The organism is Kitasatospora sp. NPDC088783 (genome assembly GCF_044750705.1).
GTDB classification, from domain to species: Bacteria; Actinomycetota; Actinomycetes; order Streptomycetales; family Streptomycetaceae; genus Kitasatospora; species Kitasatospora fiedleri.
Genome location: NZ_JBIVKJ010000007.1, coordinates 1 through 115343, shown reverse-complemented (window position 1 = coordinate 115343; position 115343 = coordinate 1). Strand labels below are relative to the sequence as shown.

Genomic DNA, 115343 nt, shown 5'->3' with positions numbered 1-115343 from the left:
GTCCGCAGGCCCGAGGTCTACCTGTTCGACGACTCCTTCTCGGCCCTCGACTACGCCACCGACGCCCGGCTGCGCGCCGCGCTCGCCCGGGAGACCGGGGACGCCACCGTGGTGATCGTCGCCCAGCGGGTCTCCACCATCCGCGACGCCGACCGGATCGTCGTCCTCGACGAGGGCGCCGTCGTCGGCACCGGCACCCACCAGGAGCTGATGGCCGACAACCCGACGTACCGGGAGATCGTGCTCTCCCAGCTCACCGAGCAGGAGGCGGCGTGACCAGCCCCGAGAACCACGGGAACCCCGGGAACTCCGAGAACCACGGGAACGACGGGAACCGGGAGACGCCGGGAGGCCCGGAGACCCCGGAGGCCGTGCGGGCTTCCGGCGGGCCGGACCTGACCAAGACCGGGGCGGCCGGGGCCTCGGCGGCCTCCGAGACGTCCGGGGCGTCCGGGGCCCCCGCCGAGGTGCCCTCCGGTTCGCAGGAGGCGGCGGCCCGGCGCGGCAGCGGCGGACCCGGCCGGTTCATGGGCGCGCAGGGCACCGAGAAGTCGAAGGACTTCGGCGGCTCCGCGAAGCGCCTGCTCGCCCTGCTCGGCCCCCAGCGCAAGCTGCTGTTCACCGTGCTCGGCCTGGGCGTGCTCTCCATCGGCTGCCAGGTGGTCGGCCCCCGGGTGCTCGGCAAGGCGACCGACCTGATCGTGGCCGGGGCCACCGGGCCGCGCTTCGCCGGCGCGCCGGACAAGCAGGCCGTCCTGGACGGGCTGCGGGCCCGGGGCGAGGGCAACGTCGCCGACCTGCTCGCCACCGTCGACTTCACGCCCGGCCGGGGCATGGACTTCGACACCATCGGCACCGTCCTGCTCTGGGTGCTGGGCATCTACCTGGCCGCCGTCCTGTTCGGCGTGCTCCAGGGCCGGCTGGCCGCGCTGGCGATCAACCGCACGGTGTTCCGGCTGCGCGAGGAGGTCGAGGCGAAGCTGTCCCGGCTGCCGCTCAGCTACTTCGACCGGCAGTCGCGCGGCGAGGTGCTCAGCCGGGTCACCAACGACATCGACAACATCAACCAGTCCATGCAGCAGACCATGGGCCAGGTGGTGAACTCGCTGCTGACCATCGTCGGCGTGCTGGCGATGATGTTCTGGATCTCGCCGCTGCTGGCGGTGATCGCGCTGGTCTCGGTGCCGGTCTCGGTGGTCGTCGCCACCAAGGTCGGCAAGCGCGCCCAGCCGCAGTTCATCAAGCAGTGGGGCTCCACCGGCAAGCTCAACGCGCACATCGAGGAGATGTTCACCGGGCACAGCCTGGTGAAGGTCTTCGGCCGCCAGAAGGAGGCCGCGGAGCTCTTCGACCGGGAGAACCGGGCGCTCTACGAGGCGTCCTTCCGGGCGCAGTTCATCTCGGGCATCATCCAGCCCGCGATGATGCTGGTCGGCAACATCAACTACGTGCTGGTCGCGGTGGTCGGCGGTCTGCGGGTGGCGAGCGGCGCGCTGTCCATCGGCGACGTGCAGGCGTTCATCCAGTACTCCCGCCAGTTCAGCCAGCCGCTCAGCCAGGTCGCCTCGATGGCCAACCTGGTGCAGTCCGGCGTCGCCTCCGCCGAGCGGGTCTTCGAACTGCTGGACGCCGAGGAGCAGTCCCCCGAGCCCCGGCACCCCGAGCGCCCCGCCGAAGTGCACGGCCGGGTTGCGTTCGAGGACGTCTCCTTCCGCTACGACCCCGACAAGCCGCTCATCGAGGGCCTGTCCCTGAAGGTCGAGCCCGGCCACACGGTGGCCATCGTCGGCCCGACCGGCGCGGGCAAGACCACCATGGTCAACCTGCTGATGCGGTTCTACGAGGTCAGCGGCGGGCGGATCACCCTGGACGGGGTGGACATCGCCGCGATGTCCCGCGAGGAGCTGCGCTCCGGCATCGGCATGGTCCTCCAGGACACCTGGCTGTTCGGCGGCACCATCGCCGAGAACATCGCCTACGGCGCCGAGAGCGCCACCCGCGAACAGGTGGTCGCGGCCGCGAGGGCCGCGCACGTGGACCGCTTCGTGCGAACCCTGCCCGAGGGCTACGACACCGTCCTGGACGACGAGGGCGCCGGCGTCAGCGCGGGTGAGAAGCAGCTGATCACCATCGCCCGGGCCTTCCTCGCCCAGCCCTCGATCCTGGTCCTCGACGAGGCCACCAGCTCCGTCGACACCCGCACCGAGGTGCTGATCCAGCGCGCCATGGCCGAACTGCGCACCGGCCGCACCAGCTTCGTGATCGCCCACCGGCTCTCCACCATCCGGGACGCCGACGTGATCCTGGTGATGGAGAACGGCTCGATCGTCGAACAGGGCACCCACGACGAGCTGATCGCCGCCGACGGCGCCTACGCGCGCCTCTACCAGGCCCAGTTCGCCCAGGCGGTGGCCGAGGTCGACTGACCCCGCACCACCCGCCGCGCCGGGGGGAGGTCCGCACCGCGCGGGCCTCCCCTCGGCGCGTCCGCGCGTCCCTGATGGGAGGTCAGCACCGGCCCGCGGCGGCCGCCGTCGGGCGCGCTACCGTGGTCGGGTGTCCGAACCGACCGCCGCGCACCCGACCGCCGACACCTCCCCCGCCCCGCCGCCGGGCCGTCCCCGGCCGGTCCGGTGGACGCCTTCCAGGCCGAGCGCCGCTACCTGGGCGCGGTGGCCTACCGGCTGCTGGGCTCGGTCGCCGACGCCGAGGACGTGCTCCAGGACGCCTGGCTGCGCTGGCAGTCCGCCGACCGGTCGGACGTCGCGGACCCGCGCGCGTACCTGACCACCGTGGTCACCCGGCTCTGCTACGACCAGCTGGGCTCGGCCCGGGCCCGCCGGGAGGCGTACGTCGGCGAGTGGCTGCCGGAGCCGGTGCTGACCGCCGCGGACTCCCCCGCCGAACGGGTCGAGCTGGGCGAGGCGGTGTCGGTGGCGATGCTCGCGGTGATGGAGCAGCTGTCCCCGGCCGAGCGGACGGCGTTCGTGCTGCACGACGTGTTCGCGGTCGGCTTCGACGAGATCGCCCCGGCCCTGGACCGCTCCCCCGAGGCCGCCCGGCAGCTCGCCTCCCGGGCCCGCCGCCGGGTCCGGGACGGCGGTCGGCGCGGCCCGGTCGACCCGGCCGAGCACCACCGGGTGGTGACGGCGTTCACCGCCGCGGCCACCGGCGGCGACCTGGCCGCGCTGGTGGCGCTGCTCGACCCGGAGGTCGTCTGGCACGCCGACGGCGGCGGCGTCGTCCACGCGGTGCGCCGCCCGGTCCTCGGCGCGCTCCACGTCTCCCGGCTGCTGCGCAAGCTCACCACCCGCTGGATCGGCCCGGAGCAGCCGCTGGTCCCGACCGTGGTCAACGGCGAGGCGGGCGCGGTCTGGTACGCGGCGCCCGGCACGGTCGGCGGCGTGATGGCGTTCACCGTCGAGAACGGCCTGATCACGGCCGCGTACGTGATGGTCAACCCGGAGAAGCTCGGGCACCTCGCGGCGGAGTGAGCCGAGCCGGCGGAACGGGTGGAGCGGGCCGGCGGAACGGGTGGAGCGGGCCGAGCCGTCGAAGCCGGCGGAGTGACCGGGATCACGGTCACACCCGCCCCGGCCGCGCCGTCCCCCTTCCAGCACCGCCACCGGCGGGGTTCCGAAGGAGGACGAGATGACCGGCAAGCACATCGTGGTGATCGGCGCGGGCTACGCGGGGCTGTCCGCCGCCGCCGGGATCGGCCGCGGCCCGGACCGGGTCACCCTGGTCGCCCCCGAGCAGCGCTTCCACCACCGCGTCCGGCAGCACGAGATCGCGGCGGGCCGCCGGGTCGCCCGCCCCGAGATCGCCCACGTGCTGCGCGGACGCAAGGTCACCCACCGGGCCACCCGGGCCGTCGCGATCGACCTGGCCGCCCGCGAGGTGCGCACCGAGGACGGCGGGCGGCTGGCCTACGACACCCTGGTGTACGCGCTCGGCAGCCGCACCGCCTGGGGCGGGGTGCCGGGCGCCGCCGAGCACGCGTACTCGGCGGAACGCGCCGAGGAGCTGCGCCACCGGCTCGCCGGAGCCGCCGCGCCCGGCACCGTCGCGGTGGTCGGCGGCGGCCCGACCGGCATCGAACTGGCCACCGAGCTGGCCGAGGCGTACCCGGCCTGGCAGGTCCGGCTGGTCGCGGCCGACCGGGTCGGCGGCTGGCTGTCGGAGCGCGGCCGGGCGCACGTCCTGGCGGTGCTCGGCCGCCTCGGGGTCCGGGTCGACGAGCAGCACCGGGTCACCGCCGTCACCGCGGCCGGGCTGAGCTGCGGGGACGACGACCTCCCCGCGGACGTGGTGGTGTGGGCCGCCTCGATGGAGCCGCACCCGCTGGCCGCCGACGCCGGCCTGGCCGTCAACGCCCGCGGCCGCGCCCTGGTGGACGACCACCTGCGCTCGCTCTCGCACCCCGAGGTGCACGTGATCGGCGACGCCGCCGCCGTCGACCTGCCCGGCACCGGCGAACTGCGGATGGCCTGCGCCACCGCGATGCCGCAGGGCCGCTACCTGGCCAAGCTGCTCACCGGCCGCACCGGCAAGCCGTTCTCGTACCGCTACGTCACCCAGTGCCTGAGCCTGGGCCGCGGCGAGGCGCTGGTGCAGCTGATCCACGGCGACGACTCGATGCGGCCCCGGGTGCTGACCGGCCCGGCCGGCCGGTTGGTCAAGGCCGGCATCGTCAAGGGCCTGCCGCTGTCGCTGCGCTGACCCCGGGCGCCGACGACGGCGTTTGGCCCATGGCGGCGGGCCCGTGGCGGGCGGCCGGGACGGCGGCAGTGCGCCGGAACGACGGCGGCGGGCCGGCACCCCCTCGTGCGAGGGAGCACCGGCCCGCCGTCATCGGCCCGACTCCGGAGCTACTTCTTCTCCTTCGGGGCCTCCGCGTCCGTCGACAGCGCGGCGATGAAGGCCTCCTGCGGGACCTCCACCCGGCCGACCATCTTCATCCGCTTCTTGCCTTCCTTCTGCTTCTCCAGCAGCTTGCGCTTGCGCGAGATGTCACCGCCGTAGCACTTGGCGAGGACGTCCTTGCGGATCGCCCGGACCGTCTCGCGGGCGATCACCCGGGAGCCGATCGCGGCCTGGATCGGCACCTCGAACTGCTGGCGCGGGATGAGCTTCTGCAGCTTGCCGGCCATCATCACGCCGTAGTTGTAGGCCTTGTCCTTGTGCACGATCGCGGAGAACGCGTCCACCGCGTCGCCGTGCAGCAGGATGTCGACCTTGACCAGGTTGGCGGACTGCTCGCCGATGGGCTCGTAGTCGAGCGAGGCGTAGCCGCGGGTCTTGGACTTCAGCTGGTCGAAGAAGTCGAAGACGATCTCGGCCAGCGGCAGGGTGTAGCGCAGCTCGACCCGGTCCTCGGAGAGGTAGTCCATGCCCTGGAGGGTGCCGCGGCGGGACTGGCAGAGCTCCATGATCGCGCCGACGAACTCGTTCGGCGCCAGGATGGTGCCGCGCACCACCGGCTCGTACACCTCGGCGATCTTGCCGGTGGGGAACTCGCTCGGGTTGGTGACGGTGTGCTCGGTGCCGTCCTCCATGATCACCCGGTAGACCACGTTCGGGGCGGTGGAGATCAGGTCGAGGTTGAACTCGCGCTCCAGCCGCTCCCGGATGATCTCCAGGTGCAGCAGGCCGAGGAAGCCGCAGCGGTAGCCGAAGCCGAGCGCCACCGAGGTCTCCGGCTCGTAGGCCAGGGCGGCGTCGTTCAGGCGCAGCTTGTCCAGGGCGTCGCGGAGCAGCGGGTAGTCCGAGCCGTCCAGCGGGTAGAGGCCGGAGAACACCATCGGGCGCGGGTCCTTGTAGCCGCCGAGGGCCTCGGTGGCGCCCTTGTTCTGCGAGGTGATGGTGTCGCCGACCTTGGACTGCCGGACGTCCTTCACACCGGTGATGATGTAGCCCACCTCGCCGACGCCGAGGCCGTCGGCGACCTTGGGCTCCGGCGAGATGACGCCGATCTCCAGCAGCTCGTGGGTCGCGCCGGTGGACATCATGGCGATCCGCTCGCGCTTGGTGAGCTGGCCGTCCACGACTCGCACGTAGGTGACCACGCCGCGGTAGGCGTCGTACACCGAGTCGAAGATCATCGCGCGGGCCGGGGCGTTCTTGACGCCGACCGGGGCCGGGATCTTCTCGACCACGTGGTCGAGCAGCTCCTCGACGCCGAGGCCGGTCTTCGCGGAGACCTTCAGCACGTCGCTCGGGTCGCAGCCGATGATGTGCGCGATCTCGGCGGCGTACTTCTCCGGCTGGGCGGCCGGCAGGTCGATCTTGTTGAGCACGGGGATGATCGTGAGGTCGTTCTCCAGCGCCAGGTACAGGTTGGCGAGGGTCTGCGCCTCGATGCCCTGGGCGGCGTCGACCACCAGGATGGTTCCCTCGCAGGCCGCGAGGGAGCGGGACACCTCGTACGTGAAGTCCACGTGGCCGGGGGTGTCGATCATGTTGAGGATGTGCGTCGTGCCCGCCTGCTCACCGGACCTCGGCGCCCACGGGAGGCGGACGGCCTGGGACTTGATGGTGATGCCGCGCTCGCGCTCGATGTCCATCCGGTCGAGGTACTGGGCGCGCATCTGCCGGGGGTCCACCACGCCGGTGATCTGCAGCATCCGGTCGGCGAGCGTCGACTTGCCGTGGTCGATGTGGGCGATGATGCAGAAGTTGCGGATCACCGCCGGGTCAGTACGGCTGGGCTCTGGCACGTTGCTGGGGGTCGCGGGCACCTTGGTCCGATTTCTGATCCGATCAATATGGTTCTGTCCATCCTCCCATGCCGAACGGCCCCCGGGTCCTTCCCGGCCGAGCGGGAGTGCGGGACGATCACCTCATGATCTTGGAAAGCGCCCTGCTCGACGTCCTCCCCGGCCGGGAGGAGGAGTTCCTCGCCGCCTTCGCCGAGGCCCGCCCGCTGATCTCCGTCCAACCCGGCTTCCGCTCCCTGGAACTGCGCCGCTGCCTGGACGCGGGGCGCGCCTCGCGCTTCCTGCTCCAGGTCGGCTGGGACGCCCTGGAGGACCACACCGAGGGCTTCCGCCGCTCCCCCGAGTACGCGCGCTGGCGCGAACTGCTGCACCGCTTCTACGACCCGTTCCCGACCGTCGAGCACTACGGCGAGCCGCTGCTCACCGCCTGACCGCCGGCCGCGGTCGAGGGGACGGCGCGGGAACGGCCGGGGAGGGCGGCTGGGGTCGGCGGTCCGGTTTGGGCGGGCCGGGGCGGCCCTGGTAGCGTGGGGCGCTGCACTCCGCCCTCGGCATGCCCTCTCAGCTGCCCGAGCGGCACCAGGGGTGCCACCCGTCGTAGTAACGATTCACAACAGACTGAGGCTCTTTCGTGGCGAACATCAAGTCCCAGATCAAGCGCAACAAGACCAACGAGAAGGCGCGCCTGCGCAACAAGGCCGTCAAGTCCTCGCTGAAGACCGCTCTGCGCAAGGCCCGCGAGGCCGCTGCCGCCGGCGAGACCGAGAAGGCCGTCGTGCTGGCCCGCGCCGCCTCCAAGGCCCTCGACAAGGCCGTGAGCAAGGGCGTCATCCACAAGAACCAGGCCGCCAACAAGAAGTCGGCGATCACCAAGCGCGTCAACGTCGCCGCCTGATCCAGTTCTTCCGTACGGCCCCGCCGTACACCCGGTGCCACCAGGCACCACTCCGGTCGGCGTGAACCCGCGGCCCTCTACCCGCCACCGCCGACCACCCGCTCCCGGAAACCCCGGCCCTCTACCCGGAGTTCCGACGAGCCGTACGTCCCGTACCGCACGCGGCCTGCGTTCGCCACGCGGGTGCGGTACACAGCTTCACAGTGCGAGCGCCCGTCCACGGGCCTCCACTCCCTGCCCGCCCGGGTCTCCCGGGCGGGCAGTCGGCGTTTCCGGCACTCTTCCGACCGGGTCGCTTCCCCCGCCCGAACGCACCGGCGAAGCACCCGAACCCACCCCGGCCCGGAGCGCCCCACCGGCACGAGCCGGCCGGCAACTCCCCGCCCCGACAGGTGTGCGCGGGTCCAGTGCCTAGTAGGGGCGGGAACCGGCCCGGGAGGCGCGGGCCACGGCGACGACGGCGCGCTCCAGCGCGTACGCGGGGTCGTCGGAGCCGCCCTTCACGGCGGCGTCGGCCTGGGCGACGGCGGTCAGCGCGGCGGCCACCCCGTCGCCGGTCCAACCGCGCATCTGCTGGCGCACCCGGTCCACCTTCCACGGCGGCATGCCCAACTCGCGCGCCAGGTCGGCGGGCCGCATGTTGCGGCCGGCGGAGGCGAGCCGGCCGATGCTGCGGACGCCTGAGGCGAGGGCGTAGGTGATGCCGGTCGGCGGCTGGCCGACCGCCAGCGCCCAGCGCAGCCGTTCCAGCGCCTCGGCGGCCCGGCCGGTCACCGCGAGGTCGGCCACCTCGAAGCCGGTCGCCTCGGCGCGACCGCTGTAGTACTTGGCGACCGCCGCCTCGTCGATCGGGCCTTCGATGTCGGCGGTCAACTGGCTGCACGCGGCCGACAGTTCCCGCAGATCGCTGCCCAGCGAGTCCAGCAGCGCCTGGCACGCCTCGGGGTTGGCGGCCCGCCCCAGGGTGCGGAACTCGTTGCGGATGAAGGCCAGTTTCTCGCTCGCCTTGGTGAGCTTCGCGCAGGCGACCTCCCGGGCGCCCGCCTTCTTCGCCGCGTCCAGCAGCCCCTTGCCCTTGGCACCGCCCGCGTGCACCAGCACCATGATCACTTCTTCGGCGGGCGACTCCAGGTAGGCCTTGACCTCCTTGACCGAGTCCGCCGAGAGGTCCTGCGCGGCCCGGACCACGATGACCTTCCGCTCCGCGAAGAGCGAGGGCGTGGTGAGCTCCGCCAACTGCCCCGGCTGCAGCGCCCCCTGCGCGAGGTCCCGGACGTCCGTGTCCGGGTCCGCCGCCCGGGCCGCCGCCACCACCTCGGCAACCGCGCGGTCCAGCAGCAGCTCCTCCTGGCCGACCGCAACGGTCAGCGGGGCGAGCAGGTCGTCGGGTGCACTCTTCCTGGCCATCGCCTACCAGGATCGCACGCCACACGGACAGCCTTCCGCGCCACACCCCTTCCCCTACCGCACCGGGCGCCTCCCTTCCCTGCCTCCTGGCCCCTCCGCGCGCCGCCCGCCGGGGAAGCGGGGCCGGTGCCGTACCGGCTGCGGGGCCGAGGACAATAACGACGTGATCGAGAACAATGACCGTCAGTTGCTCGTCCTCCCCGACCGCGATGCGGCGGAGGAGGTCGCTGAGGAGTTGAGTGTGCGCTGGCCCGAACTGGGCGACGTCGAGGTGGTCCGGGACTCCCTCGCCGGGGAGGACGACGCCGAGGACGCCCAGTGGCTGGTGGTGGTGGAGGCCCCCGAGGAGGACGGCTGGACCACCCGCCTGCTGAGCGCACTCGACCAGCTCGTCGCCGAACAGGACGGGTGGCGGGAGCAGGGCTGACGTCCCGCCCCATCCGCCACTCCCCTCGTCACCGCCTGGCCCCGCCCGAACGAGGTACCCCACCCGTTCGGGCGGGCGTTTCCGCTCCGGACCGTCCCCCGGCCCGGTCCCGCCCCGGGCCGGGACCAACCCCGGGCCGGGACCAACACCAGGGCGGGGCCGGTCAACCGTGAACCGGGTGCGGGTGCGTCGCCACGGCCAGGTCCCGCGAGTCACCCAGAACCGCGATGTCCCCGGAACTGTCGGTCCGGACCACCGTCGCCCCCAGCGCCTTCAGCCCCGCCACGGTCTGGGGCGCCGGATGCCCGTACGGGTTGCCCACGCCGCAGGAGATCAGGGCCAACCGCGGACGGAGCGCGGCCATCAACGACCAGTCCTGGTTCGCCGACCCGTGGTGCGCCACCTTCAGGACATCCACCCGTCCCACCCCGGGCGGCCCCGGACCGCTTCGAATCGTGCCCAGGCCGGCACCCTCAATCCCTCTACCTTCCAGCTGAGTTGATGGCTCACCACCTGGTTCGAGCACCGAAGACGGAGACTTGGCCGGGGATGGGGGCGGCGGCACGCCGAGTGCCAGCAGGGCGGACTGGGCCGGAGGTTCCAGGTCTCCGAGCAGGGCGACCCGCAATGGGGCCGCGGGCGGGCCGAGCACCGCGAGGATCGCGATGCTGGAGTTGTTCGGCCCCTCGGCGTCGGATGCCGGGGGCGAGGTGGGCCACAGGACCTCCCAGGTGAGTTCGGCCCCGGCAGTGCGCCGTTCGCCGCGCCGCGCGTGCATCACCGGAATGCCGCCGCCCGCCGCCCAGCGGAGCACCCGGGAGCGTTCGCCGTCCGACTCGTCCGAGGTGGTCACCTCGATCGCCCCGACCGACCGGCCGCGCAGGACGCCGGGGATGCCTTCCGCGTGGTCGGCATGGAAGTGGGTGAGGAGCAGGAGGGGGATCCTGGTCACCCCGAGGCCCCGCAGGCAGGCGTCGGCCGTCTTGGGGTCGGGCCCGGCGTCCACCACCACGGCGGTGCCCGGTCCGACAGGCAGGACCGTCATGTCGCCCTGCCCGATATCGCACATCGCCAGCCGCCAGCCCGACGCGGGCCACCCGGTCGCCAGCCGGACGACGGAGGGCGGGCGCAGCAGCACCAGCGGCAGCAGCAGGGCGACCACGAGCGCCACCAACGCTCTCGTCCGCCGATGTCGGCTCTGGCGGCCGGCCAGCAGCGGTGTCACCGCCCAGGCCAGCGACACGATCACCACCACCAGTAGGACCGCACCGAGCGCCCCGGCGGGCCAGGCGAGTTCGGCCCCCGGCAGTTCCGCCCCGCGCCTCGCGACAGCGGCCAACCAGCCGACCGGCAGTGCCGCGAGGTCCGTCAGGAACTCCGCGGTCCCCTTGGAGAAGGGTGCGACCGCGAGCGCGCCGAATCCGAGCAGGGTGGCCGGGGCGACCGCGATCTCGGCCAGCAGGTTGCACGGCACCCCGACCAGGCTGACCCGGGGCGCGAGCAGCACGGTGACCGGCGAGCAGAACGCCTGCGCCGCCGCGGTGGCACCGACCGCCGCCGCCAGGTGGTGCGGCCAGCGGCGCGCCCGGAGCGCCGCCGTCCACCTCGGGCCGAGCACCAACAGCCCGGCCGTGGCCAGCACAGAGAGCAGGAACCCGTACGAGCGGGCCAGGTACGGGTCCACCAGGATCAGGATCAGTACCGCGCCGGCCAGCGCGGGGACGCCTCTCCGCGGTCGGCCGGTGGCCAGCGCGAGCAGACCGATCAGCCCGGTGGCCGCAGCTCTGAGCACGCTCGGGTCCGGCCGACAGACGGTGACGAACGCCAGCGTCAGCGCGGTTCCGAGCAGCGCCGTGGTGCGGAACGAGAGGCCCAGCAACCCGGCCAGGCCACCGCGTCCTGGGGTGTCGGGTTCACTGGGCGTGCCACCGACCAGGACGGCCAGGACGATCGCCAGGTTGGCACCGCTCACCGCGACCAGGTGACCAAGGTCGGTGGCCCGGAACGCGTCCGCCAGATCGTCGGGCAGCCGCGACACGTCACCCACCACCAGCCCGGGGAGCAGCCCGCGCGTGTCCGGCGGAAGGTGGTCACAGGCGTCCCGAAGTCCTTTGCGGAGGTGGGCCGCGAGGCGCTGCGGGAGGTTCGGCGGAGCGATGACACGCGGCTGCCCCTGAGGAACGAGCAGCGCCGCGCTGTCGCTCCGGGACCTCCCTCCCGCCGCACCGGCCGCCGGTGGCCGCTCCGGCAGCACCTCCGCCCGCAGTTCCAGTTCGACGGATGGGGTCAACTGCCTCCAGGGGTAGTCGCCTTGGGAGCGGACCAGCAGGGTGACAGGCGTGCGGGTCGCGATGGGCGGCGGCCGAGAGCCGCCCTGGGGAAGCGGAGCGGCACGGACTCGGGTGACGAGTGCGGAGATGGTGAGCGTCGGTCTGGACAGGGAGCTGCCCTGGGTGTGCGAGCCGTGCTGTTTCGGATCGCCCGTGACGGTCAGCTCGACGGTGATCTCGGGATTGACAGGTTTCTCTTCCACCGGCTGCCGCGCAGCGCCCTGTCCGCCACCGTCGACCCGCTGTCCGACCGCAGCGGGTGGTGCGGCGGGACGGGCCAGTGCGGGCAGTGGGCCGCGGTGCAGGTCTGCGGTGTGCAGGACGGTGGTGGTGGCCGCCGCGGCGGCGGTCAGCAGGACCGCTGCGGTCAGGCGGTGAATCGATCGACGAGGTCCTTTCGTGGCGAGCAGGACGAGGGAGACCGGCGCAGCCGCCAGGGCGGCCAGCAGCAGCGGGGGGTGTCGGTCCGGATCCAAGGCGAGGACAGCGGCGGCCACTGCCCATGCGGTGCAAGCCGGGAGGAGCAGTCGGTAGTCGGTCCGGTGGTGGACGAGAGGCGGCGCGGCCAGCATCGAAGCTCCTCCTTTCGGCAGGGCAGCGGGCGGCGGTGAACGGCGGGTGGTCAACAAGGCAGCGGTGGTTTCCCTCCGTATACGCCCTCCTTGGCGGGAAAACTGGTTGATGCTCTCGATTCGTCTGGGGACTTGGGTATGCGCAAGCTCGGGCCCATGCGGTGGTTGGCCAACAAGCCTTCCGTAAAGCCGACTTGGCGACTGTTTCGGTAAAGCCGTGCGGGCTTAACGGTTTTCGGGGCTGTACTCGGCGTGAGGTCTGCTCACCTCACGCCGAGCAGCGAGAGCTGAGCAGGGGCAGCCTCCCGACAGCAATGCAGCAGTGTTTGTCGCGGTGGCCTCACCACAGAGGGTGGGCCCGGTCAGAGCTCGGGCGGAGCGGTCAGAGCCGTCCACCCGCAGGGGCGAAGGACGTGGTCGAGCAGAGCGGCGACGGCGGTGATTCGGGTCTCGCGCCCCCTGCCTCTTGGTCGGCAGGCGGCGGGATTGCCTGCCAGGACACGCAGTGGCGGTACAAGACGGGGCGCGCAACAGGAGCGAGCTGAAACCTCCTCGTGCGTTCTCGGGGTGGGTGATGTACCTGGCCGAGCCTGGCGGGAGCGGCCGGTCAGAGGGTCAGGAGCGGCTTGAGGTCCTCGTACTTCCGCGGGCCGATGCCGGGGACTTGGCGGAGTTGGTCGACGGATTGGAAGGGACCGTGGGCGAGGCGGTACTGGAGGATGCGTTGGGCCAGTGCGGGCCCCACGCCGGGGAGTGTGTCGAGCTGGTCCGCGCCGGCGCGGTTGAGACTCACGGGGCCTGCGGGGGCGCCGCCCGTGGCTGCGCCGCCGGGGAGGGGGTCGGTGCCTACGAGGATCTGTTCTCCATCGGTCAGTAGGCGGGCGAGGTTGAGGAGGCTGGTGTCGGTGTCGGGGAGCGGGCCGCCGGCGGCGGTCAGGGCATCGGCGACCCTTGAACCCGCGGGGAGGGTTCGCAGGCCGGGGTGTTGGACTTTCCCGGCGATATCGATGACGAGGGGCGGTCCGGTCGGCTGGAGTACTGGCGCTCCTTCCGTGGTCCGATCAGAGACGGATTCGGCTGTCGCGACGGCGGGGACGGAAACGGGGTGCGGTCGGCCGAGCCAGAAGTGCTGGACGGCGTAGCCCGTGGCGAGGACAAGCAGAACGGTCAGACCGAGTACGGCCCGGCGGTCGAGGGCGAGCGCGCCCGGGAGGCGGAACCGCAGGGGCAGTTTCGGCGGGGTGGTGTGGGACACGGCGGCGGGGTTCGGGGTCGGTGGAGCTTCGGGTGGCGTCAGGTCCAGGTCCGACGGGGTGTCGGCCCAGCTGTCGTCGAACGGATGGAAGTTGGCGGGCCACTCCGGAGAGGAAGCGCCGTCCAGCGGGTCGGCGCCGTCCGGAACCGACGCTCCGCCGCTGGGAGGATCTCGCTCCGGCGGCGAATCGGCTCTCGGCGCCACGGGCACTTCCGTCCGCACCGGAGCAGAGGGTTCAACTGTCGCGGCGCCTTCAAGCCGGCATTCCGAGAACGTCGCCGAATCGGCCTCCGCGTCGTGCGCCGACCGCAGCGGCGGACCGTTCGCTGCCGCTGAAGGCAGTTCGAGCGCGAGGAGGTCGGAGTCGGCGGGCAGGTCTGCCGGGAGGATCCGGTCGAGACGGACCCGGGCGGTTGCGATGGCCAGACGGCGACGGGCTCGGGGGGTGGTGATGGTCCTCATGGCGAGGACAGTAGAACGGTGCTGACGGTCCGTCGGAGAATTCGCCCACCCCTGTGGATAACTCCGGCTTGTGGATAACTCTTGTCGCTCGAACGAGTGATTCCAGCGGGGTTCAGTACGACGATGCGACGATCGGAGAGACCACTACGGCCAGCAATCCAGGGCCGACGTGCGCGCCGATCACAGCGCCGACCTCGCTGACGTAGAGCTCTTTCAGCCCGGGCACCCGTTCCCGCAGCCGTTCCGCCAGTGGTTCGGCCCGGTTTTCGGCGGCCAGGTGGTGGACAGTGATGTCCACCGACTGCTGACCCGCGCGTTCGACGGCGATCTCTTCCAGCCGGGCGATCGCCCGGGAGGCCGTGCGGACCTTCTCCAGCGGCTCGATCCGCCCTCCGGCCAGGTGCAGCAGTGGTTTCACCGCCAGTGCGGAGCCGACCAGTGCCTGGGCGGTTCCGATCCGGCCCCCGCGCCGCAGGTGCTCCAGGGTGTCGACGTAGAAGAAGCTCGCGGTGCCGGCGGCCCGGTCCTCGGCGGCGGCGACCACCCGGTCGAGGTCCGCCTCGACGGCGCCGGCATCGGTATCGGCAGCTGCGCCCCGGCCGCCCACGGTTCCCCCTGCGCCACCGGACGCCGAACCGGCCCGGGCCGCGTCCAGCGCCTGGGCCGATTCGGCGGCGGCCAGGACGCAGCTGCCCAGGGCCATGCCGACGAGCCGGCTGTCGACCACCCGGACCGGGATCGAGACCTCGGCGGCGGCCAGTTGGGCAGCCTCCGCGGTGCCGGAGAGCTCGGCCGACAGGTGGATGGAGACGATGCCGCGCGCACCGGCTTCGGCGGCCGCCCGGTAGGCGGCGGCGAAGGTCTCTGGGCTGGGGCGGGAAGTCGTCACCCGCTGCTTGGAGCGCAGGGCCTCCGCGACGTCCTTCGGAGAAATCTCGACGCCTTCCGCGAAGACCTCGTCACCCACCGCGACGCTGAGCGGGACCACCCTGATGCGGTGCCGGTCCACCGCCTGCTGGGGCAGATACGCGGTGGAATCCGTGACAAGTGCGAGGTGGCCGGGCATGTGCCGGAGGTTACCCGCCGCGGGGCCGAGAAGACAGCGCTCGTTATTCGGTGGTTTGCCCCTCAGGGGGTGGGGTAATTTCTCCGCACACGGAAAGCGACCGTCTCGTGACGCGGGGTCAGGGGCGGTTGGGTCCCGCTGGGTTCGGCTTGCGGAGGCGGTCGGCGAGGCGGGAGAGCGGCTCGGCGGCCAACCCCAGCAGTTCCTCGGCACTGGTCGGGCGGCTGGAGCCGAGTCCCTTGCGGCGGTCGGCGGGCTCCTCCGCGGAGGCGGCGGTGCCCGGGGAGTCCGTTCCGTCGGCGGGGGCCGAGGCGGTGCCGAGGCCGTCAGCGGCAGTGGGCTCGGCGGGGGTCCAGTGGCGCAGAGCACCGGCCTCGTCCTGGCACTCCTTGCCGAGGCGGGCGAGCTCGTCGTCGGCGAAGCGGCGCATCCGGTCCTGGGCGGCCCAGCGCAGGGAGTCCGCGGAGTGGGTGATCCGCTCAGCGCGCTCGCGCAGTTCGGGGAGTTTGGCGGCGACCCGGCTGTTCTGCGGCTCGCGCTCCAGCATGCGGAGTTCGGAGTCGAGTTCCGCGGCGTGCGAGTCGAGGCGGGCGAGCAGTTGAAGCGCGTCGCCGAGTTGGCCGTCCTGCGGGACGCCGGACTCCAGGACCTGGCGGGTGGAGTCCAGGGCGGTGCGCAGGGACAGCCGGAGCGCGGCGATCCGGCCCTGCTCCCCCGGCCTGGTGATGCTCTTCGCCTTCAGGGCCGCGTTCTCCACCGCCCGCTGGGCGTTGGCACTGTGCCGGTCGACCTTGGCAGCCACCGCCTTCGCCGCCTTCACCGTCCCGACCACGGCCATCACCAGCAGCGCCACCCCGAAGAGCGCGACCAGCGCCACCACTACACCGAGCGCTTCCATCGGGAGCCCACCTTCCGCCCGTGACCGGCCCTGGACCGCCCGGTGCGGTCCGCGTGTCCGCCGGAACCTCCACCGTAGCCCGGAGCGGCGGCCGACAGCAGGTCGCGAGCATGCATCAGGCCCGAGATCAGGGACAGCTCAGGGATGTCCCCCAAGCGATCTCCCTTACTCCCGGACGGTGTCCGCACCCTGCGGCCCAGGCCGGACCCGTTGCCCGGCCTGCATCCGAAGGCCGGGCCCGCAGGCCACCCACGAGGGCCGCACACGAAGAGCACACACGAAAACCACGCACGAAGAACGGAGCCACCTTGTTCGCACTTCTCCGGCTGCCGGCCCGCCCGTGCCCGTGGACGGCGAAGGGCCGGCCACCCCGCGGCGGGGGTGACCGGCCCGATCCGGCCGACAGCGGGTCGGCCCGGGTCTCGTCAGCCAGTGACGATGTTCACCAGCTTCGGCGCACGGGCGATGACCTTGCGCACCTCCGCGCCGCCGACGGCCGCGACCACGGCCGGGTCGGCCAGGGCCAGCGCCTCCAGCTCGGCGTCCGAGATCGACGGCGAGACCTCCAGGCGGGCCTTGACCTTGCCCTTGATCTGCACGACGCAGGTCACCGTCTCGTCGACCACGTACGCCGGGTCCGCGACCGGGTAGTCCGCGAAGGCCAGCGACTCCTCGTGGCCCAGGCGGCGCCACAGCTCCTCGGCGATGTGCGGCGCCAGCGGGGCGATCAGCAGGACGATCCGCTCGGCGACCGAACGCGGCGTGGAGCCGCGCTTCACCAGGAAGTTGTTCAGCTCGATGGCCTTGGCCACGGCGGTGTTGAACCGCATGCCGGCCATGTCGCCGCGGATGCCGTCGATCGCCTTGTGCAGCGCGCGCAGCGTCGCCTCGTCCGGCTCCTCCTCGGTCACCACCAGCTCGCCGGTGACCTCCGAGACGATGTTGCGCCACAGCCGCTGCAGGAAGCGGTAGGAGCCGATCACGGCCCGGGCGTCCCAGGGGCGGGAGACGTCCAGCGGGCCCATCGACATCTCGTACAGGCGCAGCGTGTCCGCGCCGTACTCGTCGGCGAACTCGTCCGGGGCGATCGCGTTCTTCAGCGACTTGCCCATCTTGCCCGCCTCGCGGCGGACCTGCTCGCCGTTCCAGAAGAACTCGTCGCCGATCTCCTCGACCTCGGCCGCGGGCACCGGGAAGCCCCGGTCGTCGCGGTAGACGTCGGCGGTGATCATGCCCTGGTTGAACAGCTTGTGGAACGGCTCGACCGAGGAGACGTAGCCCAGGTCGTGCAGCACCTTGTGCCAGAACCGGGCGTACAGCAGGTGCAGCACCGCGTGCTCGGCGCCGCCGACGTACAGGTCGACGCCACCGGCCGGCTTCTCGGCGGTCGGGCCCATCCAGTAGGACTCGTTGGCCGGGTCGACCACCGCGGAGGAGTTGACCGGGTCGACGTAGCGCAGCTCGTACCAGCACGAGCCCGCCCAGTTGGGCATGGTGTTGGTCTCGCGGCGGTAGGTCTTGACGCCGTCGCCCAGGTCCAGTTCGACGTTGACCCAGTCCTCGTTGCGGGACAGCGGGGTCTTCGGCGAGGAGGTGGCGTCGTCGGGGTCGTAGGTGTGCGGCGAGTAGTCGTCCACCTGGGGAACCTCGACCGGCAGCATCGACTCGGGCAGCGCGTGCATCGCGCCGGTCTCGTCGTAGACGATCGGGAAGGGCTCGCCCCAGTACCGCTGGCGGCTGAACAGCCAGTCGCGCAGGCGGTAGTTGACGGTGCCTTCGCCGATGCCCCGCTCGCCCAGCCAGGCGGTGACGCGGGCCTTGGCGTCGACCACGGACAGGCCGTTCAGCGACAGGCCGTCGCGCTCGGAGTTGACCAGCACCGAGTCGTAGGTGTCGAAGGCGTCGTCCCAGGTGTGCGGGTCCTCGCCGCGGCCGTCGGTCGGCCGCACGACGCAGCGCATCGGCAGGTTGAACGCCTGCGCGAAGGCGAAGTCGCGGCTGTCGTGCGCCGGGACGGCCATGATCGCACCGGTGCCGTAGCCCATCAGCACGTAGTCGGCGATGAACACCGGGATCTGCTCGCCGCTGACCGGGTTGACCGCGAAGGCGCCGGTGAACACGCCGGACTTCACCTTGGCGTCGGCCTGGCGCTCCACGTCGGACTTGGCGGCGGCCGCCGCCCGGTACGCGGCGACGGCGTCGGCCGGGCGGGCGGCGCCGCCGGTCCACTCGTCGCGGGTGCCGGCCGGCCACTCGGCGGGGACGATCGTGTCGACCAGGGCGTGCTCGGGGGCCAGCACCATGTAGGTGGCGCCGAACAGGGTGTCGGGGCGGGTGGTGAAGACGGTGACGGTGTCGCCGCCGACCGCGAAGTCCACCCGGGCGCCCTCGGAGCGGCCGATCCAGTTGCGCTGCTGCAGCTTGATCGCCTCGGGCCAGTCCAGCAGGTCCAGGTCGTTGATCAGGCGGTCCGCGTAGGCGGTGATGCGCATCATCCACTGGCGCAGGTTCGACTTGAACACCGGGAAGTTGCCGCGCTCGGAGCGGCCGTCCGCGGTGACCTCCTCGTTGGCCAGCACGGTGCCCAGGCCGGGGCACCAGTTGACCGGCACCTCCTTGGAGTAGGCCAGCCGGTACTCGCCCAGCACCTCGTCGCGCTCGACGCCGGACAGTTCGGCCCAGGCGCGGCCACCCGGCACCTCGCGCTCGCCGGACTCGAACTCGGCGACCAGCTCGGCGATCGGACGGGCCTTGCCGGCGGCCTCGTCGTACCAGGAGTTGAAAATCTGCAGGAAGATCCACTGGGTCCAGCGGTAGTACTCGGGGTCGATCGTGGAGATCGACCGGCGCGAGTCGTGGCCCAGGCCCAGCCGGCGCAGCTGCTGGCGCATGTTGGCGATGTTGTCCTCGGTGGACACCCGCGGGTGCACGCCGTGCTGCACCGCGTACTGCTCGGCGGGCAGGCCGAAGGCGTCGTAGCCCAGGGTGTGCAGGACGTTGTGCCCGTTCATCCGCTGGAAGCGGGCGTAGACGTCGGTGGCGATGTAGCCCAGCGGGTGGCCGACGTGCAGGCCCGAGCCCGACGGGTACGGGAACATGTCCATGATGAAGCTGTGGGGCTTCGCGGCGACGGGCGAGCCGTCGGCCAGCGGGCCGGTCGGGTTGGGGGCGTTGAACGTCCCCTCCTTCTCCCACAGGTCCTGCCAGCGGGACTCGATCTCGGCGGCCAGCGCGGCGCCGTAGCGGAAAGGCTCGGTGGCGGCTTCGGCCGCGCCGGAAGCGGGGGTCGTCTCGCTCATGGTCCTTCAGGCTCCATCGTCATCAGTCAGCGAACAGGCCGTAGAAAGCAGAAAACCCCTCCGCAGGAGGGGACGCCACGCCGACTCCGGCCTTCAAGCCGGTCCTGGTCAGCGCGGCCGGCTAAGAAGCAGGCGCACAGTTCGCATGGGCTCAGGGTACCGCACCCCTTCAACCCGCTTTCGCGCCGCCGCGTCAATCCCCCGGCCGCGCACCCCGGCCCGCCGCGTCCCCACCGGCCGCACGCCCCGGCCCCGCGGTCCGGCGCCCCGAGCCGCCTGCGGCTACGCCTCCGCGCGCATCGCGGTGTCGAAGTCCCGCAGGGCCCGGGCCACCCGTGCCGACTGCATGCCGGCCGCGAGCAGTCGCGCCCGCTCCGCGGTCCGCTCCGCCTCCGCCCGCTCCCCGGTGCGGCGGTAGGAGTCGGCGAGGCGCACCATCAGCAGCGCCTTGGCCCGGGCCCGCTCCACCGAGAGCGAGCCGATCGCGGTGAGCAGCAGGCCGCGCGCCTGCTCGTGCTCGCCGAGCAGCAGGTACCCCTCGCCGACCATCCCCTCCAGGTCGGCCCGCTCCTGCACGTGCTCCGTCGCGTCCGCCAGCACCCGGAACGCCAGCTCGGCGACCGCCTCCGCGCTGATCTGCTCCCCCTTGCGGCCGTGCGCCCGGGAGATCCGACCCAGTTGCAGGGCGCGTTCCCGGGGCGTCAGCACGCCGTCGGCGGCGCGCAGCGCGGTGGAGAGCATCGCCACCGGGTCCAGCCCCCGCCCGCCGGAGTTGTACGTCGCCTGGACGGCGAGGCAGCCGACCACGCCGACGCCGAGCCGCGGGTCGCCGGAGACGTGCGCGGCCCGCAGCGCGGCGACGAAGGCCCGCTGCGCGGCGGCGTCGTTGCCCATGTCGTAGTTGGCCCAGCCCACCAGCCGGGCCAGCCGGCTGGCTGCCCCGTAGAGTTCGCGGCCGAGCGCCTCGTCGTAGCTGCCGAGCTCCAACAGCTTTCCCACCATGGCGAGTTCGGCCTTGGCGAGGTCGAGGATCAGGCCGCCGCCGTAGGTGCGCTCCAGCCGCTGCTTGGATTCGTAGGACAGCCGCAGGTCGGCCAGCTGCTCCGGGGCGATCCGCAGCGCCCCCTCCCCGCCGGTGACCGACGGCGGCGGGGAGGCCCAGTGCCGGGCCGCCTGTTCCAGTTCGTCGCCGCGGAACAGGTCGGTCAGGCGCACCGGGGCGCCGTCGGCGCCCGCCTCGCGGAGTGCGGTCTGGGCGGTGTCGGCGGTCCACGGGTCGGTCAGCAGCCGAGGCGAGAGCATCTTGGCGCCCCGATGGGAGCCCATCTGCCCCCAGAGCTGCTCGTAGGTGACGGCGATGCCGACGCTGCGGCCCAGCACCTCGCAGACGGTCTGGTCGTGCGGCGAGCGCGGCACCATGCCCCGGTCCCGCCACTTGTACGGCGCGGTGGAACTGATCGCCAGGCCGGCCGGGAGCACCGCGTTCACCTCGCGGGCCAGCCGCTCCGGGCTCCAACCGAGCTGGTGGAGTATCCGGGCGAGCTCGTCGTTCCGTTTTCGCACCAGGTCGGCCATGCCACGACGGTAGCGGCCCCGCGCACCGCCCGGCAGGGGAGTCCCGTGAACGACCGAAGGCCGCCCCTCTCGGGACGGCCTCCGGACTGCTGTGGAGCTAAGGAGAATCGAACTCCTGACCTATTGCATGCCATGCAATCGCTCTACCAACTGAGCTATAGCCCCATGCTGTTACCGCTGTCACCTGCGGTTTCCCTCGGCGACATCGACAACTCTACACGGTCGACGCCCCCGGCCCTAATCCGTTCCGACGCTCCCGCGACAGCCCCGGCCGGCCCCTCCCCCGCCTCCTCCCCCGACCCCGGCCCGCCCTCCGGACCCAGCTCCGGGCCCAACTCCAGGCCCGGCCCCGCCCTCAGCCCCGAGCCGAGCCTCGGAAACGCCGAAGGCCGCCACCCTGTTCGGGCAGCGGCCTCGCGGAACTGCTGTGGAGCTAAGGAGAATCGAACTCCTGACCTATTGCATGCCATGCAATCGCTCTACCAACTGAGCTATAGCCCCGCGACACTGACGACCACTCACGGACCACCGGTGCGGAGTGGAGCTAAGGAGAATCGAACTCCTGACCTATTGCATGCCATGCAATCGCTCTACCAACTGAGCTATAGCCCCGCAGTTCCGCGACTCCCGCCCCCGGTTTCCCGTCTGCGTTCCTCGCTGCGAACGAGGAAGACTCTAGCTGGTCAGAGCCGGAACTGTGAAATCCGGGTCAAGCGGCCGTCAGGTCTCGTCGCCGATGACCGGCTGCGGCAGCGTTCCCGCGTTGTGCTCCAGCAGCCGCCAGCCGCGCGTGTCCTGGCCGAGCACCGACCAGCAGCAGTTGGAGAGACCGCCGAAGCGCTCCCACAGCCGCGGCTCCAGGCCCAGCATCCGGCCGATCATGGTGCGGATGGTGCCGCCGTGGCTGACCACCACCAGGGTGCCGCCCTCCGGCAGCTTGTCCACCGCGTCGAGCACCACCGGGACGGCCCGGTCGGCCACCTCGGTGGCCAGCTCGCCGCCGCCGCGGCGCACCTGCTCGCCGTTCGCCCACGCCGCGTACTGCTCCGGGTACCGGGCCCGGATCTCGGCGTTGGTGAGCCCCTGCCACTCCCCCGCGTAGGTCTCCCGCAGGCCCTCGTGGTGGTGCACCTCGAGGCCGGTGAGCCCGGCGAGCTCGGCGGCGGTGCGCCGGGCCCGCTGCAGGTCGGAGGAGATCAGCAGGTCGGGCCGGAGCCCGGCGAGCAGCCGGGCCGCCCGCTGGGCCTGGAAGACGCCCTGGTCGGTGAGCTCGATGTCCGTCGTCCCCTGGAACCGCGATTCGAGGTTCCAGGAGGTCTGGCCGTGCCGCCAGAAGACGATGCGCGGCCAGACCGCCGGGCGGCTCAGAGGTCGCCCCCGGAGACGGCGTTGCCGGCGGCGTCGGTGACGGCGTTCTCCGGCCGGTTCCGGGTGGCCAGCGCGTCCTCGGGGAGCGGCAGCTCGGGGCAGTCCTTCCACAGGCGGTCGAGCGAGTAGAAGGAGCGCTCCTCGGAGTGCTGGACATGCACCACGATGTCCAGGTAGTCGAGCAGGATCCAGCGGCCCTCGCGCTCGCCCTCCCGGCGCACCGGCTTGATGTCGAGCTTCTCGCGCAGCTGGTCCTCGATCTCCTCGGCGATCGATCGCACCTGGCGGTCGTTGGCGGCGGAGGCGATCAGGAAGGCGTCGGTGATCGACAGCACCTCGCTGACGTCGAAGGCGATGATGTCGTGCGCCAGCTTGTCGGCCGCCGCCTGTGCGGCGACGGTGATCAGTTCCTGGCTTCGGTCGGTGACGGTCACGTTGCTCTTCCGGCTCGGCTGTGGGGATACCCTCCCAGGATCTCACGAACGCGACGGAGCCCCCGAGCGTTTTCCGCCCGGGGGCTCCGACCCCGCCTCAACGGCGCCTCGACGGCACCCCGGCCGCCCCCGCGCGGCCGCCCCCGCTCACTGCGTCTTCTGGGACGGCGGCTGGTAGTCCTTGCCGACCACCAGCACCAGGTCCGCGTTCTGCGCGTCGGTGACCTTCTTCACCGCGGAGTCCGGCAGACCCATGCTGGTGGCCAGGGTGAGGGCCGCCGACTGCTTGGCGTCGTCGGTGTAGCGGATCTCGGAGGTCGCCTGCTCGGTGGCCTTGGCGCTGGACGGCAGCGCGTCCATGCCCGCGTTGATCACCGCGACCTGCGCGGCGGCCACCGAGGTCTCACTGCCGGAGGCGTTGACCACGGTGACGCGGGTGGAACCGCCGGTGCCCTTGGCGCTGCCGATGGCACCGCCGAGGATCTCCTTCACCTGCTTGCCCGCGGTGGCGTCGTCCAGGGTGCCGTCGGGCTTGGTGGTGAGCACGGCGGTGGACAGGTGCCCAGCCTTCGCCTGCTTGGCCAGGTTGACCAGCACGCCGGCCAGCGCGCTCTCGGGGAGCGACGGGTCGGGGACCATGTTCATCCGGTGCACGTCGTCGGTGGCCTCCGCCATGGTGGTCGGCATGGCGTTGATCACCCCGGCCATCACCTGGCCGAACCGGGCGAGTTGGGCGTCCGGGGTCTCACCGGGCGCCTGCAGGGTCGCGTAGGCGACGGCGGCGTGCCCGCTCAGCAGGACGTCCTTGCCCGCCGGGGCGAGCACCTTGCCGTCCGCCTTGTTCCCCTCGCGCACCTCGGCGTTGGTGTCCACCTTGACGCCGCCGAGCTGGGTGACCAGCAGCAGCAGGTAGGGGGTGTCCAGCCGCCAGGTGCCGGCCACCTTGGCGCCGAGCACCGCGGAGAGGCCGTCGCGGGTGGCGGAGGCGCCGAGCTCCGACGGGGCCTTGCTCATCGTCGTGGTGGCGGAGGCGCCGTTGCTGGGCAGTTGCAGGGCGTCCGGCAGCAGCAGCACGGTGGCCTTCCTGCCGCCCTCGTCGTCGACCAGCAGGGCGGTGGTGATCTTGCCCTGCGGGTCGTACAGGTGCACCACGTTGACGTACCGGCCGCCGACCGCCGCGGCCGCGTCGTCCCCGCCGCCGAGCTTCCCGCTCCACCACAGGTAGCCCACCGTGCCGGACGCCAGCACCGCCACGACCACCAGCAGCGAGACCAGCCGGTTGCGCAGCCGCCGCCGGCGCTCGGCCCGTACTTCGCTGCGCGACTCGGCGAACTTCAGCCAGTCGATCGCGTCCTCGGACTCCTCCGTCTGCTCGTCGACGAAGCTGAACTCGCCCGTGGTGTACGAGTCCCCGCCCTTGGCCTGCGCCCGGGCCGCCGCCGCCCGGCCACCGACCAGCTCGGACGGCTCCTCCGCCGACGCAGCCGTTCCGGTCGACCCGACCGACCCGACCGACCCGGCCGAGCCCGCCGCCCCCGGACGCGTCCGCGGCGGCACCACCCCGGCGGCGGCCGGCCCCGCCACCGGGCTCACCGGCGGCACCCCGCGCCCGGCCGCACGCCCGGCCGCACGCTCGGACCCGGGCCCGGAAGCCTGTCCGGGCACCTGCCCGGGGGCCTGCGTCGCGGTCGACTGCGGGGAGCGCCCCGACTCGGGCTGCTGCTGCCCGTAGGAGGGGTCGTAGGGCTGCTGCCCGTACGCGTCCCCGCCCTGCTGACCGCCGCCCTGCCGCGGGTCGTCGAACTGCCCCTGGTAGCCGCCCTGTTCGAATCCCTGCGGCTCATATCCGCCCTGCCCGTAACCGGGGGACTGCTCGTAGCCCTGACCCGGGTACCCGGACTGCCCGTAGCCGCCCTGCCCGTACCCGGACTGCTCGTACCCGCCCTGGTCGTAGCCCTGCGCCGGGTACCCGGGCGCGGCGGCCTGCTGCCCGCCGTCGCCGTATTCGCCGTACGGGACCTGCGGGTACCCCCCGGGCTGCTGGTACTGGCTACCGCCGTACTGGTCGTACTGACCGCCCTGCCCGTACGGCTGCTGCTGCGGCGGCTGTACCTGCTGCCCGTACGGCTGCTGCTCGTAGCCCTCGTACCCCTGCTGCTCGTAGCCCTGCTGCTCGTAGCCCTGCTGCGGGTAGTACCCGGGCTGCTGCTGTTGCGGCGACGGCGGCTGCTGCTGGGGGTGGGGGTGGGGCGGGCGGGGCTGGGGGTGCTGGCCGAACCAGTTCTGGTCGTCGGACGTTCCGGTCACGTCGTCCCTCCCGGGGGCATCAAGGCCGGGCCGACGCGTACAGCGCCCGCTTGTGGATGTATCGGACCACGCCGTCCGGCACCAGGTACCAGATGGGTTCGCCCTTGGCGACGCGCACCCGGCAGTCGGTGGAGGAGATGGCGAGTGCGGGCACCTCGACCAGCGAGACGCCGCCGACCGGCAGGCCGGTGTCGGAGAGAGTATGGCCCGGCCTGGTGCAGCCGATGAAGTGCGCGAGGTCGAAGAGTTCCTCGGAGGAGCGCCAGGAGATGATCTGGGCGAGGGCGTCGGCGCCGGTGATGAAGAAGAGCTCGGCGTCGGGGTGGAGGCCGCGCAGCTCGCGCAGGGTGTCGACGGTGTAGGTGGGGCCGTTGCGGTCGATGTCGATCCGGCTGACCGAGAACTGGGGGTTCTCGGCGGTGGCGATCACCGTCATCAGGTAGCGGTCCTCGGCCGGGGAGACCTGGCGGTCGGACTTCTGCCAGGGCTTCCCGGTGGGGACGAAGATCACCTCGTCCAGCTGGAAGGCGCTCGCCACCTCGCTGGCGGCGACCAGGTGGCCGTGGTGGATGGGGTCGAAGGTGCCGCCCATCACGCCCAGCCGCCGCCTGCGCGGAGCGTCTCCCGGCACCCGTGCGTCCACAGCCGGTGCGTCCACGGCCGGTGCGCTCACGGGCGGCGTGTCCACGGGCGACGCGCCCGCGGCCGGGGCGCCCGCAGCCGGTGTGCCCACGGCCGGAGCGTTCGTCGCGGGAGCGTCCACCGCCGGAGCGTCAGCTGCCGGGGTGCCTGGCGCGGAGGTGCCCGGCGCCACGTTCGTCCCGGAGGTCTCGACCTGCTCTCTCATGGCGCCACACCTTACGCGACCCGGATGTCCCGGGGATTCCGCCCGTCGACGGGCCCCGGCCGCACCGCGCTCCGCCACCCCGGGGGCCGCGGACGCGCGGCGGACGGGGCGGCGGTGCGACCGGGGTCAGCGGTCGCGGTTGAAGCGGGTGGTGATGAACAGCAGGAGCAGCAGGATGAACAGCGCCGCGCCACCCGTCAGCAGGGGGTTGAGGCTGTCGTGGTTACCGCCCTCCTCGGCGAGGTGGACGATGGCGGGCAGGGCAGCAGGGCTCATGATCGGCGGGACCTTCTCGGCTCGGTGTGAGGACCAGGCGGTCACGGACCGTACGGCCCGCGCGCTCATCGTACGGGGGCCCGACACGCAACCGCGCGGCGGCCCACCGCGTCTGACCACCCGTGAACCGTCGTCCGGTCGGCGACGCGACGCCCGCACCGGGAACGGGCGTCCACAAGGCCCGGCACCCACGGCCCGCCCGGCGCTCCGACCAGCCTTCCGACCGGTCTTCCGACAGCCCCGACGACCCGGGCGGCCCGACGGCCCGGGCCCGAACCCGGCGCCGGGGCAGTCCGGTCAGCCCAAAGCCAGGACGGCCCAAAGCCAGGTCGGCCCAAGGCCAGGTCGGCCCAAGGTCAGATCAGCTCAGGTCGTCGGCCGTGCGCCCGGTCGCCCCGGTCCGCTCGGCCTCGCCGGCGGACTCACGGGCCGCGTCGCGCTTCGCGCCGTCGCGGTTCGCCCGGGCCAGCGCCCACACCATCAGGCCGACTCCGACGAAGGAGGCGATCAGGATGAACCGCAGGAACAGACCGGGGCCGTTCTCGGTGGAGATCGGTCCGGCGAGCTGGACCAGGTCGGCAGAGGTCATCACGGGGCTCCTTGTTCGGTACGGCAGAGCCAGCGTAGTCCCGTTTACCGCCGCCCCGGCCCGGCACCCCCGGAGTGTCCCCGAGCGGACGGGCAGCGGCCAGGCCACGGGCGGGGAGCGGCCGGGACGCGGCCGGGAAGCGGCCGGGAAGGCCCGTCCCCGCCCTCACCGGCCGCGGCGCGGACGGCGTAGCGTGACCGCGGGGACGAGTACGGACACACCGACGTTGAAGTGGAAAGCAGCGGGGGCCGGCCACAGGTGCCGGTGCCGGCGTCGATCCAGGAGAGGTACTCAATGACCGACATGACCAAGGGTTCCGCACCGAGCCGCCGCCGCCAGCGCTTCCCGGACATCTCCACCCGGGCCTGGGAGCACCCGGCGGACCGCTCGGGGCTGGTGGCGCTGCGCAAGCTCTCCGGTTTCGACGACATCCTGAAGAAGCTGGCCGGCCTGGTGTCGGAGCGCAGCGTGCGCCTGCTGTTCCTGGCCACCGCGGTCAAGACGTCGGAGCGTCAGTTCCCGGAGCTGTACGACATGGTCCGCGACGCCGCGTACGTGCTGGACCTGGAGAAGGTCCCGGAGCTGTACGTCTCCCAGGACCCGAAGGTCAACGCGTACTGCATCGGCATGGAGACCCCGGTGATCGTGGTCACCACCGGGCTGGTCGAGCTGATGGACGAGGAGGAGCTGCGGGCGGTGATCGGCCACGAGGTCGGCCACGCGATGTCCGGGCACGCCGTCTACCAGACGATGCTGATGATCCTCACCAACCTGGCGGCCCGGATCGGCTGGATACCGCTGGGCAACCTGGCGATCACCGCGCTGATCACCGCGCTCAAGGAGTGGTTCCGCAAGGCCGAGCTGTCCAGCGACCGGGCCGGCCTGCTGGCCGGTCAGGACCTGCAGGCGTCGATGCGGTCGCTGATGAAGCTGGCCGGCGGCGCGCACCTGGCGGAGATGAACGTGGACGCGTTCCTGGAGCAGGCCGCGGAGTACGACAAGGCCGGTGACCTGCGCGACAGCGTGCTGAAGCTGCTCCAGGTGCTGCCGCAGTCCCACCCCTTCGCGGTGACCCGGGTGGCCCAGCTGAAGAAGTGGGCGGAGAGCGAGGAGTACCGCTCGATCCTGGCCGGGGCGTACCCGCGCCGCGGCGACGACCCGGAGACCACGGTCGGCGCGCAGTGGAAGGCCGCCGCCGAGTCGTACTCGCAGTCGGTGAAGGAGAGCAAGGACCCGCTGATGGGCCTGCTGCGCGACCTGGGCAACGGCGTCGGCACGGTCGGCGGCAAGCTCCGCGACACCTTCGCGGGCGCCGGCCGCGGCAACGGCAGCGGCAGCGGCAGCGGCACCAAGGACAGCACCAAGGACGGCGAGCCGCAGGACTGACCGGACCGATCCGACGACCGCCCGGCCGAACCCTCGCGCACCGGCCGGTTCAGCCGGTGATCGGCCCGAGCACTCCGCAGGACTGCCAGGCCGGCCGCCCGTGGTCGGTCGGGTCGACGACCGGCGGGGTGCTCGGGCGGACGCCCGCCGCAGTGGCCAGGATCGGCTGCAGGTAGTCGCTCTGCCCGGCCGCGCAGGAGCTGGGCCCGGCCTGCACGGCGGCGTCGACCACCCGCAGCCGGCCGATGTCCAGGTCGGCCCGGTCGATGTCGATGCGCACCGCCCGGCGCACCGCGTACAGGGTGACCGACGGGTCGCTGGTGGTGCCGGCCGGGCGCAGCGCGTACACCAGGGTGTGGTCGGTGGTGACCTGCAGGGTGTCGCTGTCGAGCTCGCCGATGTGGATGCTGCCGGCGGCCTTGACGGTGTCGGTGGCCAGCGCGACCTGCCCGGGGTCGAAGCGGACCATCCAGCCGGTGGCGTCGTGGTGCTGGTCGTCCCGGGGCGAGTTCGTGCTGTCGTCGTACTGGGCGAGTTCGCCGGCCGTGAGCAGGTTGCGGACCTGCGCGGTCTCGTTGGCGGTCAGGGTGGCCGGGTTCAGCTCGGAGGCCACCAGGTAGTGCTGGACGGAGTCCAGGGCCCGCTGCACCTGGGAGCCGGTGAAGTGGGCGGTGGCGGTGGCGGTCGGCAGCCCGAGCCCGGCCGGGCCGTCGGCGTACCCGGCGGGCAGCCCGGCGAACGGGTCGGCGTGGTCGGCGGCCGCGGTGACCGCCCCGGCCGGGGCGAGCGGGGTGAGGCTGACGCTCAGCTGGGTGCCGCTGGGCGGGGCGACCTCCCCGCGCGGGGAGCTGATCCCGAAGTAGACGGCCGCGGCGAACGCCAGCGCGACGACCAGCAACAGGGCGATGGCCTGCCGGGGCACGGCCAGCCAGCCCCAGCCGCGCGGCCGGGTGGCCCGGCCCGGGGCGCCCGACAGCCGCTCCTGCGCGGACAGCTCCTGGATCCGGGCAGCCCGGACGAACGATTCGTCGAAGACGACGGACCGGAACTCGTCATCGTTGGAACCACCCTCGGGCGTGCCCCCAGGAGGCTCGCGCGGGTCACCCATGACACCAGGGTAGACTCGCGGGCCGCTCGCGACGAGGGGGCGCGGGTAACGGGCGCGCGACGGCGCGTGACGCCCCTGAGGGGCGTCAGCCCACCGGGACGGCGGCCACCGCGGACGGCTGCACCGGTACCGCGGACGGGACGCCCCCGGACGAGGCGGTCCCGGACGGGGCGCCGCTGTCCTTGGGCTGGCTGCTGCTGCCGCTGGCCGGCCGGGCCGGCGAGTCCTGCCCGGCCCCGCCGACGCCCCGGTACACCGCGGCGACCGACAGCGCGACCAGGCCGACGCCCATCACCAGGGCCAGCACCCAGGCCACCGGCCGGTGCCAGCGCTGCTGGGCGACCGTACCGCCGCGCAGCGGGTCGAAGGCGCGGACCCGGGAGCGGCGGGTGCGCCGTTCCTGCCGGTCGCACCCGGACCACGGGTCGGGGTAGAAGCGGTCCTCGTCGAGTCCGCCGGGCAGCGGGCGCAGCTCCAGCGGCAGCGCCTCGCTCCCGCCGGCGAACTCGGCGGATTCGGTGAACTCGTGGCTCCGGGCCGCACCGGCCTGTTCCGGTTCGAGCCGGGCCTCGGCGGCGGCGAGCTGCCGCTCCCGGGCGCTCGGCTCGTGCACGGCGGCGGAGCGGACGAAGCTCTCGTCGAAGACCACGGTGGCGAACTCGTCGTCCGCACCACCGTGGTCGGCGCCGTCGGAGTACGGCGAGCCCCCCACATCCTCAGCCACGGATTCAATGTATTACCGGCCGGGGCTTTTGTCTGTGGGTCCGGCCGATCGGGTCCGGACGGGCTACGGCATTCGGCCGCGCGGGCCCCCACCGCCCCGCACGCCCCTGCCGCGGGTTCAGCCGCCGACGGTCTGCCGGGCCTCGCCGCGCACGTGCCCGTCGCCGGTGACGATGTACTTGGTGCTGGTCAGTTCCGGCAGGCCCATCGGGCCGCGGGCGTGCAGCTTCTGGGTGGAGATGCCGATCTCCGCGCCGAAGCCGAACTCGCCGCCGTCGGTGAACCGGGTCGAGGCGTTGACGGCCACCGTGGTGGAGTCGACGAGCTGGGTGAAGCGGCGGGCGGCCGGCTGCGAGCCGGTGACGATCGCCTCGGTGTGGCCCGAGGAGTAGCGGCGGATGTGCTCCACCGCGGCCTCCAGCGAGGGCACCACGGCGGCGGCCAGGTCCAACGACAGGTACTCGGTCCCCCAGTCCTCCTCGGTCGCCGGGACGGCCGTCACCCCGGTGCCCTCGGCGGCCTTGAGCACCGCGTCGTCGCCGTGCACGGTGACGCCGGCCCCGGCCAGCGCGGCCAGCGCGAGCGGCAGGAAGGCGTCCGCGACGTCCTGGTGCACCAGCAGGGTCTCGGCCGAGTTGCAGACGCTCACCCGCTGCGCCTTGGAGTTCAGCAGCACGCCGACGGCCATCGCCAGGTCGGCCTGGGCGTCCACGTACACGTGGCAGTTGCCGGTGCCGGTCTCGATCACCGGGACGGTCGAGCCCTCGACCACGGTGCGGATCAGCGAGGCGCCGCCGCGCGGGATCAGCACGTCGACCAGGCCGCGGGCGCGCATCAGCTCCTGCACCGACTCGCGGCTCTCGCCCGGCACCAGCTGGATCACGTCGGCCGGCAGGCCCGCGCCGGCCACCGCCGCGCGCAGCACCTCCACCAGCGCGGTGTTGGAGCGGTACGCGGAGCCCGAGCCGCGCAGCAGCACCGCGTTGCCGGACTTCAGGCAGAGCGCGGCGGCGTCCACCGTGACGTTCGGCCGGGCCTCGTAGATGATGCCGACCACGCCCAGCGGGACGCGGACCTGGCGCACGTCGAGGCCGTTGGGCAGGGTGTAGCCGCGGACCACCTCGCCCACCGGGTCGGGCAGGCCGACCACGCTGCGGACGTCGGCGGCGATCGCGGCGATCCGCTCCCCGGTCAGCGTCAGCCGGTCAATCACCGACTCGGCGGTGCCGGCCGCGCGGGCCCGCTCGACGTCCTCCGCGTTGGCGGCGGTGATCTCGTCGGCCCGCTCGACCAGCGCGTCCGCGATCGCCAGCAGCGCGGCGTCCTTCACCGAGCGCGGCACTGGCGCGAGGGCGGCGGCCGCCTCCCGGGCACGGCGCGCGGCGGCGAGGACGGGGCTGTCGGCGGTGGCGGTGAGATCGCTCATGCCGCAAAGCCTAGCGAGCCGACCGCCCCGTTCCGGCGCGCATTTCGCCCGCTGAGACGCCCGGCCCGGGAGCACGCCCCCGGTCGACCGCCCGGAAGCACGGCACGGACCACGGCCGGGGAGCACGACCGGGGAGGACGGCCGGGGAGCACGGCCGGGGAGCACGACCGGAAGCCGCCCGCCGGGGGTCAGTACGGGTGCACCCCGCCGAGCTGCGGCGGCGGGGCCCCGAAGCCCTCCGCGACCCGCTTGTGGTACGTCGGGCGGTCCACCACCTCCAGGCCGACGATCTCCCAGGCCGGGAGCTTCGCGCTGGCCTTGTGCTCGCCCCACAGCCGCAGCGCGATCGCCGCCGCGTCGTGCAGGTCCCGCGCCTCCTCCCAGTAGCGGACCTCGGCGTGGTCCGCGGCGTAGCGGGCGGTCAGGAAGAACGAGTGGTCGTGCGCCAGTTTCTCCAGTGCCGTCCGCAGTTCCGGCAGCGGTGTCGCCGCGCCCGCCACGCTCAGCACCACGTGCCACATCCGGGCCTGCTCGCGCGGAGCCTCCCGCGGGGCCTCCCGCTGCTCGACGTCCCGGCCGCCCTCGATGCTGGTGAGCCGCCGCTCGGGCCTCTGCCCCGGCAGCGCTTCCTCCCGCCTGCGAACCACCGGCGGCCTCCCATTCAGCGTGTCGCGCGGACCCCCCGGCCCGCTGCTCCCACCCCCCGTACCGGCCCCGCCGCCCGCGCTCAGCCGCGCAGCACGACCAGGTCGTCGCGGTGGACGACCTCGCGTTCGTACGCGGCACCGAGCTCCTGGGCCAGTTCTCGGGTGGACCGGCCGAGCAGACGGGGCAACTCCCTCGCATCAAAGTTGACCAGTCCGCGGGCGACGATGTGACCGTTTTCGCCAAGAAGGTCGACCGGATCACCCGCGGCGAACTCGCCCTCCACCCGGGTCACCCCGGCCGGCAGCAGGGACTTCCCGCCGTGCACGACGGCCGCCACCGCCCCGTCGTCCAGGGTCAGCGAGCCGCGCGGGGAGGAGGCGTGCTCCAGCCAGAGCAGCCGGTCGGCGGAGCGGCTGCCGGTGCGCCGGAACAGCGTGCCGGTGGGCCGGCCGGCCAGCGCGTCGGCCGCCTGGCTGGCCGCCGTCAGCACCACCGGGATGCCCGCGCCGGTGGCGATCCGGGCCGCCTCGACCTTGGTGACCATGCCGCCGGTGCCGACGCCCGCCTTGCCGGCGCTGCCGACCTCGACGCCCGCCAGGTCCTCCGGGCCGCGCACCAGCTCGATCCGGCTGGTGCCGGGCTTGGCCGGGTCGCCGTCGTACAGGCCGTCCACGTCGGAGAGCAGCACCAGCAGGTCGGCCCGGACCAGGTGGGCCACCAGCGCGGCCAGCCGGTCGTTGTCGCCGAACCTGATCTCGGCGGTGGCCACCGTGTCGTTCTCGTTGACGATCGGCATCGCGCCCATCGTCAGCAGCTGCTCCAGCGTCCGGTAGGCGTTGCGGTAGTGGGCCCGGCGGCTGGCGTCCTCGGCGGTCAGCAGCACCTGCCCGACCCGCACCCCGTAGCGCGCGAAGGAGGCCGTGTACCGGGCCACCAGCAGCCCCTGGCCGACGCTGGCCGCGGCCTGCTGCCGGGCCAGGTCCTTGGGGCGCCTCTCCAGGCCGAGCGGGGCCAGGCCGGCCGCGATCGCGCCGGAGGAGACCAGCACCAGCTCCGGCGCGTCCGGGCGGCGGCGCAGCTTGGCCAGCGCGTCGACCAGGGCGTCCACCCGGTCCGCGTCGAGTCCGCCGGCGGCGGTGGTCAGCGAGGAGGAGCCGACCTTCACCACGATCCGCCGCGCCGAGACGACCTCCTCGCGGAGCAGCTGATCCACCATCAGTCCGACCTTCCGACGCGCCCTGTGTACGTCCGCAATCTAGCGAGCCGGATTGCGGGTCACGAAATCGCGACGAGGCGTGAGACGTCCGGGCGGCGCCCCGGCGCGGGGCCGGGCCCGGAAAGCGCGGACGGGGGCGCGGGCGGTCCGCCCGCGCCCCCGTCGTGCGGGTACGCCCCTACTGGTCGAGCTGCTCGCGGCCGGAGGAGAGCGCCTCGAACTCCAGGTACTCCTGCTCCGCCGAGTCCCGGCCGCGCTGCCGCTCGCGGCGGCGGTCGACGGCCGGGCGCTGGGTCTCCATCCGGTGGTCCTCGCCGCGCCGGCCGAGCATCTCGGCGCCGGCCGCCATGGTGGGCTCCCAGTCGAAGACGACCGCGTTCTCCTCGGGGCCGATGATGACGGTGTCGCCCTCCTGGGCGCCGATCTTCCACAGCTCCTGCTCGACGCCGAGCCGGGCCAGCCGGTCGGCGAGGTAGCCGACCGCCTCGTCGTTGGCGAAGTCGGTCTGCCGGACCCAGCGTTCGGGCTTGCCGCCGCGGATCCGGTAGGCGCCGTCCTCCTCCTCGATGGTGAAGCCGGCGTCGTCGACGGCGGTGGGCCGGATGACGATCCGGGTGTTCTCCTGGACCGGCTTGGCGGCGCGCGCGGCGGCGACGATCTCGGCCAGCGCGAAGGAGAGTTCGCGCAGGCCCTTGTGGGCGAGCGCGGAGACCTCGAACACCCGGTAGCCGCGCTCCTCCAGCGAGGCGCGGGTCAGGTCGGCGATGTCCTGGCCGTCCGGGACGTCGACCTTGTTGAGCGCGACCAGCCGCGGCCGGTCCTCCAGGCCGCCGTACTGGGCGAGTTCGTCCTCGATGGTCTCCAGGTCGGTGAGCGGGTCGCGGCCCGGCTCCAGGGTGGCGCAGTCCAGGACGTGCACCAGCACCTCGCAGCGCTCGACGTGCCGCAGGAACTCCAGGCCCAGGCCCTTGCCCTGGCTGGCGCCGGGGATCAGGCCGGGCACGTCGGCGATCGTGTAGACGGTCTCGCCGGCGGTCACCACGCCGAGGTTGGGGACGAGGGTGGTGAACGGGTAGTCGGCGATCTTCGGCTTGGCGGCGGAGAGCACCGAGATCAGCGAGGACTTGCCGGCGCTCGGGTAGCCGACCAGCGCGACGTCGGCGACGGACTTCAGCTCCATCACGATGTCGCGGGCCTCGCCGGGCTCGCCGAGCAGCGCGAAGCCGGGGGCCTTGCGGCGGGCGGAGGCCAGCGCCGCGTTGCCCAGGCCGCCGCGGCCGCCCTGGGCGGCGACGAAGCTGGTGCCGGGGCCGACCAGGTCGGCCAGCACGTTCCCCTTGCGGTCGAGCACGACGGTACCGTCCGGGACGGGCAGCACGATGTCCGGGCCGACCGCGCCGGTGCGGTGACCGCCCGCACCGGGCTTGCCGTTGGTGGCCTTGCGCTTGGGCGAGTGGTGGTACTCGAGGAGCGTGGTGACCTGCGGGTCCACGACCAGGATGACCGAGCCGCCCTCGCCGCCGTTGCCCCCGTCGGGGCCGCCCAGCGGCTTGAACTTCTCCCGGTGCACGGAGGCGCAGCCGTGGCCCCCGTTACCCGCGGCGACGTGCAGTTCGACGCGGTCCACGAAGGTGGTCATGAGGTGTGCCTCCCGGGCGAAAAGAAAAGGGTGTCCTGCGGTAAAGCAGAAGGGTGGGCCCGGATCATCCCGGCCCACCCTTCACAGCGAGTCTGTACGGACTCAGGCCTCGACGGCCACGATGTTGACGACCTTGCGGCCGCGACGGTTGCCGAACTCCACGGCACCGGCGGTCAGCGCGAACAGCGTGTCGTCGCCGCCACGGCCGACGTTGGCGCCCGGGTGGAAGTGGGTGCCGCGCTGGCGGACGATGATCTCGCCGGCGGAGACGACCTGACCGCCGAAGCGCTTCACGCCGAGGCGCTGGGCGTTCGAGTCACGACCGTTGCGAGTGGAACTCGCACCCTTCTTGTGTGCCATCTGGCTATCCCCTTTCTAGGAAGACCGCAGGAAGTGGTTACTTGCTGACCGAGTCGATGCTGGTGATGCGCACCGCGGTGTGCTTCTGGCGGTGGCCCTGACGACGGCGGTAGCCGGTCTTGTTCTTGTAGCGCAGGATGACGATCTTGTCGCCCTTGGTGTGGTCTACGACCTCGGCGTGCGCCTTCACGCCACCGAGCACCCACGGGTCGGAGGTGATGGACTCACCGTCGACGACGAGGATGGTCGAGAGCTCGACCGAGTCACCCGGCTTGGCGTCGATACGGTCGATCTCCAGCACGTCGCCCACGGCGACCTTGTGCTGGCGGCCGCCGGCGCGAACGATCGCGTACATGCGGTACCTGCTTTCCTAACTCGGTCGGAACTCCGGATGCCAGCCGCCTGGGTATGGACACAAGCGGCCTCCCCCGGAAACGCCGGAAGCGGCGTCCACCCGGGAGGTGAGGTGCTCTGGAGCGCGGCGTCAACACGCCGATGGTCAAGGATACGGACCGGCCCATCCGAAGACAAACCGGGACGTGCGGAGGGGCCGGGAGCGGCGCGTCGGCGCTGCTCCCGGCCCCCGTGGGCTCACTCCGCGGCCGGGCTCACTCCGCGGCGCCGTCGCCCTCGGCGGCGGCGGCCTTCTTGGCCGCCGTGGTCCGCTTGGTGGCGGTCTTGCGGGCGGTCGTCTTCTTGGCGGCCGTGGCGGTGGTCTTCTTCGCCGCGGTCTTCTTGGCCGCCGTGGTCTTCTTGGCGGCGGTCCCGGTCGCGGTCTTGGCCGCGGTCTTCCGGGGGGCCCGCTTCTTCGGCGCGGCCTCCTCGGCCGGCTCCTCGACGGGCTGCTCGGTGTCGACCTCGACGGTGACCTCGGCCCCGGGCTCCACCGCGGCGACGGCCTCGGCCGCCACCTCCGCGGCCGTCCCGGCGACCTCGACGGCCGACTGCTGCTCGGCGGCCGACCTCTCGGCGGCGCTCAGCGCGGCCTCCATCGCGGCCTCGGCGCGGGCCTGCAGGACCACGATCTCGGCCTCGCCGGACGCCCCGGCCGGAGCGGTGGCCTTGCGCACCGCGCGGCGCCGGGTGCGCCCGCCCGCCGCGGGGGCGGCCGACGGGATCTCCACCGGGCCGGGCTTCTCCTCGACGACGGCCCGAGCGGCCTCGGCGGCCCGCACCGGCTCGGTGTCGGCGGCACCGGTCCCGACGATCTCGGTGTCGGCGAACACGTCGACCGGCTCCAGCTCCTCGACCACGTCCAGGACGGTCTCCGCGGCCTCGACCGCCTCGGCGACCTCGGCGGACTCGACCGACCCGAGGCCCTCGACCGCGTCGGCCTCCGCGCCGCCGGCCCCGCCACGGCCCCGGCGGCGGCGCTTGCCGCCGCCCTCGCCGGTGCCGGAGGCGATGGTGTGCGAGCCCTGGTGGCCGTGGCCGGGCTGGTCCATGTGGACGATCACGCCGCGGCCGTTGCAGTGCACGCAGGGCTCGGAGAAGGACTCCAGCAGGCCCTGGCCGACCCGCTTGCGGGTCATCTGGACCAGGCCGAGCGAGGTGACCTCGGCGACCTGGTGCTTGGTGCGGTCCCGGCCCAGGCACTCCAGCAGGCGGCGCAGCACCAGGTCCCGGTTGGACTCCAGCACCATGTCGATGAAGTCGATCACGATGATGCCGCCGAGGTCGCGCAGCCGCAGCTGGCGGACGATCTCCTCGGCCGCCTCGATGTTGTTGCGGGTGACGGTCTCCTCGAGGTTGCCGCCCTGGCCGACGAACTTGCCGGTGTTGACGTCGATGACGACCATCGCCTCGGTCCGGTCGATCACCAGCGAGCCGCCGGAGGGCAGCCAGACCTTGCGGTCCAGCGCCTTCATCAGCTGCTCGTCGATCCGGTAGGTGGCGAACACGTCGACGTCCGAGGTCCAGCGCTGCAGGCGCTCGGTGAGGTCGGGGGCGACGTTGGTGACGTAGTCGTGGATGGTGTTCCAGGCTTCGGAGCCGCTGACGATGACCTTGGTGAAGTCCTCGTTGAAGATGTCGCGGACCACCCGGACGGTCATGTCGGGCTCGCCGTACAGCAGCGCCGGGGCGTTGCCGGTGGCGGCCTTCTTCTGGATCTCCTCCCACTGCTGCTGGAGGCGCTGGACGTCGCGGGTGAGCTCGTCCTCGGAGGCGCCCTCGGCGGCGGTGCGCACGATCACGCCCGCGTCGTCCGGGACGATCTTCTTGAGGATCTGCTTGAGGCGGGCCCGCTCGTTCTCCGGCAGCTTGCGGGAGATGCCGGTCATCGAGCCCTCGGGCACGTACACCAGGTAGCGGCCGGGCAGCGAGATCTGGCTGGTCAGCCGGGCGCCCTTGTGGCCGATCGGGTCCTTGGAGACCTGCACCAGCACGGACTGGCCGGACTTCAGCACCGACTCGATCCGGCGCGGGCCGCCGTGGCCGCCGAGCGCGCCGAAGTTGACCTCGCCCGCGTACAGCACGGCGTTGCGGCCCTTGCCGATGTCGACGAACGCGGCCTCCATGGACGGCAGCACGTTCTGCACCTTGCCCAGGTACACGTTGCCGACGTAGCTGGTGGCCTGCTCCTTGTTGACGTAGTGCTCGACCAGCACGCCGTCCTCGAGCACGCCGATCTGGGTGCGGGCGCCGTTCTGGCGGACCACCATGACCCGCTCGACGGACTCCCGGCGGGCCAGGAACTCGGCCTCGGTGATGATCGGGACGCGGCGGCGGCCCAGCTCGCGGCCCTCGCGGCGGCGCTGCTTCTTGGCCTCCAGGCGGGTGGAGCCCTTGATGGACTGCACCTCGTCCGGGTCGAACGCGGGCTCCGCAGAGCGGCGGCGCGGCTCGCGCACCTTCACCACGGTGCGCACGCCGTCCTCGCTGGTCTCCGGCTGGTCGGTGCCCTCACCGCTGCGGCGGCGACGGCGACGGCGGCGGCGCGAGGAGGACAGGCCGGCGGCCAGGTCGTCCTCCTGGTCGTCCTCGGCCTCGTCGTGGTCGTCGCCCGCGTCGGGGCCCTGGTGGGCGGCGTCCTCGGCCCCGGTCTCGGCGCTCTCGGCCTCGACCGACTCGGGCGCGTCCTCGGCGTCACCGCGACGGCGGCGACGGCCACCGCGACGGCGGCGGCGGGACGGGCGGTCGTCTTCCCACTCGGCGTCCTGCTCGGGGCCGGCGGCGGGCGCCTCGACCTCGGCGGGGGCCTCGACCGGGGCGGCGGGGGCCGCGGGGGCGGCCGGAGCGGCCGGAGCAGCGGCCCTGGCGGGCTGCTGGGCGGCCTTCGCGGGCTTGGCCGACTGCTGGACGCGCACCGCGGTGCGGACCCGGCGGCGGCGGCCGACGCCGCTGTACTCGAACTCCTCCTCGGACGCCCGCTCCTCCTCGACCGCGGCGGCCGGAGCCGGCTCGGCGGCCTTGGCGGCGGTGGTCCTGGCGGCGGTGCTCTTGGCCGCGGCGGCCTTGGCGGCGGGCGCGGGGGCGGTGAAGGGCTCGGGCTCCTGGAACACCGGCGCCTGGAAGATCGCGGTGGACGGGCGGACGGCCCGGCGGCGGGCGCGCGGCGGCTCGGCCTCGACGACCGGCTCGGGCTCCGCGACTGCCTCGACCGGGGCCTCCGCCTCGGCCTCCGGCTCCTCCTCGGCGACCGGCTCGGCCTCGGGCGCGGGCTCGACGGCCGGCTCCTCGGCCGCCACCGGCGACTGCACCGGCGCGGAGGCGCGCTTGCGGGTGCGTCGGGCGCGGGCCGGCTTCTCCTCGGCCACCGGCTCGGCGGCGGGCTCGTCGGCGGCCGGGGCCTCGACGGCGGGAGCCTCAGCGGGCACCTCGACCGCGGCGGGGGCCTCCGGCGCACCGGCCGGAGCCTCGGCACGCTTGCGGGTACGGCGGGCGCGCACCGGCTTCTCCTCCGCCACCGGCTCGGCGGCGGGAGCCTCGGCGGGCACCTCGGGCGCGGCCTCGACCGCGGCGGGAGCCTCCGGCGCACCGGCCGGAGCCTCGGCACGCTTGCGGGTACGGCGGGCGCGCACCGGCTTCTCCTCCGCCACCGGCTCGGCGGCGGGAGCCTCGGCCCCGGCGGCCGCCGGGGCGGCGGGGGCCGCCACCACGGTCCCGGCGCCCTCGCTCGCGGCACCCTGCGGGGAGCCGGCCGGGCGGGACACCGCTCGGCGGCGGCGGCGCGGCGGCGCCGCGGCGGTGCCGTCGGCCCCGTTGTCGTCGTTGTTGTCGGCCGCAGCGGACTGCGGTTCGGTGTTTTCGAGCATGCGGGTGTGTCTCCCGTCAGGCCCCCGGGCTCCGCGTCCTGGCACGACGCTCCACCGCGTTCACCAGCCGGACGCCGCTTCGGGCGGTCCGGCTCCCACGGTGCCGTCGTGCGGACGTGAGACCGCACAGGGGCTCGTAGTCTCGCTCAACCCCCCGCGGGACGCGGGGAGTCGAAAAGTCTTCTGGTCTGACCAGTTCTTCTCAGTTTTCAAGGGCCGGGCCGCAAGGACGGCCGGGCCTGCGCGCGACGACGCTCGCTCCCCTGGGGAGCCGCGGGGGCCGGGGAGCCACAGGCCCGGAGTTCTCTCCGTGCCTGCGCTCCCGCCCACTCGGCGGACGGCGGTTGCGCGCGGCGGGGCGGCCTACCGGCCGACCTCGGCCGCGGCGCGGTCGAGCGCCAGCGGGTCGGTCACCGTGCCGGTCTGCTCGTCGAGCGGCCCCTGCGCCAGCCTGGTCACCTCTACGGGGACCGGCGGCGCGAGGTCGGCCGTCGAACGGAGACCGGACAATACGTCGTCGGGTCGTACGGCGGGTGTGGCGTGTCGTACTACCAGCCGCAGTATCGCACAGGGAACGCCCGCGCGAACATCGTCCGCACCGTCCGTGGCCGTGTTGTCACCGATCCCGACCAGGGGGGAGCCCTCGGGGACGGTTTCGATCGCGGCGACGGCGGCGCGCGCGTCGAAGGTGCGCAGGCCGTTCTTGGTCATCCGCTGGACCTCGACCGCCTCGGCGGCCAGGAACACGGCGGCGGCCTTCTCGGCCTCGGCGGGCTCCACGCCGGGCAGGCGCAGCAGCCACTCGGAGGCTTCCAGGCGCTCCACGAAGTTGCCGGTGGCGACCTCGACCGCGTCGGTGACGTCCAGGCCGGGCGGCAGCGACTCGTCCAGTTGGCGGCGGAGCGCCTCCGGGTCGCGGCGCTCGGCGAGGCCGATCTCCAGGTACTCGGCCTCGCTGGCGGTGCCGGTCGGGGCGGCGTTGGCGTAGGAGACCTTGGGGTGCGGGGTGAAGCCCGCGGAGTAGGCCATCGGGACGGCCGAGCGGCGGAGCGCGCGCTCGAACGCCCGCTGGAAGTCCCGGTGGCTGGTGAAGCGCAGACGGCCGCGCTTGGTGTAGCGGAGACGGATGCGCTGCACCGTCGGCGCGGGCGGCGGACCGTCGGGCGTGCGGCGTGCCAGGGGGCTCAGTCCTTCGTCAGTTGTCCCCGTCCGGCCTCGCACCGCGTGCGGCTCCGGCCGGACCTTGTCCCCACCAAGGGTACGCGGTGCGTCAGCCGAGCAGCGTCCGCCGTACCTCCCGGGCCACCCGGCGGACCTCCGCCTTGACGGGCCACCAGACGTCGCGGCGCACCCAGCGGCAGGGGGCGACCACGGTGAAGCGCCAGATCCGGCCGCCGAGCCGCCAGGCCCGGCGGAACGCCAGCCAGAGCGCGCGCAGCACCGGGAACAGCACCGGCCGCCACAGCCGGTCCCGGAACGCCCTGCCGAGCGGCACCAGCACCCACCGCCACAGCGCCCGGACCGGCACCGCGACCAGGTGGTACGCCAACCAGGCGACCACCCGGCCGAACCCGACCGCCAGGTACGCCGTCCCGCGCCCGATCGGGGCCAGCACGTAGTTCCACAGCGCCGCCAGGACCGGCCGCACCACCCACCGCCACAGCCAGGTCAGCGGCACCACCACCAGCCACCGCCACAGCCGGCCGACCGGGACGACCACCAGCCAGTACAGCAGCGGCCCCAGCACCCACCGCCAGAGCAGACGCAGCGGCCGCAGCAGCACCCTGTCGACCAGCCAACCGACCCCGCGGGCGACCAGCGCCACGAGTTCCCACAGCAGCCGCAGCGGCACCACCACCGCCACCACCACCGGCCGCACCACCGCGACCAGGCACCCCCCGCCCTGCTGAGCCATCGTCACTCCCCGTCGACCGATCAGCCGATGGTAATACCCAGGCAAAGGGCCCCCGCCACGGGGTCGTGGCGGGGGCCCGGGGGTGAGGCCGCGTCAGCTGTTGACGACCGTCAGCGGGAGCAGCTTCTTGCCGGTGGGGCCGACCTGGATGTGGGTGTCCGTCTGCGGACAGAAAGCGACACGACCACATCCAGGTGGCAGCCACTTCGTTGGCCAGGCCGTGAACACGAACCCGACGCGGGCAACACCGCACGTGCACTGGCGTGAGAACGACCTCGCCCTCCTCGAAGAACTCCTGGCCGATGAACGGCGCCTCCCGCGGAACGCGCCGCGCGCCCTGCTGTCGGTGAGGCTCTCGACCTTCACCGCGGACACCACGTCACCGATGCGCCAGGAACTCGACCTACGACGGCTGGCGCGGGAACGTGGCTTCCGTGTCGTCGGCGTGGCCGGTGACCTGAACGTCTCGGCCACCCGGGTCCCTCCGTGGAGGAGGCGGCAACTGGGTCATTGGCTGATCGACCGCACACCCGACTTCGATGTCCTGCTCTTCTGGAAGCTGGACCGCTTCGTCCGCCGCCTGACCGACCTCAGCGTGATGATCGAGTGGTGCACGGATCACGGGAAGAACCTGGTCTCGCTGCACGAAGCGATCGACCTGTCCACGGTGGCGGGCAGGGAACTCGCGAAGGTGATCGGGGGTGTGGCCGAACTCGAGGCGGGCGGCACCAGCACACGCGTCGCCAGTCTCTGGGCCTACACGAAGACCCAGTCCGACTGGCTCGTGGGCAAACCCCCCTACGGATACACGACGGACACGGGGGGCAGACTGGTCGTCGAGCCCGGGGCTCGTCGCGTCCTGCGCTGGTGCCACGGCGCGGCACGGCGCGGAGTGTCGGCCCGCCGGATGGTCGCCGTACTCCTCCGGGCCCGGGTCCCCACCGGCGGTGGCGGCCGGTGGACCACCACCACGCTTCTTCGACGGTTGCGCAACCCGGCACTGTGCGGGTGGCGGGTCGAGGCGGAGCCGGGCACCCGCCGGGCGAGGGTGGTGCTCGACCGGAAGGGCGCTCCCGTCAGGGTGGCTGATCCGATCTTCAGCGAGCAGGAGTGGCAGTCGCTGCAATCGGCTCTCGACCGTAGGGCCACCGCGCGGCCCCGCCGAAGCCCCGGCGGGACCACCGAGTTCCTGGGAGTACTGGTGTGCGCTGACTGCGACACCAACATGACGGTGCAGCGGACCAGGACGGACCGACGCGTCTATGCCTACCTGCGCTGCCGGAGCTGTCCGAGCGGGGGCCGGGGAGCGCCGCAACCGGGCGCCGTGTACGGGAGGCTCTCCGCCGAAGTCATGACCGGTCTCGGGGCGCTCCCAGTCCGCGTACGGGAGTACCGAGCCGGCATGTCCGGCGAGAACGGACCGGAGGGGGCGCGCTGGACGCTGTCCGCGACCGGCGACACCTTCGGCGACCGCTGGCAGCGGGAGGGGACCGGAACGATGGCGGACGACCTGCGGCGGGCGCGGGTCACTTGCCGTGTCCGCCGGACGAAGGTCCCGGGCCGCCGGGCGCCGGAGGTGGATCTGGAACTGGCCGTCCTACCCGATGTGGAGGACCGCCTGGTCGTCAAGCCGGACGCATTCGCGGAAGGACACCCGTGACGCGGTCGGCCCCGCACCGGGGCGGGGCCGACGGAACGGGCGCGGCTCTACTCGTTGACGACGGTCAGCGGCAGCAGCTTCTTGCCGGTGGGGCCGATCTGGATGTCGAGGCCGAGCTGCGGGCAGACGCCGCAGTCGAAGCACGGGGTCCAGCGGCAGTCCTCGACCTCGACCTCCTCCAGCGCGTCCTGCCAGTCCTCCCAGAGCCAGTCCTTGTCGAGGCCGCTGTCCAGGTGGTCCCAGGGCAGCACCTCCTCGTAGCCGCGCTCGCGGGTGGTGTACCAGTCCACGTCGACGCCGGTGCCGGCCAGGCCCTTCTCGGCGGAGGCGATCCAGCGGTCGTAGGAGAAGTGCTCGCGCCAGCCGTCGAACCGGCCGCCGTCCTCGTAGACGGCCCGGATGACGGCGCCGATCCGGCGGTCGCCGCGGGAGAGCAGGCCCTCGATGATGCCGGGCTTGCCGTCGTGGTAGCGGAAGCCGATGTTCTTGCCGAACTTGCGGTCGCCGCGGATCGAGTCGCGCAGCTTGGTCAGCCGCGCGTCGGTGGCCTCGGCGGACAGCTGCGGGGCCCACTGGAACGGGGTGTGCGGCTTGGGGACGAAGCCGCCGATCGAGACGGTGCAGCGGATGTCGTTGGTGCCGGTGACCTCGCGGCCCTTGGCGATGACGTTCTTCGCCATCTCGCCGATCTGCAGCACGTCCTCGTCGGTCTCGGTGGGCAGGCCGCACATGAAGTACAGCTTCACCTGGCGCCAGCCGTTGCCGTACGCGGTGGCCACCGTGTTGATGAGGTCCTCCTCGGACACCATCTTGTTGATGACCTTGCGGATGCGCTCGGAGCCGCCCTCGGGGGCGAAGGTGAGTCCGGAACGGCGGCCGTTGCGGGAGAGCTCGTTGGCCAGGTCGATGTTGAAGGCGTCGACCCGGGTGGAGGGCAGCGAGAGGCCGATCTTGTCCTCGGCGTAGCGGTCGGCCAGGCCCTTGGTGACGTCGGCGATCTCGGAGTGGTCCGCGGAGGACAGCGAGAGCAGGCCGACCTCCTCGAAGCCGGTGGCCTTCAGCCCGCGCTCGACCATCTCGCCGATGCCGGTGATGCTTCGCTCCCGCACGGGGCGCGTGATCATGCCGGCCTGGCAGAAGCGGCAGCCGCGGGTGCAGCCGCGGAAGATCTCCACCGACATCCGCTCGTGCACGGTCTCGGCGAGCGGGACGAGCGGCTGCTTCGGGTAGGGCCACTCGTCGAGGTCCATCACGGTGTGCTTGGAGACCCGCCACGGCACGCCGGGGCGGTTCGGGACGACCCGGGCGATCCGGCCGTCGGGGAGGTACTCGACGTCGTAGAACCGCGGGATGTACACGCCGCCGGTCTTGGCCAGGCGCAGCAGCAGTTCGTCCCGGCCGCCGGGGCGGCCCTCGGCCTTCCAGGCCCGGACGATGTCGGTGATGTCGAGCACGGCCTGCTCGCCGTCGCCGATCACGGCCGCGTCGATGAACTCGGCGATCGGCTCCGGGTTGAACGCGGCGTGGCCGCCCGCGAGGACGACCGGGTCGTCCATGGTGCGGTCGGCGGCGTTCAGCGGGATGCCGGCCAGGTCGAGCGCGGTCAGCATGTTGGTGTAGCCGAGCTCGGTGGAGAACGACAGGCCGAACACGTCGAACGCCTTGATCGGGCGGTGCGCGTCGACCGTGAACTGCGGGACGCCGTGCTCGCGCATCAGCGCTTCCAGGTCCGGCCAGACGCTGTAGCTGCGCTCGGCGAGGACGCCCTCGCGCTCGTTCAGCACCTCGTAGAGGATCATCGTGCCCTGGTTGGGCAGCCCGACCTCGTAGGCGTCGGGGTACATCAGCGCCCAGCGGACGTCGCAGGCGTCCCAGTCCTTGACGGTCGAGTTGAGCTCGCCACCGACGTACTGGATCGGCTTCTGGACGTGCGGGAGGAGGGCCTCCAGGCGTGGGAAGACCGATTCGACAGTCATGCGCAAGGACCTTTACGGCAGAAAAAGCAGTGACCCTTCAGGGTAGCCGAGCCCCGGGGGTCACTGTTTCCACGCGGTGGGGGGGTCAGACCCCTATCGGCCGCTGCGAGCGCACCGACTGCAGCAGTCCGACCGCGATCCAGACCGCGAACATCGAGGAGCCGCCGTAGGAGACGAACGGGAGCGGGAGGCCCGCGACCGGCATGATGCCGAGGTTCATGCCGATGTTCTCGAACGCCTGGAAGGCGAACCAGGTGACCGCGCCGGCCGCCAGGACCGTCCCGTACAGGTCGCTGGCGTGGCGCGCTATCCGGCAGGCGCGCCACAGGATGACGCCGAGCAGGCCGAGCATCAGCAGGCCGCCGGCGAAGCCGAGTTCCTCGCCGGCCACGCTGAACACGAAGTCGGTCTGCTGCTCGGGGACGAACTGGCCGGTGGTCTGGGTGCCGTGGAACAGGCCCATGCCGGTCAGGCCGCCGGAGCCGATCGCGATCCGGGCCTGCGCGGTGTTGTAGCCGACGCCGGCCGGGTCGAGCGCCGGGTTGGCGAAGGCCGCGAAGCGGTCGATCTGGTACTGGCTGAGGATGCCGAGCTTCCAGACCGCCAGCGCCCCGGCGGTGCCGCCGGCCAGCAGGCCGACCACCCAGCGGTTGGCGGCGCCGGAGGCCAGCAGCACGCCGAGCATGGTGACCACCATGACCATCACCGAGCCGAGGTCCGGCATCAGCATGACCACGGCCATCGGGAAGCCGGCCACCGCCAGTGCCTGGAGCACGCTGCGGGTGGGCGGGACCTCCCGCTCGCCGGCGTCGACCCGGGCGGACAGCACCGCGGCCATGCCCATCACGATCGTCAGCTTGGCGAACTCGGCGGGCTGGATGGAGAAGCCGCCGCCGAACTGGATCCAGGCGTGCGCGCCGTTGATGGTCGAGCCGAGCGGGCTGAGCACCGCGAACAGCATCAGCACCACGGCCAGGTAGATGAACGGCACCGCGGTGCGCAGCCGGCGGGTGCCGAGCAGGATCACCGCCACGCACAGGCCGATGCCGATCGCCAGGTTGGTCAGGTGCCGGTACAGGAAGTACTGCGGGTCGCCGTGGGTGAGCTGGTCGCGGCCGCGGGTGGCGGACCAGACCAGCAGCGAGCCGATCACGGAGAGCGCCAGCGCCGCCAGGATCATGATCCAGTCGAGCCGCCGCAGCGGGGAGTCCTTGGCCAGCGCCCGGCCCAGCGAGGAGCGCCGGGGCGAGAGCCGGACCGCCCGGTAGGAGTCGTACGAGGTCATGCCCGGCCCCTTCCGTACCCGCTGCCGCGGGTGGGTTCGACGGCGGCGAGCAGCACGCCGGACACCTGGCCGGCCCGGGCCGGCGGGGCCGGGTCCAGGAAGGTCGCGCCCGGCTCGTAGCTGAAGGCGGTGGGGACGATCGCGGTGCCGTCCGGGTTGAACTTGGGCAGTTCGGCCTGCGGCTTGGGCAGCAGCGCCTTGGAGTTGTCGATGGTGCCCTTGTCGTCGACGCCGTACAGCGCCTGGTAGATCCGGCGCACCGAGTCGCCGGAGCCGCCGGAGCCGGTGCCGCCCTGACTGATCGTCATGACCACCGCGTAGTCGTTGCTGTAGGTGGTCAGCCAGGAGGTGGTCTGCTTGCCGGCGACCTCGGCGGTGCCGGTCTTGGCGTGCAGCTCGATCTTGCCCTGCGGCCAGCCGGAGCCGGTGAACTTCCAGGCGGCGGTGCCGGAGGTGACGACGCCGGCGGTGGCCTGGTCGATGTACTCCAGCAGCTTGCCCTGGGCCGGGATCTTGCCGTCCTCGTGCGGGGCGATGTCGCGCACCAGGGTGCCGTCGGGGCTGACCACGGCCTTGCCGATGGTGGGCCGGTACAGGGTGCCGCCGTTGGCGAGCGCCGAGTAGATCCGGGCCATCTGGAGCGGGGTGACCAGGGTGTCGCCCTGGCCGATGGCGAAGTTGACCATGTCGCCGGCGCGCATCTGGTTGCCGTCGGCGCAGTTCTCGCGGGCGATCTCGTCGGCGTACTCGTGGCCGCCCTTGGCCGCCTGCTGGCACCAGGAGTCCTTCATCGCGTCGTAGTAGGACTGCTTCCACTGCCGGTCGGGGACCCGACCGGCCACCTCGCCGGGCAGGTCGACGCCGGTCTTGGCGCCGAGGCCGAACTCGTGGGCGGTCTTGAAGAACCAGTCCTGGGCGTCCTTCTTGGGCTTGAGGCCGCCGTCCTTCATCCACTGGTCGTAGGCCAGGCCGTAGAAGACGGTGTCGCAGGAGACCTCCAGGGCCTTCTCCAGCGAGATGTCGCCGAAGCTCTCGCTCTCGAAGTTCTTGAACTCGCGGCCGCCGATGGTCAGCGACTTCGGGCACGGGTAGTGCCCGTTGAGGTCGTAGCCGGCCTGCGCGGCGGCGGTGGTGGAGACCACCTTGAAGGTGGAGCCGGGCGCGGACTGGCCCTGGATGGCCCGGTTGATCAGCGGGTAGTTGGAGTCCTTGCTGTTCAGCGTCTCGTAGTCCTTGGCGGAGATGCCGCCGACCCAGAGGTTGGGGTCGTAGGTGGGGGCGCTGGCCATCGCCACGATCCGGCCGGTGTGCACGTCCATCACGACGGCCGCGCCGGAGTCGGCGATGTAGTTGCGGCTGGTCTCCTTGTCGTACACCTTGCGGGCCTCGGCCATGGCCTGGGCCAGCTGGTCCTCGACCACCTTCTGCACCCGGGCGTCGATCGAGGTGACCAGGTTGTTGCCGGACTGCGCGGGGGTGGTGCCGGCGCTGCCGATCACCCGGCCGAGGTTGTCGACCTCCAGCCGGTCGACGCCGGTGGTGCCGCGCAGGTCGTCGTCGTACACCGACTCCAGGCCGGCCCGGCCGATCTGGTCGGAGGGCAGGCGGCGCTCCCGGCCGGTCTTGTCGGCGGTCTTGGTGACCTCGTCGTCGGTGACCGGCGAGAGGTAGCCGAGGATCTGGGCGGCGCTGGCGCCCTCCGCGTTGGTGTAGCGGCGCAGCGCGGTGGGCTGGGCGGTGACGCCGGGGAAGTCCTCGCGGCGCTCCATTATCTGCATCGCCTGCTGGGTGGTGGCCTGCTGGGTGACCGGGATCGGCTGGTACGGGGAGCCGTTCCAGCAGGGCTGCGGCGTCTTGGCGTCGCACAGCCGGACCTTGTTCTGCACGTCCTCGGCCGGGACGCCCAGGACGTCGGCGAGCCGGGAGAGCACCGCCTTGCCGCGGTCCTTCTGCTGGAGCAGCGCGGTGCGGGAGACCGACACCACCAGCTTGGTCTCGTTGCCGGCCAGGATCCGCCCGGAGGCGTCCAGGATCTCGCCGCGGACGGCGGGCTCCACCACCTCGCGGATGTGGTTGCCCTGGGCCTTCTCGGTGAACTCCTTGCCGTTGCGGATCTGCAGGTACCACAGCCGGCCGCCGAGGGTGGCCAGCAGCGACAGGACCAGCACCTGGAGGACGACCAGCCGGATCGTCACCCGGCGGGTCCGGCCGGTCTCGGGGATGTTGCTCACGTGCGCGGTCTCCGTCCCGGCTCAGGGGCGCTTGGCGAGGCCGAGCGCGCGCTTCTTCTTGTAGGGGGTGGCGGAGGGCTGGCGGGTGGTCCGGTAGCGGGCCAGCGCGCCGAGGCCGGAGCCGCCGTCCGCGCCGCGCTCGGTCTCGTTGACCACCCGGTCGCCGTCGAAGCGGCGGGCCAGCAGCATCACCAGCGGCACCGTGAACGGGGCCAGCAGCACGTCGTACAGCAGGGCGCTGAACACCAGGCCGGTCAGGCCGACGTGCCGGGCCGCGGTGTCGCCGACCAGCGCGCCCACCGTCGCGTACAGCAGGGTGGAGAGCACCGCGGCGACCGCCACCACGCCCAGCGCGGACAGCGCCGAGCGCTGCCGGCCGCCCTCCGGGCGGAGCAGGCCGGCGCCGTAGCCGACCAGGCAGAGCACCAGCGCGTACCGGCCGACCGCGTGGTCGGAGGGCGGGGCGAGGTCGGCCAGCAGGCCGGCCCAGAAGCCGACCAGGCAGCCGCCGGTCGGGCCGTAGACCAGGGCCAGGCCGACCACCACCAGCATCAGCAGGTCCGGGGTGGCGCCGGGCAGTTGGAGCCGGCCGAGGACGCTGACCTGGATCACCAGGGCCAGCACCAGCAGCACGGCGGACAGCAGGACGCGGCTCGGGCGCGGCATCAGTTCCCCCCGGTGGTCGGCGGTACGGCGGCGATCGGCGCCTGCGGGTTGCCCGCGGCGCCGGCGGACGCGGCGGGCACCGGCGGCAGCACGGCGTCCCGCGGGTCGGTGCGCGGCGGGACGACCACCACGCCGACCAGGTCGAGCCGGGTGAACTGCACGTACGGTTCGACCAGGATCGTCTTGGTCAGCTGCCCGGGCGTGGCCTGCACCTCCTTGACGGTGCCGACCGGCACGCCGGGCACGAACGGGCGGCCGCTCTGCGAGCCGAAGGTGACCAGCCGGTCGCCGGCCTTGACCTGGGCCCGGCCGTTCAGCAGTTCGATCCGCATCGGCGAGGCGCCCTGCCCGGCCGCGAAGCCGATCTCGCCGCCGCCCTCCAGCCGGACGCCGGCGGTGAAGCCGGGGTCGGAGGCGAGCAGCACGGTCGCGGTGGTCGGGGCGACGGTGGTGATCCGGCCGACCAGGCCCTGGCCGTCGATCACGGTCATGTCGCGGGTCAGGCCGTCGTCGCTGCCGGCGTCGATGGTGATGGTCCAGGAGAAGCCCTGGGCCGCGCCGATCGCGATGACCTGGGCGGCCTTGACGGTGTAGCCGCCGGAGCCGGCCGTGTGCAGCAGGTCGTCGAGCTGCTTGGTGCGGCCGGCCGCCGCGTCCGAGGAGGCCAGTTTCTGGCGCAGCTCGGTGTTCTCCCGGGTGATCTGGTCGAGCCGCTGCTGGTGGGTGCCGGCGTCGCGGATCGCCCGGATGTAGCCGGCGACCGGGTCGACCGCGCCGGCCGCGGCGTTCTCCACCGGGCCGAGCGCGGAGGCCGCGGCCCGGCGGGCGCCGCCGAGCGGCGAGTCCTGACCGCCCTTGATGTCCACGGTGATCAGGGCGAAGGCCACCACCACCAGCAGGACCAGCAGTAGTCGGCTCTCTCGGGTGTCCCTCACGGTGGTGCCGCCGCCCCTTCGTGCTGCATGCTCATCGGCTCAGCTCGGTGTGTAGTTCGGATTGCCTTGCTCAACGGCGCTCAACGGCGCTCGATGGCGCTCAAGACGCTCAACGACGCGGTTGGGCGTCCAGGACCTGCTGCAGTGCCTCGAACTCCTCGACGCACTTGCCCGCCCCCAGCGCCACCGAGTCCAGCGGGTTCTCCGCGATGTGCACCGGCATGCCGGTCTCCCGGCGCAGCCGCTCGTCCAGGCCGCGCAGCAGGGCGCCGCCGCCGGTGAGCACGATGCCGCGGTCCATCACGTCGCCCGCGAGCTCCGGCGGGCACTGGTCCAGCGTGGTCTTCACCGAGTCGATGATCGAGTTCACCGGCTCGTCGATGGCCTCGCGGACCTCGGCGGCCGAGATGACCACGGTCTTCGGCAGGCCGGAGACCAGGTCGCGGCCGCGGATCTCGGCGTGCTCGTCCTTCTCGCCCTCCAGGCCGAACGCGGAGCCGATCGACATCTTGATCTGCTCGGCGGAGCGCTCGCCCAGCAGCAGGCTGTACTCCTTCTTGATGTGCTGGACGATGGCGCTGTCCAGCTCGTCGCCGGCGACCCGCAGCGACTGCGCGGTGACGATCCCGCCGAGCGAGATCACCGCGACCTCGGTGGTGCCGCCGCCGATGTCGACCACCATGTTGCCGGTCGGCTCGTGCACGGGCAGGCCGGAGCCGATCGCCGCGGCCATCGGCTCCTCGATGATGTGCACCTGGCGGGCGCCGGCCTGCATGCTGGCCTCGACCACGGCGCGGCGCTCGACGCCGGTGATGCCGGAGGGGACGCAGACCACGACCCGCGGGCGGACCAGGTAGCGGCGGCGGTGGATCTTCATGATGAAGTACCGCAGCATCCGCTCGGTGATCTCGAAGTCGGCGATCACGCCGTCCTTGAGCGGGCGGATCGCGACGATGTTGCCGGGGGTCCGGCCGATCATCTTCTTCGCCTCGGCCCCGACCGCGAGGATTCCGCCGGTGTTGGTGTTCACGGCCACCACCGACGGCTCGTTCAGCACGATGCCCTTGCCCCGGACGTACACCAGCGTGTTCGCGGTGCCTAGGTCGATCGCCAGGTCCCGGCCGAGAAACGACAGGTTGTTCGCCATGGGATGTCGAGTGCCTTCCCGAGTTCGGATCAAGGGCGGGGAGCGGGCCGGCCGTGCGAGCCCGCGAGAGGGCTGACGGCGGCTGAGCAGCCGCTCCGTGCCCGTGAGTTGGGTCCATCGTAGTCACGCCGGTCAGCGCGGGCGGCGGGTACGGCGTGCCGCCCATTCTCCGGGGGCGAATCAGCTTCTCCTGGCATTGGGACGCCGTGTCGGAGGGTAGGGTTCCGTGATTTGAGGATTAACGCCCAGAGGGAGCAACCCGATCCGCCGTCCGGCCCCTGAGCTGCTCGTTCCCCGTGGGCGGCGCCCCATGCCCGGCGGGGGCACGGAGCACCGGATCGCTACCGAATCCTCACGCGTGCGCGGGGAAGAAGATCTTGATCTCGCGCTCGGCCGACTCCGGGGAGTCCGAGGCGTGGATCAGGTTCTCCCGGGTGATGGTCGCGTAGTCGCCGCGGATGGTGCCCGCGCCGGCCGCCAGCGGGTCGGTCGCGCCGGCCAGCGCCCGGATGCCGGGGACGACGTTCTCGCCCTCGACGATCAGCGCGATCGACGGGCCGGAGGTCATGAAGCCCAGCAGCGGCTCGTAGAAGTCGCGGCCGACGTGCTCGGCGTAGTGCTGCTCCAGGGTGGCGCGGTCGAAGGTGCGAAGCTCCATCGCAGCGAACCGCCAGCCGGCCTTGCGCTCGATCCGGCTGATGATCTCGCCGGCCAGGCCGCGCTGCACGGCGTCGGGCTTGAGCAGGACGAGAGTGCGCTGGGACACGGTACGGCTCCTGAGGTGTTCGGTCGTGCCTGACTGTGCCCCCGACACTACCCCGGCCGGGCCGGCACCCCGTCGCCCAGTCCCACGTCAGGCCGGTCAGGCCGGAGCCGCGGCCCCGTCGACGGCCGACTCGGCGGCGGCGGACTCGGCGGCGGCCCGCCGGGCCTTGAACTCGTCGATCTTGCGGCCGTAGTGGACCGAGCACCACCACAGGCCGCCGAACACCACGCCGAAGGCGTACATGGTCGGCAGCACCAGCCCGCCGGCCAGCACGGCCAGTTGCAGCGCCCAGCCGACGTACACCGCGCCGGGGCGGGTGATCACGCCGCACAGCAGCACGCACAGCGCGATCGCCACCGCGCTGACCGCCCAGATGGTGCCGGTGCCGACGTCGGTGAGCTTCATCGCCACCAGGCCGGCGAACATGATCAGCAGGGCCTCGCCGATCAGGGTGGAGGAGCACAGGGTGCGCATCGGCGGCTACTTCCTTCCGAACAGCAGGCGCGCCTCGCCCACCGTGATGACGGAGCCGGTGACCAGGACGCCGGCGCCGCCGAGGTCCTCCTCCTCGGCGAGGGTGACGGCGGCGTCGATCGCGTCGTCCAGGCGCGGCTCGACCTGCACCCGGTCCTCGCCGAAGACCTCGACGGCGAGGGCGGCCAGCCGGTCGACCGGCATCGCGCGGTGGGTGGAGTTCTGGGTGACCACGACCTCGGCGAGGATCGGCTCGAAGACCTCCAGCAGGCCGGTGACGTCCTTGTCGCCGCTGGTGGCGATGACGCCGACCAGCTTGGTGAAGCCGAACGCCTCGCCGATCGCGCTGGCCGCGGCCTGCGCGCCGTGCGGGTTGTGCGCGGCGTCCAGGATGACGGTGGGGCTGCGCCGGACCACCTCCAGCCGGCCCGGGGAGGAGACGCCGAACAGCGCCTGCCGGACCTTCTCCTCGTCCAGGTGCTCGGCGCCGCCCTGGCCGATGCCGAAGAACGCCTCGACCGCGGCGAGCGCCAGCGCGGCGTTCTGCGCCTGGTGGTCGCCGTGCAGCGGGAGGAAGAGCTCCGGGTACTCGTGGCCGCCGATGCCGCGCAGGGTCACCAGCTGGCCGCCGACCGCGACCTCGCGGCGCAGCACGCCGAACTCCAGGCCCTCGCGGGCCACCGTGGCGTCCACCTCGACGGCGCGGCGCAGGATCGTCTCGGCCGCGTCCAGCTGCTGCTGGGCGACCACGGCGAGCGCGCCGGGCTTGATGATCCCGGACTTCTCGACCGCGATCTCGCCGGTGGTCTCCCCCAGCTTGTCGGTGTGGTCCAGGCCGATCGGGGTGATCACCGCGACCTGGGCGTCGATCACGTTGGTGGCGTCCCAGGAGCCGCCCATGCCGACCTCGACCACCGCGACGTCCACCGGCGCGTCGGCGAAGGCGGCGTAGGCCATGCCGGTGAGCACCTCGAAGAAGGACATCGCGACCGGCTGGGCGGCGTCGACCATCCGCACGTAGGGCTCGACGTCCCGGTAGGTCTCGACGAACTTCTCCGGGCTGATCGGCGCGCCGTCCAGGCTGATCCGCTCGGTGACGGACTCCACGTGCGGGGAGGTGTAGCGGCCGGTGCGCAGCTCGAAGGCGCCCAGCAGCTGCTCGACCATCCGGGCGGTGGAGGTCTTGCCGTTGGTGCCGGTGATGTGGATCGAGGGGTAGGAGCGCTGCGGCTGGCCGAGGATGTCCATCAGCGCCTCGATCCGGTCGAGCGAGGGCTCCAGCTTGTTCTCCGGCCAGCGGGTGGCCAGCTCGGCCTCGACGGCGCGCAGTTCGGGGTCGGTGCCGCCGGCGTCGGCGGGACGGACGGTGTAGGGGTTGGGCTCGGCCTTGTCGCTCACCCCGCCAGTCTAGGGACTCCGTGCGCCGCGGCCGGACGGGCACCCCGGCCTGCAGGCCCCCTTGACACCGGAATTGGTCTACTCCACCGTGTGAGTCGCTCCCACCCGCTCCCCGCACCGAGCTCCCCGCACCGCACCCCCCATCGACACTCCCCCACATGGAGATGGCATGCGTGCACCACAGCCCCGTCCCCGCCCGCGCGCCGGGCGGGCCCTGCTCGCCGGACTGCTGGCGGCCTCCACCGGCCTGGTCGGCCTGGTCCTGGCCGGTACCGGCACGGCCACCGCCGCGCCCGGCGTCGACGTCCTGGCCAACGGCGACTTCTCGGCCGGCAACCACCTCGCCCCGTGGACCTGCGGCCCGACCGTCACCGCGGTGAACAACGCCGCCACCGGCTGGGACCTCCAGGGCTCCCCGGCCGGCACCGACTACGCCAACTGCAGCCAGACCGTCGCCGTGCTGCCCAACTCGACGTACACCCTGAGCACCGTGGTGCAGGGCAGCTACGTGTTCGCGGGCGTCACCGGCACCGGCGGCACCGACCCGTCCACCTGGAGCTCCAACGCCGGGTGGAACACCCTGACCTCCACCTTCACCACCGGGGCGGCCACCACCTCGGTGTCGGTCTGGTTCCACGGCTGGTACGGGCAGACCCCGTTCACCGTGGACAGGGTCTCGCTGGTCGGCCCGGGCACCGGCACCAGCCCGTCGCCCTCGCCCTCCGCGTCCACCAGCACCTCGCCGACCCCGTCGCCGTCCCCCTCGACCAGCGCCTCGCCCTCGCCGTCCCCGTCGACGTCGGGCAGCCCGACCGCGCCGCCGCCCCGCAAGCACCTGCTGACCGGCTACTGGCAGGACTTCTACAACGGCGCGGCACCGCAGCGGATCAGCGACGTCCCGGCCGCGTACGACATCATCGCGGTGGCCTTCGCGGACGCCACCAGCACCCAGGGCGCGATCTCCTTCACCCTGGACCCGACGCTCGCCGGCAAGCTCGGCGGCTACACCGAGGCCCAGTTCAAGGCCGACATCGCGGCCAAGCGGGCGGCCGGCAAGAAGGTGGTCATCTCGGTCGGCGGGCAGAACGGCACCGTCTCGGTGGCGAACTCCACCGCCGCGGCCAACTTCGCGGACTCGGCGTACGCCCTGATCCGGCAGTACGGCTTCGACGGGATCGACATCGACCTGGAGAACGGCGTCAACTCCACCTACATGGCGCAGGCGCTGCACACCCTGGCGGCCAAGGTCGGGTCCGGTTTCGTGCTGACCATGGCCCCGGAGACCATCGGCATGCAGTCCACCGGCGGGGAGTACTTCAAGCTGGCGCTGGCCACCAAGGACATCCTGACCATCGTCAACATGCAGTACTACAACAGCGGCGCGATGCTCGGCTGCGACGGCGGGGTCTACTCGCAGGGCACCGAGAACTTCCTCACCGGCCTGGCCTGCATCCAGCTCCAGGGCGGCCTGCGGCCCGACCAGGTCGGCCTGGGCGTCCCGGCCTCCACCAGCGCGGCGGGCGGCGGCTTCATCAGCCCGTCGGTGGTGAACAACGCGCTGGACTGCCTGGCCGCCGGCACCAACTGCGGCAGCTTCGTCCCGCCGGCCAAGTGGCCGACCATCGGCGGCGCGATGACCTGGTCCACCAACTGGGACGCCACCGCGGGCAACCAGATCGCCACCACCGTGGGGGCGCACCTGCACGCGATGCCGTGACCCGTCGTCCGGCCGCGTCCCGGTGCGGGAACCGCCCGGGCCGGGACGCGCAGTGACGATCCGTCAGTACGTCGCGCGGGGCGTCGGCAGCCGCCCCGCGTGCCGGCGGCGCAGTTCGGCGGCGATCTCCTCGGCCTCGCCCTCCGGCAGCAGCGGCAGCATCATCGCGACCGCCTGCACCAGGCCGCCGAGCAGGTAGGTGGTGTCGGGGGTGCCGGCCACCAGGGCGCGCACCTGGGCGACGTCGCCCGCGGCGACGGCCTCCAGCAGCAGGGCGGCGCCGGCCGCCTCCTCGTCCACCGGCACCTGCGAGGTGTCGTGCGGGGCCCGCCGGGCCAGGCCGCGCAGCACCCGGTCGGCGACCTCGGGGGCGTACGCCTTGCGGACCGCCTCGGCGGCGATCCACACCAGCAGGGTGGCCACTTCGCGTTCGACGTGCTCGGCGAGCAGCCGGTCCAGCTCGGTGTCGAAGGCGATCTGGTTTCCGTGCCGGAATGCCAGCAGCAGCGTCGCCGCCCGGGCCTTGGCCGCCTCCACCTCTTCCCTCGGAAGTTCGTCCGGAAGTTCGTCGGCCAACTCCCCGGTCGCCATCATGTGCGTGCCCTCCGTCCGTGCCCCGCCCGAATGGGAACTTCCGCCCACCGTACACATCCGGTGTGCAAAGGTCGCTGAACGCGCGGGGGTGGGCAACGCAATGCATTCCAAATGGCGCGGCGGGCCAATTGCCGCACAATGACGCCGAATAGGGGGTGCTTCACCGATACCGCGACGCGCGGGCAAGGGAATTGACAAACCGTCGGGAAGAACCCGGGAAAAGGCGGAGGGCCGCCGCCCCCGGGGGGAGCGACGGCCCTCGCCGGCCCGCGGTCAGCCCTGCGGCAGCGCCGCGAGTTGGGCGGTGATCCGCTCGATGTCGGCCTCGGCGGCCGCCAGCCGGACGCGGATCTTGGCGACCACCTCGTCCGGCGCCTTGGCCAGGAAGGCCTCGTTGCCGAGCTTGCCGGTGGTCTGCGCCTTCTCCTTCTCGGCGGCGGCCAAGTCCTTCTGCAGGCGCTTGCGTTCGGCCGCCACGTCGATGGTGCCGGACAGGTCGAGCGCGACGGTGGTGCCGGCCACCGGCAGCGCGGCGGTGGCGTGGAAGCCCTCCTCGGGCACCGTCAGCCGCAGCAGCGCGCGGATCGCGGCCTCGTGCACCTCCAGCCGGTGGCCGGCCAGCTCCAGCCGGGCCGGGACCTTCTGGGTGTCGCGCAGGCCCTGGTCGTTGCGGAACCGGCGGACCTCGGTGACCACCTGCCGCAGCAGGGCGATCTCCGACTCGGCGTCGGCGTCCCGGTAGCCGGAGTCCGTCGGCCACTCGGCGACGACCACCGACTCGGCGCCGGTCAGCGCCGTCCAGAGCGCGTCGGTGACGAACGGGACGATCGGGTGCAGCAGGCGCAGCGTCACGTCCAGCACCTCGCCGAGCACCCGGCGGGCGTGGTCGGCCTGCGGGCCGCCGCCGTTCAGGGTGGTCTTGGAGAGCTCGACGTACCAGTCGAAGACCTCGTCCCAGGCGAAGTGGAACAGTGCGTCGGAGACCTTCGCGAACTCGAAGTCCTCGTAGAGCGCGTCGACTTCGGCCACCGTGGCGTTCAGCCGGGACAGGATCCAGCGGTCCGCGGCGGTGAGCTCCTCCGGCGCGGGCAGCGGGCCCCGGACGGTGGCGCCGTTCATCAGCGCGAACCGGGTGGCGTTCCAGATCTTGTTGCAGAAGTTCCGCGAGCCCTTGACCCAGTCCTCGCCGATCGGCACGTCGGCGCCGGGGTTGGCGCCGCGGGCCAGCGTGAAGCGGACGGCGTCGGCGCCGTAGGCGTCCATCCAGTCCAGCGGGTCGACGGCGGTGCCGGAGGACTTCGACATCTTCTTGCCGAACTCGTCGCGGACCAGGCCGGTCAGCGCCACCGTCTTGAACGGGGCCTCGCCGTCCATCGCGTACAGGCCGAACATCATCATCCGGGCGACCCAGAAGAAGATGATGTCGTGGCCGGTCAGCAGGACGTCGGTCGGGTAGAACTTCTCCAGGTCGGCGGTGCGCTCCGGCCAGCCCAGGGTGGAGAACGGCCACAGGCCGGAGGAGAACCAGGTGTCCAGCACGTCCGGGTCCTGGACCCAGCCCTCGCCGGCGGGCGGCTGCTCGTCCGGGCCGACGCAGACGACCTCGCCGTCCGGGCCGTACCAGACCGGGATGCGGTGGCCCCACCAGAGCTGGCGCGAGATGCACCAGTCGTACATGTTGTCGACCCAGTCGAAGTAGCGGCGCTCCAGCTCCTTCGGGTGGATCTCGACCCGGCCGTCGCGGACCGCGTCGCCCGCGGCCTTCGCCAGCGGCTCGACCTTGACCCACCACTGCAGCGACAGCCGCGGCTCGACCACGGTGTGGCAGCGCGAGCAGTGGCCGACCGCGTGCTCGTAGGGGCGCTTCTCGGCGACGATCCGGCCCTGCTCGCGCAGCGCGCCGACCACGGCGGAGCGGGCCTCCAGCCGGTCCAGGCCGAGGAACGGGCCGTGCACCGTGATGATGCCGCGGTCGTCCATCACCGTCAGGTTGGGCAGGCCGTGCCGCTGGCCGATGGCGAAGTCGTTCGGGTCGTGCGCGGGCGTCACCTTGACGGCGCCGGTGCCGAACTCCGGGTCGACGTGCTCGTCGGCGACGACCGGGATCTCACGGTCCGTCAGCGGCAGCTTGACGGTCCGGCCGACCAGGTGCGCGTAGCGCTCGTCGGACGGGTGGACGGCCACCGCGGTGTCGCCCAGCAGGGTCTCGGCGCGGGTGGTGGCGACCACGATCGCGTCCGCGCCGTCGCCGTAGCGGATCGAGACCAGCTCGCCGGGCACGTTCTCGTGCTCGACCTCGATGTCGGAGAGCGCGGTCAGGCAGCGCGGGCACCAGTTGATGATGCGCTCGGCGCGGTAGATCAGGCCGTCGTCGAAGAGCTTCTTGAAGATGGTCTGGACGGCCTGCGAGAGGCCCTCGTCCATGGTGAAGCGCTCGCGCGACCAGTCCACGCCGTCGCCGAGCCGGCGCATCTGGCCGAGGATCCGGCCGCCGTAGTTCTCCTTCCACTCCCAGACCTTGTCGACGAAGGCCTCCCGGCCCAGGTCGTGCCGGGACAGGCCGGCCTCGGCGAGCTGCTGCTCCACCTTGTTCTGGGTGGCGATGCCCGCGTGGTCCATGCCCGGGAGCCACAGCGCCTCGAAGCCGAGCATCCGCTTGCGGCGGGTCAGCGCGTCCATCAGCGTGTGCTGGAAGGCGTGGCCCAGGTGCAGCGCGCCGGTGACGTTCGGGGGCGGGATGACGATGGTGTACGGGGGCTTCTCGCTCTTCGCGTCGGCCGTGAAGTAACCGCGCTCCACCCAGCGCTCGTACAGCTCGCCCTCTACCTCGGCCGGGGCGTAGGTCGTCGGGAGGGTGGCTGCGTCGTCCCCGGGGTGCGAGTTCGCGGGGCGCTGGTTCGTCGTGTCGGTCACGACGAACAGTTTACGGAAGTACGGACCTCGGTTACGAACCGACGGTGTCCGGACCAGTCGGGCGCGGTGGGGGGACCGTACGATAGCGTGCCGCATGCTCGACCACTCGACCGACCACCACAGGGCCGCGGAACGCGCAAGCGGCGGGGGAGACTGACGACGATGTACGGCCAGGGGCAGGGACCGCAGCAGTATCCGCAGGGGCAGCCGCAGCAGCCGTACGGCGCTCCCCCTCCGCAGCCCGGCTACGGTCAGCCGCCGGCCTACGGCGCCCCCCAGCCGCCCGCGTACGGCGAGCCCCAGCCGCCCGCGTACGGCGCGCCCCAGCAGCAGCCCCCCGGCTACGGCTACCCGCAGCAGCCCCCGGCCCCGCAGGCCGGCTACGGCCAGCCGCCGCAGCCCCCGCAGCAGTGGGGCGCGCCCCCGCAGCAGCCCGGCTACGGCGGGTACCCGCCGCCGCCCGCGCCGGCCAAGAAGGGCAGGGGCGGGATCATCGCCCTGGTGGTCGTGCTCGGCGTGGCCGTGGTCGGCGGCGGCCTGTGGTGGGGGCTGAAGGGCGGCTCCGGCTCGGACACCGCGGGCAAGTACAAGCTCGTGGTGCAGGACAGCGTGGCGGGCTACACCAAGAAGTCGTCCAACGAGAAGGGCGAGTTGAAGGGCCTGGAGGCCGTCGGCACCTTCGAGGGCTCGCTCAGCGTCACCTACCAGAAGAACACCACCGACCTGGCCAGCTTCGGCGGCAGCTGGGGCACCGTCAAGGACCCGGACAAGGCGATCGACGCCCTGGTCGCCAAGCTGGACGAGGCGATGAACAGCTCGGACGACTCCGACAGTTCGACGGACGGCGGCAAGGCCGTCTGGAAGCAGAAGCTGTCCGACGTCGACGCCAAGGACCCGAAGGACTCCGGCAGCCGGCTGCGCTGCGGCACCATCGGCGCCGAGGGCGGCGCCTCCGCCGCCGCCCCGAGCGTGCCGGTGTGCGTGTTCGCCACCCACTCCACGATCGGCTCGGTGACGACCAACAGCCTCGACCCCAAGGGCAAGCAGCTGACCGTCGACCAGGTCGCCGCGCTGGCCCGCCAGCTCCGGGACGCCTCCACCGTCGCCAAGTAGGACCCGACCCCACCAGCACCACCTCCACGTGTGAACGGAGCCCCAGCCGTGTCCGACAACCAGTTCGGCCCGCCGCAGCCCGGCTTCGGGCCGCCGCAGCCCCCCGGTGCCCCGATACCCCCGCAGGGCGCGCCCGCCCCGCAGCCCGGATACGGCTACCCCGGTCAGCAGCAGCCGCCGCAGCAGCAGTCCTGGGGCGGCGCCCCGCTGCCCCAGCAGGGCTACCCGGCCGGCGCCCCCGGCGGCTTCCCGCCCGGCTACCCGGCCCCGCCGAAGAAGTCTCGCAAGGGCCTGTGGGTCACGCTCTCCATCGTGTCCGCGGTGATCCTGGCCGGCGCCGGCGTGGTCGGCTACCTCGCCTACGACACCGTCTCGAAGTCCGGCAAGTACAAGGTCGTCATGCCCCCGACCTTCCAGGGCATGAGCAGCGAGGCCGGCGCGGACACCGCCCAGCAGATGGCCGAGCAGATGAAGCAGGACTCGGCCTCCGACCCCGACTCGCTCCAGCCGGACGAGACGGTCGCCGCCGTCTACGGCTCGGAGGACGGCAGCCGGGTGCTGATCGCGGCCGGCGGCTACGGCAAGGTGACCCGGCCGTCCTACCAGGTCGACCAGCAGTTCAAGGACATGGAGAAGGAGGGTGACACCGTCACCCAGAAGAAGTCGGTGGACGCCGGTCCGCTCGGCGGCTCGATGTCCTGCGGCCTCGTCACCAGCGGTGACACCCCGGACCTCGCGGTCTGCGTCTGGGCCGACTACTCCGCCGTGGTGCTGGTGATGGAGCAGGCCGACGGTGTCGACCTCGACAAGGTCGCCGCCGACACCCGCGAGCTGCGCCAGGTCTCCGAGGTCGCCAAGTAGCCCTCCGGGCCCCGGAAGTGGACCTCCGGGCCGGCGAGCGGCCCGCGCCGCAAGGCGGTTGGACGAACGGAAGGGCCCCGCACCGGTTCACCGGTGCGGGGCCCTTCCGTGTCGGGCCGGGCGACGACGCCCGGACTCAGGCGCTCTTCTCCCGGCGCTCGCGCTTGATCATGTCGCGCGGGACCAGGGTCGGGATGGCGTGCTTGGAGACGACGTCCCCGGTGACCACCACGCGGGCGACGTCCTGCCGGGACGGGACCTCGTACATCACGGACATCAGCACCTCCTCCATGATGGCCCGCAGACCGCGCGCGCCGGTGCCGCGCAGGATCGCCTGGTCGGCGATCGCCTCCAGCGCGTCCCGGGTGAACTCCAGCTCCACGCCGTCCAGTTCGAACAGCTTGCGGTACTGCTTCACCAGCGCGTTCTTCGGCTCGGTGAGGATCTGCAGCAGCGCCTCGCGGTCCAGGTTGTGCACGCTGGTGATGACGGGCAGGCGGCCGATGAACTCGGGGATCATCCCGAACTTCACCAGGTCCTCCGGCATCACCTGGCGGAAGTGGTCCGCCGAGTCCACCTCGCGCTTGGAGCGGATGGTGGCGCCGAAGCCGATGCCCTTGGCACCGGCCCGGCCCTCGATGATCCGCTCCAGGCCCGCGAACGCGCCGCCCACGATGAACAGCACGTTGGTGGTGTCGATCTGGATGAACTCCTGGTGCGGGTGCTTGCGCCCGCCCTGCGGCGGCACCGAGGCGGTGGTGCCCTCCAGGATCTTCAGCAGCGCCTGCTGCACGCCCTCGCCGGAGACGTCCCGGGTGATCGACGGGTTCTCGCTCTTGCGGGCGACCTTGTCGATCTCGTCGATGTAGATGATCCCGGTCTCGGCCTTCTTGACGTCGTAGTCGGCCGCCTGGATCAGCTTCAGCAGGATGTTCTCGACGTCCTCGCCGACGTAGCCGGCCTCGGTCAGCGCCGTGGCGTCCGCGATCGCGAACGGCACGTTCAGCATCCGGGCCAGGGTCTGCGCCAGCAGCGTCTTGCCGGAGCCGGTCGGGCCCAGCAGCAGGATGTTGGACTTGGCCAGCTCGATCGCGTCGTCCCGGCCGGAGCCGGAGCGCCCGGCCTCGCCGGCCTGGACCCGCTTGTAGTGGTTGTAGACCGCGACCGACAGCGCCTTCTTGGCGAGGTCCTGCCCGACCACGTACTGGTCCAGGAACTCGTAGATCTCGCGGGGCTTCGGCAGTTCCTCGAAGCGCACCTCGGAGCTCTCGGCGAGCTCCTCCTCGATGATCTCGTTGCACAGGTCGATGCACTCGTCGCAGATGTACACGCCTGGCCCGGCGATCAGCTTCTTCACCTGCTTCTGCGACTTGCCGCAGAACGAGCACTTGAGCAGGTCGCCACCGTCTCCGATGCGTGCCACGAGGTGCTTCCCCTTCGCCAGGGGCCCCGCGGGGGTCGGGGCCTGGTGCTGTGAGACCGGCTGCGCCGTCGGCGGTCGGTCTGGTATCCGACGGTACTCTGCCGAGCCGTCGTTTCCGCCGACTTCGACCGGTCTGCCCTACGCCCTGGGCGAATTGATACCGAACAGATGCCGTCGCGGGCGCATGTCCCGACTGCCATTGTGCGGGACGGACGCCGGGACCGGAACGCCCCGGGGCGGGGCGTACGTCACGTACGCACCGCCCCGGGGCGGGAAGGTCAGTCGGTGTACGAGTTCTTCCGGGTCGAGACGATCTGGTCGATCAGCCCGTACTCCAGCGACTCCTCGGCGGTGAGGATCTTGTCGCGCTCGATGTCCTCGCGGACCTGCTCGACGTCCTTGCTGGAGTGCTTGGCCAGCATGTTCTCCAGCTGCTCGCGCATCCGGAAGATCTCCTTGGCCTGGATCTCCAGGTCGGACACCTGGCCGCGGCCGGTCTCGGTGTACGGCTGGTGGATCAGGATGCGGGCGTTCGGCAGCGCGAGGCGCTTGCCGGGGGTGCCAGCGGCCAGGATCACCGCGGCGGCCGAGGCCGCCTGGCCCATGCAGACCGTCTGGATGTCCGGCTTCACGAACTGCATGGTGTCGTAGATCGCGGTCAGCGCGGTGAACGAGCCGCCGGGCGAGTTGATGTAGAGCGAGATGTCCCGGTCCGGGTCCATCGACTCCAGGCAGATCAGCTGCGCCATGATGTCGTTCGCCGAGACGTCGTCCACCTGCGAGCCGAGGAAGATGATGCGCTCCTCGAACAGCTTGGCGTACGGGTCGTACTCGCGGATGCCCTGCGAGGTGCGCTCGACGAACCGCGGGACGATGTAGCGGCCCTCGGCGCGCATGTCCTCCAGGCGGGCCTTGGCACCGGACAGGCTGGGGATGTTCATGGTTTCTGGTCCTCCGAAGCGTGCGGTCAGGGTTCCGATGCCGGTCAGCCGGCCAGGCCGGCGCCGGTGCCGCCGCCGCCCGGGACGTCCGCGGCGCTGTGCATGATCTCGTCGATCAGGCCGTACGCCTTGGCCTCCTCCGGCGTGAACCAGCGGTCGCGGTCGGAGTCCAGGGTGATCTGCTCGAAGGACTGGCCGCTGTGGAAGGCGATCAGCTCCGACATCCGCTTCTTGGTGCGCAGCAGCTGCTCGGCCTGGATCCGGATGTCGGTGGCGGAGCCGCCGAGGCCCGCGGAGGGCTGGTGCATCAGGATGTTGGCGTTCGGCAGCGAGAAGCGCTTGCCCTTGGCGCCCGCGGTCAGCAGGAACTGGCCCATCGACGCCGCCATGCCCATCGCGATGGTGACCACGTCGTTCTTGATGTACTGCATGGTGTCGTAGATCGCCATGCCGGCCGAGATGGATCCACCCGGGGAGTTGATGTAGAGGTAGATGTCCTTCTCGGGGTCCGCCGCGAGCAGCAGCAGCTGGGCGGTGATCTTGTTGGCGATGTCGTCGTCGACCTGCTGGCCGAGGAAGATGATGCGCTCGTTGAGCAGCCGGTTGTAGACCTGGTCGCCCAGGCCGCCACCCACGTCGCCGCCGGCGGCGTGCGGTGCCATCGGGCCAGGCATCTGCATCTGCGGGAACGTCACTTAGCCACCTGCTCAGTCGATCTGCGTGTGTGTCGCTGTCCACCGACCCTAACGCGCAGGCCCCGCCGCTGAATCCCCCACGCAGAACTGTTCGCTGTGAGCGCAGGGTGAGCGGGCCGAACGCGCGGGGCACGCGAACGGGCCCGGACGCCGTGCGGCGTCCGGGCCCGTCCCCGGTGCGACTTCACCGTCGGTGGCCGACGGTCACGGGGCTCAGGCCCCGGCGGACTCCTCGGAGGTCTCCTCCGCGGCGGCCTCGGTGGACTCGGCGGCCTCGGTGGTCTCCTCCTCCTCGTCCTCGAAGGAGACGGTCTCGCCGTTGGTGTCGGTCACCTTGGCGGCCTCGACCACCAGGGCCAGCGCCTTGCCGCGGGCGACCTCGCCGACCAGCAGCTGCACCTGGCCGCCCTGGACGACCTGCTGGGCGAACTGGTCCGGGGTGAGGCCGGAGCCGGCGGCGCGGCGGATGAGGTGCTCGGTGAGCTCCTCCTGGTTGACGCCCAGCTCCTCGTTCTTGACGATCTGGTCCAGCACGAACTGGGTCTTGATGCCCTTCTTCGCCTGCTCCTCGGTCTCCTTCTCGTAGTCCTCGCGGGACTTGTCCTGGGAGGCGAGGTAGGTGTCGAGGGTCAGGCCCATCGGCTCCAGCTGGTGGTGCTCCAGGTTGTGCTTGCGGGTGCCGATCTCGTCCGCGAGCAGCTTCTCCGGGTAGTCCATCTCGACCCGCGAGAGCAGCTCGTCGAGGACCTTCTCCTGGGCCTGGGTGGCCTGGTCGAACTCCTTCATCCGCTCGAGGCGCTTGACGGAGTCGGCGCGGAGCTCCTCGAGGGTGTCGAACTCGCTCGCCAGCTGCGCGAACTCGTCGTCCAGGGCCGGGAGTTCCTTCTCCTGGACGGCGGTCACGGTGACGGTGACCTCGGAGTCCTTGCCGACCTGGGTGCCGCCCTTGAGGGTGGTGGTGAAGGTCTTGGACTCACCGGCGGACAGGCCGATCACGGCCTCGTCGATGCCGTCCAGCAGGCGGCCGGAGCCGATCTCGTAGCTCACGCCGGTGGCGGTGCCGTCCTCCGGCACCTCACCGTCGACCTTGGCCTCCAGGTCGATCACCACGATGTCGTTCTCGCCGGCGGCGCGCTCGACGTCCTTGACGGAGGCGAAGCGCTCGCGCAGCTGCTCCAGCGACTTCTCGACGTCCTCGTCGCCGACCTCGATCGGGTCGACCACGACGGCGATCTCGGAGAACTCGGGCAGGGTGACCTCGGGGCGCACGTCGACCTCGGCGGTGAACTTGAGGTCCCCGCCGTCCGCCAGGTTCTCGACACCCTCGATCTCGGTGATGTCGGGCTGGCCCAGAACGTCGATCTGGCCCTCGTCGACGGCCTGCGTGTAGAAGCGCGGAAGCGCGTCGTTGACGGCCTCCTCCAGCACCGCGCCACGACCGAAGCGCTGGTCGATCACCTTGTTCGGGATCTTGCCCTTGCGGAAGCCCGGAACGGTGACCTGCTGGTTGATCTTCTTGTACGCCGCGTCGAGGCTGGGCTTGAGCTCCTCGAAGGGCACCTCGACGGTGAGTCGAACCCGGGTGGGGTTCAGAGTCTCGACGGCGCTCTTCACGGTTGGGTCTCCTAGGGGGCTTGCGGTCAGGGCGATAGGCGGTTGGGGCTGCATTGCTGTCCGTACTACCGCCAGCGATCCATCCTACCGGTACCACGAAAGCGGCTGTGCCCGGCACCGGGGGCCGGGAGCCCGGGGGGCCCGGAACCACGGCGGCGGAACCACGGCGGCGGGGCGCGACGACGACGGGGCCGCAACGACAACAGGGCCCCGCCCGCCGACGAGACCCTGCCGCACGCGGTCGGGGTGACCGGATTCGAACCGACGGCCTTCCGCTCCCAAAGCGGACGCGCTACCAACCTGCGCCACACCCCGTGGTGCCGAGCAGAAGAGTACACGTCGACCCGCCCCCGACCGGGGCGATATCGACGAGCCGGGGACGAGCCGACAACGGGAAGGAGTGTGCAATCCACCGACCCGACCAGGTACGCTGGGCCAGTCCTCACCACCGCACGGTGGCGGAGGGCGCTTCCCTGCGGGTGTAGCTCAATGGTAGAGCCCCAGTCTTCCAAACTGGTCACGCGAGTTCGATTCTCGTCACCCGCTCCACGAGGCCGACGGCCCCGACCGCCCAGCGGTCGGGGCCGTCGCCGTTCCCCCTCCGGCGCACCGGCCCCGCGCTCCCCCGCGCTCCCGCCCCGCGGACGGCCCGGAGGCCCCGCGCGGTGGGTCGCGCGGGGCCTCCGGGGGGTGGTGCCGGGGATCAGACGTTGACGCCGTGGGCCGCCAGGTAGGCGACCGGGTCGATGTCGGAGCCGTAGTCCGGGGTGGTGCGGATCTCGAAGTGCAGGTGCGGGCCGGTGACGTTGCCCGTGGCGCCGGACAGGCCGATCTGCTGCCCCGCCGTCACGGACTGGCCGGCCGAGACGGAGATCGAGGAGAGGTGCGCGTACTGGGCGTACTTGCCGTCGGCGAGCTTGATGACGACCTGGTTGCCGTAGGCGCCGCCGTTGCCGGCCGAGACCACGGTGCCGTTGGCGATCGCCTTCAGGCTGGTGCCGGTGGAGACCGGGAAGTCGATGCCGGTGTGGTAGCCGCTGGACCAGCTGGAGCCCGCCACCTTGTAACCGGTGGTGACGCTGCCCGGCGCGGGGGCGACGTAGCCGGAGGAGGAGCTCGCGGCGGAGCCGGCGCTGCTCGAACCGGTGGAGGCGGTGGCGGTCGACGACTTCGCCGAGGACGACTTCTCGGTCTTGGCCTCGGTCTTGGCCTCGACCTTGGCGGGGGCCGGGGCCGGGGTCTCGGCCTTCGCCTCGGCCGGAGCCGGGGTCTCGACCTTCGCCTTGGCCGGGGCCTCGGTCTTGGCCTGCGCCTTCGGGGCGGCGGCGGTGGCCGCGGCGTCCGAGGAGGTGGTGGCCGAAGTCGCCGGGGCGGCCTGGCCGTTGACGCTCAGCTGCTGGCCGGGGTAGATCAGGTTCGGGTTGCCGCCGATGACCGAGCGGTTGTCCTGGTAGAGCTTCTCCCAGCCGCCGTCCACGTTCTTCGCGGTGGCGATCTTCGAGAGGGTGTCGCCGGCGGCGACCTTGTAGGTCTGCGCGGCGGCGTCACCGGCGGGGTGGCCGGTGGTGTCGGCGACGGGGGTGGCGTCGACCGAGACGTTGGCCCACTGGCGGCCGCCGTCCTGGTGGTCGGCGGTGCCGTGCGCGGAGGCGGCGGAGACCGGGAGGCCGACCGCGGCACCCACCACGCCGGCGGCGATGGCGATGCGGGCGATGGTGGTCAGGCGCGGCTTGCGGTGCTTGCCCTGGACGGACATGAAGCTGTTCCTCTCCGACGCCTACGAGGTGAGCTGTCGGGTTCGGGCGAGAGTTGCCCGGCCGCGTCTCCGCGGCTTCACCCCGAGCCGTCCCGTGCGTTCCGGGCCCGGCGTACTACCTGTGGTTCCCCCGCTCCTGCCGTGGCGTGGTGTCTGGTCGGCACCGAACGGCGGCAGGACTAGGCGTTCCGCTCGATGGCCAGCCCGGCCGATGTCCGGGCTGCGGAGGAAGCAAAACCCACGGCTCGCGGAGCTGGCAAGCGCCGAAGAGCCCCGTTCCCGTGATCGGGAGGGGGCTGACGGTACGCCAGGTCACGCTCCGCCGACGACGGGCTGCGGTGCGCGTACGGGATCATGACGGTGCGCCCACGAACCGCACACAGCGGGCGACGTCGGCCACTGCGTGCACCTGGGCGCTGACCTGGCGTGACGGGTCGGGTGAGCCTGGTCACCCGCGGGCAGCGGTGCGGTCCGGAACGGGGGTGCCCCCGCCCGTCGGAACGTGCTCCCCGGGGCCGGACGGGGTGGTCAGCCCGCGATGCCGGAGATGGCCTTGGAGATCGAGTTGAGGAACTGCTGGATCGGCCCGGCCATGGTCGACTGGCTGAGCATGAATCCGAACAGCGCGGCGATGATGGCGTGTCCGCCCTTCAGCTGCTTGTTGCGGATGAAGATGAAGACGATGACGCCGAACAGGACAAGGGCGGAGACGGAGAAGGCCACCGGGACTCACTTCCTCGATTCATGGCGGGGGTTCAGGTCGGAACCGGCGACGGCTCCAGGCGGAAACCGGCCCCTGCCCCCCGTGTCCCCACCACTCCATCCGGACTCAGTGTGGTCGCTCGTGCGGACTGCGTAAAGGACTTGCCCCGTCACCGGGGGCCCCAACCCGGGTGGTGGGACTGATTTTCGCCGACCGCGACGATAGCGGACGGGTCCTGACGGGGCGTCGGCGGGAGGCGGTTCGCGGCGGCTGCCGCGGCAAACCGGCAGGCAGACCGGGTCGGTGCCCACCGGCCGGGTATGCCAGGGGAATTGGCCGAAGATCAACGTCGGGGTTTGACACTCCGTGGGCGCTCCGTGCTCACCGCGCCCGCCGCGTCCGCGCCCGGCGGGGTCAGCGGCGCCAGACCAGCAGCACCGCCCGGTCGTCGTTGACGTGCTTGGCCACGCTGTCGATCAGCCGGACCGCGGCCCCGGGGCGCCCGGCCGCCGGGATGGTGGCGACCAGCCGGTCGGCCTCGCCCATCAGCCGGTCCATGCCCTCGCCCAAGTCCCGGCCGGGGATCTCCACCATGCCGTCGGTGCAGAGCATCAGCACGTCGCCGGGGCCCAAAGTACCGCGCGCGCCCTCGAACTTGGCGCCGTCGTAGACGCCGAGCAGCGGGCCCTCGGCCTCCTTGACCTCCCAGTGGCCGGCCCCGGCCAGCCGGTGCATGCCGGGCAGGTGCCCGGCGGAGAGGAGTTCGTACTCGCCGGTGTCCAGGTCGAGGACCAGGTGGACGGCGGTGGCGAAGCCCTCCTCCCAGTCCTGGCGCAGCAGGTAGCCGTTGGCGGCGGGCAGGAAGTCGTGGGCGGGCAGCGAGCCGAGCAGCCCGCCGAAGGCGCCGGAGAGCAGCAGGGCGCGGCTGCCGGCGTCCATGCCCTTGCCGGAGACGTCGGCGAGGACGACTTCGAGCACCGGGCCGGTGCGGGCGGCGACCATGAAGTCGCCGGAGAAGGACTGGCCGCCGGCCGGGCGGAGCGCGGTGTCGGTGTGCCAGCCGTCGGGCAGCTGCGGGACGCGGCCCTGGACCCGGATCCGTTCGCGCAGGTCGAAGAGCATGGTGGAGCCGCCGCGCCAGGGCACGCCGATCCGGCGGCGGAACTGGGCGACCAGCAGTCCGGCGACGCCGACCGCGCCGACCACCAGGGCGGCGCCCGGGGTGACGCCGTGGGCGTACGCCTCGGGCTGCCGGCTGGCCACCCGCTCGCCGGTGTGCACCAGGGACTCGGTGATCAGCCCGGCGGCCGCGGCGGCGTACAGCAGCACCAGGGTGCCGGGGCGCAGCAGCAGCGCGCCGGCCAGCACCGGCAGGACCAGGGCGGTGGGCGGCGCCCAGTCCGGGACGAGGATGTTGAGCAGCACCAGCAGCGGGACGGCCAGGGCGAGCGCGGCGAACGCCCACCAGTCGGCGCCGTCGCCGCGGAAGTAGTCGACCCCGGTGCGGCGCAGCCTGCGCCGGGCCCGGTACAGCGCCGTGCGCAGCCGGGCCGTCACGGGTTCGCGGGACGGTCCGCCGTCCCGGCCCGTCGCACTGGGACGCGCGCTGCCGGCCATGGGGACCGACCTTATCCACCGCCGGTGCCCGCGTCGACGGGGCGGGTGGCACCGGGTGCAGCGCGGGGCGGCGGGCCCGGCGGGTTTCGGCCGCCCGGGACGTGTCCGGGGGCGGGGGTCCTCCGCGGGCGGACCGGCGGAGCGGCCGAACCGGGGCCGGACGTCCGCGAGTTGGGCGCGGTGCGCCCGAGCCGTGCTTGCTGCGGTGCGGGGTGCGGCGGGGGACGCCCGGGCGGGCGTCCCCCGTCGGCTCAGCCCTGCGGGTGGTGGGCCGGAATCGGCGGGAGCTCGCCGGTGGTCTCGTACTCGGACAGCATGTCGATCCGGCGGGTGTGCCGCGCCTCGCCGCTGTACGGGGTGTTGAGGAAGACCTCGACGAACTTGGTGGCCTCGTCCAGGGTGTGCATCCGGCCGCCGACCGAGATGACGTTGGCGTTGTTGTGCTCGCGGCCGAGGGCCGCGGTCTGCTCGCTCCAGGCGAGGGCGGCCCGGACGCCCTTGACCTTGTTGGCGGCGATCGCCTCGCCGTTGCCGGAGCCGCCGATCACCACGCCCAGCGCCTCGGGGTCGGCGGCGGTGCGCTCGGCCGCCCGGAGGCAGAACGGCGGGTAGTCGTCCTCGGCGTCGTAGACGTGCGGGCCGCAGTCGACCGGCTCGTGCCCGGCCCCCTTCAGCCACTCGACGAGGTGGTTCTTCAGTTCGTATCCGGCGTGGTCGGAGCCCAGGTAGACGCGCATGACCACGAGTGTGACATGCCGCCGGGTCCGCTCCCCGGCAGGGGCGCGGACCCGGCGGCGGTGACGCGGCGTCAGCGGCGGCCGAGCAGTTTCCAGGTGAGCGGGAGGGCGCCCATCGCGAGCACCACCTTGAGCGCGTCGCCGACCAGGTACGGGTACAGACCGAGGTGGGCGGCCTCGGAGAGCGGGACGTCCAGGGCGAAGGCCAGGTAGGGCACGCCGACGGCGTAGATGGCCAGGCTGCCGAGCACCATCGCGCCCGCGGTGCGCAGCGGGCCGCGGTCGGCGCCGCGGCGGGCCAGCGCGCCGGTCAGCGCGGCGGCGACCACGAAGCCGATCACGTAGCCGAGGGTGGCCAGGCCCGCGCCGGAGGTGCCCTGGGCGAACCACGGCAGGCCGGCCGCGCCGGCCAGCAGGTAGAGGCCGAGGGCGGCGGCGCCGCGGCGGGCGCCGAGCGCGGTGCCGACCAGCAGGGCGGCGAAGGTCTGCCCGGTCACCGGCACCGGCGAGCCGGGGACGGGCACCGACAGCTGGGCGGCCAGGCCGGTCAGCGCGGCGCCGCCGGCCACCAGGGCCAGGTCGCGGGCGCGCGCACCGAGCCGGGTGGACGCCTGCGGCAGCAGGTCGGCGAGGACGGCGGTGGAGGGTGTCGGCGCGGCGATGGCCATGGCTGCTCCCGGGGGTCCGATGCGGGTGATCACCTGTGAACCTACGCGCTGCCCGGCACCCGCCGCCGCGTCGGCCGCGACAAAAGCCGACCGCCCCGGCTTGTCGGGTCCGGCCTGTGACCGAGCCCTCATCCGCACCGTGGGTGCGGGTGCGGTCACCGTCCGTCGGGCGGCCGTCCGGATGGCGGTCCCGCCTGGGAGGCCCCCGCCGGATGCCGAATAGTGGACGGACCCCCGCGAAAGCGTCCGCTAGTCGAACAGTCTGGAACCCTCCGCATGTCCCGCACCCCCACCCCCGAGACCGTGCCCGCCCGGGAGCCGGCCGCCGAGGACGCGGGCCTGGCCCACGGGCTCAAGCAGCGCCACCTGTCGATGATCGCGCTCGGCGGGGTGATCGGCGCCGGGCTGTTCGTCGGCTCGGGCGCCGGGATCGCCGCGGCCGGTCCGGCCGTGGTGCTGGCCTTCGCCGCCTCCGGACTGCTGGTCATGCTGGTGATGCGGATGCTCGGCGAGATGTCCGCCGCCCGCCCGGCCTCCGGCTCCTTCTCGGTGCACGCGGACCGGGAGATCGGCGGCTGGGCCGGGTTCACCGTCGGCTGGCTGTTCTGGGTGCTGCTGTGCGTCGGTGTCGCGGTGGAGGCGATCGGCGCGGCCGGCATCGTCTCCGGCTGGCTGCCCGCCGTGCCGTCCTGGGCCTGGGTGGCGGTCTTCATGGCCTTCTTCTGCCTGACCAACCTGGCGGCGGTGCGCAACTTCGGCGAGTTCGAGTTCTGGTTCGCTGCGGTCAAGGTGCTGGCCATCACCGCCTTCCTGGTGATCGGCGTGCTGGCGGTCTGCGGCCTGCTGCCCGGCACCGCCGCCCCGGGGGCGGCCAACCTCACCGGCCACGGCGGCTTCCTCCCGCACGGGACGAGCGGCCTGATCACCGGTCTGCTCGCCTCGGTCTTCGCGTACGGCGGGCTGGAGACCGTCACCATCGCCGCCGCCGAGTCCGAGGACCCGCGGCGCAGCGTGGCGATCGCGGTGCGCACCGCGATGTGGCGGATCGCGCTGTTCTACGTCGGCTCGATGGCGGTGATCGTCACGCTGGTGCCGTGGGACGACCCGGCGGTGGTGCGGCCCGGCCCGTACGTCGCGGTGCTGGACGTGCTGGGCATCCCCGGCGCGGCCCAGCTGATGAACGCGGTGGTGCTGATCGCGCTGTTGTCCGCGATGAACGCCAACATCTACGGCTCGTCCCGGATGGCGCACTCGCTGATCGCCCGCGGCCACGGCCCGCGCGCGCTGTCCCGGCTCTCCGGCGGCGTGCCGCGCCGGGCGGTGCTGGCCTCCTGCGCGTTCGGCTTCCTCGCGGTGCTGCTGTCGTACTGGTGGCCGGAGACCGTCTTCTCCTGGCTGCTGAACATGGTGGGCGCGGCGGTCCTGGTGGTCTGGGCGTTCATCTGCGTCGCCCAGCTGCGGATGCGCCGCCACCTGTCGGCGGCCGAACTCCCGGTCCGGATGTGGGCGTTCCCGTACCTGACGTACCTGGCGCTGGCCGCGATCCTGGCGGTGCTGGTGCTGATGACGCTGGACTCCGCCAACCGCGTGCAGCTCTACTTCACGGCCGGGCTGACGCTGGTGCTGGCGGCGGCGGGCGCGCTGCGCGGCCGGGGGGCCCGGACGGCGCGGACCCCGCGCCCCTGACGGGACGCGGGGTCCGACTCCGCTCTGCGGGGCCTACTCGAAGGACGGGCCCGCGGTGCGGGTGCGCTTGATCTCGTAGAAGCCGGGGGTGGAGGCGACCAGGACCGTACCGTCCCAGAGCCGGGCGGCGGCCTCGCCGCGCGGGGTGGGGGTGACGACCGGGCCGAAGAAGGCGACCCGGTCGCCGTCCGGGCCGTCGACGGCGATCACCGGGGTGCCGACGTCCTCGCCGACCAGGCCGATGCCCTCGGCGTGCGAGGCGCGCAGCGCGTCGTCGTACGCGTCGGTGTCGGCGGCGTCGGCCAGTTCCTCGGGCAGGTCGGCGGCGCGCAGCGCGGCGACGACGGTCTCCCGGGTGTTGGGCAGGCCCTGGTTGTGGAAGCGGGTGCCGAGCTCGGTGTAGAGCGGGCCGAGCACCTTGTCGCCGTGCGCCTGGGCGGCGGCGATCAGGACCCGGACCGGGCCCCAGCCGGCGGCCAGCAGCGCGCGGTACTGCTCGGGCAGGTCGTCCCGGTTCTCGTTGAGGACGGACAGGCTCATCACGTGCCAACGGGTGTCCACCGGGCGGAGCTTCTCGACCTCCAGCATCCAGCGGGAGGTCATCCAGGCCCAGGGGCAGATCGGGTCGAACCAGAAGTCGGCGGTCTTGCGGGAGGCTGCGGTCGTCACGGACGGCGTCCTTCGGAGTCGGCGGGCAGGAGTGGTCGGGGTGTCCCCCGGAATGCAACCGCCGGGCGCCCGCGATGATTCCGCGCCAGTGCAATGGCACAGGTCGGACGGCGTGAAAGGATGCCCCCGAAGGAGCGCCATGAACGTTCCGCGACCGCGTGTTCCGTACAGAGGAGTACCGACGTGCCCGGCAAGAACCTGAGCCGCGAGGAGGCCCGAGACCGGGCCGCGATCATCCGGGTGGAGAGCTACCGCGTCCACCTGGACGTCAGCGCGGCGGCCGACCCCGGCCGGCCCACCTTCCGTTCCACCACCCGGATCTCGTTCGACTGCGCCGAGCCGGGCACGAGCAGCTTCGCCGACCTGCTGGCCCCCGAGGTGGTCTCGGTCGAGCTGAACGGCCTGCCGCTGGACCCGGCCGAGGTGTTCGACGGCACCCGGGTGGCGCTGCCGGTGCTGGCCGCGCACAACCGGCTGACCGTGGTCGCCGAGTGCGCGTACAGCCGCACCGGCGAGGGGCTGCACCGCTTCGTCGACCCTGCGGACGGCGAGACCTACCTGTACACCCACTACGAGCCGGCCGACGCCCGCCGGGTCTTCGCCAACTTCGAACAGCCGGACCTGAAGGCCCCGTTCACCTTCACGGTGACCGCCCCCGCCGCCTGGGACGTGTACGCCAACGCGGTGGCCGAGCGCGTCAGCGCGACCGGGCCCCTCCTGCCCGGGGGCGGGCGAGGAGGGCAGGTCGTCGACGAGGGCGCCGCCCGCACCTGGGAGTTCGCGCCGACCCAGCCGATCTCCACCTACCTGACCGCCGTGGTGGCCGGCCCGTACCACGTGGTGCGCGACCACTACACCCGCGAACTGCCGGACGGCGGCCGGCTGGAGATCCCGCTGGCCGCCACCTGCCGGCGCTCGCTGGCCCCGTACTTCGACGCCGACGAGATCCTCACCGTCACCAAGCAGGGCCTGGACTTCTTCCACCAGGAGTTCGACTACCCGTACCCGTTCGGCAAGTACGACCAGTGCTTCGTCCCCGAGTACAACATCGGCGCGATGGAGAACCCCGGCTGCGTGACCTTCCGCGAGGAGTTCGTCTTCCGCTCGAAGGTCACCGAGGCCGCGTACGAGTCCCGGGCCAACGTGATCCTGCACGAGATGGCGCACATGTGGTTCGGCGACCTGGTCACCATGAAGTGGTGGGACGACCTGTGGCTGAAGGAGTCGTTCGCCGACTTCATGGGCTCCTACGCGCAGATCGGCGCCGGCACGAAGTACCGCTCCGCCTGGATCACCTTCGCCAACCGCCGCAAGGCGTGGGCCTACCGGCAGGACCAGTTCCCCACCACCCACCCGATCACCGCGGACATCCGCGACCTGGAGGACGCCAAGCTCAACTTCGACGGCATCACCTACGCCAAGGGCGCCGCCGTCCTCAAGCAGCTGGTCGCCTACGTCGGCCGGGACGCCTTCTTCGAGGGCGCCCGCACCTACTTCAGGAAGCACGCCTTCGGCAACACCGTGCTGGACGACCTGCTGGACGCCCTGGAGGAGACCAGCGGCCGCGACCTGCGCGCCTGGTCCGCCGCCTGGCTGCAGACCTCCGGCGTCAACACCCTGACCCCCGAGCTGGCGCACGACGCCGAGGGCCGGATCACCGAGCTGGCGATCCGCCAGGACGGCACGCCGGCGCGCCCGCACCGGATCGCGGTCGGCCTGTACGACCGGGCCGAGGACGGCGCGCTGCGCCGCACCGACCGCTACGAGCTGGACGTGGCCGGGGAGCGGACCGTGGTCGCCGCGGCCGCCGGGCGTCCGGTGCCCGCGCTGGTGCTGGTCAACGACGACGACCTGACGTACGGCAAGGTCCGCTTCGACGAGCGCTCGCTGGAGACCCTGCGCACCGGCCTCGGCGACCTCGCCGACACCCCGGCCGACGGCCCCGGCGCGGACGCGGACGCGCCCAGCCTGGCCCGGGCGCTGGCCTGGTCCGCGGTGTGGAACCTGACCCGGGACGGCCTGATGCCCACCCGGGACTACCTCGACCTGGTGCTGCGCTTCGCCGGCCGGGAGTCCGACGTCGGCGTCCTGCAGTCCCTGCACCAGCAGGCCGGCATCGCGCTGGCGGTGTACGCCGACCCGGCCCGCCGCGCCGAGTACGGCACCGCGCTGGCCGAGTGCGCGCTGCGCGAGCTGGAGCGGGCCGCCCCCGGCAGCGACCACCAGCTGGCCTGGGCCCGGTTCCTGGCCGACACCGCCGAGCGCGCCGACCACCTGCGGCTGCTGCGCGGCCTGCTCGACGGGACCGACCGGATCGACGGCCTGACGGTCGACCAGGAGCTGCGCTGGAACTTCTGGCTGGCGCTCGCCGCGCACGGGCGGGCCTCCGCCGAGGAGCTGGCCGCCGAGCTGGCCCGCGACAACACGGCCGGCGGCCGCCGCCGGCAGACCCAGTGCCTGGCCGCGCTGCCCACCCCGGAGGCCAAGGCCGAGGCCTGGTCCTCGGTGGTCGACTCCGACGAGCTGCCCAACGCCCTGGTCGAGGCCCGGATCGCGGGCTTCGACCAGCCCGGGCAGCGGGAGTTGACGGCTCCCTACGCCGAGCGGTACTTCGCCGCGCTGGAGTCGGTCTGGGCGGAGCGCTCGATCGAGATCGCGATGCGGATCGTCGGCGGCTTCTTCCCCCGGCACCAGACCACCCCGCGGACCCTGGCGGCCACCGACGCCTGGCTGTCCGCCCACCCGGACGCCGCCCCGGCGCTGCGCCGGCTGGTGCTGGAGTGCCGGGACGACCTGGCCCGGGCGCTGCGGGCCCAGGAGTGCGACGCCCGGTAGCGCGGGCCGGTCGTACGGGCCGGTCGTACGGGCCGGTGACGCGGAGTGGGGCGGCTCCCTCCTCTGGAGAGGGAGTCGCCCCACGTGCGAGGGTGGTGCGGCGGGTGCGGCTACTTCAGGGTGGCCGAGGTCAGACCGGCCTGGACCTGGCGCTGGAAGGACAGGTACACCACCAGCACCGGCAGCATCGCGATCGTCATGCCGGCGAACAGGCCGGGGAAGTCGCTGGCGTAGCCGGACTGCTGGGCCAGGTTCATCAGGCCCTGGGCGAGCATCGAGCGGTCCGGGTCGGTGCCGCTCTGCTGCTGCATCAGGGTCAGCGGCAGCAGGTACTGGTTCCACTGGCCGAGCACGTTGAAGATGAACACGCTGATCAGGCCGGACTTCGCCATCGGCACCATGACCTGGAAGAACGCCCGGCTGTGCGAGCAGCCGTCGATCATCGCGGCCTCGTGGACGGCGCTGGGCAGCGACCGGAAGAACGAGTGCAGGAAGAACACGGTGAACGGCAGCGAGTAGGCCGTGTAGACCAGGATCAGGCCGACGTACTGGTTCAGGCCGAGCCAGGGGATGACCGTGCCGAGGTTCTTCACCATGAAGAACAGCGGGACGAGCGCCAGGTACACCGGGAACATCGCGCCGGCGACGAAGAAGTAGTAGATGGTCCGGTTGCCGCGGAACTCGTACCGGGCCAGCACGTAGGCGGCCATCGAGCCGAGCAGCATGGTCAGGGTGAGCGAGCCCGCCAGCACGATCACGGTGCTGAGGAAGAAGTCGCCGATGCCCTTGTCCCAGGCGCGGGTGAAGGCGTCGAGGCTCCAGTGCGAGGGCCAGCTCCAGGCGCTGTCGCCGATCTCGGTGTTGTTCTTGAACGAGCCGAGGACGATCCAGAGCAGCGGGACGATGATCAGCACCGCCCACAGGGCCAGGAAGCCGTGCGAGAAGACGTTGAGGACTCCCCCGCCGTCGGCGAAGCGCTGGTCCTTGCCGGGCTTGCCCGGCCGGTCGTTCCCGCCGCTGCGCTGGGCCGGGACGGCGGTGGTCGCGTCGGTGTTGGTGCTCATGCCGGGAACCTCAGAACTCGATCTTCTCGCGCCGGGTGACCCGGAGCGAGACGACGGACAGGACCAGGGTGATGAAGAAGATCACCACACCCATGGCACAGGCGTAACCGGCCTTGCCGAAGATCAGGAAGTTGCGCATCAGCAAGGTCGCCATGATCTCGCTGTGGTGGTCCGGGCCACCGCCGTAGTAGGCGCCGGGCGTCATGGTGGAGACCAGGGCGAAGGCGTCCATGGCGGCGATCGCCAGGTAGACCCAGGCGGTCTGGATGCTCTCCCAGAGCAGCGGCAGCGTGATCTTGAAGAAGGTGGTGCCGCGCTTGGCGCCGTCCAGCAGGGCGGCCTCGTAGATGTCCTTCGGGATGCTCTGCATGGCGGCCGAGAACAGCACCAGGTAGAAGCCGACGCCGGACCAGATCAGCACGCCCATGACGCACCACAGGCCGAAGGTCGGGTTGGACGCGAAGTCCCAGGGGTGGGCCTTGTCGACGATGCCGAGCCCGATCAGGACGCCGTTGAGCAGACCGCCCTTGTCGGTCCGGTACACGCCCTGGAACAGCACCGACAGGATGGCGACCGACAGCACCTGCGGGAAGAAGAAGACGATCTTGTAGAAGGCCGAGCCGCGCACGCCCTGCACGCCGCCGGTGCCGCTCTTGCCGCCCACGTTGAGCATGAAGGCGAAGAACAGCGCCAGCAGGATGGTGGTGATCGGCAGCACGATCAGCAGCAGCAGGTTGTGCTGGAGCGCGCCGAGGAAGGCGCTGTCCTTGAAGAGCGCGGTGTAGTTGTCCAGCCCGATGAAGTTCATGTCGGGCGAGGCGCCGGACCAGTCGGTCAGCGAGTAGCCGAAGGTCTGCAGGTAGGGCCAGATGACCAGGGCGATGTACAGCACGACGGGAACCACGAGGAACCCGAAGATGAAGGGTGTTTTACGGTGTCGCATGGGAGCTGCTCCTGTCCGCCGACAGCCTGTGGTCAGACAGGCCTGGAACTGCGGTAGCGCGTGGAACGGCCGGGGCCCGCGAGCGGGCCCCGGCCTTGCGGTGACAAGCCGTCGGCCTGCTGGGGTGTCAGATCTTCTTGGAGGTCGCGGCCTTGCCGCGGGCGACCCACTCCTGCGGGGTGATGCGCTTGTTGACCAGCTCGTTGGTGGCGTTCTCGATCTCGGTGTCGAACGCGGTCTGCAGGTCCTGGAAGCTGAAGTTGAAGGTGACGTCGCCGGCCGCCTTGACCGCGTCGGCGGAGGACTTGGTGCCCGGCTTGAGGGCGACGTCGGGGTTGACGCCGTCCTTCAGCACGGTCAGCGAGTTCGCGGTGGCCACGAACTTCGAGGAGCCGTCCTTGGTCAGCATCATGCGCAGGAACTCGAGGCCGCCGGCCTTGTTCTTGGCCTTGCTCGGGACCATGAACGGCTCGCCGGCGCCGGCCCAGAGCGCGGTGCCGGGCAGCTTGTCGCCGGGCAGCGAGGGGATCGGCAGGAAGGCCATGTCGAAGTCGGCCGGGGTGGAGGCCAGCATCTCGTTCTCCAGCCAGGAGCCGGACGGGATGAAGGCGGCCTTGCCCTGGCACCAGGCGGTCTGCGACTCGGTGTGGGTCATGCCGTTGGTGCCGGGGAGGAGGAAGTCGCCCTCCATGATCTTGTTGAACGCGCTGACGCCGGCCAGCACCGCCGGGTCGTCCCAGGCCGCCGTGTCACAGGCGTTGATCTTCTTGACCAGGTCCAGGCCGCCCTGCTTGGCGATCAGGCTGAAGATCACGTAGTTCGCGTAGTAGGGGTACTTGCCCTGGTGCGCGAACGGGGCGATGCCGGCGGCCTTGATGGTGCCGCAGAGGGTGATGAACTCGTCCCAGGTCTTCGGCGGGGTCCAGCCCTTGTCCTTGAAGAGCTTGGCCGAGTACCAGAGGCCGAACACGGTGTAGACGTAGTTCAGCGAGTACATCTTGCCGTCGATGGTGCCCTGCTCGACGGTGCCGGGCAGCAGGACGTCCTTGATCTTCTTCGTCGGGTCGTCCAGGTACGGGGCCTCCAGCAGCACCGACAGGTCGGTGAGCTGGCCGGCGCTGACCAGGACGTCCGCCTTCATCGCCTGGGCGCCGGAGTTGTCGAAGACGTCCGGCGGGGTGTTGGCGTTGAAGCGCGGCTGCAGCTTGCCGCTGATCTCCTGGGTGCCCAGGTGCGAGACGGTCGCGCCCGCGTACGCCTTCTTGTAGGCGTCCTCGAACACCTTGGCGTAGTCGTCGCCGTAGCCGCCCTTGAAGATCACGACGTCCAGCGGGTCGCTGTCCTTGACCCCGAACGGGTTCTTGCTGTCGCCGCCGAGCGTCGGAGCGGCGCTGGACTTGCTGTCACCGCTGCCGGAACCGCCGGCGCAGGCGGCGAGCAGCGAGGTGCCGCCCGCGGCGAGGACGGTGATCGCGGCCGCGCGCTTGAACAGGTCGCGACGGTTGTACTCAGTTGCAGAGCCCATGAGTGCCCTAACCCCTCAGTTCCAGAAGAAGTGGACCGGAGCTGACGTCACGTCAACTCCCGCGGCCCGAAAGGTGCCCAGCGGCGAAGGTGCCGGTCAGAGGCGGTGTGATGATGCTGCAAAGGTATAGTCCACTGTTCACCCAGCGGCAATAGTCAGCAGGTCGGATAACAAACCTGACGACCGAACCGTTGTTCGCGATGCAGCATGTGCAATGTGCAGGAACCCTGCGAATTACGTGTCCGCGCCAGGCATGAAGGGGAATCTAGCGCGTTGTTGCTCGAAAGAACATAGAAACGCGCAGCTCTGCGCATCACAGTGCTCTAACTGTGATGCGCGAAGCTGCGCGTCGGCTGCCCCGGCGGGAGGTGAGCGGGGGTCAGCGGGGGTCAGCGGGAGACCGGCCGGGGGTCCGGCCCGGGATCAGTCGTCCCGGAGGCCCTTGTCCAGGGCGGAGACCAGGCTGCCCCGGGCGTCGTCGTTGTCCAGCGACCAGGCCATCACGCCGCCCAGGTCGTTCTCCTCGACGTAGCGCGCCTTGCGGGTCAGCAGGTCGGGGGTGTCGTACGTCCAGAACTCGGTGCCGTCGTACTTCCAGGTCGCCCCGTGCGCGCGGTCGGTGAAGACCGTGCCCGGCAGGTCCTTGATCTGGTTGTAGGGCAGGTTCCCGCCCCGGGACAGGCCGGTGGCGGACTGGTACAGGCCGTTCTTCTTCGGGCCGGCCGGCACGCCCGTCCAGCCGTAGCCGTAGAACGGGACGCCCACCACGGCCTTCTTGGCGGGCAGGCCGCGGTCCAGGTAGGTCCGCACCACCCGGTCGACGCTGAGCTGCTGCCCGGAGGCGTCGGCCCGGTCGGTGTACAGGTTGGCGTCGTGGTTGGTCGGGCCCTGGGCCTCCCACGGGCCGTGCAGGTCGTAGGTCATCAGGTTCAGCCAGTCCACCGACTTGGCGACCTTCCCGACCTCCAGCTGGTCGATCTTCGACTCGCCGGCCGGGACCGCGGCGGTGAGCAGGTAGTGCGGGCCCTTCCGGCCGGACAGCGCGTCCAGCTGGCGGCGGAACTCCTGCATCAGCAGGGTGTAGTTCCGCTTGTCCTCCGGGCGCACCACGTTGCCCGCGTCACCGCCGCCGCCCGGGTACTCCCAGTCGATGTCGATGCCGTCGAACACCCCGGCGCCCGCGCCCGCGCCGCCCTCGACCGAGCCCAGCTGCGGCAGGTCGCCCTTGAGGTACAGGTCGATGCAGGAGGAGACGAACTTCTTCCGGGAGGCGTCGGTGAGCGCCGCGTCCGAGAAGTACTTGGACCAGCTCCAGCCGCCCAGCGAGACCACCGCGCGCAGTTGCGGGTTCTGCGCCTTGAGCTTGCGGAGCTGGTTGAAGTTGCCCTTGAGCGGCTGCTCCGCGGTGTCGGCCACGCCGTCCACCGACTCCTCGGCGCCCACCGGGCGCTGGTAGTCGGCCCAGGCGTCGCCCAGGCCGGCCCCGTTGGCCTCGAAGCAGGTGCCGTCGGCGGAGACGTTGCCGAAGGCGTAGTTGATCACGGTCAGCTTGCCGGCCTGGCCGCTGGTCTGGACGCTCTTGGCCGTGAAGCCGCTGTAGATGCCCCACTGGGTGAAGTAGCCGACCCGCTGGCCCTCCAGCCGGTGGTTCCTTGCGTGGTCGTCGTTCCCGTGGGCCTGGGCCGGGGTGGCGGCGAAGGAGGCGATCAGGACGGCCGCGAGGACCGCAGATGTGCGTCTGGTCATTCCGTGAATCTCTCCGATTCAGCGTCAATTGGTATGGACCATGTGCTGAGGGAGAGGTTTAGTCCATCGACACCGGAACGCACAAGGGGCCGGACCGCTCGATGCGGTCCGGCCCCTCGGCCCACCGGCTGCCGGAACAGCCGCCGTGCCTGCTCAGCCGATGAGGCTGCGCAGCACGTACTGCAGGATGCCGCCGTTGCGGTAGTAGTCCGCCTCGCCGGGGGTGTCGATGCGCACCACGGCGTCGAACTCGACGGTGCCGCCCGCCGGGCCGACCGCCTTGACCTTGACGGTCTTCGGGGTGCGGCCCTCGTTCAGCTCGGTGACCCCGGTGAACTCGAAGGTCTCCTCGCCGGTCAGGCCCAGCGAGTCGGCGTTCTCGCCGGCCGGGAACTGCAGCGGCAGGACGCCCATGCCGATCAGGTTCGAGCGGTGGATGCGCTCGTAGGACTCGGCGATGACGGCCTTGACGCCGAGCAGCGCGGTGCCCTTGGCCGCCCAGTCGCGGGACGAGCCGGAGCCGTACTCCTTGCCCGCCAGGACCACCAGCGGGACGCCCGCGGCCTGGTAGTTCTGCGAGGCGTCGTAGATGAACGACACCGGGCCGTCGGCCTGGGTGAAGTCGCGGGTGTAGCCGCCCTCGGTGCCCGGCGCGATCTGGTTGCGCAGGCGGATGTTGGCGAAGGTGCCGCGGATCATCACCTCGTGGTTGCCGCGGCGCGAGCCGTAGGAGTTGAAGTCGCGCTTCTCCACGCCGTTGGCGGTCAGGTACTGCGCCGCCGGGGTGCCGGGCTTGATGTTGCCGGCCGGGGAGATGTGGTCGGTGGTGACCGAGTCGCCCAGCTTGGCCAGCACCCGGGCGCCGGAGATGTCGGTCACCGGGCTCGGGGTCTTGGCCATGCCCTCGAAGTACGGGGGCTTGCGGACGTAGGTGGACTCGGCGTCCCACTCGAAGGTGTCACCGGTCGGGACGGGCAGCGACTGCCAGCGGTGGTCGCCGGCGAAGACGTCCGCGTAGTCCTTGGTGAACATGTCCTGGTCGATGGAGCCGGCGACCACCTGGGCCACCTCCTGCTCCGACGGCCAGATGTCGGCGAGGAAGACGTCGTTGCCGTCGGCGTCCTGGCCCAGGGCGTCCTTGGTGATGTCGACGTTCATGTTGCCCGCGAGGGCGTAGGCGACCACCAGCGGCGGGGAGGCCAGGTAGTTCATCTTGACGTCGGGGTTGATCCGGCCCTCGAAGTTGCGGTTGCCGGAGAGCACCGAGACGACCGCGAGGTCGGACTCGTTCACCGCGGCGGAGACCTCCTCGGGCAGCGGGCCCGAGTTGCCGATGCAGGTGACGCAGCCGTAGCCGACCAGGTTGAAGCCCAGCTTCTCCATGTACGGGAGCAGGCCGGCCTTCTCGTAGTAGTCCATGACGACCTTGGAGCCGGGCGCCAGGGTGGTCTTGACCCACGGCTTGACCGAGAGGCCCTTCTCCACGGCCTTCTTCGCCAGCAGGGCGGCGCCCAGCATGACGGAGGGGTTGGAGGTGTTGGTGCAGGAGGTGATCGAGGCGATCACGACCGCGCCGTTGTCGATCTCGTAGGTCGAGCCGTCGGGGGCGGTGACGGCGGTCGGCTTCGAGGCCTCGGCGGAGTAGGCCGGCAGCGCCTCGGCGAACTTGGCTGCGGCCTCGGCCAGGACCACCCGGTCCTGCGGGCGCTTCGGGCCGGAGATCGACGGGACGACGGTGGAGACGTCCAGCTCCAGGTACTCGGAGTAGACCGGCTCGACCGACGGGTCGTGCCAGAGGCCCTGCTCCTTGGCGTACGCCTCGACCAGGGCGAGCTGCTGCTCGTCGCGGCCGGTGAGCTTGAGGTAGCTGATGGTCTCGGCGTCGATCGGGAAGATCGCGCAGGTCGAGCCGAACTCCGGCGACATGTTGCCGATGGTGGCGCGGTTCGCCAGCGGGATCGAGGTGACGCCCTCGCCGTAGAACTCGACGAACTTGCCGACCACACCGTGCTTGCGCAGCATCTCGGTGATGGTGAGCACCAGGTCGGTGGCGGTGGTGCCGGCCGGGAGCTGGCCGTTCAGCTTGAAGCCGACCACGCGCGGGATGAGCATCGAGACCGGCTGGCCGAGCATCGCGGCCTCGGCCTCGATACCGCCGACGCCCCAGCCCAGCACGCCCAGGCCGTTGACCATGGTGGTGTGCGAGTCGGTGCCGACGCAGGTGTCGGGGTACGCCTGGCCGCCGCGGACCATGACGGTGCGGGCCAGGTGCTCGATGTTGACCTGGTGGACGATGCCGGTGCCGGGCGGGACGACCTTGAACTCGTCGAACGCGGTCTGGCCCCAGCGCAGGAACTGGTAGCGCTCCTTGTTGCGGCCGTACTCGATCTCGACGTTCTGGACGAAGGCGTCCGGGGTGCCGAACTTGTCGGCGATGACGGAGTGGTCGATGACCAGCTCGGCCGGCGCCAGCGGGTTGATCTTGGACGGGTCGCCGCCCAGCTCCTTCACGGCCTCGCGCATGGTGGCCAGGTCGACCACGCAGGGCACGCCGGTGAAGTCCTGCATGATCACGCGCGCCGGGGTGAACTGGATCTCCTCGGACGGCTCGGCCGTCGGGTCCCAGCCGCCGAGGGCGCGGATGTGGTCGGCGGTGATGTTGGCGCCGTCCTCGGTGCGGAGCAGGTTCTCCAGCAGGACCTTGAGGCTGTACGGCAGCCGCTCGGAACCCTCGACGGCGGAGAGCTTGAAGATCTCGTACGACTCGTCGCCCACCTGCAGCGAGCTGCGGGCGTCGAAGCTGTTCGCGGACACGACTGACTCCTTCTTGGTCCACCCGGTGGTAAGGTAAGCCTTGGCTAACCTGCCTGCCGCCGCCTACCGAGCCGATGATGGAAGGCCTGCGCCTCTCGGTAAGTATCTTGACGTCAAGATAAAGCGTAGCGCGGAATGTATCTCGATGTCGAGATAAACCATAGTGCATGGGCTCCGGCCGCACTCCACCGGCTCACCCCGCCATGCCGCGGGAGCGCCGACACCCACAGCCTCCCACCACGGGGCCCCACTTCGCCCCTCGGGCACCCCTGCCGGGACGCCGCCCCGACTGCTCCGGACGCCTTGCGGGCGCCTTCCGACGCCCGCCGGGCGCCTACCGGTCGCCTTGCGGGGACAACGCAGCCTTCCGCCCCGCGCGTCCGTCCCGGTGGTGGGGCGGATGCACGGGCGGGAGGGTGCGCGGGCGGACTTCGGACGGCGGCAAGGGCCCGCGGGCGGCCGGTGCGGCGGGCACCCCTGCGGCGGGGCGGCGGGGCGGGCGGACTAGCGTGTGCCGGGTGATCGTGGTGGACGCTTCCGCAGTGGTGCTGTCGCTCTCCGACCGGGGCCCCCGGGGCGACGCGGCCCGGGCCGCGCTGGCCGCCGACCCGGAGTGGGTGGCGCCCGAGCACGTGGTGATCGAGGTGATGCAGTCGCTGCGCGGCCTGTACCTCGCCAAGGAGCTGACCGCCGAGGAGGTCGCCGGGATCACCCGCCGACTGCCCGGCCTGGCCATCCGCAAGGTGGAGGTGGCCCCGCTGCTCGGCCGGATCTGGGAGCTCAGGGACAACCTGACCCCGGACGACGCCGCCTACGTCGCGGTCGCCGAACTCCACGGCGCCCCGCTGGTCACCGCCGACCTGCGGCTGATGCGCGCCAGCGGGCCGCGCTGCGAGATCCGCGGGATCACCGCGGCGGGCTGACCGGGCGACCGGCCCCGCCGCACCGGTGCTGCTGTTCGAACGCCGCTTCCCGTACGGGTGACGGCGGGCGGCGGTGCGGCACGGCGGCGTGCGCGGCGCGGCGTGGGCGGCCACCGTGGCGGGTGTCGTCCCCGCACGCCCGTCGGAAGGTCCGCGATGCCCCTGTCCCCCGCTGTCGGTGCGCTGCTGGTGCCGCTCGCCCTGCTGCCGATCGGCCCGCCCGCCGCCCAGGGCCCGGCCGGTCCTCCCGGGCAGGCCGGCTCCTCCGCGCCGGTCGGACCGGCCGGGGCCGGGGTCGACCGGATGGTGGACGCCCGGTTCGACCGGGCGGACGGTTTCGTCCCGGCCCGGGCGATCACCCACGCGCCCGACCTGGTGCCGTACGGCTCGCGGGTGCGGGTCACCGTCGACCGGGCGGCCGGGCGCACCTCCGTCACGGTGCGGCTCGCCGGGGTGGCCGGGGCGCACGAGTTCCCCGCGCACGTGCACACCGGGTACTGCGGCGCCGACCCGGCGTCCTCCGGGCCGCACTACCAGCAGGTGGCCGGGTCGGACGCCGTCGACAACGAGGTGCGGATGACCGTGCGCACCGACCCGGGCGGGACGGGCACCGCCTCGGCGACCGTCCCGTGGGGGTTCCGGCCCGACGAGGCGCACTCGCTGGTGCTGCACGCGGGGACCCCCGTCGGGCCGTACGCCGCGGCCGACCGGGCGGCCTGCGTGGACGTCGGCTTCTGAGCCACCTGCGGGAGCGCGAACGCGGGCCGGGCGCCCCGGCTCAGGAGCCGAGGGTCGCCACCATCACGGCCTTGATGGTGTGCAGGCGGTTCTCGGCCTGGTCGAAGACCACGGAGTGCGCGGACTCGAACAGCTCGTCGGTGCACTCCAGCTCCGTCATGCCGGTGAGCTCGTACATCTGCCGGCCGATCTCGGTGCCGAGGTCGTGGAACGCGGGCAGGCAGTGCAGGAACTTGACCGCCGGGTTGCCGGTGGCGCGCACCGTGTCCATCGAGACCTGGTAGGGCTTGAGCAGCGCGATCCGCTCGGCCCAGACCTCCTTGGGCTCGCCCATCGACACCCAGACGTCGGTGTAGAGGAAGTCCGCCCCCGCCACCCCGGCCGGGACGTCCTCGGTCAGGGTGATCCGGGCGCCGCTGGTCTCGGCCAGCGTCTCGGCCGCCTTGCGGATCTCCTCCGCGGGCCAGAGCGAGGACGGCGCGACGATCCGGATGTCCATGCCCAGCAGCGCGCCGGTGATCAGCAGCGAGTTGCCCATGTTGAAGCGGGCGTCGCCGAGGTACACCAGGGTGGTCTCGTTCAGCGGCTTGGTGGAGTGCTCCTGGATGGTGAGCACGTCGGCCAGCAGCTGGGTCGGGTGCCACTCGTCGGTCAGGCCGTTCCAGACCGGGACGCCCGCGTACGCGGCCAGTTCCTCGACGATCGCCTGCCCGTCGCCGCGGTACTCGATGCCGTCGTACATCCGGCCCAGCACCCGCGCGGTGTCCTTGATCGACTCCTTGTGCCCCATCTGCGATCCGGCCGGGTCCAGGTAGGTGGTGGTCGCGCCCTGGTCGTGGGCGGCCACCTCGAAGGCGCAGCGGGTGCGGGTGGAGGTCTTGGCGAAGATCAGCGCGATGTTCTTGCCGCGCAGCCGGGGCTGCTCGGTGCCCGCGTACTTGGCGGCCTTCAACTGGGCCGCCAGGTCGATCAGGTGACGGAACTCCTGGGGAGTGAAGTCGAGCTCCTTGAGGAAGTGCCTGTTCCGGAGGTTGAACGCCATACCGGTCTCCTGGGTCGATCAGCGGACTGAGACGGGAAGTGTATACGAGGAGTCGAATATTCATGCAACACTTCGATGGCCGACGCGTGACCGGGCCAGGAGAACGCACGGACCGCGCAGGGACCGCGCACGGACTGCACACGGACGGACACGGACGGGGCCCCGAGGGTGCTCCCGTCCGTGTGCCGTACCGGTCCCGCACCGCCCGGGCGCATCCCTGCCGCTCGGGCCCGTCCGTGCCGTCCGGGTGTCAGAGCCGGGGGTCGACCGGCTCGGACTCCAGGGCCAGCACCGCGAACACCGCCTCGTGCACCCGCCACAGCGGCTCGCCGGCCGCCAGCCGGTCCAGCGACTCCAGGCCGAGCGCGTGCTCGCGCAGGGCGAGCGAGCGCTTGTGGCCGAGCGAGCGCTGGCGCAGCCGGTCCAGGTGCCGGGTGTAGTCCGGGCCGTAGATGATCCGCAGGTACTCCCGGCCGCGGACCTTCAACCCGGGCTGGACCAGCCGCCCGGAGCCGTCCCGGTGCAGCGGGTCGACCGGCTTGACCACCATGCCCTCGCCACCGGCGCCGGTCAGCTCCTCCCACCAGGCGACGGCGGCGGCGACCGAGGACTCGTCCCCGGTGTCGACCAGCAGCCGCCCGGTGCGGTGCAGCACCGGCTGCGCGGCGGCCAGGTCGGCGGCCGTCCGGTCGGCTTCCACCAGCCGGTCGATCAGGGCGAGGTGCTCGGTGTGCGGGCGCAGGGCCAGGTTGGCGCCCTCGGCGGCGAGCAGCTGGAACGGGGCCAGCCGGATGCCGTCGAGGCCCTCGGTGGGCCAGCAGTAGCGCCGGTACGCCTCGGTGAAGGCCAGGGCGTCGGCGGCGCGCTCCTGCTGGCGGTCCGCCAGCTCCGCCACGTCCAGCCCGCGGTCGGCGGCCCGGGCGAGGGCGTCGAGCGCGGCGGGCAGCGCGGCTCCGGCGGCCGCGCCGACGGCGGCGTACTGGCGGCGCAGCAGCTCGACCGCCTTGAGCGACCAGGGCAGCAGCTCGGCGTCCAGCAGCAGCCAGCCGGTGTCGAGTTCGTCGAACAGGCCGGCGTCCTCGGCGGCGGCCCGGAGCCGGTCGAGGATCGCGCCGGTGAGCCGCTCGTCGCTGAGGAAGGCGCGGCCGGTCCTGGTCCAGATCGCGCCCGGGCCGGGCAGGCCGAAGCGCTTCTCCAGGGCGGCGGCGTCCCGGGCGACCAGGACGACGGCCCGCGAGCCCATGTGCTTCTCCTCGCAGACCACCTGCCGCACCCCGTCGTGCCGGTAGGCGAAGAACGCCTCCTCGGGGTGCTCCAGCAGGCCCTCGCGCCGGGAGGTCGGCGAGGGGGCCATGGTGGGCGGCAGGTAGGCGAGCAGCCGCGGGTCGAGCGCGAAGCGGCTCATCACCTCCAGCGCGGCGGCGGCGTTCTCCTCCCGGACGGCGACGTTGCCGAACCGGGCGGTCTCCACCACCCGGCGGCCGGCCACGTCCGCCAGGTCGAGCGGGCGGCCCTCCCGGCCGCCGGGCGCGTCGGTGTGCATCGGGCGGACCGGCTCGTACCACTCCTGCTCGGCCGGGACGGCGACGATCTCCCGCTCCGGGTAGCGCAGCGCGGTCAGGCTGCCGCCGAACACGCAGCCGGTGTCCAGGCAGATGGTGTTGTTGAGGAAGCTCGCCACCGGCACCGGGGTGTGGCCGTAGACCACCAGGGCGCGGCCGCGGTACTCCTCGGCCCACGGGTAGCGCACCGGCAGGCCGTACTCGTCGGTCTCGCCGGTGGTGTCGCCGTACAGCGCGTGCGAGCGGACCCGGCCGGAGGCGCGGCCGTGGTACTTCTCCGGCAGACCGGCGTGGCAGACCACCAGCGCGCCGCCGTCCAGCAGGTAGTGGCTGACCAGGCCGCGCATGAACTCCCGCACCCGGGACCGGAACTCGTCGCTCTCGGCGGACAGCTGGTCGATCGACTCCTGGAGGCCGTGCGAGACGGTGACCTTGCGGCCGCCCATCCAGCGGCCGAGCTTGTTCTCGTGGTTGCCGGGGACGCAGAGGGCGTGGCCGGCCTCGACCATGCCCATCACCAGGCGCAGCACGCCCGGGGTGTCCGGGCCGCGGTCGACCAGGTCGCCGACGAAGACCGCGGTGCGGCCCTCGGGGTGCGCGGCGTCCACGGCGCGGCCCCGCTCGTCGCGGGTGAGCGTGTAGCCGAGCCGCTCCAGCAGCGTCTCCAGCTCGGAGCGGCAGCCGTGGATGTCGCCGACGATGTCGAACGGACCGGTCAGGTGCCGCAGGTCGTTGTACCGCTTCTCCGGGACGATCTCGGCGCGCTCGACCTCCTCGGCCCCGCGCAGCACGTGCACCTTGCGGAAGCCCTCGCGCTCCAGCCCGCGCAGCGAGCGGCGCAGCTCGCGCTGGTGGCGGGGGATCACGTGGGCCGGCAGCTGCCGGTCCGGCCTGGCCCGGTTGCGCTCGGCGCACACCTCGGCCGGGACGTCCAGCACGATCGCGATCGGCAGCACGTGGTGCTCCCGGGCGAGGGCGACCAGCTGGCGGCGGGCCTCCTGCTGGACGTTGGTGGCGTCGACCACGGTGAGCCGGCCCGCGGCGAGCCGCTTGCCGACGATGTAGTGCAGCACGTCGAAGGCGTCGGCGGAGGCGGACTGGTCGTTCTCGTCGTCGGCGACCAGCCCGCGGCAGAAGTCGGAGGAGACCACCTCGGTGGGCTTGAAGTGCTTGCGGGCGAAGCTGGACTTGCCGGAGCCGGTGCTGCCGATCAGCACCACCAGCGAGACGTCGGTGACGGGCAGTCGGCGGCCTGCCCGGGCGGGGGTCGTCTCCGGGGTTTCGGTGGTCATCGGTGGGCGCTCCCTTCCGGGGCGGAGTCGTACGACGGGGTGCCGGCGGCGCCGGTCGCGGTGGTGTCGGCGGTGTGGTGGGTGGTGCGGGTGGTGCCGGTCGCGGTGGTGCTGTCGGCCGGGTCGGGTTCGACGATGCGGAAGTGCGCGAGCTGGGTGGGCGCGCCGACCTCGGGGTCGACCGGGCCGACCGGCCCCAGCTCGACGCGGTAGCCGTAGGCGGCGGAGACCTGCTCCGTCCAGGCCGCGAACTCGGCGCGGCTCCACTCGAAGCGGTGGTCGTCGTGCCGCCGGTGCCCGGCGGGCAGGCTCTCCCAGCGGGCGTTGTACTCGACGTTCGGGGTGGTGACCACGACCGAGGCGGGCCGGGCCGCACCGAACACGGCGTACTCCAGCGCGGGCAGCCGGGGCAGGTCGAGGTGCTCGATGACCTCGCACAGCACCGCCGCGTCGTAGCCCTTCAGCCGGGCGTCGGTGTACGTCAGCGCGCCCTGGACCAGCCTGACCCGGCGGGCCTGCCGCTCCGGCAGCCGGTCCAGGCGGAGCCGGCGGGCGGCGATCGACAGCGCGCGGGAGGACACGTCCACGCCGAGCACCTCGGTCACCCGCGGCTCCTTGAGCAGCGCGCCCACCAGCTCGCCCTGCCCGCAGCCCAGGTCGAGCACCCGGGCCGCGCCGGTGCGGGCCAGCGCCGCCAGGATCGCCGTCCGCCGCTGCACGGCGAGCGGCCCCCCGCGCTCCCGGCCGCCCGCCGCGTCACCGGCGCGCTCGGCGTCGGTGGCGGTGGCGGTGGCCGAAACCCGGTCGGTCAGGCCGGTCAGGTCGGTCAGGTCGGTCGATCCGGTGGCGTCCACCTCCTCAGCGGCCTCCGTGGTGTCCGGGGTGTCCGGCACGTCCGGAACGGCGTTGTCGATCTCCTCGGCCTCGCGGTCGTCGGCCTCGGCCAGGCGGGCCAGGGCCAGGCGTTCCATGGCGATCTTGGTCAGCGACCAGCGGCGGGCCAGGTAACGACGGATGATCAGGGCCCGTTCGGGGTGCTCGGCCAGCCAGCCCTGACCGGCCGCGAGCAGCTTGTCGACCTCGTCGGGGGCGACCCAGTAGTGCTTGGCCCCGTCGAGGACCGGCAGCAGCACGTAGAGGTGCTGCAACGCGTCGGCGAGCCGCAGGGTGCCGGTCAGTTCGAGCCGCACGTAGCGGGAGTCGCCCCACTCCGGGAAGGACTCGTCCAGCGGGACGGACCGCACGTCGACCTGCCAGCCCAGCGGGGCGAACAGCCGCTCCACCAGCGCGGGGCCCTCGCCGCCGGCCACCGGGACGGCGGGCAGGGCGATCCGCAGCGGCATCGCCCGGCCGGGCAGTTCGGGCCGGTGGGCGCACTCCCCCTTCATCGCGGACCGGTAGACCGTGCGCAGCGCCACCGCGAGCAGCGAGGAGGCGGCGTACGGGCGGTCGTTGACGTACTGGGCGAGCGCGAGGTCGGGCGAGCCGGACCGGCCCTGGCCGCGCCCCTGGCGGAGCAGCGCCGTGGGGTCCACCTCCAGCAGCAGCGCGGCGGTGCACACCTGCTCCCCGGCCTCGGGGTAGAAGACGTGCGCCGTGCCGTGCGTGGTGGTGAACCGCTGCACCTTGTCGGGGTGCTTGTGCAGCAGGAAGCCAAGGTCGGAGGCGGGGTTCTCGGCGGTGCCGGTGGTGGAGATGGATACGAACACCCGACCGAGTATGACCTGCGGGTCTGTGCGGGAGCACCAGGTTTTGTCCGTCCGGTGAGCGTGTTGGTCAGCCCTCGGCCTGATTCGTTACGGTGCGGGATGTGACTGCTGAAACCTCCACCCCCGCAAGTGGCGCGGTGGCCGCCGGCCTCGCGACCATCGCCGCCGACGGCACCGTGCTCGACACCTGGTTCCCGGCGCCCGAGCTGGCCGCCGCCCCCGGCCCGTCCGGCACCGTCCGACTGAGCGCCGAGGAGGCCGAACTGGCCCTCGGCCCGGGCGCCGCCGAGGCGCTCCGCACCGACGCCCGGCGCGGCGTCGAGGTGGTGGCGGTGCGCACCACGATCTCCTCCCTGGAGGAGAAGCCGCTGGACGCGTACGACGTCTACCTGCGGCTGCACCTGCTCTCCTCCCGCCTGGTGAAGCCGCACGGCCAGAACCTGGACGGCATCTTCGGCCTGCTGGCCAACGTCGCCTGGACCTCGATCGGCCCGACCCCGGTCGCCAACGTGGAGCAGGCCCGGCTGGCGGTGCGTGCCCAGGGCGGGCAGCTCGCCCTGTACGGCATCGACAAGTTCCCGCGGATGACCGACTACGTCGCGCCGTCCGGCGTCCGGATCGCCCACGCCGACCGGGTGCGCCTGGGCGCGCACCTGGCCGAGGGCACCACGGTGATGCACGAGGGCTTCGTCAACTTCAACGCGGGCACCCTGGGCACCTCGATGGTCGAGGGCCGGATCAGCGCCGGCGTGGTGGTCGGCGACCACAGCGACATCGGCGGCGGCTCCTCGATCATGGGCACCCTGTCCGGTGGCGGCAAGCAGGTCGTCTCGGTGGGCGAGCGCTGCCTGCTGGGCGCCAACGCGGGCATCGGCATCTCGCTGGGCAACGACTGCGTGGTCGAGGCCGGTCTGTACGTGACGGCCGGCACCCGGGTCACCACGCCGGACGGCTCGGTGGCCAAGGCGGTGGAGCTGTCCGGCCAGGATAACCTGCTGTTCCGCCGCAACTCGCAGTCCGGCGCGGTCGAGGTGATCGCCCGCTCCGGCTCGTGGGGCGGTCTGAACACGGATCTGCACGCGCACAACTGACCTCCTGTCAGGTGGTTTCCGCCGGGCGGCCGGACCGCTGCTCCCCAGCAGCCCGGTCGCCCGGCCCGTCCTGCGGACCCGGCGCGCCCGGTGCGCCCGGTGGGCCGGCGGACGCCGTGGCCCGGCGCCGTAGCCGAGCGGGGGCGGGCCCCGCAAACCCGGCTCACTCCTGCGGCTGACCGGGACCGCCGGTTGGACCTCAACGGGTGGTCCGGGGTGACCGCGCGCGGCGGGGGCTCGTTGGACCGGCGGTGCCGACACCCGGCGCTTCACACCGCACCACCGAGCTGAAGGGGCCCCCTCATGTCCGAGCCCTGGACCGACCCGCCCACCGCGGACACCGCCGCGGACGGCGTGCCCGCCACCCCGAAGTCGCTGTTGGAGCAGATGCAGGAACTGCTCGCCTCGATCAACACCGACCTGGCCGGATTCGACTCCGACCTGCGTTCCTCCCCCGTCCGCCGCGCGCAGGACACCCCGCCGGACGACTCGCCCCGCACCTGAGCGCCGCCCGCCACCGGGACCGGCGGGCCCAGCGGGATCACGAGCCTGGGCTCCTCCCGCCGGGCCCCGCCCGGGGCTCCCGGGTCGGCCGGCTCCGCCCACTCCCCTTCTCGCGACTCCCGCGACTCCCACGCCTCCGGCTCCCGGCGCCCCGGCTGCCCCGGCTCGTCGTCGGGGGCCCGCGCGTCCGTCGAACTCCGCTGCTCGCGCAGGAGTTCGGCCACCAGGTCGCGGCACTCGGAGCCGGCGTCCAGCCCGTCGATGCAGCTCCAGTACAGGCTCTCGGTCTCCGCCCCGCAGGCGAGCACCACCAGGCTCTCGCTCATCTCCGCCAGCAGCAGGGCGAGTTCGGCCAGCACCGGCTCCAGCTCACCGAGCGCGCTGAACCGCTCGACCAGCGTCGGCCCGGACCACTCCGGGTACACGCCGACCGGGCCGCCGGGCAGGTCGTCCAGGCCGGGTTCGGGCGGTTGGCGCAGGCAGCTCGCGGTGTGCGCGCCGGCCTCGCAGAGCAGCTGCCCGAGGGTGGCGAACGACTCCCCGTCGTGGTCGGCGATCCGGGCCCCCACCGCCTCGGTGAGCAGCCCGGACTGCCAGGCCTCGTGCAGGATGTCGCCGGTCGTCCGGGCCTCGGCCAGGGCGTGCCGGACGGTCTTGATCAGTCGCAGCGCCTCCATGGTGCGCTCCCCTCGTCCACCGCCGCCGTCCTTCGGCGGTCGGTCACGGGGATCAGCGTGCCGCCGGTCGCGGGATGCTCCCAGCGGGTTCGGCGCACCTGTGGAAAACCCGGCCCTGTGGACAACCCGGGTCCCCCGCCCGGGTGAATTCCGGATGATTTCCGGGCCCGCCGGGAATCCGGCTAGGGCACGGGAAACCGGCTCTCGTTGCGTTCGATCTTCTCCGCCAGCGCCCGCAGCGGGTCCACCTCCAGCACGGTGCACAGCTGCAGCAGGTAGGCCAGCACGTCGGCCACCTCGTCGCGGACCCGGTGCGCCGACTCCGCGTCCGCCATCACGTCGGCGGCCTGCTCGGGCGTCAACCACTGGAAGACCTCCAGCAGTTCGCCCGCCTCGACGGTCAGCGCCGAGGCCAGGTTCTTCGGGGTGTGGTACTGCTGCCAGTCCCGGGCGGCCGCGAACTCGGCCAGCCGCCGCTGCAGTTCGGGCACCGTCAGCCCGGCCGCCCCTCCGCCGGCCCCCGTTCCGCCGGCCCCCGTTCCGCCCGCCACCGTCCCGGGCACCACCGTCCCACCCGCCGTCGTCCCGGACACCGCCGTCTCCGCGTCCGGCCTCGCCGGTTCTGCTTCGTCGCTCATTCCCCCAGGTCTACCACCACGCCCTCGCCGCGCGCCGCGCCCTGCACCGGCACCCGGGCGGCGGGTTCGGCGCGGCGCAGCAGGCTGTGGCCGGTGGCCGGATCGCGTCGGCACTCGACCAGTTCGACGCCGTCCAGGCCGAGCGCCGGGCCGGGGTCCTGGAGGGTGGCGAGCAGCCGGATGTCGCCCTTGCCGGTGACCTCGCGGGCCAGCCGGAGCAGGGCGGTGATCTGGTCGGCCGCCAGACCCGCGCCCATGTCCTCGGCGAGCAGCACCAACTGCCGGTGCGCGTCCGGTACTTCGATGGCGGGGTCGACGTCCAGCACGGCCGCGCCGGTGAGCAGGACGGCGGCGAAGGCGAGCAGTCGCAGCATGCCGTCGGCGGCCTGGTCGGCGCCGGTGCGGCCGAGCACGCCCTCGTCGAAGACGGCGATCAGCCGTTGCCGTTCGGCCTCGCCGCGGCGGGCGACGCCGAGGCCGAGCAGCGGGTGCGGGGCGGCGGCCTGGACGGCGCGCAGCAGGCGGGCCCAGCGGCGCGGGCACTCGTGCTCCAGCCGGTGGAGCACGGCGGAGATGTTGGCGGCGGTGCCGCGCAGCCGGGCCTGGGGTTCGGGCCGTCCCCAGCCGCGCATCGCGGCCGGCACGGGGTGCAGCGCGAACATCTCGCGCAGTGCGGTGAGCAGTTGCTCGGCGGCGGCCAGCACCTTGCGCTCGCCCTTGGAGGACCCGGCGACCCGCAGCGGGAGTTGGGCGGTGATCAGGCTGTCGCTGGGCAGCGGGGCGCGGATGTCGCCCTGCCGGGAGTCGTTGTGCCAGGTGACGTTGACCCGGCCGCGGGCGAGGTCCTGCTCGCCGGTCGACATCAGGGGGTGGCCGTCCAGGGTGAGGCGTTCGCGGGCGATCCGGACCCGCTCGTCGGTGCGCACGACCACTTCGAGCCGGACCGCCCCGACGCCGGAGCGCACGGTGCAGCCCAGGATGATCGCGTTGCGCCCGTGCGGCACGCAGCCGACCAGCCCGCCGCGCACCGGGGCGGCGAGCGGGCCGCGCGGGCCGCCGACGCCGTCCAGCGAGGGCCTGATCTCCTCCCCGAGGGCGAGCCGGGAGAGCACGGTCAGGGCGTCCAGCGCGTTGGACTTGCCCGCTCCGGACGGCCCGTGCAGCGCGGTCAGCGGCGACAGCGGCAGGACGGCCCGCCGGTAGGACTTGAAGGAGGTCAGCCGCAGTTCCTCGATGGTGGGGCGCTTCACCGTCGGAACGGGTGCCTGCCGCACCTCGCGGGTGGCGGCCGGGGGTGGGGCAAAGGGGGCTTCGCTGGTCACCCGGAGCACTTTAAGTCCGCCCTGAGGTGCAGAAACGTCGCTCCTGACGCCCTTTCACCCCTTCGAGTCCCCCGCCGGCCCCGCCGGCCCCGCCGCCGCGCCCGGTGTCACTCGTACGCGGTGACCAGCACCGATCCGGTGACCTCGACCGGTTCGGGCAGCGCCGCCAGCGCGGCGGCCAGCGCGGCCCGGTCGGTGTGCCAGGCGCTCGGGCCCATCCCGACCACGGCGGCGGCGTCCGTCCGGGACAGCCGCAGCGCGAACTCCACCTCGGTGCGCTCCACCGGCGTGAACCACGGGCCGAGCTTCTCGCCGATCCGCCGGTCCTTGTCCTCGTCCACCGACAGCAGGCCCAGCGCGCCCACCAGTTCGCGCAGGTGGCGGGAGGTCGGGGCGGCCACCAGCAGCCGGCCGCCGGGGCGCAGCACCCGTCGCATCTCGGGCCCGTTGCGCGGCGCGAACACGTTCAGCAGCACGTCCGCGGCGCCGTCCCGCAGCGGCAGCGGGCGCCAGGCGTCGCACACCACCGCGCCGATCCGCGGGTGCGCCTTCGCGGCGCGCCGCAGCGCGTACTTGGACAGGTCGAGCGCCGCGCCGACCGCGTCCGGCCGGGCCTCCAGCACCCGGGCCAGGTAGTGGCCGGTGCCCGCGCCGAGGTCCGCGACCAGCCCGCCGAGCGCCGGGACGCCGGCCGCGGCCCGGGCCAGCGCCCGCTCCAGCGGCGCGTAGTGGCCGGCCGCCAGGAAGTCGCCGCGGGCCGCGACCATCTCGGCGGTGTCGGCGGTGCCGGCCTTGGCGTCCCCCGCCAGCAGGCTCACGTAGCCCTGCCGGGCCTGGTCGAAGCTGTGGCCGTCCGCGCAGCGCAGGGTGCGGCCGTCCAGGGCCAGCGGGCGGGCGCAGTGCGGGCAGACCAGGTAGGGCTCGATATCCTGCAGCAACTCGCTCGCATCCTCGCGGAGGTCGTCTCCTCGCGGAGATCGTCGGCGGCCCTGGCGGGAGCCGTCGGAAGGGGGCCGAGGACCGTCAGGGGCCGGGGGAACGTCGAGGGTATCCCGCCCGCGGGCGCCTCGTCGCTCTCCCGGCCCCTGACTCCCCGCCCGTACGGCGCGGCGCCTCACTCCTCGCCGTCGTCGCCGACCTCTTCCTCCTCCGACTCGTCGACCACCCACATCGCCAACCGCTCCGCGACGCCGGTGATGCCGAGCTTGCCCTCCCGGATCGCCCGGGCCAGGCTGCGCACCTCCCGCGCGGTGGTCGCCACCCGGCAGCCGCTGGCCACCAGGTACGCGTAGGCGACGGCGGTGGCGAACAGCTCGTTGTTGCGCTCCAGCGCGGGGACCCGGATCAGCTGGTGCATCAGCGCCGCCGCCCGGTCCTGCGGCTCGGGGTAGACCGCGATGTCGAAGACCTCGGCCTGGTGCCTGGTGATCGCCGCGAGCAGCGATCCGTAGTCGGTGACCTGCGGGTCACCGGGCGTGTACTGCTCGGCCGTCATGAGCAGCCACGAGAGGTCGACCTCAAGTTTCAACGGCGCACGTCCTGGAGCTCGCTGGGCGAGCCGAACTCGGCGAGGAACACCGCCTCGTGCTCCTTCATGAACTGCGCCGCGGCGTCCACGAAGTTGCGTCCGGCCTCGCCCATGTCCTGCTGCACCAGCCGTTCGATGTACTGGTTCATGCTGATCCCCTGCTGCTCCGCCCGTTCGCGGGCCATCTCGGCGGTGGTCGCGTCCACCCTGACGTTCAGCTGCTTCTTGGCCATCCTTCAAAGCTAGCGCCGACGTGCTAGCACAACAAGGGCGCAAACCGGCCGCTCCCCCGCTCCCCCACCATGTCCGCCCACGCCCCCGCGAAAACCGGCCACCCGTCCCGATCCGCCGACAACCTTGCCCACCGAGCGGATCACCCCCTGATCCGCCACGTCGCCCCGCCCGCCGGAGCTACTCCACCTCGACGCCGTACCCGCGCACCAGCGCTTCCAGGTCGTGGTCGTAGCCCTGGCCGACGGCGCGGAAGCGCCACCTCGGGCCCCGGCGGTAGATCTCGGCCAGGAGCAGGGTGCGCTCGCTGGTGGCGGCGTCCAGCGTGGCCTGGGCGACGGCCGGGGCGTCGACGCCCGGGGCGAGCACCACCTGGACCGCCCCGACGCTCCCGAAGGTCTCGGCCCCGTCGATGGCCGCGGCGACCGCGATCCGGTGGGCGGCGGGCGGCAGCGCCGCGAGGTCGACGGCGACGCTCTGCTCGGTGGGACCGTCACAGCGGAGCCGGACAGATCCGTCGGGGCTCTCCGGCGCACCGTAGAAGACGAAGTCCTCGTCGCAGGAGACCTGTTCGTCCTCGTCGAGCACGAAGGCGACGACGTCGATCTCGCAGTCCGCCCGCTGCGCCCAGGAGGCGGCCACGTGCCACTGCCCCGCGGTCGGCAGGTCGATGACTCCGCCGCGCGACAGGACCTCGGCCACCGCACCGTTCTCGGCCAGGGCCTCCGTCGGCTCCGCCACGGGCGTTCCGAGCCAGTCCTGCGGATGCACCGGGAGCCCCAGCGCGGTGACGCGGGCCATCCGGCGGTCGAACTCTCCGCCAGGGAGGAGGACGACGTCGGTGACACCGGCCGAGAGGTTGATCGCCGCCGCCCCGCCCAGCTCGACGACCCGGGCCCGCACGGCGGACGCCTCCTCGTGGGTGCCGCCCAGGACCAGGACCCGCCGCCGGCCGAACGGCCTGGCCGTGTACGAGGCGGCGGCCCGTCCCCGCGCGGGCACCTCGGCGGGGGCGGGAACGGGCACCTCGGCGGGGGCCGGCGCGGGCGGTGCGATGACCGTGCTCGGCGCGGCGGGAACGGCGGGGCGCTCCGCCACAGGCGGCTTCCCCCTCGTCGGCCCCTCGTGCGGCGTTCCCGGTCGCACGTCCGTCAGCAGCTTGAGGAAGGTGCGCTCGTCGACGATCGTGACGCCCTCCGCAACCGCCCTCCGCGCCTTCGCCGAACCCGACGCCGAGTCGTTGGTGACCAGGACACCGGTGTGCCGACTGACCGACGACATGATGTTCAGACCGGCGTCGACGGCTCGGGCCACCAGCTCCGCCCGAGAGGTGGCGGTCTCACCCGTGACCGCGATCTTCATGCCCTGCACCAGCGGCTCCCCCGGCGCCGGACGTCCCGGGTTCCGGTAGGCGCACGGGGTCCTCGGCTGCTTCGGCGCGAACTGCGCGTTCTGTCGGGGCGGACAGGCCACCAGTGGCAGCGGGACGCCCAGCCGGGCGGCCTCGGCCAGGGAAGAACGGAAGATCCCCGCGAGGACGCGCGTGTCGTCCAGCGCGTCGTGCGCACTGGTCTGCGGCACGCCGTAGTACTCGGCGAGGGCAGCCAGACTGAAGCCCGCGACGGGTGGCTCCACCCGGCGGTTCAGGGCCAGGGTGCACAGGCGCTGCGCGACGGGGAGGTAGAGCCGGGCACGGGCGAACTCGTGGGCCAGGAAGTCGTAGTCGAACTGGGCGTTGTGGGCCACCATGACGCGGTCCTGGAGCAGCGCCCCGATCCGGCCCGCCACTTGTTCGAAGGTCGGGGCACCGCTCAGCCGCTCAGCCGTCAGACCGTGGACGTGCACCGGCCCCGGGTCGCAGCCCGGGTTGAGCAGGGTGGCGTACTCGCCGGTCTGGACGCCGTCCGGCCCGAAAGTCAGCACCGCGATCGAGAGGACCCGGTCGCGCCGGGCGACCAGGCCCGACGTCTCGACATCGACCAGGGCCCAATCGTGCGCGTAGTCGGACAGGTGTGGCGCATCGGGCGGGGAAGCGATCGGCATGGCTGCAAGGATGGGCCGGGCCCGATCACCGCTTCAAGCCGAACGCCGATTTTCCCCGGCCCGGTTCCGCACCGCCCCCGTCCGCCCCCGGGAACGCCGCACGGGCGCGGGAAGGGATCCCGCGCCCGTGCTCCGTACTGCGTGCTCCGGACCGCTGTCAGCCGGTCGGCTCCAGGATCGCGACGCACTCGAAGTGCTGGGTCATCGGGAACAGGTCGAACGCCCGCAGCGAGACCGGGCGGTAGCCGCCCTCGCGGAAGAAGGCGAGGTCGCGGGCGAGGGCGGCGGGGTCGCAGGCGACGTAGGCGATCCGGCGGGCCTCCAGGGAGCTGAGGTGGGCGACGGTGTCGCGGCCGGCGCCGGCCCGCGGGGGGTCGAGGACGATCAGGTCGGTGGAGGTGATGCCGGTGCGGGGCAGCAGGGTCTCGACCTTGTCGCACTCGATCCGGACGTTCTCCAGCGCGGCCAGGTTGTGCCGGGCGTCGGCGACCGCCTGCTTGCCGGACTCGATGCCGAGCACCGCGCCGTCCTCGCCGACCCGCTCGGCGAGCGCGCCCGCGAACAGGCCGACGCCGCAGTACAGGTCGAGCGCGCTCTCGCCCCACTGCGGGTCGAGCCCGGTGAGGACGGCGTCGACCAGGGTGTCGGGGGCCTCGGGGTGGATCTGCCAGAAGCCGCCGTTGGAGACCCGCCAGGTGCGCCCGGCGGCGCGCTCGCGGACGAAGGCGCGGCCGTGGACGCGGTGGAACAGCTCCTGCTCGTCGATCCGGGCGATGGACGTCTCGCGGTCCAGCTCGACCAGCGGCAGCTGCTCGCCGGGCCGCGGCCGCAGGATCACCTGCCGGTCCGAGGAGCCGGAGGCGGCGACCGCCTCGACCGAGGCCACCCCGGTCCAGTCCCGCGACTCGACGCCGAGCTCGGTGACGCCGGGCGCGGCGATCAGGCAGCGGTCGATCGGCTGGACGTCGTGCGAGCGGTGCTTGCGCAGGCCGATCACGCCCTCCTCGTCGACCGCGTACTGCACCCGGGTGCGCCAGGCCGGGACCTCGCCGGGCGGGAGCTTGCCGCCGACCGGCTCGACCGAGCCGTCCCAGCGGGCCTCCTCGGGGGTGAGGCCGGCCAGCTTGGCGAGCTGCTCGGTGAGGACGGCGGCCTTGAGCTTGCGCTGCCCGCCGGGGGTGACGTGCTGCCAGTCGCAGCCGCCGCACCGGCCGGGGCCGGAGAACGGGCAGGGCGCCTCGATCCGGTCCTTGGCGGCCTCCAGCACCTCCACCGCGTCGGCCCGCAGGAAGCGCGAGGTGGTGGTGCCGTCGGTGACCTGCGCGACCACCCGCTCGCCGGGCAGCGCGTGCCGGACGAACAGCACCCGCCCCTCGTGCCGGGCCACGCAGTGCCCCCCGTGCGCGACCGGCCCGACCTCGACCTCGTAGCGCTCGCCGACCAGCGGGTCCCCGGAGGGCTGCCGCGGCACCGGCTGGGCGGGCCGCAGCACCTTGGGCGGGCGCACCGCTCCGGGCTTGCGCCCCTGCCGGGCGGGCTTCCGCCCGCCGCCGCCCTCGCCCTTGGGCGCCCGGTCCTTCGGTGCCTGACCCTTCGGCGCACGGTCCTCGGCCGCGCCCTTCGGCGCCCGGTCCTTCGGCTCGCGCTCCTTGGGCGCCCGGTCCTTCGGTGCCTCGCCCGGCACCGGCGGCAGGCTGCGGGCGGTGTTGCCCTCCCGGTCGGTGGCCTCGGGCCGGGCGGGCCGGCTGCTCCAGCGCGGGTGCGCGACCTGCCCCGGCTTGGCGCCGGACGTGCGGCCGGGCCGGCCTTGGCGACCGGAGGAGCGGGGCGGGTTGTTGCGGGTCACGGAGGTCGCTTCCTTACGGGAGACAGCGGTGCGGGGACGGATCACGAACGGGGTGGGGCGGCTGGGACGCGGACACGGACGGAGAAGCGGACGGACGCACGGACGGGGCGCGGCGCCGTGCGGCAAGCACGGCGGCCCGCGACGGACCGGGAACGGTCCGCCACGGGCCCATTGAAGGCCATCGGGAGGCCGGACGGGCCGCGCGGGCGCTCAGTCGCGCGGCGCGGCGTCCGACCCGCCCGGGCCCTCGCCGGCCGCACCGGCGCCCGGCTCGGCGGGCGGGGCCGGCCGCCGGCGCGGCTCGCCGCGGCGCACCGCGCCGGGCGCGGACCACGCCTTGGGCGCCCTGCGCCGCTCCGAGGACTCCAACTGCCAGGGTACGGAGGTCACCATCACACCGGGCTTGAACAGCAGCCGCCCCTTGAGCCGCAGCGCGCTCTGGTTGTGCAGCAGGTGCTCGTACCAGTGGCCGACCACGTACTCGGGGATGTAGACCGCGACCACGTCGCGCGGGCTGGAGCGGCGCAGGTTCTTGACGTACTCCAGCACCGGCCCGGTGATCTCGCGGTACGGCGAGTCGAGGACCTTCAGCGGCACGTCGAGGCCGCGCTCGTCCCACTCCTCGCGCAGCGCCGCGGTGTCCACCGGGTCGACGTTGACGGTGACGGCCTCCAGGGTCTGGGCCCGGGCCAGGCGGGCGTAGGCGAGGGCGCGCAGCGCGGGCTTGTGCAGCTTGGAGACCAGCACGATGGCGTGCACCCGGGTCGGCGGCGCGGCGTCGTCGGGCTCCTCGGCGGCCTTGAGCTCGGCGCTGACCCGGTCGTAGTGGCGGCGGATCGCCTTCATCACGACGAACAGCACGACCATCGCGGCGATGGCGATCCAGGCGTGGCTGATCTTGGTGGCGAGCACCACGATCAGCACGGCCATGGTCATCACCAGGCCGAAGGTGTTGATCGCCCGGCTGCGCTGCATGTGGGCGCGCTTCTTCGGGTCGGTCTCGGTGCGCAGCAGCCTGGTCCAGTGCCGGATCATGCCGGACTGGCTCATGTTGAACGCCACGAACACGCCGACGATGTACAGCTGGATCAGCCGGTTCGGGTTGGCGCCGAACGCCACGATGAACAGGATCGCCGCGCCGGCCAGCAGCACGATGCCGTTGGAGAACGCCAGCCGGTCGCCGCGGGTGTGCAGCTGCCGGGGCAGGTAGCGGTCCTGGGCGAGGATCGAGCCGAGCACCGGGAAGCCGTTGAACGCGGTGTTCGCGGCCAGCACCAGGATCAGGCCGGTGGTCGCCGCGACGAAGTAGAAGCCTGGCGTGAAGTTGGAGAACACCGCCTCGGAGATCTGCGCGAGCACGGTCTTCTGGTGGTAGTCCGCCGGCGCGCCGACCAGCTGCTCCGCCGGGTTCTCGGCCATCTGCGTGCCGGTCAGGTGGGCCAGGTAGATGATGCCCATGAACATCGTCACGGCGATGCTGGCCATCATCAGCAGCGTGGTCGCCGCGTTCTTGCTCTTCGGCTTGCGGAACGCCGGCACGCCGTTGGAGATCGCCTCCACGCCGGTCAGCGCCGCACAGCCCGAGGAGAACGCCTTCAGCAGCAGGAACACCATGGCGAACCCGGCCAGCGACCCGTTCCCGGGCGTCGCCTCCAGGTGGTACGCGGAGCTCTCCGCGGGCAGCGCGGAGCCGAACCCGAAGTGCCTGACCAGGCCGTAGACCACCATGCCCAGCACGCCGACCATGAACGCGTACGTCGGGACGGCGAACGCCGAACCCGACTCGCGCACGCCGCGCAGGTTCATGCCCATCAGCACGATGACCAGGAAGATCGACAGCGCCATCTCGTGCCCGCGCAGCGCGGGCACCGCCGAGACCACGTTGGCCACGCCCGAGGTGGTCGACACCGCCACGGTGAGGATGTAGTCGACCATCAGCGCGCTCGCCACCACCAGGCCGGAGTTCGGCCCGTGGTTGACGGTGGCGACCTCGTAGTCGCCGCCGCCGCTGGGGTAGGCGTGCACGTTCTGCCGGTACGAGGCGACCACCGTGAGCATCACGATGGCGACCACGACGCCGATCTGCCAGGAGAAGTGGATCGCCGAGGCGCCGGCCAGCGACAGCGTCAGCAGGATCTCCTCCGGCGCGTAGGCGACGGAGGAGAGCGCGTCCGAGGCGAACACCGGCAGGGCGAGCCGCTTGGGGAGCAGCGTCTCCCCCAGCTTGTCGCTGCGCAGCGCACGCCCGATCAGGATGCGTTTCGGTAGGTCAGCAGGCATAGGCACAGCAAGGAATCGTAAGGGCTCCGGCTGGCACCCGATGCCGCGCGGGGCCACCTTGCTCGCGACTGTGTTCGGCGGACCGGCTAGCGTGTCGACAGAAGGGTTTGCGGGCAACACCGGGTTGCCCCCTCGCGTCGGATCCCAGGCGCGGCCGACAAGTGGCTCCCCCAATCGGGGGCACGGAAGGACGATGAGCGGTGTTTACGCAGGTCATGACCCCAACGGACCGGGTGAGGTAGGCGCGTGCACATCGTCATCATGGGCTGCGGACGCGTGGGCTCCGCCCTCGCCAGAGCGCTCGAGAAACAGGGCCACTCGATCGCGATCATCGACCAGGACCCGACCGCCTTCCGTCGGCTCGGCGCGGGCTTCAACGGCCGCCGGGTCACCGGCGTCGGCTTCGACCAGGACACCCTGAAGGAGGCCGGCATCGAGGAGGCGGGCGCCTTCGCCGCCGTCTCCAGCGGTGACAACTCGAACATCATCGCGGCCCGGGTGGCCCGCGAGAACTTCGGCGTCGAGCACGTCGCGGCCCGCATCTACGACCCGCGCCGCGCCGAGGTCTACCAGCGCCTGGGCATCCCGACCGTCGCCACCGTGCGCTGGACCGCCGACCAGATGCTGCGCCGGCTGCTGCCCAGCGGCGCCGAGCCGGTCTGGCAGGACCCGTCGGGCTCCGTGCAGCTCGCCGAGGTCGCGTTCACCCCGGACTGGATCGGCCACCGGCTCGCCGACCTGGAGGCCGCCGCCGGCGTCCGGGTGGCGTTCGTCACCCGGGTCGGCGAGGGCGTGCTGCCCACCCCGCAGATGGTGGTGCAGGAGGGCGACCTGATCCACGTGATGCTGCGCCGCAACGAACTGACCGCGGTCGAGGCGGCGTTCGCCAAGGGCCCCGAGGAGGCTGGTCACTGATGCGCGTCGCCATCGCCGGAGCCGGAGCCGTCGGCCGTTCGATCGCCGGGGAGCTGCTGGAGAACGGCCACGAGGTCCTGCTGATCGACAAGAACCCGAACTCCATCTCGGTGGAGCGCGTCCCGCTCGCCGAGTGGCTGCTCGCCGACGCCTGCGAGATCACCTCGCTGGACGAAGCCGCGCTGCAGCGCTGCCACGTGGTGATCGCCGCCACCGGTGACGACAAGGTCAACCTGGTGGTGTCGCTGCTCGCCAAGACCGAGTACGGCGTGCCGCGGGTGGTCGCCCGGGTGAACAACCCGCGGAACGAGTGGCTGTACAACGAGTCCTGGGGCGTGGACGTCGCGGTCTCCACCCCGCGCCTGATGTCGGCGCTGGTCGAGGAGGCGGTGAGCGTCGGCGACCTGGTCCGCCTGATGCGCTTCTCCCAGGGCAACGCCAACCTGGTCGAGCTGACCCTGGCCGCCGACACCGAACTGGTCGGCACCCGGGTCGGCGACGTGGCCTGGCCGGTGGACACCGCGCTGGTCACCATCATCCGCGAGGGCCGGGTGCTGGTGCCCGGCGGCAGCGACACCCTGGAGGCCGGTGACGAGCTGCTGTTCGTCGCCGCCCAGGAGCGCGAGGAGGAGCTGGAGACGCTGCTGGCCGGCTGACCCGCTCCCGTGACGACGGAGGGCCCCGCGCGGTGCGCGGGGCCCTCCGGTCACTCCTCCGGCTCTTCCTCGTCCGGCTCCGCCTTGATCGGCGGCGGCGCGGTCAGCAGGATCCGCCAGGTCACGTACATCGCCAGCAGCAGCGGCGGGATGCCGAGCGCGACCTTCAGCCAGCCCAGCAGGTTGATGTTGTGGGCCAAGTACAGCGGGAACAGGATCACCGGCTTCAGGCCCATGATCAGCACCCAGGCCCAGGTCGCCTTGGTGTAGGCGGCCAGCCGGCCCGGGTTCTGCTTGCGCCAGGTGAACATCTCGCCGGTGATCGGGCCGAGCATCAGTCCGATCATCGGCCAGCGCACCAGGGCGGAGACCGCCAGCGCCAGGCAGTAGCCGACGTTCCACAGCAGGCCCGGCAGGTAGAAGTCCTCGGCCTTGCCGGTCTTCATCGAGATCCAGGCGCCGATCGCCACGCCGAACACGCCGGAGAAGGCGTGCTGGATGGTCTCCCGGCGGGCCAGCCGGACCACCACGAACACCGCGCACAGCGCGAGCGCCGACCAGGCGGCCACCGGCACCTTGTGGGTGATGTTGAACGCGACGATGTACACCAGGCCCGGCAGCGTCATGTCGACCATGCCGCGGATGCCGCCGAACGCCTTGAGCACCGTCTCGGCGGCCTCCTTGGAGGCGTCGCGCTCCGGCTCGGCACCGGCCGGCCCGGGACCGTCCGGCTGCCCGTACCCGCCGGCCGGGCCGTACCCGCCGGGCCGCTCCTCGTCCTGCGGACCGTGCGCGGTCACCCTGGTCGCCTCATTGCTCACGCGGACTCGTTCCCGTGTCCCACCGGACGCAGCTCGTAGCGGGGATTGAAGAGCACGCGGCGCCCGCGTGCGTGGCTGATCCGGCCGCTGGCGATCAGGCGGCGGCCCGGCTCTATGCCCACGATCGAGCGGCGGCCCAGCCACACCACGTCCAGCGCCTCCGTGCCGTCGAACAGCTCGGCCTCCAGCGCGGGCACTCCCGCGCGGGGGCGGAGCGTGACGGTGCGCAGGGTGCCGGCGACGGTGACGACCTCGCGGTCACCGCAGGCGGCGATCGGGGTGCAGCCCGCCTCCGCGGTGTCCTGCCGCAGCTCCTCGGCCTCCAGCTCCTCGGAGGAGGAGGTCAACCGGCTCAGCATGCGGCGGAAACGGCCTTGCGGCTGGTCGCCGATGTTGTCACCACTCATGCCGGAAGGGTACCGGTTCGCCGGTGCCGGGCGGCAGGGCCGAGGGTCCGACCCGCGGCCGGGTCACGGCTCGAAGCGGTAGCCCATGCCCGGTTCGGTGATGAAGTGCCGGGGGTGCGAGGGGTCCGCCTCCAGCTTGCGGCGCAGCTGCGCCAGGTAGACCCGCAGGTAGTTGGTCTCCTTGCGGTAGGCCGGTCCCCAGACCTCCTGGAGCAGCTGGGTCTGGCTGACCAGCCGCCCGGAGTTGCGCACCAGCACCTCCAGCAGGTGCCACTCGGTGGGGGTGAGCCGCACGTCGGCCCCCTGACGGTTGACCTTCTTCGCGGCCAGGTCGACGGTGAAGCCCTCGGTGGCGATCACCGGCTCGCCCTCGGCGGCGACCGGTTCGGCCCGGCGGACGGCGGCCCGCATCCGGGCCAGCAGCTCGTCCATGCCGAACGGCTTGGTGACGTAGTCGTCGGCGCCGGCGTCCAGCGCCTCGACCTTCTCGTCGGAGGCGTGCCGGGCGGACAGCACGATGATCGGCACCCTGGTCCAGCCGCGCAGGCCGCGGATCACCTCGACGCCGTCCATGTCGGGCAGGCCCAGGTCGAGGACCACCACGTCGGGGTGGCGGGCGGCGGCCAGCTCCAGCGCGCTCGCGCCGTCGTGCGCGGAGTCCACCTCGTACTTGCGGGCCTTCAGGTTGATCACCAGGGCGCGGACGATCTGCGGCTCGTCGTCCACCACGAGGACCCGGGTCATGCGGGACCGGCCTTTCGCTTGTCGGGGGAGCCCTCGTCGGGGCTCCGGGGGGCGCGGTCGGGCGGTTCGGCGGCGGGCGGCTCGACGACGGGCGGTTCGGCGGCCGGGAGCCCGGCGGCGGGCGGTTCGGCGGCGGGGAGTTCGACGGCGGGGAGCGAGACCACCATGGTCAGTCCGCCGCCGGGGGTGTCCTCGGCGGTGACGGTGCCGCCCATCGCCTCGGCGAAGCCGCGCGCCACCGCCAGGCCGAGGCCGACCCCGGCGCCGCGCGGGGCGTCGCCGTAGCGCTGGAACGGGGCGAAGATCCGCTCCCGGGCCTCCTCGGGGACGCCCGGGCCGCGGTCGACCACCCGCAGCTCGACCCGGCCGTCCCGCTCCAGCAGGTCCGCCTTCACCAGGACGGGTGATTGCGACGGCCCGTACTTGACGGCGTTCTCCACCAGGTTGGCCAGTACCCGCTCCAGCAGCCCGGCGTCGGCCCGCACCATCGGCAGCGACTCCGCCACGTCCAGGCGCACGCTGCCGGGCGGCACGCCGCCGAGCGCGAACGGCACCACCTCGTCCAGGTCGGTGGGCTGCAGCAGCGGGGTGACGGTGCCGGTCTGCAGGCGGCTCATGTCCAGCAGGTTGTTGATCAGGTGGTCGAGGCGGTCCGCGCCGGACTCGATCCCGGCCAGCAGCTCGGCCTCGTCCTCCGGGTCCCACTCGACGTCCTCGGCGCGCAGCGAGGAGACCGCGGCCTTGATCCCGGCCAGCGGGGTGCGCAGGTCGTGCGAGACGGCGGCCAGCAGCGCGGTGCGGATCCGGTTGCCCTCCGCCTCCCGGCGGGCCGCCGCGGCCTCCCCCGCCAGTCGGCGGCGCTCCAGCAGGACGGCCGCCTGGTTGGCGAACGCGCCGAGCATCCGCCGGTCCCCGGCGGGCAGCACCCGGCCGCGCAGCACCAGCGCGAGCCGCTCGCCGACCGGGACGTCCACGTCGCCCTGCTCCGGCCCGGCGGGCGGCCGCGGCCCGACCGCGGCGGCGGCCTGCCACCGGCCGTGCGGGCCGGGCGGGTCGGTGCGCTCCAGCAGCGCCACCGCCTCCTGCTGGAAGGTCTCCCGGACCTGCTCCAGCAGCGCCGTCAGCACCCCCTCGCCGCTGGGCGCGCCGCGCAGCACCGTGCCGGCCAGCGCGGACAGCGTCTGCGCCTCGGCCTGGGCCCGGGCCGCGAGGTGGCTGCGCCGGGCGGCCAGGTCGACCACGGTGGCGACCGCGATGCCGACCGCGGCGAAGATCACCACCGCGGCGATGTTCTCCGGCTGGGCGATGGTGAAGGTGTGCACGGGGGGCGCGAAGTAGTAGTTGAGCGCCGAGGAGGAGACCAGCGCGGAGGCGATCGCCGGGAACAGCCCGCCCACCAGCGCCGCGCCCACCGTCAGCGACAGGAACAGCAGCATCTCGGTGGACAGCCCCGGCCCGCCGGTGCGGGTCAGCGCCAGCGCCAGCAGTGGCGGCCCGGCCACCCCGATCACCCAGCCCGCGACCGTCCTGGTCCGGCCCAGGTCGGTCACCCGGCGGATCGGGATCCGGCCCCGGCCGCGCGCCGCGTGCTCGTGGTTGACCATGTGGACGTCGATGTCCCCGGAGTCCCGGGTCACCGTGTAGCCCACGCCAGGCCCGTACACGTACTGCCAGACCTTGCGGCGGCTGGTGCCGATCACGATCTGGGTGGCGTTGACGCCGCGCGCGAAGTCCAGCAGCCCGGCCGCCGGGTCGTCGCCGAGCACCGGGTGGAAGCTGCCGCCCAGGCTCTCCACCAGCGCCCGCTGCTCGATCAGCGCCCGCGGGGAGGAGCCGGACAGCCCGTCGGAGCGCGAGATGTGCACCGCCAGCAGCTCGCCGGCGCTGTTGCGGGCCGCGATCCGGGCCGCCCGGCGGATCAGCGTGGCGCCCTCCGGGCCGCCGGTCAGGCCGACCACGATCCGCTCCCGGGCCTGCCAGGTGCCCTGGATGCCCTGCTCGGCCCGGTAGCGCTGGAGGTACTCGTCGACCCGGTCGGCCGTCCACAGCAGCGCCAGCTCGCGCAGCGCGGTCAGGTTCCCGGGCCGGAAGTAGTGCGCGAGCGCCGCGTCCACCTTCTCCGGCGCGTACACGTTGCCGTGCGCCAGCCGGCGGCGCAGCCCCTGCGGGGACATGTCGACCAGCTCGATCTGCTCGGCCCGCCGCACCACCTCGTCCGGGACGGTCTCCCGCTGCCGGACGCCGGTGATGCCCTCGACCACGTCCCCCAGCGACTCCAGGTGCTGGATGTTGACGGTGGAGACCACGTCGATCCCGGCCGCCAGCAGTTCCTCGACGTCCTGCCAGCGCTTGGCGTTGCGCGAGCCCGGGACGTTGGTGTGCGCGAGCTCGTCGACCAGCGCGACCGCCGGGTCGCGGGCCAGCACCGCGTCCAGGTCCAGCTCGGTGAACTCGGCGCCGCGGTGGGTCGCCGTCCGGCGCGGGACGGTCTCCAGCCCGTCCAGCAACGCGGCGGTGCGGGCCCGGCCGTGGGTCTCCACGAAGCCGACCACCACGTCCGCGCCGCGGCCGGTCCGGCGGTGCGCCTCGGCCAGCATGGCGTAGGTCTTGCCGACGCCCGGGGCCGCCCCGAGGTAGATCCGCAGCCTGCCGCGGGCCGTGTGCACCATGCTCCGAGCCTACGGTCCGCGATCGCAATATCCGCTGATCAGACGGGTCCGGACGGAGAATTGACGACTTCTTGACGCCCGCCGCCGCCGATCGGGTCACAATGCCGGGGACAGCGGACGACCCTAGGGGGAACCACCATGCGCGGACTCGTACTCGGCGGCGGCGGCCTCGCCGGCATCTCCTGGGAGACCGGCCTGCTGCACGGCCTCGCCGAAGCCGGACTCGACCTCCCCGCCACCGCCGACCACGTCCTCGGCACCTCGGCCGGCGCCACCGTCGCCGGACAGCTCGCCTCCGGCCTCCCGCTCGCCGAGCTCTACCGCCGTCAGGCCGACCCGGCCGCCCAGAACCACGAGCTCGTCCCGCCCGCCGAGACCGTCGGCGCGCTCTTCGAGACCTTCCACCAGCTGGTCACCGAGATCACCGACCCCGCCGAACTCCGCCGCCGCGTCGGCGAGTTCGCCCTCGCCGCCGACACCGTCCCGGCCGCCGACCGGCTCGCCGTCATCGCCGGCCGCCTCCCCGGCCACGACTGGCCCGCCTGGCCGCTCACCCTCACCGCCGTCGACGCCGGCACCGGCGAACCCCGCACCTTCGACCGGCACAGCGGCGTCCCCCTGGTCGACGCGGTCGCCGCCAGCTGCGCCGTCCCCGGCATCTGGCCCACCGTCGAGATCGACGGCCGCCCCTACATGGACGGCGGCACCCGCAGCTCGAACAACGCCGACCTGATGACCGGCGAGCGGACCGTCCTGGTCCTCGCCCCGGTCGTCGACCTGTTCCTCGGCTCCGAACTCGCCCGCCTCGAAGCCGCCGGGCAGCGCGTCCTCGCCGTCTCCCCCGACGAGGACTCCCTCGCCGCGGCCGGCCCCAACCCGCTCGACACCGCCGTCCGCACCCCCTCCGCCGAAGCCGGCCGGGCCCAGGGCCGCCGGATCGCCGACCAGGTCCGCGCCCTCTGGACCAGCTGAGCCGGCGGCCCGGAGGGAGGATGTTCCGCCCCTCCGGGCCTACGACTCCACGATCTGGCCGTCCCGCAGCTCCAGGACCCGGTCGGCCAGCTCCATCAACTGCGGGTCGTGCGTCGCCACCAGCGCCGTCACCCCCTCGCTGCGCACCACCGCGCGCAGCAACTGCATGATCGCCAGACCGGTCTCCGAGTCCAGCTGCCCGGTCGGCTCGTCCGCGATCAGCAGCGCCGGCTCGTTCGCCAACGCCCGCGCCACCGCCACCCGCTGCTGCTGACCGCCCGACATCTCGGTCGGCCGCTGCTCCGCGTGCTCCGCCAGCCCCACCATCGCCAGCAGCGTCCGGACCCGCTCCTCGCGCTCCCGCACCGCCACCCTGCGCAGCCGCATCGGCACCCCGACGTTCTCCGCCGCCGTCAGCACCGAGATCAGGCCGAACGACTGGAACACGAACCCGATCCGGTCCCGCCGCAGCTCCAACCGGCCCGCCTCGTCCAGCCCCGCCAGGTCCGTCCCGGCGATGCTGATCCTCCCCGCGGACGGCGTGTCCAGCCCGCCCACCAGGTTCAGCAACGTCGTCTTGCCCGAACCCGACCGCCCGCGCAGCGCCGTCAACTCCCCGGCCCGCGCCGTGAACGACACCCCGCGCACCGCGTGCACCGCCCGGTCGCCCTCCCCGAACGTCCGGTGCACGTCCTCCACGACCACCATCGCGCCACCACTCATCCGTGCACCTCTTCCTCGGCCCGCCACACCGCGATGTGGTCCTCTTCCAACGCCAACCGCACCCGGCGGCTGAGTCGCAACGCCCCCGCGGAGTCCGCCGGCAGCTGCGACCGGCCCACCCGGTCCAGCACCGCGTACGCCGCGCCCGGCTCGCCCCGCTCGGGACGCAGCACCTCCGTCGAGGTCCGCCCGCTGCGGATCCGCACGGTCCGGCGCGCTCCCCGCGCCGCCGTCAGGTCATGGGTGACGATCAGCGCCGTCACCCCAGCTCCTCGTTCACCGAACGCGGCGCCGCGAAGATCTCCTCGCCGGGTCGCGCCGTCCAGCTCGCCCGTCGGCTCGTCCGCCGGCAGCAGCGTCGGGGAGTTCGCGTCCGCCACCGCGACCGCCACCCGCGGCCGCTCACCGCCCGACGTCTCGGCCGGACGCCGCCCCGCCAGGTGACCGGTCCCCGGCAGCTCCAGCAACTCCCCCGCCTGCCGCCGCCGGTCCCGCCGCGGCACGCCCGCGTACCCCATCGGCAGCATCACGTTCTCCACCGCCGTCAGGTACGGCAGCAGGTTGCGCGCCGTCTGCTGCCGCACGAAGCCCACCGTCCGGCGCCGGAAGTCCAACCGCTCGCGCCCGCCCATCGCCAACAGGTCGTGCCCCGCCACCCGGGCCCTGCCCGCCGTCGACACGTCCGGCCCCGCGAGGATCCCCAGCAGCGTCGACTTCCCCGAACCCGAGGCACCGACCACCGCGATCAACTCGCCGTCCTCGACCACCAGGTCCAGCCCCCGCCGGGCCCGCACCTCGCCCCTCTCGGAACGGTGGACGCGCACCAGGTCCTCGCACACCACCGTCCCCGCCACGGGCGGCGGCCCGGGCTCGGCCGCCCGACCGCGCAGCTCCGCGAAATCCGGCCCGGCCGCCACGCCCACCGCCTCGACCCCCACGCCGCTCCCCTCCGACCTCGACCCGGGAGCCCCACGGCTCGGCACGGCCTCGTCCCGCCGGGCCGGCACCGAACCGGACGGGCGGGGCGGTCCCCTGTTCCGCCCCGGCCGACCGATCCGGCGCCCCCGGCGACCGCCACCCGCACGGTGACGGCCCCACCACTCCAACGCCGCCCGCAGCAGGGGGGTTGCACGGGGTTCCGAACTTTTTTCGAAACCTCCCATCCTCTCCTCGCGGTCCGTCCGGCGCCGCCACCGCTGTTGCCGCTCAGCCGACCGGCACGATCGTCGTCCCCGTCCCCGCCACCGGCTCGCCCAAGGACAGGAACTCCGCCGCCGAGGCCCGGAACGCCTGCGACAACCCCACCTCCGGCACCACCCCGCGCCCACCCCGACACACCGTCAGCACCGCCACCATCGACCCCCGGACGTGCACCGCGACCTCCTCCGCGAGCACCGAGGGCTGCCGCAGCCCCAACGCCGCCACCCCGACCGACCGCTCCTCCACCGCCCAGCCCGCGCCCGACCCCACGCACTCCCCACCCGCCAACAGCCGGGCACCGGCGACCTCCGCGTCCGCCACCGTCCGGAAACCCAGCACGTACTGGTGCGCCGACGCCGCCAGGTCCCCACCGTCCGTGTACGTCTCCCCCCACACCCGCACCGCCCCCGCCGACGCCACCAGCCCCGACACACACCCCTCCCGGAACCCCGCGCCCCACTGCACGGACGCCGAAGCGGACGCGGACGCCGGTGCCGGTGCCGAGCGCGACGGTCGGGAGACGGACACGGAGGTGGACGCGGACGCGTAGGTGGACGCGGAGGCCGGCGCGGACCGGGAGGGCGACGCACCGGCGGCACTCGCCGACGGGGACACCGCCGTCCACGGGCCGTACCCGCCCAGCACGCTCGGCATCCGCGTCGCCCCCAGCGCCAACGCCCGTACCTCCGGCTCCGCCGACGCCAGCGACAGCAGTTCCCAGGCCGGAGCCGACGCCCCCGTACCCGCACTGGTGCTCGCACTCGTGCTCGCGCTCCCGCTCGCCGACGGCAGCGGCGGCACCGGCAGCGCCAACGTCACCGTCTCCTTCGGACGCGGCAACGCCGACTGCTCCACCGGCACCCCCGCCGCCCCGTGCCCACCCTGCAACGGCACCAGCGCCACCGCCGTCCACAGCACCGCGGCACCCAGCGCCCCCGCCCCGGCCACCGCACCCGCCCGCCGCCGGCGCTTGCGCCGCGCCCCCCGCCGGGCCACCTCCGTGCTCTCCGGCACCGGGACCCCCAGCACCACCTCACGCCGCAGCCCGTCGAACATCGCCTCCAACCGGGCAGCCCCGATCGCCGGACGGTCCTCCGTCTCGTCCACCTCCGGTACCTCGGACCTAGACATGCGACCCGCAGTCCTCCGCCACCCGCGCCCGTTCCTCCGTCAACTCCACCGCGACCGGCCCCCCTTCGGCACGGCCGGCCCCCGCCACCCGCTGCTCCCTCTCACCCGCGGCAGCCGCCCGAACCGGCCGCAGCGGCGCGACCACCGGCTCCTCGACGACCGCCGCCGGCTCTTCCCCCAACAACACCGCCAACGCCTGCCGCCCCCGGTGCAGGCGCGCCTTCACCGTCCCCACCGGCACCCCCTCGTCCGCGGCGATCTCCGCCACCGAACGACCCCCCATGTGGTGCCACACCAACGCCGACCGCTGCGCCTCCGGCAACCGCCGCAACGCCTCCACCAACGCCACCGTCTCCGGCCCGGGCCCCGGGACCGGCGACTGCCCGTCCCCGTGCCGGATCCAGCTCTGCAACGCCGTCCGGGCCCGCCGCCACCGGCTGATCGCGATCCGCTGCCCCGTCAACCGCACCCAGGCCACCGGATTCTCGTGCGACACCAGCCGCCCCCAGTGGTTCCAGGCCCGGACGAACGCCTCTTGAGCCGCGTCCTGTGCCTCCCCCAGATCGCCCGTCAGCGCGTACAGATGCGCCACCAGTTGCCCGTACGCCGCCTCGTAGAACGCCCGAAAGTCGTCGTCGCCCCGCCCGGCTCTGCCACCGGCCCCCTCGCCCTGCTCCACGACCATGACGCCACAGTGTGCCGTGCACCGCTCCACCCGGCAATACTCCGCTGCCGCCGGCCTATTCCGTCCCGTCCCGTTCCGGAAATGCAGAAAGGGCCCCAGCCGTGAGGCTGGAGCCCTTTCTTTCAAAGATTGTTCGGCGGCGTCCTACTCTCCCACAGGGTCCCCCCTGCAGTACCATCGGCGCTGTGAGGCTTAGCTTCCGGGTTCGGAATGTAACCGGGCGTTTCCCTCACGCTATGACCACCGAAACACGGTGAAACTTCTCGCCGCCCACCCGTGACGGTGGGGGTCGTTGTTTCAGAACAACACAGTGGACGCGAGCAACTGAGGACAAGCCCTCGGCCTATTAGTACCGGTCAACTCCACCCCTCACAGGGCTTCCATATCCGGCCTATCAACCCAGTCGTCTACTGGGAGCC

At 72.7% G+C, this 115343-nt stretch carries 90 protein-coding genes, 5 tRNA genes, 1 rRNA gene, 1 pseudogene and 1 riboswitch (1 of these 98 running past the window's edge); of the genes and pseudogenes, 21 read left to right on the top strand and 76 right to left on the bottom strand.

All coding sequences use genetic code 11. From position 1 onward, the window contains the following. The 4 genes from ACIP60_RS20815 to ACIP60_RS20800 form a co-directional block, all read left to right on the top strand. Nucleotides 1-276 carry the 3' end of an ABC transporter ATP-binding protein gene (locus tag ACIP60_RS20815; RefSeq protein WP_400686538.1) on the top strand. 1458 nt of this gene lie to the left of the window's left edge, so 276 of the gene's 1734 nt are visible here — the last part of the coding sequence; the start codon falls outside the window, past its left edge; its stop codon occupies nt 274-276. A 251-nt stretch (nt 277-527) separates the two neighbouring features. Next, complete coding sequence (locus ACIP60_RS20810; RefSeq protein WP_100838467.1) at nt 528-2426, top strand: ABC transporter ATP-binding protein; 1899 nt, start codon at nt 528-530, stop codon at nt 2424-2426. Between the two features lie 207 nt (nt 2427-2633). Beyond that, nucleotides 2634-3494, top strand: coding sequence for an RNA polymerase sigma factor SigJ (sigJ, locus tag ACIP60_RS20805; RefSeq protein WP_400686536.1), 861 nt, complete (start codon nt 2634-2636; stop codon nt 3492-3494). 157 nt (nt 3495-3651) lie between these two features. Continuing rightward, nucleotides 3652-4722 (top strand): FAD-dependent oxidoreductase, encoded by a 1071-nt coding sequence (locus ACIP60_RS20800; protein WP_100836106.1) that lies wholly within the window; start codon nt 3652-3654, stop codon nt 4720-4722. Nucleotides 4723-4871: 149 nt separating this feature from the next. Here ACIP60_RS20800 and lepA read toward each other — a convergent pair whose 3' ends face one another. Then, the gene (gene lepA, locus ACIP60_RS20795) at nt 4872-6740 is read right to left on the bottom strand and encodes a translation elongation factor 4 (RefSeq protein WP_400686533.1); all 1869 of its coding nucleotides are present in this window, start codon (nt 6738-6740) and stop codon (nt 4872-4874) included. A 104-nt stretch (nt 6741-6844) separates the two neighbouring features. Here lepA and ACIP60_RS20790 point away from each other — a divergent pair, with 104 nt between their 5' ends. After that, entirely contained in the window at nt 6845-7150 is a 306-nt protein-coding gene (locus ACIP60_RS20790) for an antibiotic biosynthesis monooxygenase family protein (protein ID WP_400686531.1), read from the top strand. A gap of 200 nt (nt 7151-7350) precedes the next feature. Then, nucleotides 7351-7614: a 30S ribosomal protein S20 gene (rpsT, locus tag ACIP60_RS20785; protein ID WP_099899135.1), complete on the top strand. Its 264-nt coding sequence runs from the start codon at nt 7351-7353 to the stop codon at nt 7612-7614. A 411-nt stretch (nt 7615-8025) separates the two neighbouring features. Here the strand turns inward: rpsT and holA are convergent, their stop codons facing one another. After that, complete coding sequence (gene holA, locus ACIP60_RS20780; RefSeq protein WP_100836109.1) at nt 8026-9021, bottom strand: DNA polymerase III subunit delta; 996 nt, start codon at nt 9019-9021, stop codon at nt 8026-8028. Between the two features lie 163 nt (nt 9022-9184). Here holA and ACIP60_RS20775 point away from each other — a divergent pair, with 163 nt between their 5' ends. Next, nucleotides 9185-9448, top strand: coding sequence for a hypothetical protein (locus ACIP60_RS20775; protein WP_400686528.1), 264 nt, complete (start codon nt 9185-9187; stop codon nt 9446-9448). Nucleotides 9449-9611: 163 nt separating this feature from the next. On the opposite strand, the gene ACIP60_RS20770 is transcribed toward ACIP60_RS20775, so the two are convergent. The 15 genes from ACIP60_RS20770 to ACIP60_RS20700 all read right to left on the bottom strand — a co-directional run bounded on the left by ACIP60_RS20770 (nt 9612) and on the right by ACIP60_RS20700 (nt 26726). Beyond that, a complete protein-coding gene (locus ACIP60_RS20770) occupies nt 9612-12350 on the bottom strand; it encodes a ComEC/Rec2 family competence protein (protein ID WP_400686526.1) in 2739 nt (912 codons plus the stop codon). Nucleotides 12351-12957: 607 nt separating this feature from the next. Beyond that, a complete protein-coding gene (locus ACIP60_RS20765) occupies nt 12958-14067 on the bottom strand; it encodes a helix-hairpin-helix domain-containing protein (RefSeq protein WP_400686524.1) in 1110 nt (369 codons plus the stop codon). A gap of 112 nt (nt 14068-14179) precedes the next feature. After that, a complete protein-coding gene (locus ACIP60_RS20760; protein ID WP_400686522.1) occupies nt 14180-15133 on the bottom strand; it encodes a DegV family protein in 954 nt (317 codons plus the stop codon). 118 nt (nt 15134-15251) lie between these two features. Then, the gene (locus ACIP60_RS20755) at nt 15252-16031 is read right to left on the bottom strand and encodes a hypothetical protein (protein WP_400686520.1); all 780 of its coding nucleotides are present in this window, start codon (nt 16029-16031) and stop codon (nt 15252-15254) included. A 425-nt stretch (nt 16032-16456) separates the two neighbouring features. Next, the gene (gene leuS / locus ACIP60_RS20750; protein ID WP_400686518.1) at nt 16457-19330 is read right to left on the bottom strand and encodes a leucine--tRNA ligase; all 2874 of its coding nucleotides are present in this window, start codon (nt 19328-19330) and stop codon (nt 16457-16459) included. Nucleotides 19331-19612: 282 nt separating this feature from the next. Then, nucleotides 19613-20905: a hypothetical protein gene (locus ACIP60_RS20745; RefSeq protein ID WP_400686516.1), complete on the bottom strand. Its 1293-nt coding sequence runs from the start codon at nt 20903-20905 to the stop codon at nt 19613-19615. A gap of 92 nt (nt 20906-20997) precedes the next feature. Then, nucleotides 20998-21070 (bottom strand) — tRNA-Ala (locus tag ACIP60_RS20740). A 263-nt stretch (nt 21071-21333) separates the two neighbouring features. Further along, nucleotides 21334-21406, bottom strand: a tRNA-Ala gene (locus tag ACIP60_RS20735). Nucleotides 21407-21444: 38 nt separating this feature from the next. Then, nucleotides 21445-21517: transfer RNA gene (locus ACIP60_RS20730), tRNA-Ala, on the bottom strand. A gap of 108 nt (nt 21518-21625) precedes the next feature. Continuing rightward, nucleotides 21626-22273: a histidine phosphatase family protein gene (locus ACIP60_RS20725; protein WP_400687008.1), complete on the bottom strand. Its 648-nt coding sequence runs from the start codon at nt 22271-22273 to the stop codon at nt 21626-21628. After that, complete coding sequence (gene rsfS, locus ACIP60_RS20720; RefSeq protein ID WP_100836116.1) at nt 22270-22707, bottom strand: ribosome silencing factor; 438 nt, start codon at nt 22705-22707, stop codon at nt 22270-22272. Before rsfS ends, ACIP60_RS20725 begins: the two co-directional genes overlap by 4 nt. Nucleotides 22708-22854: 147 nt before the next feature. After that, a complete protein-coding gene (locus tag ACIP60_RS20715) occupies nt 22855-25014 on the bottom strand; it encodes a LytR C-terminal domain-containing protein (protein WP_400686513.1) in 2160 nt (719 codons plus the stop codon). Between the two features lie 19 nt (nt 25015-25033). Next, nucleotides 25034-25861 (bottom strand): nicotinate-nucleotide adenylyltransferase, encoded by an 828-nt coding sequence (gene nadD / locus ACIP60_RS20710; RefSeq protein ID WP_400686511.1) that lies wholly within the window; start codon nt 25859-25861, stop codon nt 25034-25036. Between the two features lie 126 nt (nt 25862-25987). Further along, nucleotides 25988-26137 carry a hypothetical protein gene (locus ACIP60_RS20705; RefSeq protein WP_162870004.1) on the bottom strand — a complete coding sequence of 50 codons (150 nt, stop codon included), beginning with the start codon at nt 26135-26137 and terminating at the stop codon, nt 25988-25990. A 361-nt stretch (nt 26138-26498) separates the two neighbouring features. Next, nucleotides 26499-26726, bottom strand: a complete 228-nt coding sequence (locus ACIP60_RS20700) for a hypothetical protein (RefSeq protein ID WP_100836119.1) — start codon at nt 26724-26726, stop codon at nt 26499-26501. 294 nt (nt 26727-27020) lie between these two features. Here ACIP60_RS20700 and ACIP60_RS20695 point away from each other — a divergent pair, with 294 nt between their 5' ends. Next, nucleotides 27021-28112, top strand: coding sequence for a M48 family metallopeptidase (locus ACIP60_RS20695; protein ID WP_400686508.1), 1092 nt, complete (start codon nt 27021-27023; stop codon nt 28110-28112). A gap of 49 nt (nt 28113-28161) precedes the next feature. On the opposite strand, the gene ACIP60_RS20690 is transcribed toward ACIP60_RS20695, so the two are convergent. From ACIP60_RS20690 to ACIP60_RS20640, 11 genes are all read right to left on the bottom strand, one after another. Next, the gene (locus ACIP60_RS20690) at nt 28162-29220 is read right to left on the bottom strand and encodes a hypothetical protein (RefSeq protein ID WP_400686506.1); all 1059 of its coding nucleotides are present in this window, start codon (nt 29218-29220) and stop codon (nt 28162-28164) included. An 85-nt stretch (nt 29221-29305) separates the two neighbouring features. Continuing rightward, nucleotides 29306-29944 carry a hypothetical protein gene (locus ACIP60_RS20685; RefSeq protein WP_400686504.1) on the bottom strand — a complete coding sequence of 213 codons (639 nt, stop codon included), beginning with the start codon at nt 29942-29944 and terminating at the stop codon, nt 29306-29308. 117 nt (nt 29945-30061) lie between these two features. After that, nucleotides 30062-31369 (bottom strand): glutamate-5-semialdehyde dehydrogenase, encoded by a 1308-nt coding sequence (locus ACIP60_RS20680; RefSeq protein WP_100836123.1) that lies wholly within the window; start codon nt 31367-31369, stop codon nt 30062-30064. 188 nt (nt 31370-31557) lie between these two features. Next, a complete protein-coding gene (locus tag ACIP60_RS20675; RefSeq protein ID WP_400686502.1) occupies nt 31558-32016 on the bottom strand; it encodes a hypothetical protein in 459 nt (152 codons plus the stop codon). Nucleotides 32017-32096: 80 nt separating this feature from the next. Next, nucleotides 32097-33233 carry a glutamate 5-kinase gene (gene proB / locus ACIP60_RS20670; protein ID WP_400686500.1) on the bottom strand — a complete coding sequence of 379 codons (1137 nt, stop codon included), beginning with the start codon at nt 33231-33233 and terminating at the stop codon, nt 32097-32099. A 178-nt stretch (nt 33234-33411) separates the two neighbouring features. Next, a complete protein-coding gene (gene obgE / locus ACIP60_RS20665; protein WP_400686498.1) occupies nt 33412-34872 on the bottom strand; it encodes a GTPase ObgE in 1461 nt (486 codons plus the stop codon). A gap of 102 nt (nt 34873-34974) precedes the next feature. Continuing rightward, a complete protein-coding gene (gene rpmA, locus ACIP60_RS20660; RefSeq protein WP_030906548.1) occupies nt 34975-35232 on the bottom strand; it encodes a 50S ribosomal protein L27 in 258 nt (85 codons plus the stop codon). A 37-nt stretch (nt 35233-35269) separates the two neighbouring features. Further along, the gene (gene rplU, locus ACIP60_RS20655) at nt 35270-35587 is read right to left on the bottom strand and encodes a 50S ribosomal protein L21 (RefSeq protein ID WP_100836127.1); all 318 of its coding nucleotides are present in this window, start codon (nt 35585-35587) and stop codon (nt 35270-35272) included. Nucleotides 35588-35840: 253 nt separating this feature from the next. Then, entirely contained in the window at nt 35841-39488 is a 3648-nt protein-coding gene (locus ACIP60_RS20650) for a ribonuclease E/G (RefSeq protein ID WP_400686495.1), read from the bottom strand. Nucleotides 39489-39851: 363 nt separating this feature from the next. Next, complete coding sequence (locus tag ACIP60_RS20645) at nt 39852-40625, bottom strand: TIGR03936 family radical SAM-associated protein (protein WP_400686493.1); 774 nt, start codon at nt 40623-40625, stop codon at nt 39852-39854. Nucleotides 40626-40758: 133 nt separating this feature from the next. Continuing rightward, a complete protein-coding gene (locus ACIP60_RS20640; RefSeq protein WP_400686491.1) occupies nt 40759-41403 on the bottom strand; it encodes a hypothetical protein in 645 nt (214 codons plus the stop codon). A gap of 220 nt (nt 41404-41623) precedes the next feature. Here ACIP60_RS20640 and ACIP60_RS20635 point away from each other — a divergent pair, with 220 nt between their 5' ends. Then, nucleotides 41624-43063: a recombinase family protein gene (locus tag ACIP60_RS20635; RefSeq protein WP_400686489.1), complete on the top strand. Its 1440-nt coding sequence runs from the start codon at nt 41624-41626 to the stop codon at nt 43061-43063. Nucleotides 43064-43110: 47 nt separating this feature from the next. Here the strand turns inward: ACIP60_RS20635 and ACIP60_RS20630 are convergent, their stop codons facing one another. From ACIP60_RS20630 to ACIP60_RS20590, 9 genes are all read right to left on the bottom strand, one after another. After that, on the bottom strand, nt 43111-45039 hold the full coding sequence (locus ACIP60_RS20630) for a TIGR03960 family B12-binding radical SAM protein (protein WP_400686487.1): 1929 nt from the start codon (nt 45037-45039) through the stop codon (nt 43111-43113). Nucleotides 45040-45124: 85 nt separating this feature from the next. Further along, nucleotides 45125-46324 carry a rod shape-determining protein RodA gene (gene rodA, locus ACIP60_RS20625; RefSeq protein ID WP_400686485.1) on the bottom strand — a complete coding sequence of 400 codons (1200 nt, stop codon included), beginning with the start codon at nt 46322-46324 and terminating at the stop codon, nt 45125-45127. Beyond that, nucleotides 46321-48555, bottom strand: a complete 2235-nt coding sequence (gene mrdA, locus ACIP60_RS20620) for a penicillin-binding protein 2 (protein ID WP_400686483.1) — start codon at nt 48553-48555, stop codon at nt 46321-46323. Before mrdA ends, rodA begins: the two co-directional genes overlap by 4 nt. A 21-nt stretch (nt 48556-48576) precedes the next feature. Then, a complete protein-coding gene (mreD, locus tag ACIP60_RS20615) occupies nt 48577-49221 on the bottom strand; it encodes a rod shape-determining protein MreD (protein WP_100836134.1) in 645 nt (214 codons plus the stop codon). Next, entirely contained in the window at nt 49221-50156 is a 936-nt protein-coding gene (mreC, locus tag ACIP60_RS20610) for a rod shape-determining protein MreC (protein WP_400686480.1), read from the bottom strand. Before mreC ends, mreD begins: the two co-directional genes overlap by 1 nt. A 109-nt stretch (nt 50157-50265) precedes the next feature. Next, nucleotides 50266-51291, bottom strand: a complete 1026-nt coding sequence (locus tag ACIP60_RS20605) for a rod shape-determining protein (RefSeq protein WP_030458241.1) — start codon at nt 51289-51291, stop codon at nt 50266-50268. A 364-nt stretch (nt 51292-51655) separates the two neighbouring features. Further along, nucleotides 51656-52069 carry a nucleoside-diphosphate kinase gene (gene ndk, locus ACIP60_RS20600; RefSeq protein ID WP_100836136.1) on the bottom strand — a complete coding sequence of 138 codons (414 nt, stop codon included), beginning with the start codon at nt 52067-52069 and terminating at the stop codon, nt 51656-51658. Between the two features lie 96 nt (nt 52070-52165). Further along, a complete protein-coding gene (locus ACIP60_RS20595; RefSeq protein WP_100836137.1) occupies nt 52166-52543 on the bottom strand; it encodes a DUF4233 domain-containing protein in 378 nt (125 codons plus the stop codon). 6 nt (nt 52544-52549) lie between these two features. Beyond that, nucleotides 52550-53941, bottom strand: coding sequence for a folylpolyglutamate synthase/dihydrofolate synthase family protein (locus tag ACIP60_RS20590; protein WP_111556169.1), 1392 nt, complete (start codon nt 53939-53941; stop codon nt 52550-52552). Between the two features lie 169 nt (nt 53942-54110). Here ACIP60_RS20590 and ACIP60_RS20585 point away from each other — a divergent pair, with 169 nt between their 5' ends. Next, entirely contained in the window at nt 54111-55658 is a 1548-nt protein-coding gene (locus ACIP60_RS20585) for a chitinase (RefSeq protein ID WP_400686477.1), read from the top strand. A gap of 63 nt (nt 55659-55721) precedes the next feature. On the opposite strand, the gene ACIP60_RS20580 is transcribed toward ACIP60_RS20585, so the two are convergent. Both ACIP60_RS20580 and ACIP60_RS20575 read right to left on the bottom strand, forming a co-directional pair. Further along, a complete protein-coding gene (locus ACIP60_RS20580) occupies nt 55722-56252 on the bottom strand; it encodes a hypothetical protein (protein WP_100836140.1) in 531 nt (176 codons plus the stop codon). A gap of 273 nt (nt 56253-56525) precedes the next feature. Beyond that, a complete protein-coding gene (locus tag ACIP60_RS20575; protein WP_400686474.1) occupies nt 56526-59165 on the bottom strand; it encodes a valine--tRNA ligase in 2640 nt (879 codons plus the stop codon). 162 nt (nt 59166-59327) lie between these two features. On the opposite strand from ACIP60_RS20575, the gene ACIP60_RS20570 reads away from it, so the two are divergent. Continuing rightward, nucleotides 59328-60278: a hypothetical protein gene (locus ACIP60_RS20570; RefSeq protein WP_400686472.1), complete on the top strand. Its 951-nt coding sequence runs from the start codon at nt 59328-59330 to the stop codon at nt 60276-60278. Between the two features lie 48 nt (nt 60279-60326). Then, the gene (locus ACIP60_RS20565) at nt 60327-61139 is read left to right on the top strand and encodes a hypothetical protein (RefSeq protein WP_400686470.1); all 813 of its coding nucleotides are present in this window, start codon (nt 60327-60329) and stop codon (nt 61137-61139) included. A 136-nt stretch (nt 61140-61275) separates the two neighbouring features. Here ACIP60_RS20565 and clpX read toward each other — a convergent pair whose 3' ends face one another. From clpX to ACIP60_RS20540, 5 genes are all read right to left on the bottom strand, one after another. Then, nucleotides 61276-62562: an ATP-dependent Clp protease ATP-binding subunit ClpX gene (gene clpX / locus ACIP60_RS20560; RefSeq protein ID WP_014135752.1), complete on the bottom strand. Its 1287-nt coding sequence runs from the start codon at nt 62560-62562 to the stop codon at nt 61276-61278. 278 nt (nt 62563-62840) lie between these two features. Next, complete coding sequence (locus ACIP60_RS20555; protein ID WP_100836145.1) at nt 62841-63503, bottom strand: ATP-dependent Clp protease proteolytic subunit; 663 nt, start codon at nt 63501-63503, stop codon at nt 62841-62843. Nucleotides 63504-63547: 44 nt separating this feature from the next. Further along, nucleotides 63548-64177, bottom strand: coding sequence for an ATP-dependent Clp protease proteolytic subunit (locus ACIP60_RS20550; protein WP_282206501.1), 630 nt, complete (start codon nt 64175-64177; stop codon nt 63548-63550). Between the two features lie 234 nt (nt 64178-64411). Then, complete coding sequence (gene tig, locus ACIP60_RS20545) at nt 64412-65812, bottom strand: trigger factor (protein WP_400686467.1); 1401 nt, start codon at nt 65810-65812, stop codon at nt 64412-64414. Nucleotides 65813-66053: 241 nt separating this feature from the next. Further along, nucleotides 66054-66127, bottom strand: a tRNA-Pro gene (locus tag ACIP60_RS20540). Between the two features lie 160 nt (nt 66128-66287). Here ACIP60_RS20540 and ACIP60_RS20535 point away from each other — a divergent pair. Beyond that, nucleotides 66288-66361: transfer RNA gene (locus tag ACIP60_RS20535), tRNA-Gly, on the top strand. A gap of 154 nt (nt 66362-66515) precedes the next feature. On the opposite strand, the gene ACIP60_RS20530 is transcribed toward ACIP60_RS20535, so the two are convergent. The 5 genes from ACIP60_RS20530 to ACIP60_RS20510 form a co-directional block, all read right to left on the bottom strand. Beyond that, on the bottom strand, nt 66516-67568 hold the full coding sequence (locus ACIP60_RS20530) for a peptidoglycan DD-metalloendopeptidase family protein (RefSeq protein WP_400686465.1): 1053 nt from the start codon (nt 67566-67568) through the stop codon (nt 66516-66518). A 5-nt stretch (nt 67569-67573) separates the two neighbouring features. Beyond that, nucleotides 67574-67725, bottom strand: a riboswitch (cyclic di-AMP (ydaO/yuaA leader). A gap of 371 nt (nt 67726-68096) precedes the next feature. Further along, on the bottom strand, nt 68097-68291 hold the full coding sequence (locus ACIP60_RS20525) for a hypothetical protein (protein WP_100836148.1): 195 nt from the start codon (nt 68289-68291) through the stop codon (nt 68097-68099). Between the two features lie 394 nt (nt 68292-68685). Next, nucleotides 68686-69888, bottom strand: a complete 1203-nt coding sequence (locus ACIP60_RS20520; protein WP_400686462.1) for a PP2C family protein-serine/threonine phosphatase — start codon at nt 69886-69888, stop codon at nt 68686-68688. A gap of 251 nt (nt 69889-70139) precedes the next feature. Continuing rightward, nucleotides 70140-70625 carry a ribose-5-phosphate isomerase gene (locus tag ACIP60_RS20515; RefSeq protein WP_400686460.1) on the bottom strand — a complete coding sequence of 162 codons (486 nt, stop codon included), beginning with the start codon at nt 70623-70625 and terminating at the stop codon, nt 70140-70142. A gap of 71 nt (nt 70626-70696) precedes the next feature. Further along, nucleotides 70697-71293: a biotin transporter BioY gene (locus tag ACIP60_RS20510; protein WP_400686458.1), complete on the bottom strand. Its 597-nt coding sequence runs from the start codon at nt 71291-71293 to the stop codon at nt 70697-70699. Between the two features lie 276 nt (nt 71294-71569). On the opposite strand from ACIP60_RS20510, the gene ACIP60_RS20505 reads away from it, so the two are divergent. Further along, nucleotides 71570-72979 (top strand): amino acid permease, encoded by a 1410-nt coding sequence (locus ACIP60_RS20505; RefSeq protein WP_400686456.1) that lies wholly within the window; start codon nt 71570-71572, stop codon nt 72977-72979. 33 nt (nt 72980-73012) lie between these two features. Here the strand turns inward: ACIP60_RS20505 and ACIP60_RS20500 are convergent, their stop codons facing one another. Further along, complete coding sequence (locus ACIP60_RS20500; RefSeq protein WP_400686454.1) at nt 73013-73648, bottom strand: disulfide bond formation protein DsbA; 636 nt, start codon at nt 73646-73648, stop codon at nt 73013-73015. 183 nt (nt 73649-73831) lie between these two features. Between ACIP60_RS20500 and pepN the strand changes: the two genes are divergently transcribed. Then, entirely contained in the window at nt 73832-76483 is a 2652-nt protein-coding gene (gene pepN, locus ACIP60_RS20495) for an aminopeptidase N (RefSeq protein ID WP_400686452.1), read from the top strand. A gap of 110 nt (nt 76484-76593) precedes the next feature. On the opposite strand, the gene ACIP60_RS20490 is transcribed toward pepN, so the two are convergent. From ACIP60_RS20490 to acnA, 5 genes are all read right to left on the bottom strand, one after another. Next, entirely contained in the window at nt 76594-77547 is a 954-nt protein-coding gene (locus tag ACIP60_RS20490; RefSeq protein WP_400686450.1) for a carbohydrate ABC transporter permease, read from the bottom strand. Between the two features lie 10 nt (nt 77548-77557). Next, nucleotides 77558-78490 carry a carbohydrate ABC transporter permease gene (locus ACIP60_RS20485; protein WP_100836155.1) on the bottom strand — a complete coding sequence of 311 codons (933 nt, stop codon included), beginning with the start codon at nt 78488-78490 and terminating at the stop codon, nt 77558-77560. A 127-nt stretch (nt 78491-78617) separates the two neighbouring features. Continuing rightward, nucleotides 78618-80015, bottom strand: a complete 1398-nt coding sequence (gene ngcE / locus ACIP60_RS20480; protein ID WP_400686447.1) for an N-acetylglucosamine/diacetylchitobiose ABC transporter substrate-binding protein — start codon at nt 80013-80015, stop codon at nt 78618-78620. A 423-nt stretch (nt 80016-80438) separates the two neighbouring features. Beyond that, nucleotides 80439-81761, bottom strand: coding sequence for a glycoside hydrolase family 18 protein (locus tag ACIP60_RS20475; RefSeq protein ID WP_400686445.1), 1323 nt, complete (start codon nt 81759-81761; stop codon nt 80439-80441). Nucleotides 81762-81914: 153 nt separating this feature from the next. Beyond that, nucleotides 81915-84575 (bottom strand): aconitate hydratase AcnA, encoded by a 2661-nt coding sequence (acnA, locus tag ACIP60_RS20470; RefSeq protein WP_400686443.1) that lies wholly within the window; start codon nt 84573-84575, stop codon nt 81915-81917. Nucleotides 84576-85102: 527 nt separating this feature from the next. Between acnA and ACIP60_RS20465 the strand changes: the two genes are divergently transcribed. Then, the gene (locus ACIP60_RS20465) at nt 85103-85498 is read left to right on the top strand and encodes a type II toxin-antitoxin system VapC family toxin (protein ID WP_400686441.1); all 396 of its coding nucleotides are present in this window, start codon (nt 85103-85105) and stop codon (nt 85496-85498) included. A gap of 156 nt (nt 85499-85654) precedes the next feature. After that, entirely contained in the window at nt 85655-86236 is a 582-nt protein-coding gene (locus ACIP60_RS20460; RefSeq protein ID WP_400686439.1) for a superoxide dismutase family protein, read from the top strand. A gap of 40 nt (nt 86237-86276) precedes the next feature. On the opposite strand, the gene argF is transcribed toward ACIP60_RS20460, so the two are convergent. From argF to ACIP60_RS20445, 3 genes are all read right to left on the bottom strand, one after another. Next, complete coding sequence (gene argF / locus ACIP60_RS20455; RefSeq protein WP_400686437.1) at nt 86277-87278, bottom strand: ornithine carbamoyltransferase; 1002 nt, start codon at nt 87276-87278, stop codon at nt 86277-86279. A gap of 250 nt (nt 87279-87528) precedes the next feature. Next, nucleotides 87529-90132, bottom strand: a complete 2604-nt coding sequence (locus ACIP60_RS20450; RefSeq protein WP_400686435.1) for a polynucleotide kinase-phosphatase — start codon at nt 90130-90132, stop codon at nt 87529-87531. Next, nucleotides 90129-91841, bottom strand: coding sequence for a 3' terminal RNA ribose 2'-O-methyltransferase Hen1 (locus tag ACIP60_RS20445; RefSeq protein WP_400686433.1), 1713 nt, complete (start codon nt 91839-91841; stop codon nt 90129-90131). The genes ACIP60_RS20450 and ACIP60_RS20445 overlap by 4 nt, the downstream gene beginning before the upstream one ends. 101 nt (nt 91842-91942) lie before the next feature. Between ACIP60_RS20445 and dapD the strand changes: the two genes are divergently transcribed. Beyond that, nucleotides 91943-92932 carry a 2,3,4,5-tetrahydropyridine-2,6-dicarboxylate N-succinyltransferase gene (dapD, locus tag ACIP60_RS20440; protein ID WP_400686431.1) on the top strand — a complete coding sequence of 330 codons (990 nt, stop codon included), beginning with the start codon at nt 91943-91945 and terminating at the stop codon, nt 92930-92932. A gap of 269 nt (nt 92933-93201) precedes the next feature. On the opposite strand, the gene ACIP60_RS20435 is transcribed toward dapD, so the two are convergent. The 9 genes from ACIP60_RS20435 to ACIP60_RS20395 all read right to left on the bottom strand — a co-directional run bounded on the left by ACIP60_RS20435 (nt 93202) and on the right by ACIP60_RS20395 (nt 104001). Further along, nucleotides 93202-94113: a DUF6099 family protein gene (locus ACIP60_RS20435; protein ID WP_400686429.1), complete on the bottom strand. Its 912-nt coding sequence runs from the start codon at nt 94111-94113 to the stop codon at nt 93202-93204. Between the two features lie 182 nt (nt 94114-94295). Beyond that, nucleotides 94296-94604, bottom strand: a complete 309-nt coding sequence (locus ACIP60_RS20430; RefSeq protein WP_400687005.1) for a nucleotide pyrophosphohydrolase — start codon at nt 94602-94604, stop codon at nt 94296-94298. A 143-nt stretch (nt 94605-94747) separates the two neighbouring features. Continuing rightward, complete coding sequence (locus ACIP60_RS20425) at nt 94748-96073, bottom strand: AAA family ATPase (protein WP_400686427.1); 1326 nt, start codon at nt 96071-96073, stop codon at nt 94748-94750. Nucleotides 96074-96180: 107 nt separating this feature from the next. Continuing rightward, the gene (locus tag ACIP60_RS20420; RefSeq protein ID WP_400686425.1) at nt 96181-97011 is read right to left on the bottom strand and encodes a putative RNA methyltransferase; all 831 of its coding nucleotides are present in this window, start codon (nt 97009-97011) and stop codon (nt 96181-96183) included. A gap of 176 nt (nt 97012-97187) precedes the next feature. Further along, complete coding sequence (locus tag ACIP60_RS20415; protein WP_030458279.1) at nt 97188-97601, bottom strand: hypothetical protein; 414 nt, start codon at nt 97599-97601, stop codon at nt 97188-97190. Continuing rightward, nucleotides 97598-97834, bottom strand: coding sequence for a toxin-antitoxin system HicB family antitoxin (locus ACIP60_RS20410; protein WP_014135783.1), 237 nt, complete (start codon nt 97832-97834; stop codon nt 97598-97600). Before ACIP60_RS20410 ends, ACIP60_RS20415 begins: the two co-directional genes overlap by 4 nt. Nucleotides 97835-98012: 178 nt before the next feature. After that, nucleotides 98013-99875 (bottom strand): TerD family protein, encoded by a 1863-nt coding sequence (locus tag ACIP60_RS20405; protein WP_400686422.1) that lies wholly within the window; start codon nt 99873-99875, stop codon nt 98013-98015. 157 nt (nt 99876-100032) lie between these two features. Continuing rightward, nucleotides 100033-101364 carry a class I SAM-dependent RNA methyltransferase gene (locus tag ACIP60_RS20400; protein WP_400687003.1) on the bottom strand — a complete coding sequence of 444 codons (1332 nt, stop codon included), beginning with the start codon at nt 101362-101364 and terminating at the stop codon, nt 100033-100035. A 567-nt stretch (nt 101365-101931) separates the two neighbouring features. Beyond that, nucleotides 101932-104001: an APC family permease gene (locus tag ACIP60_RS20395; protein ID WP_400686420.1), complete on the bottom strand. Its 2070-nt coding sequence runs from the start codon at nt 103999-104001 to the stop codon at nt 101932-101934. 246 nt (nt 104002-104247) lie between these two features. Between ACIP60_RS20395 and ACIP60_RS20390 the strand changes: the two genes are divergently transcribed. Further along, nucleotides 104248-104916 (top strand): TrkA family potassium uptake protein, encoded by a 669-nt coding sequence (locus ACIP60_RS20390; RefSeq protein WP_100836169.1) that lies wholly within the window; start codon nt 104248-104250, stop codon nt 104914-104916. Continuing rightward, the gene (locus tag ACIP60_RS20385; RefSeq protein WP_100836170.1) at nt 104916-105572 is read left to right on the top strand and encodes a TrkA family potassium uptake protein; all 657 of its coding nucleotides are present in this window, start codon (nt 104916-104918) and stop codon (nt 105570-105572) included. The genes ACIP60_RS20390 and ACIP60_RS20385 overlap by 1 nt, the downstream gene beginning before the upstream one ends. Nucleotides 105573-105622: 50 nt before the next feature. Here the strand turns inward: ACIP60_RS20385 and ACIP60_RS20380 are convergent, their stop codons facing one another. The 4 genes from ACIP60_RS20380 to ACIP60_RS20365 all read right to left on the bottom strand — a co-directional run bounded on the left by ACIP60_RS20380 (nt 105623) and on the right by ACIP60_RS20365 (nt 110213). Next, entirely contained in the window at nt 105623-106393 is a 771-nt protein-coding gene (locus tag ACIP60_RS20380; RefSeq protein WP_400686417.1) for a DUF3159 domain-containing protein, read from the bottom strand. Next, the gene (locus ACIP60_RS20375; protein ID WP_100836172.1) at nt 106390-106800 is read right to left on the bottom strand and encodes an OB-fold nucleic acid binding domain-containing protein; all 411 of its coding nucleotides are present in this window, start codon (nt 106798-106800) and stop codon (nt 106390-106392) included. Before ACIP60_RS20375 ends, ACIP60_RS20380 begins: the two co-directional genes overlap by 4 nt. 63 nt (nt 106801-106863) lie before the next feature. After that, a complete protein-coding gene (locus ACIP60_RS20370; protein ID WP_376052885.1) occupies nt 106864-107544 on the bottom strand; it encodes a response regulator in 681 nt (226 codons plus the stop codon). After that, nucleotides 107541-110213 carry an ATP-binding protein gene (locus ACIP60_RS20365; RefSeq protein ID WP_400686414.1) on the bottom strand — a complete coding sequence of 891 codons (2673 nt, stop codon included), beginning with the start codon at nt 110211-110213 and terminating at the stop codon, nt 107541-107543. The genes ACIP60_RS20370 and ACIP60_RS20365 overlap by 4 nt, the downstream gene beginning before the upstream one ends. A 138-nt stretch (nt 110214-110351) precedes the next feature. Here ACIP60_RS20365 and ACIP60_RS20360 point away from each other — a divergent pair, with 138 nt between their 5' ends. Beyond that, entirely contained in the window at nt 110352-111185 is an 834-nt protein-coding gene (locus ACIP60_RS20360) for a patatin-like phospholipase family protein (RefSeq protein WP_400686412.1), read from the top strand. A gap of 39 nt (nt 111186-111224) precedes the next feature. Here ACIP60_RS20360 and ACIP60_RS20355 read toward each other — a convergent pair whose 3' ends face one another. The 5 genes and pseudogenes from ACIP60_RS20355 to rrf form a co-directional block, all read right to left on the bottom strand. Further along, nucleotides 111225-111908, bottom strand: a complete 684-nt coding sequence (locus tag ACIP60_RS20355; RefSeq protein ID WP_400686410.1) for an ABC transporter ATP-binding protein — start codon at nt 111906-111908, stop codon at nt 111225-111227. Continuing rightward, nucleotides 111905-112825: pseudogene (locus ACIP60_RS20350) on the bottom strand (ABC transporter ATP-binding protein). Before ACIP60_RS20350 ends, ACIP60_RS20355 begins: the two are co-directional and overlap by 4 nt. A 289-nt stretch (nt 112826-113114) precedes the next feature. Beyond that, nucleotides 113115-114239 (bottom strand): hypothetical protein, encoded by a 1125-nt coding sequence (locus tag ACIP60_RS20345; RefSeq protein WP_400686408.1) that lies wholly within the window; start codon nt 114237-114239, stop codon nt 113115-113117. Further along, the gene (locus ACIP60_RS20340; protein WP_400686406.1) at nt 114232-114924 is read right to left on the bottom strand and encodes a SigE family RNA polymerase sigma factor; all 693 of its coding nucleotides are present in this window, start codon (nt 114922-114924) and stop codon (nt 114232-114234) included. Before ACIP60_RS20340 ends, ACIP60_RS20345 begins: the two co-directional genes overlap by 8 nt. 131 nt (nt 114925-115055) lie before the next feature. Continuing rightward, nucleotides 115056-115172, bottom strand: a 5S ribosomal RNA gene (gene rrf / locus ACIP60_RS20335). Nucleotides 115173-115343: the final 171 nt, after the last annotated feature.

Coding starts and splice junctions, on each gene's coding strand:
- ACIP60_RS20810 (WP_100838467.1), top strand. CDS start 528: ATGGGCGCGCAGGGCACCGAGAAGTCGAAGGACTTCGGCGGCTCCGCG.
- ACIP60_RS20800 (WP_100836106.1), top strand. CDS start 3,652: ATGACCGGCAAGCACATCGTGGTGATCGGCGCGGGCTACGCGGGGCTG.
- ACIP60_RS20790 (WP_400686531.1), top strand. CDS start 6,845: ATGATCTTGGAAAGCGCCCTGCTCGACGTCCTCCCCGGCCGGGAGGAG.
- holA (WP_100836109.1), bottom strand. CDS start 9,021: ATGGCCAGGAAGAGTGCACCCGACGACCTGCTCGCCCCGCTGACCGTT.
- ACIP60_RS20770 (WP_400686526.1), bottom strand. CDS start 12,350: ATGCTGGCCGCGCCGCCTCTCGTCCACCACCGGACCGACTACCGACTG.
- ACIP60_RS20765 (WP_400686524.1), bottom strand. CDS start 14,067: ATGAGGACCATCACCACCCCCCGAGCCCGTCGCCGTCTGGCCATCGCA.
- ACIP60_RS20760 (WP_400686522.1), bottom strand. CDS start 15,133: ATGCCCGGCCACCTCGCACTTGTCACGGATTCCACCGCGTATCTGCCC.
- ACIP60_RS20755 (WP_400686520.1), bottom strand. CDS start 16,031: ATGGAAGCGCTCGGTGTAGTGGTGGCGCTGGTCGCGCTCTTCGGGGTG.
- leuS (WP_400686518.1), bottom strand. CDS start 19,330: ATGAGCGAGACGACCCCCGCTTCCGGCGCGGCCGAAGCCGCCACCGAG.
- ACIP60_RS20745 (WP_400686516.1), bottom strand. CDS start 20,905: ATGGCCGACCTGGTGCGAAAACGGAACGACGAGCTCGCCCGGATACTC.
- nadD (WP_400686511.1), bottom strand. CDS start 25,861: ATGAGAGAGCAGGTCGAGACCTCCGGGACGAACGTGGCGCCGGGCACC.
- ACIP60_RS20705 (WP_162870004.1), bottom strand. CDS start 26,137: ATGAGCCCTGCTGCCCTGCCCGCCATCGTCCACCTCGCCGAGGAGGGC.
- ACIP60_RS20700 (WP_100836119.1), bottom strand. CDS start 26,726: ATGACCTCTGCCGACCTGGTCCAGCTCGCCGGACCGATCTCCACCGAG.
- ACIP60_RS20695 (WP_400686508.1), top strand. CDS start 27,021: ATGACCGACATGACCAAGGGTTCCGCACCGAGCCGCCGCCGCCAGCGC.
- ACIP60_RS20690 (WP_400686506.1), bottom strand. CDS start 29,220: ATGGGTGACCCGCGCGAGCCTCCTGGGGGCACGCCCGAGGGTGGTTCC.
- ACIP60_RS20680 (WP_100836123.1), bottom strand. CDS start 31,369: ATGAGCGATCTCACCGCCACCGCCGACAGCCCCGTCCTCGCCGCCGCG.
- proB (WP_400686500.1), bottom strand. CDS start 33,233: ATGGTGGATCAGCTGCTCCGCGAGGAGGTCGTCTCGGCGCGGCGGATC.
- obgE (WP_400686498.1), bottom strand. CDS start 34,872: ATGACCACCTTCGTGGACCGCGTCGAACTGCACGTCGCCGCGGGTAAC.
- rpmA (WP_030906548.1), bottom strand. CDS start 35,232: ATGGCACACAAGAAGGGTGCGAGTTCCACTCGCAACGGTCGTGACTCG.
- rplU (WP_100836127.1), bottom strand. CDS start 35,587: ATGTACGCGATCGTTCGCGCCGGCGGCCGCCAGCACAAGGTCGCCGTG.
- ACIP60_RS20650 (WP_400686495.1), bottom strand. CDS start 39,488: ATGCTCGAAAACACCGAACCGCAGTCCGCTGCGGCCGACAACAACGAC.
- ACIP60_RS20640 (WP_400686491.1), bottom strand. CDS start 41,403: ATGGCTCAGCAGGGCGGGGGGTGCCTGGTCGCGGTGGTGCGGCCGGTG.
- ACIP60_RS20630 (WP_400686487.1), bottom strand. CDS start 45,039: ATGACTGTCGAATCGGTCTTCCCACGCCTGGAGGCCCTCCTCCCGCAC.
- rodA (WP_400686485.1), bottom strand. CDS start 46,324: ATGACCTCGTACGACTCCTACCGGGCGGTCCGGCTCTCGCCCCGGCGC.
- mreD (WP_100836134.1), bottom strand. CDS start 49,221: ATGCCGCGCCCGAGCCGCGTCCTGCTGTCCGCCGTGCTGCTGGTGCTG.
- ACIP60_RS20595 (WP_100836137.1), bottom strand. CDS start 52,543: ATGCGCACCCTGTGCTCCTCCACCCTGATCGGCGAGGCCCTGCTGATC.
- ACIP60_RS20585 (WP_400686477.1), top strand. CDS start 54,111: ATGCGTGCACCACAGCCCCGTCCCCGCCCGCGCGCCGGGCGGGCCCTG.
- ACIP60_RS20580 (WP_100836140.1), bottom strand. CDS start 56,252: ATGATGGCGACCGGGGAGTTGGCCGACGAACTTCCGGACGAACTTCCG.
- ACIP60_RS20570 (WP_400686472.1), top strand. CDS start 59,328: ATGTACGGCCAGGGGCAGGGACCGCAGCAGTATCCGCAGGGGCAGCCG.
- ACIP60_RS20555 (WP_100836145.1), bottom strand. CDS start 63,503: ATGAACATCCCCAGCCTGTCCGGTGCCAAGGCCCGCCTGGAGGACATG.
- ACIP60_RS20550 (WP_282206501.1), bottom strand. CDS start 64,177: ATGCCTGGCCCGATGGCACCGCACGCCGCCGGCGGCGACGTGGGTGGC.
- ACIP60_RS20530 (WP_400686465.1), bottom strand. CDS start 67,568: ATGTCCGTCCAGGGCAAGCACCGCAAGCCGCGCCTGACCACCATCGCC.
- ACIP60_RS20520 (WP_400686462.1), bottom strand. CDS start 69,888: ATGGCCGGCAGCGCGCGTCCCAGTGCGACGGGCCGGGACGGCGGACCG.
- ACIP60_RS20515 (WP_400686460.1), bottom strand. CDS start 70,625: ATGCGCGTCTACCTGGGCTCCGACCACGCCGGATACGAACTGAAGAAC.
- ACIP60_RS20510 (WP_400686458.1), bottom strand. CDS start 71,293: ATGGCCATCGCCGCGCCGACACCCTCCACCGCCGTCCTCGCCGACCTG.
- ACIP60_RS20505 (WP_400686456.1), top strand. CDS start 71,570: ATGTCCCGCACCCCCACCCCCGAGACCGTGCCCGCCCGGGAGCCGGCC.
- ACIP60_RS20490 (WP_400686450.1), bottom strand. CDS start 77,547: ATGAGCACCAACACCGACGCGACCACCGCCGTCCCGGCCCAGCGCAGC.
- ACIP60_RS20485 (WP_100836155.1), bottom strand. CDS start 78,490: ATGCGACACCGTAAAACACCCTTCATCTTCGGGTTCCTCGTGGTTCCC.
- ngcE (WP_400686447.1), bottom strand. CDS start 80,015: ATGGGCTCTGCAACTGAGTACAACCGTCGCGACCTGTTCAAGCGCGCG.
- ACIP60_RS20475 (WP_400686445.1), bottom strand. CDS start 81,761: ATGACCAGACGCACATCTGCGGTCCTCGCGGCCGTCCTGATCGCCTCC.
- ACIP60_RS20460 (WP_400686439.1), top strand. CDS start 85,655: ATGCCCCTGTCCCCCGCTGTCGGTGCGCTGCTGGTGCCGCTCGCCCTG.
- argF (WP_400686437.1), bottom strand. CDS start 87,278: ATGGCGTTCAACCTCCGGAACAGGCACTTCCTCAAGGAGCTCGACTTC.
- ACIP60_RS20450 (WP_400686435.1), bottom strand. CDS start 90,132: ATGACCACCGAAACCCCGGAGACGACCCCCGCCCGGGCAGGCCGCCGA.
- ACIP60_RS20435 (WP_400686429.1), bottom strand. CDS start 94,113: ATGGAGGCGCTGCGACTGATCAAGACCGTCCGGCACGCCCTGGCCGAG.
- ACIP60_RS20410 (WP_014135783.1), bottom strand. CDS start 97,834: ATGGCCAAGAAGCAGCTGAACGTCAGGGTGGACGCGACCACCGCCGAG.
- ACIP60_RS20405 (WP_400686422.1), bottom strand. CDS start 99,875: ATGCCGATCGCTTCCCCGCCCGATGCGCCACACCTGTCCGACTACGCG.
- ACIP60_RS20395 (WP_400686420.1), bottom strand. CDS start 104,001: ATGCCTGCTGACCTACCGAAACGCATCCTGATCGGGCGTGCGCTGCGC.
- ACIP60_RS20385 (WP_100836170.1), top strand. CDS start 104,916: ATGCGCGTCGCCATCGCCGGAGCCGGAGCCGTCGGCCGTTCGATCGCC.
- ACIP60_RS20375 (WP_100836172.1), bottom strand. CDS start 106,800: ATGAGTGGTGACAACATCGGCGACCAGCCGCAAGGCCGTTTCCGCCGC.
- ACIP60_RS20370 (WP_376052885.1), bottom strand. CDS start 107,544: ATGACCCGGGTCCTCGTGGTGGACGACGAGCCGCAGATCGTCCGCGCC.
- ACIP60_RS20365 (WP_400686414.1), bottom strand. CDS start 110,213: ATGGTGCACACGGCCCGCGGCAGGCTGCGGATCTACCTCGGGGCGGCC.
- ACIP60_RS20360 (WP_400686412.1), top strand. CDS start 110,352: ATGCGCGGACTCGTACTCGGCGGCGGCGGCCTCGCCGGCATCTCCTGG.
- ACIP60_RS20355 (WP_400686410.1), bottom strand. CDS start 111,908: ATGAGTGGTGGCGCGATGGTGGTCGTGGAGGACGTGCACCGGACGTTC.
- ACIP60_RS20345 (WP_400686408.1), bottom strand. CDS start 114,239: ATGTCTAGGTCCGAGGTACCGGAGGTGGACGAGACGGAGGACCGTCCG.
- ACIP60_RS20340 (WP_400686406.1), bottom strand. CDS start 114,924: ATGGTCGTGGAGCAGGGCGAGGGGGCCGGTGGCAGAGCCGGGCGGGGC.